A 115343-nucleotide genomic window follows, 5' to 3' on the forward strand; every position below is an offset into this window, starting at 1 on the left:
CCCATCGTACTGTTTAACGGTGATGGTAATGAGTACAGCGCACAGATAATTAATGCTCAAAGAAAAAAAGTTTTTGTAGAAGCCGATGCGTGTTTATCGTTGTCCAAAGAATCATCGCTAAATATTCATTTAGGCCAAGGGGTATCTAAAGGTGACCGAATGGATACGGTTCTGCAAAAAAGTGTAGAGCTTGGTGTTACCGAGATCACGCCTATCCTGACCGAGCGATGTACCGTTAAACTAGATGAAGCCCGATGGGAAAAAAAGCTGCTTCAATGGCAAAAGATCATCATCGGTGCGTGCGAACAAAGTGGCAGAAATACTCTTCCCTCGCTTAACCCGCCTATTGCGCTAAACAAATGGTTATCTGAGTCGACCTCGAGTTCACGATTAGTATTGGCGCCGGGTGCAGAAAAGCCGTTAGCGAGACAGCCATACAATACACAAGGTTTTCGACTATTAATTGGTCCAGAAGGCGGACTTTCCGAAGGCGAAATTCATCAAGCGAACGAAAGTGGTTTTACATCATGCAGTTTGGGGCCTCGAATACTACGTACGGAAACTGCAGCCATTAGCTGTATTAGTATTCTGCAAGCCCAGCATGGCGATTTTTAAGTTGGCAGTTTACGCGAGAGCTTTACAGGTTAACTATTAGAAAGTTTGGTTTTTACAATACTTGATCTAAATGCTGAATGCCCCCACTTAGGATTTAGTGGTATTCATACCAAAACCAACATCGACATATAAAATGCACCAACAGCCAACTATCGCCATCAATGCGTAACGCTGTTGCTAATTTATCTACCTTTATCAAAGAGTGAGAACATACATGCACTACACCCTTGGCGTGATTATGGATCCTATCGCGGTGATTAAGCCGCATAAAGACACCAGTCTAGCAATGATGCTTGAAGCCCAGCGCCGTGGCGCAACCGTTCTGTATTTCGAACTTAAAGATATCTATATTAATAACGGCAAACCAATGGGGTTGGCTAGAACAATTACCGTGCGTGACCAAGCGACTGATTTTTACTCTCTTGGTGAAGAGCATACTGTTTCACTCGGTGACATTGATGTGTTGCTTATGCGTAAGGATCCCCCTTTCGACAGCGAATTTTTATATGCTACCCATATTTTATCACTTGCCCAAGACGAGGGCGCGCTGGTTGTAAATAATCCGCAAGCGCTCCGAGACTACAACGAAAAATTGTTTACCTCTTTGTTTCCTGAGCACATTCCTAACACGCTGGTAACTAATAATCAGAAGCTTATTCGTGAATTTCATGCAAAGCATCAAGATATTATTTGTAAGCCTTTGGATGGCATGGGCGGCGCTTCAATTTTCAGAGTGAAGCCAGATGGAAATAACTTAGGCGTAATCATTGAAACGTTAACCAACTTGGGCAAACGTTACATGATGGTTCAAGAATACTTACCACAAATTAAAGATGGCGATAAACGTATTCTGATTGTGGACGGTGAAGTGATTCCTTATTGCTTAGCGCGCTTACCTACTAAAGGGGAAACCCGCGGTAATTTAGCTGCAGGCGGAACGGGCAGACCCCAAGAGATTTCAGAAACCGATCGTGCGTTGGCTGAAGCCGTGGCTCCCACGTTACGAGATAACAACATTTTATTTGTTGGGCTGGATGTGATTGGCGAAAAAATCACAGAAATAAACATTACTAGCCCAACGTGCGTAAGAGAAATAGAGGGTCACTATAATGTTAATATTATGGGCTCGTTATTCGACGCAATTGAAAAGCGCCTTACAGCTAAATAGCGTTTTGCACTGACAGTAGGTAAGTGAGAAGTAGAGGAAACAATGACAGAACTGAAAAGTTTACAAAACCACTTTCTAGTAGCGATGCCTTCGCTAGATGACCCGTATTTTTCTCGCTCTCTCACTTATATTTGCGAACACAATAAAGACGGTGCCATGGGGCTGGTAATCAATCAGCCTTCAACCATGAATTTGAAAGAGTTGCTTGAGCAAACCGACAAAGACTTAACCGTGGCAGAAGATAAAGCCGAGCAAATTATTCTTGCTGGCGGACCGGTGAGTCAAGAGCGAGGGTTTGTTCTGCATTCCAGTCAAAGTGGGTGGGACTCAAGCTTGACCTTATCGCCTGACGTTATGATTACCACTTCAAAAGATATTTTATCCGCCATTGGCACTAATACAGGGCCAGATTCATCCATTATCGCGTTAGGTTACGCGGGCTGGACTGCCGGGCAACTTGAACAGGAAATGCAAGATAACTCATGGCTAACCATAGAGGCCGATGACGAAATTTTGTTTAACACACCTATCCATAAAAAGTGGCAAGCAGCAGTTAATAAACTTGGAGTAGATGTGTGGCAACTTGCCCCAGGAGCTGGGCATGCCTGATATTGGTAGTAGAACAGTACTAGCGTTCGACTTCGGCACAAAAAGTATTGGTGTAGCAGTAGGACAAGAAATTACCGGTACGGCGTCGCCGCTTGCAGCCCTTAAAGCCCGTGATGGCATTCCAGATTGGAATGTAATTGAAAAGCTTTATGAAGAATGGCAACCGCACCTTGTGGTAGTTGGTTTACCGCTGAATATGGACGGCACCGAGCAAGAAGTCACACAGCGCGCCAAGAAATTCGCTAACCGCTTGCACGGTAGGTTCAAAGTAGCAGTGGATTTATGCGATGAAAGGCTCACCACCACAGATGCAAAGTCTATGTTGTTCGAACTTGGCGGTTATAAAAAGCTAACCAAGGAAAAAATAGACAGCGTATCGGCCTGTGTGATTTTTACTAGCTGGGTTGAAAATCAATACGGCGACTAGCCACTCGCCGTTATCTGGACACCCACCTTTCCAGTTTGCTGGACACCCACCTTTTCAACCCCCTTGTTACACTGATATTTTTTTGAGCAGTTTGCTGGACACCCACCTTTTCAACACCGTTGTTACACTGATATTTTTGGCTAACGCTAGCTGGACACTCACAGTTCCAATTACGAATTAACGAATAAGAAAATCAGTAATCGGTAACGCTAAGGTCTACTTTCTCCGCACTTCCAGCAGGTATCAAAAGCTTCACCGTTTGGCTCACCACAGTTACCACACACCCACGGAATTTGCTCGGTAGGTTCGTGGCTGTCCATTAAAGAGCTCACAACCTTATTGGCTCTGGCAGACCAAGATTCATCAATTAGCCAAAGTTCAGGCTGTGATTCTTGCCATGGCAGTTCGCCCATCGCCCCACCTGCAAATTCGTTTTTCACTAGGTAAGGTATAGAGAGCGCATCGAGTTCACTTTTTACCGACTGAAGTAAAAAAGGGTCTGGCGACGTAAAAAGCTTAATCAAGAGTTTTAGTCATCCATATCTATCGAGACATTCGACAATGTGCCTAAGCTTGACCCATCGTTGGAATCTAGCTTAATCATTAGGCGCAAATCATTAGGAGAATCAGCGTGATGTAATGCTTGGTCTAAATCAATACTTCCCTCGCGATATAAGTCGTACAACGCCATATCAAAGCTTTGCATTCCTAACTCTTTGCCCTTTTTCATCGCTTCTTTCAAGCTACCTATTTCATTACGTTGAATAAGATCGCTCACTAAGGGAGAGTTTAATAGAATTTCAATTGCCGCTACCCGTCCCTCACCGTCTTTGGTTGGAAGAAGCTGTTGCGCCACGATAGCTTTTATATTTTGGCTTAGGTCAAAACGTAACTTGTCGTGCTGATCTTTTGGCGCTAAGTGCATAATACGCTCAATTGCTTGGTTAGCATTGTTGGCATGGAGGGTTGCTACGCACAAATGACCCGTATCAGCGAACGACATGGCGTATTCCATTGTCTCCATTGAACGAATTTCACCAATAAGAATGACGTCAGGCGCTTGTCTCAGCGAGCTTTTCAATGCATCGTCAAATGAGTGGGTGTCTATGCCTACTTCACGCTGAGTTATCACGCAAGATTTATGCTCGTGCACAAACTCAATAGGATCTTCAATAGTTAGAATATGTCCGAAAGAATTACTATTTCGGTGGCCGATTAAGGCCGCCAAAGAGGTCGATTTACCTGTACCGGTACCTCCTACAAAAAGCACCAAGCCACGTTTTGACATGATGATATCTTTTAGCACCGTGGGTAAACCCAGGTCATCAACCTTAGGTATTTCGGTAACAATACGACGTACCACCATCCCAGCTTGATCTCTTTGCCAAAACGCTGAACAACGAAAACGACCTAGGCCTTCTCGTACAATGGCAAAATTACATTCCTTGGTACTATGAAAAGCCTCTTTTTGCTTTTCATTCATAGCTTCATGAACAAGTGCTAATGCATCTTCGTCATTAAAAGAATTTTCCGAAATGGGGGTTAGCTTACCGTGCACTTTCGCGCTAACGGGAAAGCCCGCGGTAACGAATAAGTCAGAAGCAGATTTCTCTACCATTTTTTCTAAAAAGCTATCTAACATTACTCGTCCTTAAAAATTACTCATCGATTGCTTGTCTTTCGATTTAGCAGCGGCGTCTTCTTTAGAAATTGCACCTAGTGCCAACAAACGTTGTAAGCACTGATCCATAGTTTGCATACCCGTAGCTTGCCCCGTCTGAATAACGGAATACATTTGAGGTACTTTATCTTCACGAATAAGATTTCGAATTGCTGGAATACCTACCATGATTTCATGCGCTGCTATTCGCCCTCCCCCCACTTTTTTCAGCAGGGTTTGAGAAATAACTGCCCTCAGTGATTCAGATAACATAGAGCGCACCATCGCTTTTTCTTCGGCAGGGAACACATCGATAATACGGTCTATGGTTTTAGGGGCAGAGTTAGTATGCAAGGTGCCAAAGACTAGATGCCCCGTTTCCGCAGCTGAAATGGCCAAGCGAATTGTTTCTAAATCACGTAGCTCACCCACTAATATCACGTCCGGATCTTCACGTAATGCTGAGCGAAGTGCGTTACTAAAAGAGTGGGTGTCTCGATGGACTTCTCGTTGATTTACTAAACTCAATTTATTTTCGTGTACAAACTCGATAGGATCTTCAATAGTGAGAATGTGCTCGCGCTTGTGCGAATTGATATGATCAACCATCGCGGCAAGGGTTGTACTCTTACCCGACCCCGTGGCGCCGGTGACTAGAACTATTCCGGTAGGTTGGTTGATTATTTCTTTGAATATTTCAGGTGCACCTAAATCATCAAGGGTAAGGACCGTGTTGGGGATAGTTCGAAGCACTGCTGCTGCACCGCGATTTTGTACAAAAGCATTTACACGAAACCTCGACAAGCCACTAATTTCGAATGAGAAATCGGTTTCCAAGTTCTCTTCGTATTCTTTACGTTGCATGTCATTCATTATTTCATAAATAAGTGCATGGACTTGTTTATGATCTAATGCGGGTACATTAAGCTTACGCATTTCTCCGTCTACGCGGATAAGAGGTGGCAGACCTGCTGATAAGTGCAAATCTGACGCTTTATTTTTAACGCTGAAAGCCAAAAGTTCGGTAATATCCACAACAACTCCTCAAAAAGGTGAATAATGCAAACAATAGCAGAAAGACTCAATAGTGCACGACAGGATGTGAGCCTAGCTACTGCCAGCGCTAATCGTCCACCAAATTCAGTTAAATTGCTAGCCGTGAGCAAAACTAAACCGGTATCGGATATTATGGCAGCGTATGAAGAGGGACAACGTACATTCGGCGAAAACTATATACAAGAAGGTGTAGATAAAATACAGCAACTGTCTGCACTTATCGATGTTGAATGGCATATGATAGGCCCTATTCAATCGAACAAGACAAAAGTAGTAGCCGAGCATTTCGATTGGGTCCAATCCGTTGACAGGGAAAAAATAGCCCGTCGTTTGAATGACCAACGCCCAGCGAATATGGCGCCTCTGAATGTGTGTATTCAAGTGAATATCGATGATGAAGCGAGCAAGTCAGGTGTAAAACCTGAAGAGGTAGATGAACTAGTACGCTTTATTAGCCAGCAAGACAAGCTTTGCTTACGTGGGCTAATGGCAATTCCAAAAGCAAACCCAGACAGCCATGAACAAGCGCAAAGCCTCAGTGCTTTAAAGGAATTGTTCGACCGATACCATACAAACTTGACCAATTTTGATACCCTGTCCGTAGGAATGAGCAGTGATATGCAAAGCGCCATCGCTCATGGGTCTACCATGGTAAGAATTGGCACCGCTATCTTTGGCTCACGCGACTAGTTCCTACTATTTTTTACTGAACACTGTTCGTTTTTTCAACTTACAATAGGATTCATATGCAACAAAAGAAATTGGCATTTATAGGCGCGGGCAACATGAGCCGCAGCATTATTAGTGGTTTAATTCAGTCTGGCTACGATAAGACACGCATCTTAGCGAGCAACCCGTCTACTCCGAAACTCGATAAGTTAAAAGAAGAATTCGGTATTCAAATTACCCAATCTAATGATGAAGCCTGCCAGTTTGCAGATGCTATTGTGCTAGCCGTGAAGCCCCAAATGATGGGTGATATGTGCGCAGACCTTCAGCAGAACAACGATTTATCTGGCAAGCTATTTCTTAGTATTGCAGCTGGGTTGCCCGTTTCTCGTTTACAAGAAATGTTAGGTGGCGAATATCCGGTTGTTCGTATTATGCCAAATACGCCAAGCCTACTTAGTAAGGGTATGTCGGGCATGTACGCAGATAACACCGTGTCAGAAGACGACAGAACTTACGTTGATGATGTGATGAATAGCGTAGGTGAAACGGTATGGGTTGAAGAGGAAGATGGAATTAACGGCGTTATCGCCGCGGCAGGCAGCAGCCCAGCCTATTTCTTCTTGTTTTTACAAGCCATGCAAGACGAAGCCATAAACATGGGCTTCGATAAAGCCCAATCCCGTTTGATGGTACAACAAGCTATGTTGGGCGCTGCTGAAATGGTTTGTCACAATCCTGACCTTGAATTAAGTGAGCTTCGTGCCCAAGTTACTTCTAAGGGCGGCACCACGGCCGCGGCAGTCAATACCTTAATTGATCAAGGTTTGAGTGATATCGTAAGTAACGCGATGCGCGCTGCGGTAGCTCGCGCTGAAGAAATGGCAAAACAGCTTTAACGTTTTTAGGAACATCAAAACATGAATGCAACGGTTTTTCTGGTAGATACACTATTTGGTTTGTATTTAATGGTGGTTGTCTTACGCCTATGGTTGCAACTGGTTAGGGCTGATTTTTATAACCCTATGAGCCAGTTTATCGTAAAGGCCACGCACCCTCTTGTGGGGCCGTTGCGCAGATTAATTCCTTCGATTGGCCGCTTCGACACGGCTACCTTCGTGCTAGCGCTGGTTGTTGCGGCGTTGAAAATAATTACGCTTTCACTGATGGTTGGTGGGAGTTTGAATCCTGTGGGCATCATAATCGTTGCGCTGATTGAAGTAGTAAAAGAAACCCTTTCTATCATGTTCTGGGTGTTAATTTTACGCGCGATTCTAAGTTGGGTATCGCAAGGCCAAACGCCTATCGACTACCTTCTTTATCAACTTACTGAGCCGTTCTTAGCCCCCATTAGAAAAGTTATACCGCCATTAGGTGGTCTAGACCTATCAGTGCTGATTGCCATTATTGGGCTACAGTTTTTACAATTGCTACTTCAAGACACATTCAGGTTCTTTTAAGCTGAATCTGCGGAGTGATAAGATGAAAAAAATCAGTACATTACTTTTTGGTTTATTGGGTAGTTTATTACTTATTATAAGTAGTGCAGCACACGCCGAGCAAAAGCAACAACTAGGCGAATGGGATGTGCATTACATGGTAGTGAGTACTCCCTTTCTTACCCCGGAAGTTGCGGCCTCTTATGGCATAGTTCGTAGTAAGTTTAACGCCCTGGTCAATATTTCTGTCCTAGATGCCGTAACCGGAACCGCTCAACGCGTATCTGTTTCAGGTACTGCCAAAAACTTGATAGGCACCACTAAGACACTCACCTTTAAGAAGGTAGAAGAAGGCGATGCAATTTACTACCTAGCGGTGCTGCCTTTTAGAGACAGAGAAAACTACAGGTTTAGTATTGATGTTCAACGCGGAAATACTATGCAAACCTTGAATTTTAAACAAGAAATGTTTGTTGATAGTTAGGGTTTAAAGTAAGCGTGAAGCATATAAATGTGATTGTGTAAAAACCTCAAAGGGCGATTGAAAATTCGCCTTTTTTTATGCGCGCTAAAAGTTTGGACGCTAAAAGTTTGGACACCCACCCGAACTATCCTCTTGTTCAGTATATTTAACCTGAAATGTAGCTCAGTATCATTATCACTATTTTGAAATTGAGCTCCATTATGCCAAGCCCTAGAAAGTCACTAATCTGTTTACAGAACACGCCCTACTATCACTGCGTATCTCGGTGTGTGAGGCGAGCATTTTTGTGTGGTAAAGACCGTTATTCGGGGAAGAGCTACGAGCATAGGCGCCAGTGGGTTGAAGATAGGCTCATAACGCTAACAAGCGTATTTTCAATTGATGTATGTGCTTATGCGGTAATGAGTAACCATACCCACTTGGTATTACATGTAGATAGAAACGAAGCGTTGTCGTGGACCACCGAGGAAGTATTGAGGCGTTGGCATTCACTACATAAGGGCACTGTATTAACCCAGCAATATATGCAGCCCGCACAGCGAGCTTCGCTTACAGAAGCTCAGATAACGACCATCATATCGACAGCAAATATATATAGACAACGGTTGTACGATATCAGTTGGTTTATGAGGTTACTGAATGAGTTTATTGCTCGTGAAGCTAACAAGGAGGATGAGTGCACTGGACGTTTTTGGGAAGGAAGATTTAAATCGCAGGCTCTACTTGATGAAGCCGCATTGGTGGCATGTATGGCCTACGTAGATTTGAATCCACTACGCGTGGGACTTTCAAAAACGCCAGAAACATCTGAATTCACCAGCATTAAGCATCGAATAGAGGCAGTGCAACTTGGGGGGCAACCTAAGTTCCTTAAACCATTAGTGGGAAACGCTTCGCAAGCTTTGAAAGGGTTGCCTTTTAATTTAGCTGATTACTTAACCTTGGTCGATGAAACTGCTAGGCAAATTAGCACAGGTAAATCCGGTTACGTACTCCACAATACCTCGCCAATTATACAACGCACCGGCTTATCGCAAATAAACTGGAATAGTATGGTCGTTGGGATTGAAGATATCTTTTCAAACTCTATTGGCCTTTCAATTGCCCAGCGAAGGCTAGCCCTCTCTAGAGCGGGTTGATATCACCCAAATAGATCAAATTCATTAAAATAGCGCGCAGCCAGGTTCACTGAAATCAGATCAATCACAAGTTTTAGCTTAATATTTTCCATACCTAAAACTTTTAGTTTTAGGTGAGTATTCGCTGCACCATTTTGCCTCACCAATGTTTTATATCGCGTCTGAAAAGCTTAATTTAACCTGTGTCGTAGTGCCTAAATTTGTGCTTAAAACTATGGGTGTCTTAACATTATATTCAATTTTTTATAGCTCAATCCTTTACCCCCAAAGCATACTGGTAAATAATCTTAAGATACTGGTCGGGCAAGTTTGTGGCTGTCCGAATAAAAATTATAACGAGAACAACCATGACCAACGCATACCCTCACTTACTTGAGCCCTTAGATCTTGGCTTCACCACGTTAAAAAATCGTACTTTAATGGGCTCTATGCACTTAGGCCTTGAAGAAGAAAAAGGAGGCTTTGACAAGCTTGCAGCATTTTACGCAGAACGAGCTAAAGGTGGTGTGGCGCTTATTGTAACAGGTGGGATCAGCCCAAACATTTCTGGCTGGGTAGCCCCTTTTGCAGGAAGAATGACAGCCAAGCGTCATGCTAAAAAACATAAAGTGATTACTGAGGCTGTACATGCAGAAGGCGGTAAAATTTGTATGCAAATTTTGCACTCTGGTCGTTACGGATATCATCCTCTAGCGGTATCAGCTTCCCCAATGAAGTCTCCAATTACCCCTTTTAAACCGCGAGCTCTATCCTCAAAAGCTGTGACAGGCACAATTAAGGACTATGTAAATTGTGCTGCTCTTGCCAAGGAAGCTGGGTACGATGGCGTAGAAGTGATGGGCTCTGAAGGTTATTTAATTAATCAATTTTTAGTGAAGCGAACTAATCATCGAGATGATGAATGGGGTGGGTGTCTAGAAAACAGGGTGAAAATAGCGGTAGAGATCGTCAAAGGGATCCGTGAAAAGGTGGGCACTAATTTCATCATTATTTATCGCCTATCGATGCTGGATTTAGTTGAAGGCGGCGCAAAATGGGACGACGTTGTTTATCTTGCCAAAGCGATAGAAAAAGCTGGTGCTACGCTCATCAATACGGGGATTGGTTGGCATGAAGCTCGTGTTCCAACTATCTCTACTTCGGTGCCACGCGCTGCGTTCACGTGGATTACACAGCGGATGAAAAAAGAAGTATCAATTCCGCTTGTTACCACTAATCGAATTAATACACCTGAAGTCGCCGAAAGCGTCTTGGCTGATGGCCATGCTGACATGGTATCAATGGCGCGTCCATTTCTAGCTGATTCTCAGTTTGTCACCAAAGCTATGCGCAACGAATCCAAATTAATTAATACGTGTATTGCGTGCAATCAAGCATGTTTAGACCATGCGTTTGAACAAAAACGTGCTAGCTGTTTAGTAAACCCTCAGGCCTGCTACGAAACAGAACTTACTTTTACTCCAGTAGAGCACAGTAAACATATTGCAGTGGTCGGGGCCGGTCCTGCTGGGCTTGCATTCGCTATGTACGCTGCTGATAGAGGCCATAAAGTCACCATATTCGACAAAGCGAGTGAGCTTGGTGGGCAATTCAACTATGCGAAACAAGTACCTGGTAAAGAAGAGTTTTATGAAACCATTCGCTACTTTAGTAATCAACTTGAGCGTACCGGAGTTATAGTAACACTCAATACCGATGTTACCTCTAAACACCTTATTGAAAGCGGGTTTGATGATGTTGTATTGGCTACGGGTATCAACCCTCGAAAACTAACTATCGAAGGTGCAGACCATCCAAAGGTCATGAGTTATATCGATGTGCTGCGCGACCACAAGCCTGTGGGGCAAAAAGTAGCTATCGTTGGTGCGGGAGGCATCGGGTTCGATATAGCCGAGTATTTAGTTGAAGACAAAGAACTAACGCTCAACACTGATAAGTGGCTGTCTCATTGGGGGATTGATAAAAACTACACCAACGAAGGCGCGCTCACTGAGAAAAAATATACCCCATCAAGCCGAGAGGTATTTTTACTGCAACGCAAGACATCTAAAGTTGGCAAGGGTTTAGGTAAAACGACAGGCTGGATCCATCGCCAATCATTGAAGCTTCACAATGTACAAATGGTAAATGGTGTCAGTTATGAAAAGGTTGATGATGAAGGTTTACATGTTCTAATAAATGACAAACCAAAATGCTTAGTCGTAGACAACGTTATCGTGTGTGCGGGGCAAGAACCGTTCAAGCCTTTGCAGGCTCCACTGGAGGCAGCCGGTGTGAGTGTCCACATTATAGGTGGTGCAGATGTTGCCGCTGAACTAGACGCGAAGCGTGCTATTCGCCAAGGTGCTGAGCTAGCTGCTAAAATTTAAAGATTAGTATTTAAAGGTGGGTGTCTCAGTTTAGCTTTATAAAAAAGAAGGGAAGCTAATTAGCTTCCCTTCTCTATATTTCTTATATTTTTACTAGAATTGGTCGAACATGATGGTGTTCCCATCAGGATCTTTCACTACGCAATGCCCTGGCCCCTCTTCGCCTTTGACTGGCACATCTATTTCAATGCCTTTGTCCATTAAGCGCTGCTCGAGTTCGCGCACGTCAGCGGGGTTGAAGGTTAAAATATTGCCTTCAAACATGCCCTCGAACAAACCAATCATGGTTTGACCACTTTTCATGATAACCCACTTTTCTTCTACAGAGCCGCATGACGGCATTGCCTCAAAACCGAGTGTTTCATAAAACGTTTTCGAGATGGCAATATCACTGACCGCTAAACTTAACGAAAAAAGCCCAGGTTGCACTGTGTTCTCCTAAGAACCTAACAGAATGAATTACATACTGTAGATAAGTGCGCGAGCAAGATCACGGCAACTGGTCGCAAAACGTTCAATTTTTACGCTATATTAGTGCTGCCACTCTTTCGTCAGCACAACCGCTTCATCGCCCTCTACCTTCACTTCTTTGCGCGACTCTTGGCCTTGGCTGTCTACCGCATAAAACTCGTAAACAGTTATGCCAGTGCCATGCTGAATACTCTCAATGATGCGTTTGGCTTCGAAATCAGGTGAAGATTGTTTTAAAGCCCCACTAACATTCTCAGGCAACTGCGACCACACTAGGTCTCTTTGTACTTCTACAACTGTCCATTCGTCAGCCACTTGTAACATATCAAACTCAATTTCTTTGCCATCGACCAATACACCTTCAACATCAAGATAAGTCTTGCCATGCTTTAGCTCTTTTTCCACTTCATTTGCTGTGAAAGATGGCTCAATAGCTTTGATAGCAGTTAACGCATTGGCTGGAATGTCACTAACATTCATACTTACTTTTTGGTTTAGCGTAGCACCAATTTTGGCTTTTTCACCATGATTGGCTTTTGGCGCAACGCTCTCTCCTACTTCTAACCGCGTGAACGTTACACTGGCGTAATCACCATTAGCTTTATCTTCTGCCCAATTTCCTGTACCAAGACACGCAGGGTACCAAAAACCTGGGTCATCTTTGGTGCTACATTGGTTATAGGCTCCTGCTTTGAAATAGTTCCAATCCAACGTATACCCATAAGGGTGATCGTGCTTATCTAACTTACCGTAAGCATCTACACCGTTAGCGAGGTTAATTTTGTATTCAACGGTTTCATGCCCCTCGGCTTCAAAGGTTAAATACATCACATCACCATGCACATTTACTACGTAGCTTAATGCTTCGCCTAACGCTAGCCCAGCTTCACCAGGATCTTCTGGATTCGTCCATAAATTGCCCCATACCGGATAAGCAATATCTCTTCGATTAGCATCATCTTTCGGAAGATTACGTTCATAAGTCCAAAATACCGAGCCTTTTTCATGGTTAGGCCATTTTTTATAATAAATTTTAAGCGGTTCGTTGCCCCAACCAAAACCTTGTACCTTTTTTTCCCATTTGCTGGCATGTATCTGACCAATAACCACGGAATAAGCGGGCGCTTTTTCAGGGTATTTAGCACGAAGAGCAACATGATTCACTTTTAACGTAGCTTCCATCTTGCCGCCTATTCGTCCAAAACGTTTCGCAATAGGGTTACTAGCTACAGTGAAATTGTTCTTTGGCGACTTAGTTTTAATTCGTGTACTTTTTCCACGTAACATATGACGCAGTTCACTTCGCGTATTGCTTGAATTCGCGGTTGTCAGCGCTTTGTTTGGAGACGTGAATACCATACCGCCATTTTCGTCTATGTAGAAAAAGTCAGGATGGGAAAAATCTTGGATATCTTTAACTGACACACTATCCGGCTTCCCATCATTATTTTCATCGGTCGGCAACGTAATGTTCCACTCACTCAAATCAAATTTATCAGCGGGAACGTCATCCGCAATAGCACCAACACTGAATACTGAAAGTAGGAGCAACATAGCCGCATTGCTGCGATTTACTCGCTGAGGAAAAGCTCTCATAAAAAACCTCTGTAATAATATGTTAAGCGTACTTCTTATGCGGTACTTGCTTGATACATACCTCCCCCTTAAAAACAACCTATGGCATTACCAATAAACCATCAGGAGCGCTTTTAGGAACGGATTTAAAATACCAGAAAACATTACCAACCAAGAATTAATGTAATACCAATTTAACATTCAAACAATTTAATTACAAAATACTTTCATTTTATTCATTAGATTGTGGAGAACGATTGCTCAATATGTAGTGATGAAATGTAAAGGAGGGTTCGATATTGAAAATATGTGGGTGTCCATGAACGAAACACTGGCACGTAGGATGTCGATAGGTGGGTGTCCATGAACGAAACAATTTTGCTTAAAGTGTCTAATTACCCACTAATTGCGGCTTATCTGCAACTTAGTTGTTCGCGACAACCTTTATACTAGCTCGAACAAGCACTTATATAAGCCTTAATACTGACGTGAAAAAGTCACTTATGTTGAAACTAGGAGGGCGTGATGGACACCATTCAATGGCAAGAGTTTGATATGGTTGAATTAAGAACAGGGACTATTATTGAAGTCAGTGATTTTCCTGAAGCTCGTAAACCAGCTTACAAACTACTTATTGATTTTGGAGAGGATATTGGAATCCGTAAATCCAGTGCCCAAATAACTGAACACTATCTAGCTGAAGAATTGTTGGGAAAGCAAATTGTGGCTGTAGTTAACTTTCCGCCCAAGCAAATAGGCCCGTTCATGTCAGAATGCTTAGTCACGGGCTTGTATCGTAAGGATGGCGTTGTTTTAATCAGCCCAGATAAACCTGTGCCTAATGGCGCAAAATTGGGCTGACTATCTAACCGCAGGCTAATCCGCTCTACATCGATTATCAAAATGGGCAATCAACATCTGACTCATAAAGCTGTCTTAAGTATCAGTCTTAGACAAATGTGCCATCTCGTTGCGCCATGCTTTTTCATAAGCAGGCCGAGATAGCACTCTTTCAGCGTACGATTTCACATTGTCGAACTTAAGGTCAAGGTCGCTACCTTTAGCCCATGACAATACTTGGGCTGTCACAATGTCAGCCATTGTGAATAAGCTTCCGCAGACATACTCTTTGTCGTTGAGAAGTAGCGAGAAAGCCGTTAATGCTCGGTCGAATTCCCACGCCGCTGTATCTTGCATTTGGGGAATACGATGCTGCTCAGGTAAAGCAAAGGTATGTTTAGCTTTACTCCAAAGCGGCTGTTCTAACTCAGTAACAGCAAATACCATCATTTGCTCATACAGCCCGCGAGCGAAAGTACCGGGTGCAGGTATAAACTCTTCCATTGCATGCTTTTCAGCTAAGAAAGTGACAATAGCAGCCGACTCAGAAAGCGCACCTTCTTCAGTGACTAATACAGGAATTTTAGTGGCCGGGTTAAGTGTTTTAAAAGCTGAGTTTAAGTGTTCACCGGCTTTTAAATTCACCACCTTGTACTCGTAAGGCAAGCCAATTTCTTCTAAAGCCCATGCCACCCTTACCGAGCGAGTTTTCGGGTATCCATAAAGTGTATACATTGCGTGCTCCGCGTTTAAAATACTTCAATTTAACAGCATAAAGCCATATTGAAACCAAAACGCGGTGCAAACAACTTATGCGTCTTGGCGACGTAAAAAGACTAACTCAGTGGCCGTGCTTTGTGACTCGCTATAAACATAACCTTCACTATCGAAAGCCTGCAACCCTTCCACATCACTCACTTCGTTTTCAAGAATATATCTTGCCATTAATCCACGAGCTTTTTTGGCAAAAAAGCTGATGATCTTATATTGATCATTTTTATAGTCTTTAAAGACAGGTGTAATCACCATCCCTTCAAGTTCTTTTTTCTTAACGGCCTTGAAGTACTCATTAGAAGCAAGGTTCACCAACACGTTATCGCCCTGCGCTTGCATGGCGTCGTTTAGAACCTGTGTAATGCGGCTACCCCAAAACGCATAAAGATCTTTACCCTCTGGGTTCGCTAGCTTGGTCCCCATTTCTAAACGATATGCTTGCATTAAATCTAATGGGCGTAACAATCCATACAGCCCTGACAAAATTCGCAAGTGGTCTTGCGCATAGCTAACTGCTTTATTGCTTAATGTATTAGCGTCTAGCCCTGTATATACATCGCCATTGAATGCGTACATGGCTTGTCGCGCGTTATCAGCGGTGAAAGGGGTAGAAAACTCAGCAAATCGATTAGCATTAAGTGTGGCTAACTTGTCACTAATTTTCATCAACGAAGAAAGGTCGGCTGGCGAAAGGGTACGACACACTTCCATCAAACGCTCAGTGTCTTGAAGCATGGTAGGCTGCGTGAAATTATCCACTTTAATGGGGGTTTCAAAATCTAGGTTTTTCGCTGGGGATACTACAACTAACATCTTCGACTCCTTATCTTTTTCAGGCTTCATTATACCACTGTGAAAAAGTTGAGGTTGAATTTACCGTCAAAAAACCATAAATCAAGGTAACAGAGAAATCCGATTAGCCAGTATTTCCCGTGTCTGCGCTATAAATTGTCACACGGGTTTGGTATAACTATACCCAAATACGCAAACGTTTGAATCTATCAAACTGTTACGCCCTACATACGCAAAAGCGAACCGCTTTACACGACTTGCCTTACCGGCAATTCGTCCGAGTTTTTTAATTTAAGATTAGAGAGAATTATGAGCAACCAGCTAGCTTCGTTACGTGAGATCACCACGGTCGTTGCCGACACCGGCGATATCGACGCAATCAAAAAATACCAGCCAGTAGACGCAACAACAAACCCTTCTTTGTTGTTAAAAGCCGCCAGCTTGCCTCAGTATGCCAGCCTAATCGACGACTCAGTAGCATGGGCCAAACTACAATCATCAGATAGCGACCAACAACTTATCGATGCATCCGACAAACTTGCCGTTGCTATCGGTAAAGAGATTTCAGACTCTATTCCAGGTCGTATTTCTACCGAAGTAGATGCCCGTTTATCTTTCGACAAAAATGCCACAGTTGAAAAAGCGGAGCGTCTTGTTCAGCTTTATCAAGATGCCGGTATCGATAAGTCACGTATTCTTATCAAAATGGCATCAACCTGGGAAGGTATTCAAGCAGCTGAAATACTTGAGAAAAAAGGCATTCAGTGCAACCTAACTTTATTGTTTAGTTTCGCCCAAGCACGTGCTTGTGCCGAAGCTGGCGCATACCTAATTTCACCGTTTGTAGGCCGTATTCTAGATTGGTACAAAAAGTCGACCGGTAAAACTGAATACGCTGCTGATGAAGATCCAGGTGTGGTGTCGGTTACCAGTATTTATAACTACTACAAAGAGCATGGTTACAACACGGTAGTGATGGGCGCAAGCTTCCGCAATATTGGCGAAATTCAATCGCTAGCGGGCTGCGATCGACTAACTATTAGCCCCGCTTTATTAGAAGAGCTTGCCAATGAACCGGGCGAGCTTACTGTGAAGCTTAAAGATAACGGCGCAACAAAAACCCCTGGCGATCGTTTGACCGAGTCTGAATTCCGCTGGGAAATGAACCAAGATGCTATGGCAACTGAAAAGCTTTCTGAAGGTATCCGTAACTTCGCTGCAGACCAAGACAAGCTTGAAGTGATGCTTCGTGAAAAGTTAAGTGCATAAACCATAGGGAATTAGTAAATGAGTACATTGACATCATTGCCACAATGGCAAGCACTTAATCAAATTGCAGCTTCGATGAAAGATGCACACATGCGTGATTGGTTTAAGGCAGATCCCAAACGTGCTGAAAAAATGCAGTTAGAAGCGTGCGGCATTTTTCTTGATTACTCTAAGAACCGTGTAAACGAACACGCGCTGGGTGCTCTTTTCGATTTAGCCCGTGCGTGTAAGTTAGATGACGCCCGCGACGCCATGTTTAACGGCGAGCAAATCAACAGCACTGAAGGACGAGCGGTTCTTCACACGGCACTACGAAACTTCTCCGACTCACCTGTCATGGTTGATGGCGAAGACGTGATGCCCGAAGTGCGTGCCACCCTTGATAAAATTCGCGACTTCACCGCATTAGTTCACAGTGGCGAGCATAAAGGCTACACAGGCAAATCTGTGAAGCATATTGTTGCTATTGGTATTGGTGGTTCTTTCCTTGGTCCTAAGATCATGACTGAAGCCCTAAAACCTCATACGGTTGATACCGTTAAGGTGCATTTTGTTGCCAACGTTGATGGCTGCCATATCCATGATGTGTTAACTAAACTCGATCATGAAGAAACCCTTGTCGTGATGTCTTCTAAGTCATTCACTACGCAAGAAACGTTGCAGAATACCCTTTCTGCCAAGGCTTGGTTCTTGAAGTCTGGCGGCACGCAAGAAGATATCGCCAAGCACTTTGTTGCAGTGTCTTCAAACGTAAAAGCAGCCACTGAATTCGGAATAGCAGAAGATAACATTTTCCCTATGTGGGATTGGGTTGGCGGTCGTTATTCTTTGTGGTCAGCAATTGGGTTACCTATTTCATTAGCTTTAGGTTTTGATAACTTTAAAGGCTTGCTTGAAGGCGCGTTCGATATGGACACGCACTTTAAAACAGCACCTTTAGAGCAAAATCTACCTGTTTTACTTGGCCTATTAGGCGTGTGGTATCGCAATTTCTTCGATGCGCAATCTCAGGTGCTATTGCCTTATTATCATTATCTTCGCGGCTTACCAGCTTACGTACAGCAGCTTGATATGGAAAGTAATGGTAAACAAGTCACTCAAGGCGGCGAAGCGGTAGATTACGCTACAGGCCCTATTATTTGGGGTAGTGAAGGAACTAACGGTCAGCACAGCTTCCATCAGCTTATTCACCAAGGTTCTGGGGTTATTCCGGCCGACTTTATGTTGCCATTGAATGTGCCTAACCAAGATGACACACATCATGCGATGTTAGCATCAAACTGCTTTGGGCAAGCGCAAGCGCTTATGCAAGGCAAAACCTTTGATGAGTGTTATGCAGACCTAGAAGGTAAAGGCTTAGACGAAGCGCAGCGCACTCGTTTAGCGGCACACAAAACCATGCCGGGCAACAAGCCTAGTAACACTTTGATGTTTGATAGCCTTACGCCTAAGACACTTGGCGCACTAGTTGCAATGTATGAGCATAAGGTATTCGTTCAGGGTGTTATCTGGAACCTTAACTCATTCGACCAATGGGGCGTAGAGTTAGGAAAAGTACTGGGCAACCAAGTACTGGCAGGCATTCAAGGAAATGCGGAAGAAGAAAGTTTTGACGCATCTACCCAACAATTGATTGCCCGTTTCAGAGCAGCGAATGCACCAAAATAAGGAACTCCGAGTGATGTAATCACTCAAATTTGGTGCAAATAATAACTGAACGGCCGGCTTACCCCCGGCCGTTTTTATTGGCAGAAAATAAGAACGTACAAGCTAATGTGCAACTAAGTATGTCACCTGCCAACTGTTTTGCTAAACACGCTGACGATATCTCCCTGTGTCATCATACTGTCACAATTTGTTAATAAAAAGTAAATTTACTTGTTTTATTTTAATTGTGGCTGTGATACAAAATTATACAGAGGGAATAAAAACTAAACTCTGTATTGTTGTAGTGGTAATAAAAAGGAGAATCCCAGTGGACAAATCAGACTTATTTGCCATGCTAGATATTGAAGCAAGCCCAGCGAAAACAAAAAGTAAAAAACGCAAGTGGAGAGAGATTGAAGCGCTTCAAGATCGCTTCAAACTGGAAAAGGAGCTCTCTGAACTCGATTGTGGTTTCGAATACGAGTTAGAAACACTGGAAAGATAATATAAAGGCCGCCTGCTAATAACAGGCGGCCTTTTTACTTTCTGGGTTCTTAACTTTCGACGCTGCGTAAGCACTATGGCTGACGCTAACTTTTAGTCACTCGCTATTCTAGCCAGGTGCTGCCATAGACTATACCTGCCAAAGAATGGGTGAAAGCCCTTTGCTTGTTAGGTAGGCATTGGTTTCGCTAAAATGGTGACAGCCAAAGAAGCCTCTGTAAGCTGATAATGGTGACGGATGCGGCGCATGTAGCACACAGTGCTTAGTGCGATCGATATGCTTGCCTTTTTTCTGTGCATGACTGCCCCACAATAAAAACACCACGTTTTCTGCGTGCGTGTTAACCGCCTCTATTACCGCATCGGTATAGGTTTCCCATCCCCACTTAGCATGACTGTGTGCCTTGCCCTGCTCTACCGTTAATACTGTATTAAGCAGCAGTACGCCTTGCTTTGCCCAAGGGGTAAGCGTGCCATGGTTTGGAATTGAGAAGTCGGTAATATCGTTGGCCAATTCTTTATAAATATTAACCAGCGAAGGAGGTGTTTTAATATTTGGTAAAACCGAGAAGCATAAGCCGTGGGCTTGATGTGGGCCGTGATAAGGATCTTGCCCTAATATCACTACTCTAACCTTTTCAAGCGGTGTCATGGTCAGTGCGTTGAATACATCTTCTGAAGGCGGGTAAATAACTTTACCCGCTTCACGTTCAGATGCTACTTTTTGCATTAGGGCTTTAAAGTAAGGTTTGCCTTCTTCACCGCCCAATGCTTGTGCCCACGTGGTCACGCTTTTAGTAAATCCAGCATGTGTTGTTTCAAGACTTCGTAAGACGCAGGTAAATCAACCGCTAGGCTGTCTTCACCAGCAACATCAGCTAAAGGCTTAGGTAAGCTAATGGGCGTGCCCAAAACGTTCTCTACCGTTTCACGGAATTTTGCAGGGTGTGCAGTCCCCAAGAATAGGCCAATCTCGCCGTCTTCTAAGTCATGGCTAACTGCACGGTAAGCAATAGCCGCATGAGGCTCACTGGTGTAGCCTAACTGCGCTAATTGCCGCATGGCTAACTGAGTGTACTCTTCATCTACCATTTCGCCTTTTAAGCAGCTTTTATCTACATAGCCTTGCTCAATTAAGGCTTCAATGCGTGGCCAATTGTTAGGTTGGCTAACATCCATGGCATTCGACATGGTAGCGACTGTCTTCTTCGGTGCCCACTCGCCGGTTTTTAAATAGCGAGGTACAGTATCATTGGCGTTAGTAGCAGCGATAAAGCGTTTGATCGGCAAGCCCATTGATTTAGCAATCATACCGGCAGTTAGGTTACCAAAGTTACCACTTGGTACTGAGATAACCAGTTGGTCACGCTTTTCTTTAGGTAACTGACTTACCGCTTCAAAGTAATAGCACACTTGAGCTAGTAAGCGACTAATATTAATTGAGTTGGCTGAGTTAAGGTGTAAACCTTCACGAATATCTGGGTCGTCGAATGAGGCCTTCACTAGCGACTGACATTCATCAAAGTCAGATTCCACCGCGACTGTGTGAATATTACCACCAAGGGTGGTAAACAGCTTTTCTTGCAGTGCACTAATTTTCCCTTTAGGGAACAAGATAACCACATTGATATTATCAATACCGTGGAATGCATGCGCTACCGCAGCCCCTGTATCTCCAGAGGTAGCAGTCAGAATAGTGACCGGTTTACCTTCACTGATTCTTGATAAGGTTTGCGCCATGAAGCGACCACCAAAATCTTTAAACGCCAACGTGGGCCCGTGGAAAAGCTCCAAGGTATAAATGTTGTCGCTTACTTTCTCTACCGGCGCGCCAAAGGCAAACGCGGTATTCACGATTTCTTCTAATTCACCATTGTTAAGCTCATCACCAATAATGGCGCGAAGTACTGCAATGCTGCGCTCCGCGAACGGCATTTCAAGCAGTTCATCAATGTTTTCTAGTTTCGGAATATGAGTAGGGAAATACAAACCTTGTTGTTTACCCAACCCTCTTTTAACTGCTTCAGAAAATGAGGCAGTGTCCTGTGCATCTTTTAAATTAACCAATTCCACGTTTTAATACCTTTTTTCGTTGTGCCGTAACATCTAGCTGCTGTATCACTTCATTAAGTGATAGGGCCAACCGTGGTTCCCTGCTCAGGGATTTGGCACACATGGCTAAAGCCATCTTCATTTTGAATATAATGTTCGTCTAAATAGGCAACGATACGCTGCGCTTTTTCTTCACTGTCACACACGGCAAATACCGTTGGGCCTGAACCCGAAATACCAAAGGCTAACGCGCCTTCTTGCTCGCTGAAGGCTCTTGCGTCATCGAAACCCGGTAATAGCTGTTTACGATAGGGTTCAGCAATCACATCTTTCATCACCGAAGCTGCAAGCTCATTTTCTCCTGCATGCAAGGCGTGTACAAACACCCCTAGCTGGCGACCAAATGTTAGCGCTGTGGCCATGTCAACCTGCTTGGGTAATATGTCTCGGGCGGCCGCCGTAGATACGCTAATACCAGAATAACAAATAGCATAATACCAGTCTTTCACTAAAGGTAGCGACAAGGTAACTGGCGACGTAGCGCCTGTCATCAATGTCATACCGCCAACATAACATGGCGCTACGTTATCGTAGTGAATACTACCGCTGATTTGCCCTTCTAATTCGCCCATCATGGTCAACAAAGTGTCTTCATCGAAGGGATAATCGAAAAAAGCATTTAGCGCAACGAAGGCAGCAACAATTGAGCTTGCGCTCGACCCCAGTCCACTGCCGATAGGCAAGTTTTTAGATAAGGTCATCGCCACTGGCGTGGTGGTTTTACCCACCTTTTCCATTTGCGCACAAAAGTAGTGATAGCATTGCGTCACAATATTGCTATCGGCGTCGCCAGGCAATTTGTGTGCGAAAGGGCCAACCGTGTTTAACGAAAAGGTATCTGCACTCTCAATATCGACTTCGTCGCCTAAGCGGGAACCATCGACAGGGGCAAGCGCGGCGCCTAGTACATCAAACCCTAAACTTACATTGCCAATAGATGCTGGCGCATATGCTCGTAATGCTTTCATAATACTTTTCTTTAATTACTCTTTTAACTTCAGTGGCTCTTTTGTTCTAGAAGAAGAGCCAGTTAGTGTGCCATTTGCTTCCATGGCATAGTACGCAGTATATCTGCAAATACACCCGCAGCCGTTACTGTACCACCTGCCCCATAGCCTCGAATAACATAAGGAATAGGCTGGTAATAATCGCTGTTAATGGCCAACGCGTTTTCGCCGTCTTTTACTTGCGATAATGGGTTAGATGCAGGTACCGCCTCAATAGTTACTTTACACTTATCGCCTTCAATGCTGCCAATATAGCGAAGTACTTTTCCTTCGGCTTTTGCAGCATCTACACGCTTAGCGAATTCAGCATCAAGTTCAGGTAACTGTGTCATGAATTCATCAATGGAGCAGTCTTCGGCAAAACCGGCTGGCAACACTGATTCAATTTCAATATCAGAAAGTTCAAGATCTAGGTCTGCTTCACGAGCCATAATAAGCAGTTTACGCGCAACGTCCATACCACTTAAGTCATCACGGGGATCTGGCTCGGTATACCCATTGTCTTTAGCTGAACCAGTGGCTTGCGATAACGACATGCCTTCTTCTAATTTACCGAATACGTAAGATAAGCTGCCTGACAATATACCTTCGAAACGATGCAACACATCACCGGCACTAAATAGCTTTTGAAGGTTATCGATAACCGGCAAGCCGGCACCTACTGTGGTTTCGTACAAGTACTGACGGTTGGTAGATAATGCCGTCTTTTTCAATTTACGATAGTAGTCTATTGAACTAGTATTGGCTTTCTTGTTTGGTGTCACTACGTGAAAACCATTTTCCATCATGTCTACATATTGCTGAGCAATAGCATCATGACTGGTGCAATCCACAATAACTGGGTTTACTAAGCTATTGTCGTTCACAAACTGCTGCAAACGTTCAACAGAAAGCCCTTCGCTGGCCGCATCTAATGCGGGTTTCCAGTCTTGGTTTAGGTCAATACCTTGGCTATTGAGTAACAACTTACGGCTATTGGCAATACCGTAAACCCGCAACTGAATATTACGATTAAGTAAAGCTGGCTGTTGTTTTGCAATTTGGCTTAACAGCTCGGTTCCCACGTTGCCACACCCTACTAAAAATACATCAATGGTATGGCGGTCTGAGAAAAAATTCTGATGGATTACCTTAACGGCTTTTTTCGCCCGTTTATTTTCAATAACCGTTGAAATAGAGCGTTCTGAAGACCCTTGGGCAATTGCCACGTTATTAACGCGAGCTTGCGCCAACGAGTTAAAGAAGCGCGCCGCTAAGCCCTTCGCATGACGCATACCGTCACCCACTAGGGTAACAATCGCTAAGTCGTGGCGTACTTCAATAGGATCTAACAATTGGTTTTGCAACTCTAACGCAAAAGCATCTTCTAACAAGCTTAATGCGCGATCAGCATCTTTGCTTTGAATACAGAAGCTTATTGAGTATTCAGAAGATGACTGAGTGATTAGGCTTATAGAAATATTAGCATTCGACATTACTTCAAACACACGGCTCGCCATGCCAACCATGCCTTTTAGGCCAGGACCTGCCACGTTGAACATAGTGACATTTTCAAGTTGTGAGATGCCTTTAACCGAGGTCCATTTTTCACTGGCTTCGTTACTAATTAACGTGCCAGGTGCCGCAGGGTTAAGCGTATTACGAATTAGGCAAGGAATATGATGCTGTGCAATTGGCCCAATGGTTTTAGGGTGAAGTACTTTCGCACCAAAATAAGAAAGCTCCATGGCTTCTTGATAAGTTAGCTTATCAAGAAGTACTGCGCCTTCAACCTGATTCGGATCGGCATTATACACGCCGTCTACATCGGTCCAGATCTCACAACAGCTCGCGTCGATACAAGCCGCTAAAATAGCCGCAGAGTAGTCAGAGCCATTGCGTCCAAGCGTTACTTTTTCACCGGCCTCGTTCGCAGCAACAAAACCAGGCATTACCAATAATTCACTGCCATCTACAGGCACATCAGTAAAACGAGCTTTACTTAATGAAACATCAGCAATGCTGTCTAAGTACTCACCTTCTGCAAGAATGTAAGTCACAGGGTCGATAATACGATTTTTAACGCCTTTTGCCGTTAAGATACCGCTAAATAACGTAACCGAGATGTACTCACCAATACTTAATATACCGGCTGCAATATTGTCAGGTGCTACACCTAACAATTTAATGCCATCGAGGTGCTGATTGAGTACACGCAGTTGCGCCTGAATAAAGTCAGTAACATCAGCGTGAGCGAAGCCGCTGAGCTCTTCGTTTAGTGCATCAGCAATACCGGTCACGGTAGACGTCAATTTTTCAAATAGAGGGTGGAAATCTTCGCCAGCGGCTGCTTGCTCACACAAAAGTGACAATGCATTCGTTACCCCTTTAGGGGCAGAAAGTACCACTGCAGCGCCATCGGTTTGGTGGGTGGCCGTGCTAATGTCGTTCACGCGCAAGTAGCGCGGTGCGTCGGCAAGTGATGAGCCCCCAAACTTTAAGACTTTCATGTGCTGCTCCTATATCGGTTACGCCAGGTTACTGCTTTTAACGGTTACTATGACGTGAGTAAAAAAAAGCCCGCTCTCTGTGAGGGCGGGCTTTCGTTGTCTTATGCTTACTTGCACTAGCCAGCGACCGCCCGTTTTAAGGTGGTAATCATAATGCCGGTGGTGCCAATAAGAAGAATCGTTTTCATAGGGTCAATTTGCCGTATAGACGTCTATCTGTCAACCGCAGTTTTCACCATACTGTATTGCAAAAAGTGAAACACAATCCATTTCACATTTCGATTTCAGCGATATTCCATTATAAGTGGCAGAAAATATAACGAAACCCACTATTCATCATCAATTAACTTCGCCGATAGAAAATCAACTAATAAGCGTATTTTTGGCACTAAATGCCTATTCGATGGGAACAATGCCCATACCGCCTCTCGCTTGTCTCGATAGGGCGATAGCACTTCAATTAACTTGCCTGAGGCTAACGAATCGCGCACATAAAACCCTGGAAGTTGCACTAATCCCAGCCCAGCCAAGGCAGCATGATGTAGTGCATTACCACTGTTGTACTTCACACGTCCCTTCACCCTTACGGTTTGTATTTTCCCGTCATGATTAAAGCGCCAGTGAGGCTGTGAACCTACTAAGCACTGATGTTCACTAAGCATGTTGGTACTCGTTGGTGCAGGAAAAGCATGTAAATATTCAGGGCTGGCGCAAACGTAGAGTTGCCGAGTAGCCAGCTTTTTGGCCACCATTGTCGAGTCTTCTAAATTGCCAATGCGGATAGCAAGGTCAAAGCCCTCGTCGATAATATCCATCGTGTCGTTAGTAAACCGGCACTCCACCTCTATACCTTCGTATTTTTTCAAAAACTGATTAATAAGCGGAGCAATAAAAGCCTCGCCAAAGGCGACTGGCACGGTGAGCTTAATTAGTCCTTGGGGTACTTCTTGAAGTTGGCTCACGTTGAGCTCTGCCTCTGCCAAGGCACTTAGTGCGGGCTGGCATTGCTCAAAATAAATGTGCCCAGCTTGAGTCAGTGACACACTTCGAGTAGTGCGGTTGAATAACTTTACCCCTAAACGCTTTTCCACGTTAGCGACTTTTCTACTAATTTGCGCACCTGATGTGTCTAACTTGGTAGCCGCCGCGGTAAAACTGCCAGTACTGGCCACTGCGCAAAACTCTGCAATACCTTCCCACATCATGGCGTTTACCCTTATTGATTCTAGTTTGCTGCATGGTGCTTACAATTGATGATACTCAATAAAGGGCACCGTTTAACTGATAATTAAACACCAACTAATTATTACACTCAAGTAATAATGAATTACCAAATCTGTATTTATAAAACCAGACCTCAGGTCTATAATCTATCTCATAACCTAGACATTACAGGTAGCGGCATCGTGCTGTTTACCCACGCAGTATTATATTAGGAGCATGCCATGACATTAGCATTGAAAGAAGGTCAGACTCATATTAAGTCTAAAGCAGCTGTTGCTTGGGGCCCAGGCGAAGCATTAAAAATGGAAGAGCTTGACGTAGAGCTTCCGAAAAAAGGCGAAGTGCTAGTACGTATTGTTGCCACTGGCGTGTGTCATACCGATGCATTTACCCTTTCAGGTGACGATCCAGAAGGTGTTTTCCCATCTGTACTTGGCCACGAAGGTGGCGGTATTGTTGAAATGGTTGGTGAAGGCGTGACTTCTGTTGAAGTAGGCGACCATGTTATTCCTTTATACACAGCAGAATGCGGTGTATGTAAATTCTGTACGTCTGGCAAAACCAACCTATGCCAAGCAGTGCGTGAAACCCAAGGTAAAGGCTTAATGCCAGATGGTACCAGCCGTTTCTCGAAAGACGGTGAGCCAATCTACCATTACATGGGTTGCTCTACCTTTTCTGAGTACACTGTTTTACCTGAAATTTCATTGGCGAAAGTAAATAAATCAGCGCCCCTTGAAGAAGTCTGCTTGTTAGGCTGCGGTGTTACTACCGGTATGGGCGCAGTACTTAATACTGCAAAAGTGAAAGAAGGCGATACCGTTGCTATCTTCGGCTTAGGCGGCATTGGGCTTTCAGCCATCATTGGTGCCCGTATGGCTGGCGCTAGCCGCATTATTGGTATTGATATTAACGAAAGTAAGTTTGACCTAGCCAAACAACTTGGTGCGACTGACGTTATAAACCCTAAAAATTTCGACAAACCTATTCAGGAAGTCATTGTTGAAATGACTGACGGCGGTGTTGATTTCTCATTTGAGTGTATTGGTAACGTGAACGTAATGCGTTCGGCGTTAGAGTGTTGTCATAAAGGTTGGGGCGAATCGGTGATTATCGGTGTTGCCGGTGCGGGTCAGGAAATCTCTACTCGCCCATTCCAGCTTGTAACTGGTCGAGTATGGCGTGGTTCAGCGTTCGGCGGTGTGAAAGGTCGCTCTGAACTTCCTGGCATTGTTGAGCGTTATTTAGATGGCGAGTTCGGGTTGCAAGAATTCATCACCCACACAATGGGGCTAGATGAAATTAACGATGCATTCGATTTAATGCACAAAGGTGAAAGTATTCGCTCTGTTGTTCATATGAATAAATAGCTCTTAGTTGTCACTATTGCCGTCAAGTGTAAAAGGCCCGCGTTGAGTAACTTATGCGGGCTTTTTTGTGTTTACAACCAACCCAATTCTAGCGCTTTAAGTACTGCTCGGGTTCTGTCTCGTACCCCCATTTTCGCCATAATCGCAGAAACTTGATTTTTAACCGTTCCGGTTGATTTAAACATCGCTTCAGATATTTCTTTATTGCTGTAACCGGCGGCAACTAAGCGTAAAATTTCTATTTCTTTTGGGCTTAAGGTTTCTGGCTGTTCAAACGACTCGAAATTCACTTCTAACCCTTGCAACCCTTTAAGCACTTTTTCGGTTACGCTTGGTTGAATAAGGGTTTCCCCATTAACTACCGATTTAATTGCGCTAATTAAAGTTTCCAGCGAGACATCTTTAAGTAAATATCCTTTCGCCCCCGACTGCATCGCTTGGGTCACCAGTTCGTGATCGTCAAATGTGGTTAGCATAATAACGGGGGTATCGATGTTATGGTCGCGCATGGCACGCAAGGCATCAATTCCCGTCATTTCGGGCATACGAATGTCCATTAATACAATATCTGCACTATTAATAGTAAGCGTATTAATAACTTGGGCACCGTCATCACATTCCGCGACTACTTCAACACTGCTATCCAGTGCCAACAACGATCGAATACCTTGTCGCACTAGCATTTGGTCTTCTACCAACACAACACGAATGCTCATAGCGGCTCCGGCAACAATATATGTGTAGAAAAGCCATGTTTATTAAAACTAAACTTCACTGAGCCACCCGCCTCTTCGATTCGCTCCGACATACCTGTTAACCCATTCCCTAACTGTATTGTTTTTGCCGTAGGCACTTGTTCATCCTGTAGCGTTAATGAATACCCTTCTTGGTTTTTTTCCAAGGTCACATACAAGTGCGCAGACTGCGTATGCTTAATAGTATTGGTTAAGCTTTCTTGTACACAGCGAAGCAAAATATCAGCTGTCGAGACATCTTCAATACTGACATTATCAGCAATAGATAATTGAAGGCTGGGTCGCGGTAAGTCTTTAAATAATGCCCTTACCGCTTGTTGCCAATCTAATGGCGCGTTTTCACGAATATCAGAAACCGCTTCTCGCACATCTGAAAGTAACAACTTTGCTAAGCTGTGACATTGGTCTACATGTGCCTTTACCTCGTCTTGGCCTGCTGCGTTGGCTTTGTGGGAAGCCACCTGCAAGTGAATGGTCAGTGCAGTTAAGTGGTGACCCAGTACATCGTGAATATTTCTGGCAATTCGCAGCCTTTCGTCTTGCCGACCAGCTTGGTGAATAAGTTGCTGGGTACTGGTTAATTGTCGATTTAGTGCTTCGGATTTTTCTCTGGCCGACTTTTCTTTAATAGCCACATTCGACATCATCATGGCAAACAAATTAAATGTCCAAAACAGCGCCGCTGTTAGCCATGCGTGGGGATCTTGCCAATAAAAGGTATGTATCACTCCTAAAGGTAATGCGGCGAATACCGAAACGACCAAACACGTTCCCCACCCTGCATAATAAGGTAACAGTGCCGACCATATCACCAAAAATATAGCAAGGTAGCTGTAGGGAAGTAAGAACAAACCTCCCACTGCCAATAAGTACATTGCAATTAATAGAGGAATACGCCACTTAGGAAGCGTCATATCTCGGCGAGTTATTACGCTAAGGCACGCCGCTATTCCAACAACCACCGCAACAATTAACCATGGCCTGTGGGATGAGGCACCATATTTTGCAAATGCATAGTAAAGCGCTGAGCAACTCACAAACAGCCATGTAACTGAGGCGCTTGCTCGCTCTATATTAAAAAAACTAATTATTTTCATAAACCTATTATTAACTTAAGCGGGAATAAATACATAGGCCAAAAGTCACTTTCTATCTTGTGACTTTCAGCACTAATACAACAAAGAAGATATTGGCAAACTGACTACATCACAACATTAAGGATGTAAGTCATGCAGAACATTCACAGCGCTATCGTTATATTTCATATTATTTGTGGTGCAATATCACTGTTACTTTTTTGGGGGCCATGCTTCACTAAGAAGGGCGGAAAACAACATAAAAAGATAGGTAACATTTACTTGGCCACAATGACGCTGACATCAGTCAGTGGCGTGGTTAGCTCATCATTAGTGCTGCTTGCTCCCCTTCTCATTTTCCCTACAATGCCGGCACATTTTGAATCTGTTGAGTATTTTCTTGCTTACCTTCAAGGCCAATACATATTTTTATTGATGCTAAGCCTGCTGGTTTGGAACAACGTTCGCCACGCAAAACGGGTGCTTGAAGTAAAAGCGAATCGTGCCGAACTTCGTAATATTGAATACTTATGGCTACCCAGCGCATTATTTATCGTGGCCAGCATTGCCTTATATCAAGGCATAAAATACAACATTACACTGACCCAAATTTTTGCCCCCCTTGCTCTTTTTAACTGTATTGGTATTGCACGATATGCATTCAAAAATGACATCGCTAAGGGGGAATGGGTAATTCAACACATTGGGCATATTATCGGGTCAGGCATTGGAGCCTACACTGCGTTTTTCGCTTTCGGTGGCCGCTCGCTATTTCAAAGCCTCCCCCTACTTCAAATAGGAAGTTGGGTATTGCCAAGTTTAATCGGCGTCCCTTTTATTATTTGGCTAAGTAGGAAGTATTTGAATATGTTTAATCCAACTGCCCTTTCGACATCAATCGTTAAAAAACCATCAAACACATAGTGCACTTGCTCTTTACCAGAAAAATATATTAGTGTGTATATATCATACAAAAGGATTTGTGATTTCATGAAAAAGAAAATGGAAAAAAAGCTAAATGTGCTAATTATCCTAGTGTTACTTTCTGCGTCCGCCCCCTGTTTTAGTAAAGCAGATTCTGAGCAGGCACCTGAAAAAGAAAACGACATTGAAACCATAGAAGTCACCGCTAAACTAAAATTGCATCAATTAAAGTACGCTATAAAACAGCGCTCTTACGAATTTTTCGATGTTTTTAATAAGTACAATGATGTACCTGAGTTCGAAGTCATTTGTCATTACCGAGCACCAAAAGGCTCAAAAATAAAGCGAAAAGAGTGTGAATCTCGTTATATAAAAGCGAAAAGAACACAGCTTATTGATATTGCAGTGACAACAGGCGGTAGACTTCCAGACGAAGGGCTTGTTGATATTCAAACTCGAGTCATGCGTATTGAATCACAAATGCACCTGCGCTCATTAATTATCGACAACCCTGAGCTACAAGAAAGTTATAGTTCGTTAAAAGATGCTATGGACCGATATGAAAAGCATAAAGATGCAAGCAAAGAGTAATGCTTTAATCGTTAACGATTATTCCCCTTTTAAAAATATCAATAACGAGACCTTAAAATGAAAATGTTAGTCGCTTTGTCGTCAGTTTTATCTATCGCATTAACCCTGAGTAATGCATACGCGAACCAAGCAGCTGAAAGCACAGAAACTAATAACGTAGAAGCTAAAGTTAGCTCTGAAACGACGCCTACGCCTAACATTGAAATTACTCTCGACTCGTTAACCAATTACCAAGTCAATAACGACCACATGGTGAGTTCAGGGTTACCTTCTGCTGCACACTTTCAATTATTAAAAGACGAAGGCGTAAATCGGGTTATCGATTTAATACCCGGCGATAGACTGCAAGAACAGCAAGTGGTTGAGGGGTTATCGCTGAACTATCACAATGTTCAGGTTGAATGGGAAAACCCCACCCTTGCTAATTTCAAAGAGTATATTGGCTATATGGCACTAGGGAACTCAAATGACGATAAAGTGCTTACACACTGTAAATTGAATTGGCGGGGCGCTGTATTTACCTACTTATACCGCATTACCGCATTGGGTGAGTCAGAACTATCGGCAAAACAAGACTTACTTGCTATTTGGCAACCTAACCAAACATGGTTTGCGTTTATGAATACGGTTATCGACGACTTCAATGCAGGAAATAACGCAAACATTTCCACAACCGTCACTCCACAAATAGAGCCCCCAAAATAAAACTCACAATTCAATAACCCACCTCCTAAGTAGTTAGCTTACTGACTTACTCTTTTCGCTTTACATATACGAAAAATCATATACGATATGCAACATATATGATTTAACGTATTTGAGATGAGTGATGACTGCATCAGTATCTTCAAAATGTGTGTCGCTTTCACCGCTGTCATTGTTTAAATGTCTGGCGGAAGAAACTCGGCTAAAAACATTATTAATGCTTTGTGTAAAAGACGAGCTTTGCGTGTGCGATCTCACAGAAGCCCTTAACCTCAGCCAACCTAAAATTTCTCGTCATTTAGCCGATTTACGCAAGTGCGAGCTAGTGGCTGACGAACGCCGTGGTAAGTGGGTTTATTATCGTTTAAATCCAGCTCTTCCAGCATGGGCAAAAGAGGTTCTTCATTTATCTGCCAGCAGCAATGCGGAATACATTAAAGACGCACTGAACAATCTCAAATGTGACACGGACTGTTAATCGCTCTTCTTACTTTATTCAAATATGTGACGTAAACCACCAGGATTTTTGTAATGAAAATATTGTATATCTGCACGCACAACCGTTGTCGTAGCATCCTTTGTGAAGCCATTACTAATGCTTCAAGCCATTCATCCTTAGAAGCGCGCAGTGCGGGAAGCCAACCTGTGGGTGAAGTACATCCTTTGTCATTAAAGTACCTAGCCGAGCAAGGCTATAGTACAGATGGGCTTAAAAGCGAATCTTGGGATGACTTTGAAGACTACCAGCCTGACATCGTTATTACTGTATGTGACTCTGCGGCCGGTGAGGCCTGCCCTGTATACTTCGGTAATTCACTAAAGCTGCACTGGGGTCTTGAAGATCCGTCGAAAATAGAAGGCAGTGAAGAAGACAAAGCTCAAGCGTTTTATAACACTATCGATATTATCGAAAAACGCGTTGCCGCACTTACCGATATTGTTTCTCGCAAACTCGCTATTGAAGACATTAAAAAAGCCCTGCAAGAAAAAGGAGCGCAATAATGTCTGAACCAGCATCACCTTCTAGCAATTTAGTGGCAAGCGTTGCGCCTTCACCAACTTCTGAAGATTTCGCAAAAACGTACTCTGAACACAAGCCGCGTATATTATTACTTTACGGATCGTTACGAGCGCGTTCTTACAGCCGACTCGTGATTGAAGAAAGCGCACGATTGCTTGAATACTATGGTTGTGAAGCCAAAATTTTTGACCCAACAGGCTTGCCTCAGCCGGATACCGAAGATGAAACCCATCCCAAGGTAAAAGAGCTTCGTGAATTAATGATGTGGTCTGAAGGGCAAATTTGGTGCTCTCCTGAGCGTCATGGAAGCATGACAGGCATTATTAAAAGTATTATCGATTGGGTGCCATTAAGCATTGGCGCGGTTCGTCCAACCCAAGGAAAAACGCTAGCGGTAATGCAAGTAAGCGGTGGTTCCCAGTCATTTAACGCAGTAAACCAAATGCGAGTGCTTGGTCGTTGGATGCGCATGTTGACCATTCCAAACCAGTCATCGGTAGCAAAAGCCTTTTTAGAATTTGAAGACAATGGCCGGATGAAGCCATCTTCGTACTATAACCGCATCGTCGATGTAGTAGAGGAATTGGTGAAATTTACCCTGCTGACTCGCGACAACAAGGATCATCTTGTTAATCGCTATTCTGAGCGTGTTGAAAGCGCAGAGGAATTGAGTAAACGCGTTAACCAAAAAACGATTTAATCAACACCATAGTAGCTAGCTACTATCAACATAAAAGACATTAAAACCATTAAGGACAGTGTCTCATGGGATTTTTTGAACGATACCTCTCTGTATGGGTGGGGCTTTGTATTATTGCTGGCGTAACTGTCGGAAGCCTTTTCCCTGATTTTTTTGCCCTGGTTGCAAGCCTTGAGTACGCCCACGTAAATTTGGTTATAGCGGTACTGATTTGGCTCATGATTTACCCTATGATGATTCAAATTGATTTTTCATCTATCAAGGATGTAGGTAAAAAGCCTAAAGGGCTGGTGCTCACTCTCGTGGTGAACTGGCTTATCAAGCCTTTCACTATGGCACTACTTAGTTGGTTATTCTTTAAAGGCATTTTTGCCGACTGGGTAGACCCACAAACGGCCACAGAATATATCGCGGGTATGATTTTACTTGGCGTAGCCCCTTGTACCGCCATGGTTTTTGTGTGGAGCCATTTAACTAAAGGCGATGCCAACTACACCTTGGTGCAGGTCTCGATTAATGACTTAATAATGATCATCTTGTTTGCCCCTATTACCGCGATGCTTCTAGGTGTTACTGACATTACAGTACCTTGGGATACCTTACTTCTCTCGGTTGTCCTATACGTGGTACTGCCACTAATTGCAGGAGTAGTAACCCGCAAAAAGATTGAGAAAAAAGGCGAGCAAGCCGTTACCGCAATTATCGAACGCTTAAAGCCATTCTCAGTCCTTGGGCTATTAATTACCATTGTATTGCTGTTTGGCTTTCAAGCAGAAACAATATTGGCTCAACCTCAAGATATAGTGCTTATCGCGATTCCGCTTCTTATTCAAACCTACGGTATTTTTGCGATAGCGTATTTTGCAGCGAAAAAAATGAAGCTACCACACAATATTGCCGCGCCAGCTTGCATGATTGGTACATCTAACTTTTTCGAACTGGCCGTGGCTGTTGCCATTTCATTATTCGGCTTACACAGTGGTGCCGCGTTGGCGACTGTAGTTGGTGTGTTGGTTGAAGTGCCTGTAATGTTGTCGCTGGTGTGGTTTGCCAATAAAACCCGCCACTGGTTTGAATAGGCCGATAACCGGTACGCACGAGTTAGTGCAGATGCAAAAAGGAGCTCATTGAGCTCCTTTTTTAATATTCTTTATTTTTAGTTGTTTCTTTATTTTCTTCGTTCTTTAACATGCCATGGTTTCTGGCAGAATAAATCCGTAGCGTTTTAAGGTAGTTTCTAAAGGCAGTCGTTTAAGCGGCTTTTCAATGAACGCCAGAGCGCCCAACTCCATCACGCGGTTTTGCATTACTGGCTGAATATCACCTGAAATGACTACAACAAACACTTCAATTTTACGGCGCTTTATTTCTTCAAGCACACCAACTCCATCGAGTATCGGCATGGTTAAATCTAGCAGCACTAAATCAATGCGATGATGCCCCATTATTTCGAGCGCATCCACGCCATTAGAGGCTTCAAAAATTTCACTCGCTAATCCATCGGGCAAGTTACGGCGCGCCATTTTTCTCGCTAGCGCCGAATCGTCACAAATCAGAATGTTGAAGCTCATGGTCTACTCTTAGTAATCTACAAGTACTTAATTCGCTACATAGAATTGGTAGCTGTAAATGTATTGTCGAAAACGTGGATGAATAAAGTAAGGTTAAGACTATATTAAACGAAAGTATAAAAAAACACTTTTAGGCTAATTTTCCAGTAGCTTATCGTAAATTTTTGTTATTTTAGGAGGTATATGCAGCCAAACTTAAAAATAAAACTCACTGCGGCGCATGAAAAATCACTAATTGTTAAAGGCTAAATTATGCTGGATGTCACCCTTTCTAAAAAAGTCGCTTATCAAATTCTTTCTCATTTTGATAAGAGCTATCGTTGGTTTACGCGTATCACGAGAGGTGCCCAATCTCGATTTGAACAAGGCCAATGGAAAGAAATTCAGCTAGCGTCAAAAGAGCGCATTACCATTTATGAGCAAAGCCTTTCCGATGCCGTTGCCGATGTTTACCATTTAACTGAAGTACACAAAAAGAATGACGAATTTTGGCAAGAGCTAAAGAAGACGTTCGCACGACAACTTGAAGGTCACCCGCAATTTGAGCTGGCCGAAACCTTTTATAACTCAGTAATTGGGCGTTTATTCAAGCACCGCAAAATAGACAACAGCATGATGTTTGTATTGCCAAGTCGCTGCTTTTTACCCGGCCAAGACCGAGATAAGGTCATTCACAGCTTCGATACCACTACCACGGTGCGCGAGATGTACGTGTCTATATTCAAAATCTATCGCTACGGCATCCCTTTTGAAGACTATGAACGTGACATGCAAAACCTTGAAGAAGCACTTAGAAAGCGATTAACCACACAGCAATTGGCCAGCGTTCATACCGTCGAACTTCTAAAGCCCACGTTTTTTAGAGGAAAATCAGCGTATCTTATTGGCAGAATTTGTATGCCAGAAGAAACCCTTCCTTTTGTTATCTCGTTGCAACGCAGTGATGAACACACATTGTTCGTAGATGCATTACTTACACACAGAAGTGATTTGAGCGTTATTTTCGGTTTTGCCAGAAGTTACTTCATGGCTGATACCCAAAACCCAGCAGAAGTGGCTGCGTTTTTACAAGAACTCCTACCCAATAAAAAACACTTTGAGCTATACATGTCACTGGGTCACTACAAGCATGGAAAAACGGTCTTTTATCGAAACTTCCTCGATCACATGGATACCACTGACGATCACTTCGAGGCCGCGCCTGGTATTAGAGGATTGGTAATGATGGTTTTCCACCTGCCCTCTTACGGTGTGGTGTTTAAAATCATCAAAGATGAATTTGCAGAAAGTAAGAAAATTACTCGGGAGCATGTTAAAGACTGCTACCGGTTAGTGAAAATGTCAGATCGTGTAGGGCGAATGGCAGACACCCATGAATACGTTAACTTTCGCTTTCCCTTGGCGCGTATCGACCCATTGCTAGTGGAAGAGCTAAAGGAAACCTGCGCATCTAGCCTAGAATTTACCGAAGATGAACTTGTCATCAAGCATTTATACATAGAACGTAAAATGACGCCGCTTAACTTGTATCTTCAACAAGAAGAAGATGAAGATAAAATACGCAGCGCTTTAAACGAACTCGGACTTTGTATTAAGCAGATTGCCATGGCCAATATCTTCCCAGGCGATATGTTACATAAAAATTTCGGTATTACGCGTCATGGCAGAGTTATCTTTTACGACTATGATGAAATATGTTTAATGAACGAACGTCATTTTAGAGCGCTACCCAAATCAGATGACCCTTATGCGATGGACATGTTGTCGGTTGGTCCAACCGATGTTTTCCCCGAGCAGTTTGAGCATTTTATTGTTGGAAAACGGAAACTTAAGGATATTTTGAAGTCGTTACATGGTGACCTGATGACCCCTGAATACTGGCACGAAGTACAGATGAAATGTGCTCGCGGGGACATTCAACATTTTACGCCATATAACGCTAATGTCCGTTTTAATAGGGGTGTTAAAAGCATCTCAAAGTGATCGCAACACGATAGATTGTATGTATAAACGTTGATATTTAACTCCATTAATTAGAAGTACCAAAATCATGAATGTGCTACTTGTTGAAGATGATCCTAAGGTTGCCGCTCACATTGAAAAAGGATTTATTGGTGAAGGGCACAGCTGCGTTGCAGCGCGTGATGGCGAAAGAGGCTTAGCTGAAGCCTTGTCCGATGATGTAGATGTTATTGTACTAGATGTAATGCTTCCTTTATTAGACGGCTTTACTATCTTGGAACGTTTACGGAATGACAACGTGCTTACCCCAGTCCTACTGCTTAGCGCGAAAAGCCAAGTAGAAGATAAGGTCCGAGGCTTGCGTTCAGGCGCTAACGATTACTTAACTAAACCTTTTGCGTTTGAAGAGCTACTTGCCCGTGTAGAAGGATTAGCGGGAAGAGAACGCGAAAGCGGCGATAAAACACTTATTAAAGTGGGCGATCTCACCCTTGACCTTGTGAACAGAAAGGTACAACGCGGTGACACAGAAATAGACTTACAATCAAAAGAGTTTCAGTTGTTAGAGTGTTTATTGCGCCATCAAGGGAAAGTCGTTACACGTAGCATGTTGTTGGAGCAAGTCTGGAATTATCACTTCGATCCGCAAACGAACGTTATCGATGTGCATATTAGCCGTCTGCGTCAAAAAGTAGACAAAGCATTTAACGTCCCTCTGATTGAAACCGTAAGAGGCACGGGATATAGAATTGCGGATCCTGTTGTGTGTTAGCAATAGGCAACTTCACCCGAAGTTCTAGTTTCCGTGTTGGGGTACTACTTACTTCATTAGCGCTTGTTGCTATTTTATTTATCGTTTACTTCTGGCGTCTTGCCAGTAGTGACGTATTTATTCGTGAGGCAAGCGCTGCTGTTGATGCAGAAACGTATGCGTTTACGCTATTGCATGAACAAACGGGCATTGAAGCCGTAATCAGCAATATTAAGACAAGAACTTTACCAAGTCTTTCGCCAGATTCGAAAGAAATCAACGCCTCACATTCCTTTACGCCATCTCGATTAATTGTGGTACTTCGCGACAGCGAAAACCAGATAGTAGCGGGCAATTATCCACTGTGGCCTGTTGCCATGGGTACAAGTGTTGACTCTGGTACTTCCTTCACCAGCATTATCAACTTACCAGCCTTCACTGGTGGCAAAGGCAGCACTGCGCAAGACAGCACCAGCTATTCGTTTTCTGACTCCACCAACAGCATTCTTTTCGAAGAAGTAAACCTTGCGGGTTATTCTTTGTTTGTTGGCCGGAATATTGATGATTTATACAGTGCACAGTGGTTAGGGAAAACGTTTGGTTGGATAATTATTGCCTTGCTATGTGTTTTGGGTGCCATAAGCTTTGCGGTCGCACTTTACGTGGTTAAACGCATAAACCGCATGGCACAAACTGCTGATTACATTATTCGTACCGGTAATTTGGAAGAACGTTTGGAAATAGACAGCAGCTGGGATGACTTAAGTCGACTAGCAGTTGTGTTCAATCACATGCTCGATACCATTGAAAGTGCGGTAAACAATATAAAGTCGGTAAGCGATAGTATCGCCCACGATTTGCGTACTCCACTGGCTCGCTTACGCAATAATTTAGAACATATTGATGATGAAAAGCTTCGGCACGAAACGACCTACGAAGCCGACAAACTATTAAACATGTTCAATAGTCTTTTACGTATTAGCAAACTAGAAACGGTTCACAAAAAAGAAGGGTTTTGTGAAACTGAGCTTAGCGATATGGTTACGGACGTGGAGGATTTATATCAGCCATTGGCCGAAGACCGAGATATTAAGCTTATTAGCCAACTGTCTAAAATTCAGTTCTACGGCGATCCTAACTTGCTGTTTCAAGCTGTAGCGAATGTGCTAGATAACGCCATAAAATACACCCCTGATGGCGGCACAGTGACGCTTCAACTTACCGCCACATCTTCGCATGTGATTATTAGCGTTAACGATAATGGTAAGGGTGTTGATGAACACGAACTTGATAGTTTAGAACGCCGCTTCTTTCAGGCTGACAAAAGCAGAACCTGTGAAGGAAACGGATTGGGATTATCTCTTGTTTCGGCAATTATTAAACTGCACAAAGGTAAGCTTTGGTTCGTGCACGACCCGCTTATGCAAGGTCACGGGTTGGGTGTTGTTTTCACCTTCCCCCGTTGATGCTTTAATGAAAAGCCAAACCTACACTAATCTTGTTTCTGCATAAAGATAGTCACTTCTGCCATTACCACACCAAACTTTCTAATGTATGATCGGTTCATCATGGCACTATCGTCAAATGCCCAAAACCAGTCATCGAAGGTAACGGCGTAGGTTGTATCATCAACCGGTAAATCCATATTGTAGTGAAAGTTAAATGCGTTACCGTACGATGTGCCTGTTGCAGGACCATCTATGTCACCCGCGTTTCCTACGTAGGTGCCATCGGCCTGTTTAACGATTTTCCACGTACGTTGTTTTGGCCCTTCGCCTACCCCGTAAGTAAATGTCTCATCTAGCGTTAACGTGCCGCCCTCGTTTTTACCCTGGATATCTACCACAAAGCGCTGAACCACTTCGCCGGACCGATTTTGCACTATTCCCCATGCTCGAACGTTGCCCGCAAAAAATTCCTCGATATTGAAGGTGGGTGAAACTTGTTTGTACGTATTGCCATCTACCGATGTCGAACACCCTGCGATGAGGGTAAGACAAGATAGGAGTCCGACTGCGACCGAGCGCTGAATAAATTTCATAATTACCTCAGTTTAAATTTATGTGACTGTACAGTTAGCGTGCAGCCTGTTAGCGGCGTATGCTTTTCATTAAGCATTTTGCTAATAGGTACAATCCACTACGCTGGTTGCTGCACTTTTTGTTGTTAAACTTTCTTAATAAGCTCGAGTCGTTGCTTTTATTACAAAAAGAACAGGAGCATCAATTTTGTAGCAAGGCCTTGCGTAGCTTCGGTTCAGACGTTTTTTCTGATAACCAAATATCGAAAAAAGCCTGAGTGAAATTTTCATCTTCAATTTTGCCAACCAATTCGCCATTGATATAAAACTCACTGGCTCGATTTGTTGTGGCCACGCCGGTTATCACATCACCGTCTTCAACATCGGGAAAAAGCGCCACCATTTTTTCTTCCCACTCGCTTAACTTTGCTTCATCGCTAATACCTTGCTTACGCATTTCATCTACTGAACGTTGTGCTATTTTTTTACCGTCTAGCCCTCGTTGGTAATCTAGCTTTAACGCAAATGGAGCGTTAGACTGCCACTCTCCTTTAGGGGCATAAAGCGTAGCGTCGTATACATCCCAGAAAAGATACGTAAACATGGCATTACCCACTACTTTCGCCTCAGGCACCTGTTTAGTCACATAATCAGGCACGCTTTGCGCCAGCACATTTTTCGATAGAACCAAAAGTGATATTCCTACTGCGAGAGCAAGGTTTAATGAAGCATAACGGCGTTGAAACATGTTCATGTACCTTCTATATAAATCGTTTAAAATCTGAGCCACTGCGTTCATGCCCCAGATACTTCAAATTAAAAAATTGCAGTGAAGAATCAAAAACGACGAGGCCAAAAAGCAATACACTTTTTATTTTACGGTGTGCTCTAGTTATACTGTTGTGATTGCCACATTGATCATTTGACAGCGCATTTTGAATTTAGATAATTTTGCCGACACCCTGTGCTTACCCTCGCCTCTCGAGCCCTTTACGCCAGACTGGGAAGGTGCCGAACATGTATCAATGTTTGTTAAGCGTGACGATAGAATACATCCCGTCATTTCAGGCAATAAATGGCGTAAATTAAAGCACGCGTTTAATCTTACCCCGCCGTACACAGTGGATTTAGATACCGGATCGGGCTCGGGTCTGAGTTCAGTTTTGTACAGCCAGCCCTCCTCCGTAGTCAGTTTTGGCGGAGGTTTTTCCAACCACTTACATGCATTAGGTTATTTGTGTAATCAGCTGAATATTCCTTTTCACGCTATTATTCGCGGCGATTACACAAAACACCCCAGCCCAATGATTCAGGATTTAGTGCAATGGGGCACCCAAATTCATTACGTGAATAAAGTAACCTACCAGCAAAGGGATGACCCTGCCTATTTAACCAGCCTACGCATACAGTTTCCTGATGCGTTGATTATTCCCGAAGGCGGTAGCCAAGTGGCGGCGCTAAAAGGCGTTCAAGAAGTTGTTAACGAAATAGATATCCCTTTCGACCATATTATTGCCCCTGTTGCTAGTGGCGCGACCTTGGCAGGGTTAACGTCTGCCCTGTCCCCCCACCAACACGCTATTGGTATCGGAGTGTTAAAGGGAGAGGGATATTTAGAAGGGCTGGTCGAACAGTTTCTAGCGCCGGAGCTTGCTCTTAATTTTACTCAGGCATCTGCTTTGGCCTCTGACAAAACAAACCAATTCAGCATTAGTCATGATTTTCATTGCGGTGGATACGGAAAAATTCCCCCGTACCTGCAAACATTCTGTGAAAACTTCAATCAAACAATGCCGTTCGAAATTGAAGGGGTTTACTCTGGAAAGGTGTTTTGGGCACTTAAGAACTTGTTAGCAACGTTGGCTTCTACGAATACGTCGACCAATGCATGTGAAAAAAAACCACTCGAAAAAGCAATTGAAAAAGGACAGACACTTATCATTGTTCACACTGGCGGTATTCAGGGTGCCAGAAAAAATAAAAACCCTTGATCTTATAGACCCACACATTCGTTTAACCTAATATCAAGGCTGTGGAGAGTATTTATTTAAAAGCTCAGCCTGGTTGTATCTAGCTTCGCGTTACTCATAGCTACCGCTCAAACGCAATAATCGTTAGGAGATGCACCATGATAAAAGGAACAAGTAGCTTACCACCACCTTTAAACATACTGGTTTCTAGGGCACTTAAATTATGCGAGATGGTACTTTCTACCAGTTCCGTATTCTACCCCTTCGCGGCTATCTATGAAGATGGAAAAGTTGGCTGTTTATTTAGCGAAGAAACCCATTACCGCATCGACGAAAGTCAGCTCATTGAGTGCTTACAGTGGCGAATTATCGACACTACCACAGACTCTGACAGTTACAGCATTCTCGTTTATGCCGCGACGGTTGAAACGCAAAAGCATACACGTTTAGACGCTATCGCCATCAGCGCAGCTTGCCCAAATGATGAGGAACAGCTATTACTCTATCCTTATTATCGAGTGGGTGACAAAATTGTGGTTTCCCCTCCCATCAATACAATGCCAGAATAGGCGTTATCGCGTATAAATTATGCTTATTCGTTTTCCTTGTGTTTACGATGACTATTTTTTGTCGAACCTATGCTGTCTTTGCTTGCCAATTTGGTATCGTCTGCTAGCATTCAGCCCAAAATTCATTAGCTTATTTAGGGATTAATTATTATGTCTCGCGTTTTAATAATTGGTGCTGGTGGCGTTGCCTCAGTAACCGTAAAAAAGTGTGCACGTTTACCACAGCACTTTGACGAAATCTTTCTTGCCAGCCGCACAGTGTCTAAGTGTGAAGCTTTGCAACAAGAAGTAGGTGCAGACCGCGTTAAAGGTGTATTCGCCCTTGATGCTGATAACGCCAAAGAAGTAGAAGCGCTTATTAACGATGTTAAGCCTGACCTAGTAATTAACCTCGCGTTGCCTTATCAAGACTTGCCTATTATGGACGCGTGTTTAGCGACTAACACCGACTACTTAGACACAGCAAACTACGAGCCAAAAGACGAAGCGAAATTCGAATACTCTTGGCAGTGGGCTTACCAGCAGAAATTTAAAGACGCTGGCATTATGGCGTTGTTAGGCAGTGGTTTTGATCCAGGTGTAACCAACGTATACACCGCTTACGCGGCTAAACACTATTTCGACGAAATTCACTACTTGGATATTGTTGATTGTAATGGTGGCGACCACGGACAAGCATTTGCGACCAACTTCAATCCTGAAATCAATATTCGTGAAATTACTCAACGTGGTCGTTTCTGGGAAAATGGCGAGTGGAAAGAAACCGATCCACTGAGCGTACGTGAAGATTTAGATTATCAAAACATTGGTGTACGCGCGTCTTACCTCATGTTCCATGAAGAATTGGAATCTTTAGTGAAGCATTTCCCTACCCTTAAACGTGCTCGATTTTGGATGACCTTTGGTGATGAATACCTAACGCACCTTCGCGTATTAGAAGGCGTAGGCATGACCAGTATTGAACCGGTAGAATTCCAAGGCCAAAAAGTAGTGCCGCTAGAGTTCTTAAAGGCAGTACTGCCCAACCCAGGTTCACTGGCTGAAGGCTATACCGGCATGACCTGTATTGGTACTTACATTACGGGCATGAAAGATGGCAAAGAAAAAACCATCTTCATCTATAACAACTGTGAACATGCTAAGTGTAATGATGAAGTGGGTGCACAAGCGGTATCTTACACCACGGGTGTTCCGGCCATGATTGGCGCAGCACTAATGCTAAACGGCACTTGGAAAGAAAACGGTGTTTGGAACATGGAACAATTTGATCCAGATCCATTCATGGACATGCTAAACGAGCACGGCCTACCTTGGCACGTACTTGAATGTGATAGCAGCCCATTCACCAAGTAATATTATACTGTAACTGGAGCAAATAAAGGTTGGCAGACTTAACGCAACGAACAGATATCCCTTCTCCTTGCTACGTGCTGGAAGAGGAAAAACTCATCCGAAACCTTGAGTTGATGAAGCGTGTACAAGATGAGTCAGGCGTTAGAATTATTCTGGCTTTGAAAGGTTTTTCAATGTGGTCGAGCTTCGACATCATTAAACCTTATTTACATGGCGCAACCGCAAGCTCGGTATGGGAAGCCAAATTAGCCGCTGAAATGGGTAAAGAAGTACATGCCTATTCTCCAGCTTATAAAAAGGCGGATATAGAAGAACTGGCGACGCTGGTGAATCACTTGTCGTTTAATAGTCTGTCACAATGGCAAACTCATAAAGATGCGCTTGCAGGCGTATCTTTAGGTTTGCGCATTAATCCAGAACATCAAGAAGCAGATACCCCGCTTTACGATCCCGCAGCGCCTGGTTCGCGATTAGGGCTTCGTGTCAGCGAATTAGAAGGCGTAGATTTATCTGGCATTGACGGCTTCCATTGTCATAACCTGTGTGAGTGCGACTCGTTTGCTACCGAACGTACGCTTAAAGCAATAGAGGCACGCTTTGGCGATTACCTAGCCCAATTGAAATGGCTAAACTTAGGTGGCGGCCACTTGATGACTAGCGAAGGTTACGATGTAGAACATCTAATCAAAACCCTAAGCGATTTTAAACAACGTTACCCGCATTTAGACGTGATTTTGGAGCCAGGCTCTGCAGTTGCATGGCAGACAGGACCGTTGATTGCTGAAGTGGTGGATGTGGTAAACAACGATGGTGATATTGCCATTTTAGATATTTCAGCCACGGCGCACATGCCAGATGTGCTTGAAATGCCTTATCGCCCGACGATTTTAAATGCATCCTTAGCTGGCGAAAAAGCCTACGACTATCGCTTAGGTGGAAACTCCTGCTTAGCGGGCGATGTTATTGATACTTACTCTTTCGATGCACCACTAAAAGCTGGTGACCGATTGCAGTTTGAAGACATGATGCACTACACCATGGTGAAAACGTCGTTCTTCAACGGCGTTGAACACCCTGCTATTGGTATTTTACGTAAAAATGGTGAGTTCGAAATTGTTCGCCAGTTTACTTACGAAGACTTTAAAGGCCGCTTGTCTTAAACAACAAATAGCGACTTTTGCAAAAAATAAATGCCCGCAGCGTTAAACGCTAGCGGGCATTTTTATTCGTGGCGATTGAACAAAGGGGAGTTGATAAAAACTATTCTATAAGATGCCTGTACCATTAAGGTTTTGGCTTTTATCTACTGTACCTTCCGCGATAACCGTATCATCAAGATAAATGGCAAATGGCGTACCTTCTGGGCCTGTTAAATTGTACCGAAAGCCATGCATTTCATCGGCTAAAGCTAATTTCACCTGAGTTTTAGGATGAATTAAATCGTATTCACCGGAATCGCCGGATTTATCAAAAATATCGACGACCCATTTACCCTCTGGCATCTCAATTCTTAAGAGTTGCTGACTCATAACTATCCTCCAACCTTACACTTAACGTTATAAGCAATAGTACAAAATGCACTAAGCCTATTTCGTGTTAACTATATTGTTTAGATAGGTACCCTCAACATATGGGTCTGAGATCAATCAGTTTCTTTTGCTTCCAGCCCAGCTTGGTACAAGGCATTCTTTTTTAAGTCATAGTGATCGGCCACAACGGCTGCCGCTTTTTTCAATGGCATGTGATCACATAACGTGGTTAAAAGAGACATGGCTTCGGCCGATATTTCAGATAAATTCACTTGGGCTGGCGACACCATCACTACAAACTCACCTTTTTGGTGGGCTGCTTCAGCCTCCAAATAATCAATAACATCACTTGGGGTGCCACTCACGTAAGTTTCAAAGGTTTTGCTAAGTTCTTTGGCCACTACAATATGCCTGTCTCCTAGCACGCGGTCGATGTCTTTCACCGTGGCTAAAATTCGACGGGGAGCTTCGTAAAATACGCTTGTGCAAGTGCGTTCTTTTAATTCAGCAAGTTGGTTGTCTTTGGCTTGAGTTTTTACTGGTAGAAAACCTTCAAAAATGAACCGGTCTGTTGGCAGCCCTGAAGCACTTAACGCGGTAATAGCGGCACATGGGCCTGGCAGTGCAGTAACCGGAATACCTTCTTCACGACAGCGCCTAACAAATACGAAACCTGGATCGCTAATTAATGGTGTACCCGCATCACTGATTAACGCTACCGATTCGCCGTCTTTTAAGCGCTGTACCAACATCGCCGTACGTTTATCTTCATTGTGATCATGCAGCGATAAGGTACGGGTTGAAATACTGAAGTGCTGTAACAACCGCGAGCTGTGTCGTGTATCTTCCGCAGCAATCCAATTAACCTGTTTTAATACCTCGATAGCTCTGGCGCTAATATCATCAAGGTTGCCGATAGGTGTAGGAACAATATACAAGGTGGCGAAATTGGTCATATAAACAATAAAAATAACGAATAATAAAGAAAGTGTACCACGCCATTGGGCTAGTTTACGCCGGCAAACGTAGATTTTCATCGTGGTTAGGATAAACTTGCTGCTACTTGCCGTTAAACGAAGTGAAAGGAAACAGACTGTGGGTCACATTGGACATTTTACAAAGCGCATTACCTTTGCAATGGCGACAGCCACCAGCGTGCTGTATTTAGCGGGCTGCGGAAGCACACCTGAACCCACCTCGGCACCTAAAATTATCAACACTGAACCAGTAGCAGCGCCAGTAGAGCAGCACATTACGCCTGAACACAAGCTGGTAGAAGCCAAAAAAGTATGGCTTCAAACCCGAGATAAAGTGAAACGAGATACCTTACTGCTAGATGCAGTGAGCCTTTATCTCGCGCAAGGCGATACCATTTTAGCGCAGCAAATCTTGTTTGAAATGAAACAAGACGGTGTAGCTACCTCGCTACAAGATAGCTACGCCATACATGTTGCGATGGCGTATCAAAACGACCCATCTTCGTCACCAGCACAACTTACAGCAATGTTAGAAGACGTTAACACTAGCCCTGCCCTTATTGCCAAACTGGCAGCCCTTCAAGCAGACCTTTATGCCAAACAAGGGTTGTGGGCTAAAGCGGCAAATAGCGTTTTGTCTACCGAGCTAGAAGATGAGAAAAAAGTGGCGCAGGTGTGGACATTTCTGAATCAAATACCAGCCGATGAACTCAAGCAAAGTGAAAACCAATACCCTAAGTTGCAGCCTTTCTTTGCCCTTCGTCAATTAACCATTGAAAGTGCACGAAACCCACAACAGTTGAACCAGTCAATTGCGCAGTACCAGCAGGTTTATGCAGGCCATATGTTGGCGCAGCATTTACCTAAAGAGGTTGCCTTAGCTCAAGAGCTCACCGCCCCTCAAATTCGCGAACTCGTCGTGCTACTGCCATTAAGCGGAAGATTGGCGGCTACTGGTGAAGCAGTGAAGGATGGCATTATGGCGGGCTATTACCAACAGCTTCAACGAAGCAGCAACCCAAATAGCTTGCCTGCCATTCGGTTTGTAGATACCACCAATGCCGATACACAAACCATGGTCGCCGCCATTGGCGATGCTAAATTTATAGTGGGTCCGCTACTAAAAGAAACCGTTGAGCAATTAATACCAGCGTTACCCCCTGGCGTGAACATGCTAGCGTTAAACCGCCCAGACGAAATGCCGACAATTTCAGAGAGCTCAGCCTCAGTAAACTCTGCGCCTTCAAACTCAAAGCCTTTAATCCCAGAAGCCGTTAACGCTGAATCTGAAATGCCTTCCAGCGCAGCACCGGCCGTTAATTATTTCGCACTTGCGCCGGAAGATGAAGCGAACCAACTTGCAGAGTTTATCTATAGCAAAGGCTTTAGAGCCCCTATCGTTATTGCGGCACAAAGTAACTTGTACCAGCGTATGAACGATGCCTTTAAATCCCGTTGGAACACCTTGCACGAACAAGAAGCCCAAGCCCGAAAGGCCAATATTACCTCAGTAACGTTCAACGATAGTGAATCGTTACGAGAAGGTATTACCCAAGCTTTAGATGTAGCGCAAAGTAATCAGCGCATTAACCAAATTGAATACATGACGAACGAAGAAGTGTACAACATGCCTCGTAGCAGACGAGACATCGATGCGATTGTCGCGTTCGCGTCGCCGCAAGATACCGAACTTTTGAACCCCATTATTGAAGCTAGCTTAAACCCATACGATGGAAAACAAGTGCCTGTTTATGCGACCTCTCGCTCAATGGATTACAACAGCGGCAAGAACCAATGGCGTGATTTACAAAACGTACGCTTTATCGACATGCCATGGATGATGCCAGATCATAAGTGGCAGCAACTTGCTCAAGAAACGAAGCAAACCTGGCCCGATCGCAGCACGTTGCAAAATAGACTATTCGCCTTTGGTGTAGATGCATACGAATTGCTTCCCCAATTAGGAATGCTAAATACCTTGTCTTACATCACATTTGACGGGTTAACCGGCACTCTTACACTGAACAAAAACAGCGAAGTAGAACGAAACTTACCTCAAGCCGTTATACGTAACGAGCGTGTGCAAATGCTAATGGAGTAAATAACATTGTCCGTATTGCAAGGGAATGCAGCAGAAAACAAGGCCGTTGATTACTTAGAGGAACAAGGGCTTACATTACGTTGTCGTAACTACCGAACTAAACGTGGTGAACTTGATATCGTTATGCAAGATGGTGACACCATTGTTTGCGTAGAAGTGAAGTTTCGCAAACAATCTCAGTATGGTCACGCTGCCGAATTTGTCACAATGAAGAAACTTCAACGAATTCAGGCTGCGTTTGCGTTCTATTTGTTAGATAATAAGCTTAATCCCGCGTCTACCCCATTACGCATAGACGTTATCGCCATTGACGGAAGCGACCTTCAGTGGCTTAAAAATATTGGATAAACCGCGCGTAGCTGTTAGGTATGCTGGTGAATAGGTGTAGGTAGTACTTAGGCTGTAGTAAACCCTCCGCCGCATGGATGCGGCGGCGGAGCTCCCATAGATGGGTTCACAGCGTGTTTACGGAAGCCTAAGTACTGAACTGCGCCAAATTCTCAAGCCCTACCTCCTACAGCGTGATGTGCACTCATTATTGAGATTGCTTGATATCCTGAAATGCAGAGAAAAGAAGTATGATTGAACAAATTAAAGCGAACTTTACTGAAAGTATTCAAACCAAAATTGCTGCATCTGAAATTTTGCCTGAATCAATTGAAAAAGCAGCCATGATGATGGTTGAAGCGTTAATTCGCGGCAATAAGATTTTAAGCTGTGGTAATGGTGGTTCAGCAGGTGATGCACAGCATTTTTCTTCTGAAATGCTTAATCGCTATGAGCGCGACCGCCCTAGCCTTCCTGCTATTGCGTTAAGTACTGATACTTCTACTATTACCTCAATTGCCAACGATTATAGCTACGACGAAATTTTTGCTAAGCAAGTGCGTGCTTTAGGTCAGTCTGGCGATATTTTGTTTGCTATATCAACCAGTGGTAACTCACGCAATGTAATAGCCGCCATGGAAGCTGCTTTATCACGCGATATGACCATTGTGGCCCTTACCGGAAAAGACGGCGGTGAAATGGCAGGTTTCTTAAGCGAGCACGATGTTGAAGTGCGTGTGCCTTCTAACCGCACTGCCCGTATTCAGGAAGTTCACTTGTTGGTTATTCACAACTTATGTGAATGCATTGATGACAGCTTATTCCCAGCCGACCTTGGAGACGAATAACGTTTACCCATTTATGAAACGAGTTAAAACGTTAAGTATTACCCTTGTATCACTACTTTTTGTAATGCAATTACAGGGCTGCGTAGTGGCGGTTGGTGCTGCGGGTGCCATGGCAGCAAAAGTGGCGAACGACAGACGCACCGTTGGGACTCAACTTGATGACCAAAACGCAGGTCGCTCTGTAGCTTATCAGTGGTCCAAAAGTGAAGCGCTTAAAGAGCAAACCAACCTACAAGTAGATATGTATAACGGCATTGCTTTGCTTACTGGCCAAGCCCCCACGCAAGCGTTAATTGATGAAGCGGTTAGACGGGCTCAAGAAGTCGATTACCTTAAGAAAATACACAATCAAATTCGCATTGGCGAGCCTATTGGCGCGGGCACCCAAGCCAACGATATTTGGCTTGCATCAAAAGTCCGCACCAAGATAGTGGCCGATGAACGCGTGCCTGCATTGCAGGTTAGCGTGGTAGTGCAAGACTCTGAAGTGTTCTTAATGGGCCGATTAACCAATGCAGAAGCTAATGCTGCTGTAGATATCGCAAGGAACATAACGGGCGTAGCCCGCGTAGTGCGCGCATTTGAGATCATTTAGTCGCGATACCGCAACGGCCCTACTGGTTGCTGGGGCCTTGTTTATGGAAATTCTGGATGCCACGGTGATCACCACCGCGCTTCCCGTTATTGCTGCTGATTTTGGCGTGCCAGCAACCCAGCTTTCTATTGGCGTTTCTGCCTACCTTGTTGCAGTTACCTTTTTTATTCCGCTAAGTGGTTATGTTGCCGACAAATTTGGTGCCCGTAACGTTTTTATGGCTGCCATTGTTATTTTTGTGGTGGCATCAATACTGTGTGGCATTAGCACTAACCTAACCAGCTTTACCTTATCTCGTATTATGCAGGGCATTGGCGGAGCCCTGATGGTGCCCGTAGGCCGATTAGTGGTGCTGCGAGACTTACCCAAAGAAAAGCTGGTAAAAACCGTGGCCATTATTACGTGGCCCGCATTAAGTGCGCCTATTCTTGGCCCTGTATTAGGGGGGTGGATTGCCACCCACTTAAGCTGGCAATGGATATTCTTTATGAATGTGCCATTAGGTATATTCGCGCTTATTGCTTCCGCTTATTTGCTTGAGAACTTCACCGCCAATGTAGGTAAGTTTGATGTGGTAGGTTTTCTGCTAACCGGCATTGGCTTTGCCTCTTTTATGGCCGGTATAGAGCTATTTGCTGGGCACAACACCTCTACCCTATTGGGCGCTGTGATGACCGTGTTTGGGCTTTTACTATTGTTAACTGCAGTATTTCATATTCGCCGTGCTGATAAACCTTTGTTTTCTTTTGAAGCTATGCAGTTTCGTACCTTTCGACTGTCGATGTACGGCGGCTCGGTGGTACGTATTGCCCTAGGCAGTGCGCCGTTTTTGGTGCCGCTTATGCTGCAATTAGGTATGGGTTACTCGCCGGTAGAAGCGGGCACATTATTACTATGGCTATTTGTAGGCAATATTGCCATTAAGCCAGCTACCACATGGATAATGAACACCTTTGGTTTTAAGCGAGTGCTTATTGCAAATGGCATTATGATTTCGCTGGGCTTTGTGGCGTTATCGTTAATAACCCAACAAAGCTCATCGTTTATTATTGCTGTAATTTTGTTTGTTAGCGGTGTGAATAGGTCGATGCACTTAACCTTGTTAAACACCATCGCCTTTGCAGATGTGCCGAAAGATAAAATGCGCGATGCGAATACACTGGGTGCTATTTTGATGCAAATGAACCGTGGCATGGGGATAACCATTTCTGCGCTTATGCTGGCCGTTGCTTCATTAATGGTAGGAAATTCAAGCAGTGATCCTTCGCTTATCAACTTTAAAATTGCCATGGCCATGATGGCGGTAGTGGCGCTGCTTAGTATTACCGACAGCCTAATGCTATCGAAAACCGATGGCGACTCGGTTTTAAAAAAGCGGCTTAAAAAGCAGGTAAGCTAAGGCAAGGCAGGCCGCTGTGTACGTAAACCGGACGGCCAATATTCATTCCTATACAAACACTGGTAAATGGTTTTTTAGGGGTAACGGATGTTACTATGAATTCTCAGTAATAAGCTTTTATGTCAGCTCAAATTCATCACGTTAAATTAGATTTAAGAGATAGAATGGAAAATAAAACCAGAATTTGCATTTCAGGAATGATCGCCGTTGGAAAATCAACACTAGCACGCGCTTTAGCTAAAGATTTCGATATGGAGCTTATATCTGAGGCAAAACTTGGAATATCGTATTTGGAAAGGCTGTTTGATGATCCAGCCCGCTGGAGTTATGAAGCTCAAGCAGCATTCTTGATTGGAAAGGCAAATGCTATAAGAAAAATAGAAAAGAAGCATAAGTCGTATGTTTTAGACCGGTCTATTTGTGAAGACGCGAGTATATTTTTTGAGTACTTCAAAGAGGTATATCAACTAGATGACCTGACATGTTTGAACTACCAATATTTGTACGATCTTATCGATGACTGTACACCCAAAGAAGACATTAGCATCATTTGTACAATCGATTATGAAAGCGTAGTCAATAGGATTATTTCACGAGATAAATTTAATGCCTATGTGGAAGGTTACGTAAATTCTGTTTATGACCGATATACAAAGTTCATCGAGGAGAAGCGCGGCAATCAAAATACATACATTTGTGACAGTAACATTTTTGATTGGACCGACGACAAAGTTTGCAAGTTGATAATAGATGATGTTCAAAGATTGATAGATCGCGACGCCTCAAATTCGGATATAAACCTAAATGTCTTGAGGGCTCATATATGAATCAATCCACAAGAAAGAATATAATATTTTTTATTGGCGTATTTATGGCTCTAGCGAGTGCTGGTGTCGAGTTATGGCTATTTGTTGTCTTAGTTAACGAGGGTAGCTTTGAAGCTCTAAAGCTCACGGTAGCCGCCGCAAACGGTCTTTTGGTTTTTGGCTCAATTAAAATGATTCTCAAGTCATGGGGTTCTATGTTTATTGAAGAATCGAACCCTGTTGCTCTAGGGAGCCTCTCTAGTTGTTACTCAAGTAGGTTTCAGGTGGTTAGTCAGACAGATCTTAATAGCCGCCATATAGTTCCGCCATTAAACCGTCAATTGATTACCCAGTATCTTGTTCTTCTTGAAGGGTTGTTGCAGACGAATCTGGGACGTCATCATTACGAGTTATCGCTTTTTTGTGGTTCTGAAGCTCCAGAAATAATCGCGTACTTCGATTCTAATAGAAATATGACCCCAAGAAGTCATTCCAAACGTGCCGAAAATTCACAGTACTATATAGAGAACAACTATGAAGTAGTGGAAATTCTTAAAAATCCCAGTACGGAGACGCAGTTCATTGAAAATACGTTAGTTGATTCAGAGGACTATTCATTTACATCAGAAGAGCAGAAGGGAAAAGTTCGGTCAACACTTCTCCATTGCATAGATGTAAGGATACCTGCGGCTATTGTGATTACATGTAATAAAGAAAAAATTCTTGGGCCGGGTAGCGATTTTAAAGAAGCCTTTCTGTCTGTTTATTTTGGAATAGCAACCGACCTATATCTCGGCTTGCTAATGGGAGCTACCGAACAAAAATGACATAACAATACTTGCCAGTGGACCAGTTTGCTTCGTGGCTTTTTTATGCTGATCGCTACGCTAGTACAAAACGCAGTTCCACCGACTGTAGCTGCACTTGGCGTTGAATGTCTGCTGTTTGTCTATTGATGGCAGTCTTTGCTAGCAAAAGGAATGCTGTATACGTATAACTGACGAACATCACCGCTTTGGTGGCAGCTAAGTAAGGCGATAATTAGAAAAGGGAAATTCTGAGTGTCAAATGAATTAAGGGATTACATTTATACATTAATGCCCAATATCGATGCGTTGCTAGCGGAAAAGGGAATTCCCATACCTAAACGGTTTCTAGTCGCCGGGAGGTTCTTTGTTGATCATTTCGTTAAGAATTCGTCTTTTGAGTCGAAAGAACAACTACTTGAAAGTAAAGTGTATCGCGAATCCATTCTTCCTATATTCAACGAGTGGTTTTATGAAAAATATAGAGATCTGACAAAGGCAAACGTAAAAAGCTTTTACCTAGGTGTGACCTTCGTCCACGGTCAACCCATAGAGCTAAGAATACCTGCAACTACATCGGAGGTCGTGGAGGAAGGGAAATTATCAAAGTTGATGTTTCCAGATCACATGCAAAAAAGTGAAAAAATAGAGGATATAATTCAACCTACTATCAATTTTGAGCACATGACAGAGAAAGATAAGTTTGACCTCAAAAAGCAAATCGCTGAAATCGTCGCCTATTCAAGATCAATAAATATTGACCTCAATACATCTTGTGAACTTGACCAACTGGCGCGAAATATGTCAATGGGTGTGTGGGGGCATTTTGAAAAAGGTGTAACTGATTTACTTTCAAACAATGCTGCATCATCAGCCGTGGCTTGCTGGGAATTCCACTTAGCAATAGAGAAAGCCCTAAAAGTGTTAATCCATTCTAAAACCGGTCAAGGCATACACGGTCACAGCCTGGAAAAGCTTGTTTTGCGGCTTAACCAGTATGGATGCGAGTTGAATTCATCAGAGTTAATGAAACTTCCAAACGATAAGGAAGCTATTAAATTGAGATATGCGGAAATGATTAGTAAACCCATAGATGCATTCAAATACTATCTAGTTGCACTTTATTTTGTTGCTGATGTGTGCACGAAGCTCGAACATAAGCACGGCTTTAAAAATTCTTCGTTTACCTTAAAGATGGCACCATGGGCAAGATAATTTCGACAAATTGATGGCTGACCGAAACGTTGAACATCTGCTGTATGTCTATTGATGCCAGTGAAAACTCACTGTTGTTCTGCTCGGTTCGTGAAGCGGACCTTATTTAAAAGTTATACCTAAATAGGGAGGTGCAAACATGGATGTGGTTTATGAGATAATTTCTGCAAACCCACAATTTTTTACTTGGATTTTTGGATTGATAAATGTCCTATGGGGCGTGTTTATCTATTTCAACAAAAAACGGCATCAAAATGAGCTTGTAAAGCTTAAGTCATCTCTTAATCTTGATTTAGAAAGAAGGAAAAAAGTTTTTGAGATGAAAACGGCTCAGTATGAGGATTACTTTAAAAACATGGACGCAATCCATAATCGTCATCAGAGTGATTATCAGAAAATACTTGTTCCTATAATCAATGAGTTTAATGCTTCCTACCAGAGAGCATGTGCTATTGGGGACGAACAAAATGCAGCTGAAGCATCAATTAATTTTCAAGAAAAAATAAGCAAAATCACATTTGATGGGTTTGAAGAGCTTCAAGTAATACGTTCTCAAACGAACACGTTGCGATTAACAGCAAGTGATGAAGTAGCTAACTTGTTAGATGAACTTCAAGATCTTTATGAGAGTTTGTTTGAGATATCGTCAAAAATGGTTAAAGACCTTGTGCAAGTAATTCTTCAAGGAAACACTGCTCTCGCTGATGAAAATCAGAAACGGCTAAACGCAGTGGGAGAAGCAACGAAGAAAAAAGCAAATTTACTCAGGGAGCAGATGAGGCAAGACTTAACGACCATTTAGATATAACAATCAAATCAAGTCGCTCGCAAGCTCGCTGGGACAGTAACACATGGGCACTGGCGCTTCGCTCTGATTTTAACCCATGTATTATTGCCCCTTATTTGGGTGTTATTATGCTTCCATTCTAAGGTCGTTACATGTCATTAAATATTCATGAAAAATGCAAAGAAAGATTAGTGCAAGTCATTGCTGACAGTTTAGAGAAAATCGACGTTAAAAATAAGATGTTTGTTGAGCGAATGTCTTGTGTTGACTTAGTTAGCGCAGATTCTATTTTACCAACTTCGGGAAGAATTAAATCAACATTACAAAGCGCTATAGGTGAGCTTCCTGTCTTTGAGTTTATTTATGCCACTTTGTCTAGAGAGTTAACTGAAAAATTTGGATATGATTCAGACATTCCTTTATCAAAACTAACAGAAATTGATGGTTATCAAGATACTGCCGACGTTGCTAGGCGATTGGTTGATGAATTTGACAGCCTACCTTGGCAGTATATTTTCAGTATTGAATTGAATAGTGATATTGCGAAGCTATTCCAAGAAGGCTTAGATAACTTTGATATATCTGAAAGTATAGCTATCCGAAAGTCTGACGACGACTTTTCATTAATTTATCCTCCGAAGTCGGGAATTGAAAAAAGGGATCAGTCAATTTCAGGAAGTGGCTTAGGTTTGTTTTCGTTATTCACTGAGAATACATGGAATTCCAAAGGCGCATTTCTCCAAATAAAAAGTGAAGGTTTTGTTGGTCAATATGGCCCTGATGAAACTCATACCCAAGTGATTGAAAAATTAAAATCGTTTTGCGGGTTAGGTATCGCACTTAGACTTTTTAAAATTAATGCTAAATATCGTTCAACTCCAACAAAAGCAAAATTTTTCATTCATAAACTAGAAAATGAAAACTGGGTAGTGCAAGGAAAGCATGAGTTAGATTATGATATTTCGGACACCTTTCACGATCTTGTAATCCATGATTTTGATGGCGTCCTTGATACTCAAGATAAACAAGCTTCATGGGTAAATCGTAAACTTAGTGATATGAACACTGTTTTTTCATGCGAAGATAAAGCTAAAACACAGAAATTGCTATTGGCCTGCCAGTGGTTATTTGAAAGCTTTAGTGGTAAAAATGAGTTGCTTTCCTTTGTTCAAACTACTGTAGTAATTGAAATTCTATTAGGTGACAAGGCGTCATCTGAACAAGTTGGTCTAGGCACATTATTAAGAAACCGTTGTGCGTACTTAATAGGTACAAGCCAAAGTCAACGGAACGAAATATTAGATGACTTTCAAAAAATTTATGATGTTAGATCTAAAATTGTTCATGGCGGTAAAAGTAGACTAAATTACGTCGAACGAGGCCTTATGGATAAACTACAATGGATGTGCCGCAGAGTAATTCAAGAAGAAGTAAAATTGCTTTGTAAAGATGAGCAAAAAGAAGCATAACAAATCAATCCAGCAGGACAAAAAACAGTTGCTTTTGCTCCTGCGTCGCTAATTTTAATCAACTATTTTATTGCCTCTGATTGAGGCGTTGAATGTCCGTTGTTTGTCTATAGCCGACTGTCATACCCTGCCCGAACCCACAAACTATTCATGACAAATGTCATGTTACTTTGCTTACCTTTGTGACTAACTAAAACTCTCCACGCACTACATACTTTCATCACTGCTTACGCACTTTTATTTATCAACTAAAAGGCATCGTGATGAACACACAAACACTAACGCTAGAACAGCAACGCGACATTATGAAACAACGCCGCTTTATCGCCATGCCACTGGCCGGCACATTAGTTTGGGCGGCAATTGGTTGTGCATCGCCTTTTTTCAATGAGGTAATTCAAACTTGGATGCTCTACCTTGGAACCGGCGCTATTTTCTATATTGGTTCAGGGCTTTCTTATTTAACTGGCGAACGCTTCTTTTCGAAAGACCGCCAAAATACTGAATTCGACACCTTGTTTTTTATTGGAATGGCCATGGCATTACTGGTATTTGCCATCGCCCTGCCCGTTGCCGCTATCGACCATACTACGCTTCCACTCAGTATTGGCATACTCACTGGGCTTATGTGGATGCCGCTATCGTGGGCTATCCAACACTGGGTTGGCTACTTTCACACTATTGCCCGTACCTTGGGCATTCTCATTGCTTGGTATGTGTTTCCAGAAGCTCGTATTGAAGCCATATCAGCGGTTATTGTGGCGGTGTATTTGGTCTCGCTCGTTACCCTAGAATCTAGGTACCAGAATATTAAACTTGCCACTTCGAACGCCGTTGACGGCACTGCAACTAGTGCTACAAATACCTCTGCCACTGACACAGGCTCTACTTCACGGGCCAATCCAAAGGTTGCCACTAGAACTTCGCTAGCTTCTTTTTGAAGAAAGGGGTTTTGTCAGGAGGTCGCTATACACTAGACCCTTTTTAAACTAGAGCAAATTTAGCCCAAAAATCTCAATTAACCGAGACACTATTTCGACCTAAGGTTTATACCGGAGAAAAAACATGACTTATTTATTACTCGCCCTAGCCATTGTGACAGAGGTCACTGCCACCTTATTACTAAAAGCCTCAAACGGCTGGGAGAAATGGTACTTCGGCTACGGCGCTATCGCGTTTTACATGATTTCAGGAATACTCTTTGCCACTGTACTCAAGCATATGGGGGTAGGTGTTGCTTATGCTATATGGTCTGGAATGGGTATTGCCCTTATTACCGCAGCCTCTGTCATCTTATGGAAACAAACTTTCGACTTCTATGCTGCAATGGGTATTATATTAATTGTTTCAGGTACTTTGCTTATCACCAGCAAGTCTGCCGTTGTATTTCAATAAGGACGAAATACCTAGATGAATAGCAGTTCAATAAAAAGCAATGCTCAGGCACAAGTTCCCGCATTACCTTTGCTGGCACATGGACGTAAGAAGAAGTGGTCGTACAGCTCGTTAATTTTTTCGCTGTTCTATTTTGTTCCACCGCTATTCATGCGAGATGCGCCTTCCAATGGGGTAATGGCGCTTATTGTTATGGGCTTTGTCACCTTTGTTTTTCTTTACGTACTGAGTGTAAATCAACCTGTAAATCGCCTGCCTTATTACCTAACGGGAATGATTTTATTAGCCTATACCACCAGCTTGGTTAACCCGGGTGGCACGGTGATTTTTGGCTTTGTTAGCTTTATTGTTGGCTACTACTATCGCTTCAGTATTGGCATTATCTTGTTACTGGCAGTATCTGCTTCGCTTATTTTTATGAAAGTGTATTTATACCCTACCGGTTTGTTTTTTTTCCTCGCCGCAGGGGCAAACATCGCTGTACTATTTGGCTTTGGCGTAATGGAACGCAAAGAAACCCTTTTCCAACAAAAGGAAGCGAAACACGCTGCCGCATTGGGCACTTTAAGTGCTATTGCCGAACGAGAACGCATAGGTCGTGATCTTCACGATGTGGCCGGCCATGCATTAAGCAGTATTTCGTTGAAAGCTCAAGTGGCCGACAAGCTACTAACCAAGGGCCGCACTGCTGAAGCGCAAGCAGAAGTAAAAGCATTGGCTCAGCTTTCTCAGCAATTGCTCAGTGAGATTAGGCAAACGGTAAGTGGCATTAAACAGCTATCGTTGCGCGAAGAAATAGCTAAAAACATGGCTAAATTGTCTGAGCAAGGCTTTGATGTAATGAGCGACGTGGTAAGTGATGCAGTGAGCGATGTAGACGAGAGCCGCTTCACTCACCTTACTCCTCTTACTCCCCTTCAAGAAACCCAATTGTCGTTAATTATAAAAGAAGCGACTACAAATATTCTGCGCCACAGCAAGGGCAATCAAGTAACGCTTACCCTTCAATGCACAAACGATATATTGAACCTTGTTATTGCTGACAATGGTAACAGTCGCTGCAAAACAGAGGGCAACGGCGTTCAAGGTATTCGTGAGCGGGCTGAACTCATTAATGCAACAGTTGAGTTTCAGTGGGGCTCACCAACGGTGCTTACACTTCAATTACCGCTACTTGCTAAACATAATAGTAGCGAGCCGAGCGCATAGTGCATGTGCACATAGATAAAAATGACTAATTTCATATCGAGCAACCAGCAATGAATCGAATCTTAGTAGTAGAAGATCAATCTTTAGTGCGTGATGCTATTGCCACCTTATTGTCGTTAGAAGACGACTTTGAAATAAGCGGGAAGTGCGCCAACGGACAAGAAGCTTTAGATTGGCTTGGCGCGAACAACGCACCCGATATTATTCTTACCGACATTGAAATGCCCTTAGTATCGGGGCTAGATTTAGCAGAAAAGCTAAACGCTTTATCTATAAGCAGCAAAGTGGTGGTAATGACCACATTCTCTAAACCTGGCTATATAAAGCGAGCGCTGGCATTGGGCGCTAAAGGGTTTGTTCTAAAAGAGGCCGACAGTGAGTACTTAGTGAATGCGCTACAAAAAATAGCAAAAGGTGAAAGGGTTATTAGCCCTGAACTTGCGTTAATGGCGCTGGATGACAGTAACCCGCTTTCGGCAAAAGAAAGTAAAGCGTTAAAGCTCGCAGGAGATGGATTAAAAACCCAAGATATCGCGAAAACGCTATTTTTATCAGAAGGTACTGTGCGTAATTATTTATCTGAAGCTATAGCAAAACTAGATGCAACAAACCGTGTCGATGCTGCCAGAATCGCAAAACAAAAAGGCTGGTTATAAACCAGCCTTTTTGTTTGCCTATATCCGCTGCATTTAGTACAAATGCAGCGGTTATTTTTTTGCTCTTAAGCTTTTTAGCTTACTCAATTCGTTAATTAAAACTCAGTTGAGAAACGTACACCAAATTCGCTCGCGTCGTTGCTTAATACTTGCAGAATATAATCGCCCGTATTCAAGCGAGCATTGTCATAACGCTCATCAAAAATGTTACGACCATATAATGCAACCGTGTAAGCCTCATCCGCTGGCGTGTACGCCACATCGAAGTTAACTAATTCGCGGCTTTCAATTTCTGTCATGCGAGCAGGCTCTGAGCTAGGCTCACCGTACATGTCTGCGCGGTATGAATAGTCGATACGAGCGCGAATTTTGTCGCCACCTTCAAGGTCGAAAGTATACGACGGGCCAATCGCAAACGTTAAATCAGGCGTTAATGGCGCGACAGGGTTAAAACCGTCTTGCTCATCAACTTCAACATCCATGTAACCAATGCTGGTTAGCATGCTGAAGTTGCCTACGTTCAAGGTAGTGTCTAGTTCGATACCGCGAGAGGTTTGTTCAACCACTAAGTTTGCTGTATCAAAACCACCTTCGCTTACTCGGCTAACTTGGTACGGAAGATCTTCAAACTCAGTGTTGAATACTGCAACGCTTACGTCGAAGTATTCATTAACACGACCTTTAACACCCACTTCGTAGTTCACAGCAGTGATGTTATCAGAAGCGACGAAACAGTTGCTCGCATTAACTGCCGCTACTGCATTGTCTAAATCATCAAAACCGCCAGCGCCAAAGAACTCGCCAATCAAGCAATAAGGGCGTGCTGGATATTGACCAGACTGATACCCATTTTGAATAGTGGCATAACCTGTCATGCCATTTTCAAAGGTATAGTTGGTGGCCAGTTCCCAGGTAACTTCATCCCAATCATTTGCATCGTAAATAGTGCCAAGGGCATCAAATACGTTTGCAGACGCGTCTTTTTCATCTTCAGTGTAACGAATACCACCAGACACACTAAGCTCGTCAGTTAAATCATGACGAAGGTTTAGGTATACCGCTTTACTTGTGGTTTCTTGGTCGAGTTGAAGGGTGTTTCCACCGCCATCGAAACTTGAATCGCTACCTTGGCGGTTGCTACCTTCTTCATTGAAATAATAAAGGCCAGCAACGAAGTCAGTGTACTCATTGATGTAACCATTTAATTGAACTTCAATTGACGTTTGGTCGGCTTCACCGCGCTCTGGGTATTGGTCTAACGAGTAAATAGTACCATCATCATCAAGCCCAGCTTTGTACTTAGATGTACGACGGCTCGCTACTACCTTGGCGGTATAGTCATCGCTAATATCCCACTCTGTAGTTAGAGACACACCGCGGGCTTCATTCGATACGCTAGTCACTTCAGGTGTGCCAGTAGCGTTATCGTATATATCATACCCTTCTGGGGTAACATCGGTATTTCTAAGTTCTAGCCCTAAGCTGTTTGTGCCAGCATAAAAACGCCCTTCTGGCATTTCATCAATAAGCACAGTATAAGGACGTAAACCACCATCACCATTATTGGCATCGGCAGTTAATACCATACGGAAGTCATCAGACGGCTCAAATTTTACCGAGATACGACCTGAAATATCTTCAGTTTCACCAACATCATATTCTGCATTAGGTACGTTAATGAACTCGCCCAAACCATCACGGGTGTTGTAAGCAAGGTTCATGTTAAATGCCAAGGTGTCAGATAATGCATGGTTCACGAACAAGTCAGTTTTAACACGACCGCGAGTACCGAACTCTGCATTTACTTTGGTAACATCGCCTTGATCTGGCTCTTTGGTGATGATGTTAATAGCACCACCAATCGAGTTACGACCATAAAGTGTACCTTGAGGACCACGAAGTACCTCAATACGCTCGATGTTGTTCAAGCTCCAGTTTTGACCTACTTGGCGGCCTAAATACACGCCATCCACATACACACTTACACCTGGATCAGTAGTGATAAGGTGATCTTGAAGACCAATACCACGAATGAAAGGGTTTACTGAGGAAGTGTGACCCGCTGAGAAGCCAGTTACGTTTAAGTTTGGAACAAACTTACCAACATCCGTTAAGTCAGTAATGCCTTGTTCAGCTAGCATATCACCGTCAAATGCACTAATTGCAATTGGTACTTCATAGATAACCTGAGGGCGCTTAGTCGCAGTAACGGTAATGGCTTCGTACTTTTGCTCTTCAGTTACTTCAGCTTCTTGAGCAAATGTAGAAAAAGAAATAGCAGGTACAGTTAGTGCTACTGCCAAAGCGACAGGCGAAAGCTTACTGGCGAGTGTCTTAGACACGTCAGTATTCGTGATCATGTGTAACCCCTTTGCGAGAGTGTTTAGTGTCGAAAATTTATTGTTTTTAGGCTGCTTCACGTTCTCTTTGGAACTTTAAAAGCCAGTAAACTCACAAATAGAGGGTGTTACGAAGCGTAACGTTTAGCTGATTTATGGATATCCTTATGAAAGTGGCGTGTATCCCTACTGGTATCAATGTCACTTTCTCTACCCTACCAGCCCCCATCTACTCACGACTGGAGTTTTGGCTTGAAGACTGGAAAAATATGATACTGACTTCCTGATAGCTTGCATAGCGAAATATTGCACTTTTATTAAATTGAGCTTTTAAAATTAGACCAATTGGTTAGGCTAATTACTCATCAATGCTTTCTTCACTAACCCTGACTTTTTGTCTAATAATCATACTGTTAGGTAGCAATGTTAAACGCTTTCTACACAACTGTGTGCGTCAGGTTTACTAGACCATTTAGACAATCATTTTTTCTCTGCTTCTGCCGAGCGAGAAGTTGAACTGCTTCGCTGGCAATCAATGTTTAGGCTCATAATAAATGAGTAGGGCCTCGCGTATGTGTTAACCCAAGGGATAGATAGCCTAGGCAAAGGTAGTCTATGCTACAAACCGTATTTACTCGCCCTCAACTTAGTTTGAACATTTAAAACGACCGGCACTTTGTCGACAATTAATAGCAATTTAGTTTGACCAAAGCCTAAATCACCCCTATATTGTCGACATGTCATTATTTTAGGGTGCCTAACTTGTCGGTGCAAATAGACCTAGAAAAGCCTGTAACAAATGCAGATAGAACCTTTTTTCAATTGCGTAAAGACATTGTAGAAGGGGTTATTCCTGCGGGCTCCAAACTCAGTGAAACTGAGTTGTCGACAAAATATGAAGTCAGCCGCGCGGTTATTCGCGAAGGAATTAACCGACTTGCTGCCTGCCACCTTGTAGAACGCAAAGCCAACGTAGGAGCCAAAGTTGTTTCCCTCACCCCAGAAGGGCTTATTCAACTTTATCAAGTACGAGAAGCGTTAGAAGGTATGGCAGCCCGCTTAGCCGCTAGGCATATGAGTGATGAAGAAGTTGCGTCACTGCAAGCCTTATTAGATTCCCATTTCAACACAGTAAAAGACGCCCAGCTTTATTACCAAGAAGCGGGAGATGTAGACTTTCACTACCGCATCGTCACTGGCAGTAAGAACAATCACCTGATTAGCGTGTTAATAGATGGACTCTATCATCTTGTACGCATGTATCGCGTGCAACTTGGTATGGCTGGCCCACGAGTAAGCACCGCTTTCGATGAACACAGACATATTGTGAATGCCATTGCGAATCGCGATGAAGAGCTAGCCGAAATGCTAATGCGCCGCCATATTCTTTATTCAAAGAACAATATTGAAAACAAACTTAGCCCCACACCAACCTAATTTGAAACCAGAGAGTGTTATTTATGAGTGCAGGAAAGAAATTCAGACAAGCACTGGCCGACAATAAGCCACTGCAAATATTAGGCACCATTAATGCCTATACCGCCATGATGGCAAAATCTATCGGCCATAAAGCGATATACCTCTCCGGTGGCGGCGTTGCCAATGCTTCATACGGTTTACCCGATTTGGGCATGACATCACTTAACGACGTTATTGTTGATGTACAACGCATTACATCAGCCTGCGATTTACCGTTATTGGTAGACATAGACACGGGCTGGGGCGGCGCATTTAATATTGCAAAAACCATTCGCGATATGGAAAAAGCCGGTGCAGCAGCTGTTCACATGGAAGATCAAGTCGCGCAAAAGCGCTGCGGCCATCGCCCTAACAAAGAAATTGTGAGCACTGAAGAAATGGTCGACCGAATTAAAGCCGCGGTAGATGCTAGAACCGACCCCGACTTTTTCATTATGGCGCGAACCGATTCTTTCGCACAAGAAGGATTAGAAAAAGCCATTGAACGCGCCAAGGCTTATGTAGCCGCTGGGGCTGACGGCATATTCGCAGAAGCGGTAAAGACTGAAGAACATTACCGTGCATTTTCAGAAGCGCTAGACGTCCCTATTCTTGCCAACATTACCGAATTCGGACAAACCGAACTATGGAACAAAGAACAGCTTGGCGAATGGGGTGCCGCGATGGTGCTTTACCCACTAAGTGCCTTCCGCGCCATGAACAAAGCCGCTGAAAACGTGTACCAATCAATACTTGATAATGGCGATCAAAAAGCCGTTGTCGACACCATGCAAACCCGCATGGAGTTATACGATTACCTTGGCTATCACGACTACGAGCAAAAGCTCGACGAACTGTTCGCCAAGGGCAAAGGCTAACGGCTGGCGGCTAAAGCTGCTTTGGCTACGGAGGTCACTTTGGCTGCGGAGGTCGCTTTGGCTGCGGAGGTCGCTTTGGCTGCGGAGGTCGCTTTGGCTGCGGAGGTCGCCTTGGCTGCGGAGGCAGGGATACGGCGCTGCCACGCCGTAAACCCATCCATGGGGGCTCCGCCTCGGCATCCATGCCTCGGAGGGGCAGCGCTCGTATTCCCTGCCTCCACATCCGCGGCCTCGAGCGACAATTTGCATCGAGTAATATTTTGTTAAAAGCAGCAATTTTTCATAACGATTGTTGAATTAGAAAACTAAACAAACTTTTGTACCTTACATACACAAGACCGGAGACAACAAGATGGCTAAACAATTAAGTGGCGCGGGATTACGCGGCCAAGTTGCAGGAAAAACAGCACTGTCTACTGTAGGCGTATCAGGTTCTGGCCTGACATACCGTGGTTACGATGTAAAAGATTTAGCAGCCAGTTGCCAGTTTGAAGAAGTAGCTTATCTTATTTTAAAAGGTAAATTGCCTAATCAATCCGAGTTAGATGGATACAAAACCACACTTCGTAGTATGCGCGGATTACCCCAAGCCCTTAAAGATGTGCTAGAGCGTATTCCAAAAGACGCCCATCCTATGGATGTACTTCGTACGGGTTGTTCTATGTTGGGTAATCTTGAAATGGAAAACGATTTCAGTGAGCAGGGCCATGCTACCGACCGCATGCTGGCCTGCTTCCCAAGCATTATCTGTTACTGGTATCGCTTTACTCACGATGGCGTTCGTATTGATGTAGAAACCGATGACGATTCTATCGGTGGTCATTTCTTGCATATGCTACACGGCGAAAAACCACGTGAGCTACATGAACAAGTGATGCACGTTTCACTTATTTTGTACGCAGAGCACGAATTCAACGCATCTACCTTCACCGCTCGTGTGTGTGCCTCAACATTGTCTGATATGCACTCATGTGTCACTGGTGCTATTGGCTCACTTCGCGGTCCATTACATGGTGGGGCTAATGAAGCAGCCATGGAAATGATTGAAGGCTTTACCTCAGCCGACGACGCTGAAGAAAAAATGATGGCTATGCTATCGCGTAAAGACAAAATCATGGGCTTTGGTCATGCCATTTATTCTGAATCTGACCCACGCAACGAGATTATTAAAGGCTGGTCTGAAAAACTGGCAGCCGATGTGGGTGACAATGTGCTTTACCCTGTTTCTGTACGCTGTGAAGAAGTGATGTGGCGCGAGAAGAAGCTTTTCTGTAACGCTGATTTCTTCCATGCATCAGCCTACAACTTTATGGGTATTCCTACTAAGTTGTTTACCCCTATATTCGTAATGTCTCGCCTAACCGGCTGGGCAGCCCACGTGATGGAACAGCGCGCTGACAACCGCATTATTCGTCCGTCAGCGGAATATACAGGTGAAGATATTCGTGACGTACCTCCTATGTCTGCACGTAGTTAATGACTAAGGCTTAAAATCATGAGTAATATGAATTACGAATACCGTAAACCTCTGCCTGGCGCAGGAATCGATTTTTTCGATACCCGCGAGGCAGTGGAAGCCATTGAACCTGGCGCCTACGACAAACTTCCCTACACTTCTCGTGTGTTTGCTGAAAACTTAGTGCGCCGTTGTAACCCAGACGCACTAACAGAGTCACTCAAGCAGTTTATTTACCGCAAGAACGACTTAGATTTTCCGTGGTTTCCTGCCCGGGTGGTATGCCACGATATTTTAGGGCAAACCGCGTTAGTCGACTTAGCTGGTTTACGGGATGCCATTGCCGCAAAAGGCGGCGATCCGGCGAAAGTAAATCCTGTAGTGCCTACCCAGTTAATTGTCGATCACTCATTAGCCGTTGAACATGCGGGTTTTGAACCCGACGCGTTTGAAAAAAACCGCGCTATTGAAGACAGACGTAACGACGACCGTTTTCATTTTATCGACTGGACTAAATTAGCGTTTAAAAACGTGGATGTGATACCGCCAGGTAACGGCATCATGCACCAAATCAATTTAGAGCGGATGTCGCCGGTTATTCAGTCTCGCGATGGTGTAGCCTTTCCTGATACCTTGGTTGGCACCGACAGTCACACCCCGCATGTTGATGCGCTAGGCGTTATTGCTATTGGTGTGGGCGGCCTTGAAGCGGAAAGCGTTATGCTAGGGCGCGCCTCTTACATGCGCCTACCCGATATAGTGGGTGTCGAGCTTACGGGTAAACCACAGCCAAATATTACGGCTACCGATATTGTACTTGCCCTTACCGAGTTTTTACGTAAAGAGCGCGTGGTGTCTTCTTATTTGGAATTTTATGGCGAGGGAACCACTCACCTCACCCTTGGCGACCGCGCCACTATTTCAAACATGACACCCGAATATGGCGCTACCGCGGCCATGTTCTACATCGACCAACAAACTATCGATTATTTGCGTTTAACAGGCCGAGAAGAAAAGCAAATTGCGTTAGTTGAACAGTATGCCAAACACACTGGTTTATGGGCAGATTCATTAGCGAGTGCCGAATACGAGCGTGTTCTTACCTTTGATTTATCATCAGTTGGCCGCAACATGGCTGGCCCATCGAATCCACATGCTCGTTTAGCCACCAGCGATTTGGCACAGCGCGGTGTCGCCAGCGCATGGGAACAAGAAGAAGGCAAAATGCCTGATGGCGCAGTAATTATTGCTGCCATTACCAGTTGTACCAATACATCAAACCCTCGCAATGTAATTGCAGCAGGCTTAATTGCCCGCAATGCAAACCAGCGTGGTTTAACCCGCAAACCTTGGGTGAAAAGTTCATTAGCCCCTGGATCTAAAGCAGTAAAACTGTATTTAGAAGAGGCCGATTTAATGGGCGAACTAGAACAGTTAGGCTTTGGTGTAGTGGCCTTTGCCTGTACAACGTGTAACGGTATGAGCGGCGCGCTAGACCCTAAAATTCAGCAAGAAATTATAGACCGAGACTTATACGCCACAGCGGTACTTTCTGGTAACCGTAACTTCGATGGTCGTATTCACCCATATGCGAAACAAGCCTTTTTGGCCTCACCGCCATTAGTGGTGGCGTACGCTATTGCGGGCACTGTCCGTTTTGATATTGAAAAAGACGTGTTAGGTATTGATAACGACGGTAACCCGGTCACGCTTAAAGATATTTGGCCAAGCGATGAAGAGATTGATGCCATTGTCGCGAAAAGCGTGAAACCAGAGCATTTTCGTAAAGTGTACGAGCCTATGTTCGACTTAAAAGTGAATACTGGCAGCGACATTAGCCCGCTATACGATTGGCGTGAAATGAGCACCTATATTCGCCGCCCACCTTATTGGGAAGGCGCGATGGATGCTGAACGTACCATGACGGGCATGCGTCCGCTGGCTATATTGGGCGATAACATTACTACCGATCATTTGTCGCCCTCTAACGCGATTATGGCGGCGAGTGCGGCAGGTGAGTATTTGGCGAAAATGGGATTGCCAGAAGAGGACTTTAACTCTTATGCCACCCACAGGGGCGATCATTTAACGGCGCTTCGCGCCACCCTTGCGAACCCGAAAGTGTTCAACGAGATGGTGCTTGAAAATGGCGAAGTGAAGCAAGGTTCGCTGGCTCGCATTGAGCCTGAAGGCAAAGTGGTTCGCATGTGGGAAGCCATTGAAGCCTATATGCAGCGCAGACAGCCACTAATTATTGTGGCGGGCGCCGACTATGGTCAGGGTTCTTCACGTGATTGGGCTGCTAAAGGTGTACGCCTAGCTGGGGTAGAAGTAATTGCAGCGGAAGGCTTCGAGCGCATTCACCGGACCAACTTGCTTGGCATGGGTGTATTACCCCTTGAGTTTAAACCGGGCACAACCCGTAAAACGCTTGAGCTTGATGGTACTGAAACCTACGACGTTAAAGGCGAACCTGCACCGGGTGCAACATTAACCTTGGTGGTAAATCGTACTAATGGTGAAACCCTCGACGTACCGGTAACTTGCCGTTTAGATACCGCTGAAGAGGTATCGATTTACAGCGCAGGCGGTGTACTTCAGCGTTTTGCCAAAGACTTCTTAGAAGCTGAAGCTACTTAGTTATCGCTGGGATAGGGGAAAGTAATGTCGGTACCGGGCACGCCGTAAATACGTCCCTGTAGGCTCCCAATTCGCATCCATGCGAATTGAGGGCCCTGAACCGACATCACCTTTCCCCTACCATTCTCCAACAACGTTAATTAGAAGATGAATTTAGGTGGTGGATTTAGAGGTTGTTCAGGATTTGAATGTTTACCTCCTCTAACTACAGTATGGATTGGTGTGTTTTGAGCGGGGCTTAATCGTTATCACTCTTAGTAAGCAACCATCGCAACCAGCCAATGCCACCAATCATCGTAAAAAACCATTGCCATCACTCAAAAAAGGAATAACCAATGAAGCATGCTCCTCAAATTCGTGTACCGGCTACTTATATGCGTGGTGGCACAAGTAAAGGTGTGTTCTTTAACGTATCTGATTTACCCGAAGCAGCTCAACAGCCTGGCCCTGCGCGAGATGCGCTATTATTGCGTGTAATTGGCAGCCCAGATCCTTACGGCAAGCAAACTGATGGCATGGGTGGCGCTACATCTAGCACCAGCAAAACCGTACTTATTAGTAAGAGCGAACACGACGGCTACGATGTTGACTACTTATTTGGTCAAGTCTCTATCGATAAGCCTTTTGTAGATTGGAGCGGTAACTGCGGTAACTTAACTGCCGCCGTGGGCGCATTTGCAATCAATAATGGACTGGTTGATGCCAGTAAAATTCCAGACAACGGCGTTGCCGTAGTAGATATTTGGCAAGCTAATATCAGCAAAGCCATTATTGCCAAGGTGCCTATTACTAATGGTGAAGTGCAAGAAACTGGCGACTTTGAGTTAGACGGAGTGACGTTTCCAGCCGCTGAAGTTGAAGTTGCTTTTGTCGATCCTGCCGATGGCGAGGGGGCGATATTTCCTACCGGCCGTTTAGTCGATACTCTTGAAGTGCCTGATGTAGGCTCTTTCAGCGCCACTATGATTAACGCGGGTATTCCTACTATCTTCATCAACGCGGAAGACATTGGCTACACGGGTACAGAACTGCAAGATGATATTAATAATGATGATACCGCCCTTGCCAAATTTGAAGCTATTCGGGCTTATGGCGCAGTTAAAATGGGGCTAATCAACGACATTGGCGAAGCGGTCACACGCCAACACACCCCCAAAGTAGCTATGGTTGCGCCACCTAAAGGCTATAAGGCCTCTAGTGGTAAAGACATTTTGGGAAATGACATTGATGTACTCGTGCGCGCTATGTCTATGGGTAAACTGCACCACGCCATGATGGGCACGGCCGCTGTAGCCATTGCTGCAGCCGCAGCTATTCCCGGCACATTAGTGAACCTTGCTGCTGGCGGCACAGAACGTGAAGCGATAGTTTTCGGGCACCCATCTGGCACCTTGCGTGTAGGTGCAAAAGCTAGCTTCGAAAACGATAAATGGAACATTGAACAAGCGGTCATGAGCAGAAGCGCCCGTATTTTAATGGAAGGTTGGGTTCGCGTACCCCCAGAGCAGAATTAGTTGGCAGTACAAAATTTAACCCACTGAGGTGTAACAGCTTTTTTCGCTTATCGCGAAGGTAGACTTCAGTATAATATTGCGCTCCTAGGGGCGCATTGTTCCTACATTTTCGTTATTCTTGGCGTCTAGTTTCTAAGAGCCGATGTCGTCATGAATAAAGTATTGGTGGTAGAAGACAGCCTAACCGTCCGCAAAATTTTAAGTAAACTGTTGGAAGACAATCCTTACCTTACGCCAGTCCTTTGCAAAGATTTTGCCGAGGCTACTCGGGAACTTGAAAAAGGGAGCGATTTTCTCGCCGCTATTGTGGATTTGAATTTACCTGATGCCCCCAATGGGGAGAGCGTAGAACTCAGCTTATCGTACTCAATACCCACCTTGGTGTTAACGGGTAATTTTGATGAGTTTACGCGTTCGCAGCTTCTCGATTTAGGCGTACTTGATTATATAACCAAAGAATCTCGCTATTCCTACAATCAGGTTATTAAACTCATTGATCGCTTGAGAAAAAACCTCACCACTAAGGTACTTGTTGTTGAAGACTCTGTTACCAGTCGAAACTATATCTGCAGCCTGCTTAAAAAATTTCAATTCCAAATATATGAGGCAAGTGATGGTAGAGAGGCACTTAACGTGCTTTCTGAACATCAAGATATCCGCATGGTAATTTCTGATCACCGTATGCCGAATATGGATGGATACGAACTGATCAAAGCCATAAGACACGAGCGTCGCATGCAAGACTTAATCTTTATTGGACTTTCCGGTACCAATGATGGCGTACTTTCCTCCAAATTTATTAAAAGTGGCGCAAATGACTTTCTTTCTAAACCTTTCTATCACGAAGAGTTTTTTTGCCGAGTGATGCAAAATTTAGAAGCACAGGAAATGATTCAAACCATCAGGCAGTCTGCCAATATCGACCCCCTTACTCAAGTTTACAACCGCCGCTACCTTATTGAGCAAGGTGGGGCAATACTAGCCCAAAACACACTCTTCTCTGGGGTAACGGTATGCATGATTGATATCGATAATTTTAAAGAAGTAAACGACAACCAGGGCCATAAAGCGGGTGATATGTTGCTTCAAGAGTTTGCCACTCTATTAAAAGAACATTTTAGTGAAGATTTAGTGGTTCGCTATGGGGGTGAAGAGTTTACAGTGATATCTACCCGAGCGTTGAAGGAACACCTAGGGAACGTTTCGCAATTTATTAATCTTGTACGAAGTACACACTTTACGCAGCACGAATTAAGCATAACGTGCAGCATTGGTATTTGCGCAGAAAAACACACTAACCTTGAGACGCAAATTGATATAGCCGACAAACGGCTTTATCAAGCTAAGCGTACTGGTAAAGATAGAATTGTTGCCAGTGACAGTTAACGCTACATCCTTCTGATGCGGTGACTAAAGAAACCACTCTCTTAAAGGTAGCGTCGCCGCGCCTACTGCAACAGGACTCCTAGTGACTTTCGCGCACACAATTTCAGGTAAGGGGCGCTTTGCGCCTCGTCTAAACTGCGCATAAACATCGATTCGGGGAATTACCTTTTCTGCCAGCTGGGTAGGGATATGCCCACCAATTATAATGGCTTGACTGTCGAGTAGCGCTGAACTTGCGGTGGCGACTAAATCAAAAGAATCCTGAACCTTGTAAATCCATTCATCTACCCCAGGCCAGTTAGGATCGAAGATTTCATTTAACTTATAAATTGAAGGCACGTCGACGCCATGCTTTGACAAGATTCGCTGTAGCAATTGCAAGTTAGGATGGCTGTAAAGCTTGGCTGGAAGCATGTCTCCGAGCTCGCCGGCGTTGCCATGCGTACCACGAATCATTTCGCCGTTGTTCACCAGCCCACCGCCAAACGCACTTGAAACAAACAAGTACACAAAATTCTTGTACTGTCTTCCTACTCCTGCAATACCCTCACCGGCTGCCGCGCCAGTACCATCGTTAACCACCCAAGTAGGCAGTTGAAAGGCTTCTGCAACAGTTTCTGCAATGTTAATATCCGCCCACTCTTCAATGGCATGGTGGGTATTCATTTTTCCATCGGTGGAACTGAAAAAGCCAGAGATCCCCACTCCAATACCTAAAATTCGGTCAGTAGGAATAGCGTGGGTATCAATCAATTCATTCGCCATTGCTACCGCTTTTCGCAATACCGATTCAATACCCATATCACCAAGCTCAAGAATTAAGGTATCGACAACCTCGCCAGTAAAATCCAGCACAGCTACCGAAATGGCATCAAGTAGTACCGATAAACCAAACGAATAGGCGAACTTTGGGTTTGGCGCTATGCCTGATGCACTTTTTCCTTTCGAAGATTTGGTTGCAGTGCTGCTTTCTCCTTTTTCTTCGTTAACTCGAAGTACGCCTTGCTCAATCAGTCCTTTCACAAGTCGTGACACGGTTTGCTGAGGAATTTGAGTCTGCTCTGCTATTTTACTTTGCGTGGTGTTCATGTTCCAAAACACTTCACGCACAATAGCGCGAGGGTTATCCGGTAATAATTTATCACCTTTGCTAACAGTAAAAGCCGATCGTAAAAGCTGATTATTTTTAATAGACGCAAGCATAATTAGCACTTCATTAACGTAGGAGGGCAAGGTATAAAACCGAATTATACCCTTGCCATGACACAGTTGCAGTTTTAAAAAACACAAATAACGCGAAAGTCGTTTACGTTGGTGCGAGTGGGCCCAATAATAATATGATCTTTTAAGCCATCAAAAAACGCAAAACTATTGTGCTGTTTGATAAGTTTTTTTAAGTCTAGCCCTTTTTCTGATGCGCGAGAAAGCGTACTTTCATCAATATAGCCTCCCGCTACATCTTTGCTGCCATCAACCCCATCGGTGTCAGCGGCAAGCGCACATATACCTGCTTGCTCTTGTAAGGCTTCGGCCAATACCATCAAATACTCTTGGTTTGGCCCGCCCTCGCCTTCTGTATCACCCAAGGTTACTGTAAGTTCGCCACCAGAAAACAATAAGCAGGTTTTACCTTTTCTTTTATAGTCTAACGCTATCTCAGCATGACGTTTTGCCACCTCGGCAGCTTCGCCAGTTTCAGCGTAGCTAATAACGTGCGTATTCCAGCCCTCGGTTTGTGCACTTTTAACCGCAGCATCTATTGCCGTATTCGCGTTGGCAACAATGTGATAATCACCACTTATTTTGGGCAACGGTGGGGCGTGCTTCAAATGTTCGGCAATACCACTGTCTTCATCCCAGCCATATTGTTCTAATATAGCAAGTGCTTCGTCAGGGGTTGAGTTATCTTGTACCGTTAAACCAGACGCAATAAAGGCGGGGTTATCACCCACAACATCCGATATCACCAAAGACGTGTTTTTACCTTTACTGGCTGCGGCTAACCGCCCTCCTTTAATTAATGAAACATGCTTTCGTACCGTGTTCATTTCTTCAATACTGGCACCACTTCGTAGTAAGAACTTATGTAGTATCAGTTTTTCTTCAAGAGTAACGCCCTTAGCCGGTGCACAGGCCAGCGCAGAGCCACCACCAGAGATAAGAAAAATAACCTGCTCGTTTTTCGGTACACGGCTAGCGATGTCCATTAAGGTATTAGCCGCTATAACACTGTTTTCATCGGGTACCGGATGAGAAGCACTCATAACCTTTATGTTCCCGGTTGAGCCCGTGGCTTCGTACCCATAACGGGTAACCACCGCACCGTAAGCATTGTTGCCAAAATAACGATAGGCCTCTTGAGCCATATCGGCGGCGGCTTTACCCGCGCCTAATATGCATACCCGCTCGTAAGGAGACAAAGCGGTAAAATAAGGACCAAGACACGCTTTAGGTTTACTTACATCTACCCCTGAAAGATAAAGCGAGGTTAAGAAATCTTTATTCATAGCACATCCTGTTAGCTAAAAAGTGATGGTAAAATCATGCAGGTTATCACCATGAAAGCGAAAAATGCGCTTAGTAAAATGATGTCTTTCCACGTTAAAATTGAATGGAAAGTTAATTTTTGCAGTGCTACCCCTTTTGGGTGATGTGTAGGCCACACAATGCTAGTAACCCACGCTACCGAACATGTCACCACAAACCCAATCACGTTCCACCAGAACCAGAACACATCGGGTACAAATAACCACACTATGATATTAGTGCCTACGCCAGCGATAAGTCCTAGGTTCACATGCCGTCCTTTAAGCGTTTGGCTTAATACTGCCAACAAGAACAGCGCTAAAATAGGGCCATAGAAAACCGATCCCACTTTATTGATAGCTTCAATAATAGTAGGCGCAATATTACCTGCGAACAGTGAAAGCACTAAGGTAATAGCGCCCCATACCAGCCCTGTAAACTTAGCCAAACGCAGGTAGTTAGAATGCTCTAAGTCTTTATTGGTAATGCGACAATAGTCTTCAACGGTAACCGCAGACAATGAATTAATGGCCGAACTAAGTGAAGACATAGCCGCTGACAATATGGCTACAATCAGCAAGCCGATAAGCCCGTGTGGCAAATAGTTAAGAATAAACGTGGGCATTAACCAATCAGGGTTATTGGCTGGAATTTTTTCAAAGAAATCTAAGTTTGTTAACGCTAGCGTACCGACAATAAGCCCTGAAAAGCAGTACAGCAAGGTGATCGGAAAACGTACTATGCCGTTTGCCACAATCATTTTTCTTAGGTCGTTTTCATTCCTAGCCGATAAAGCGCGCTGCGCCTGTGTTTGGTCACAGCCATAATAAGATGCATATAAAACAAGGCCACCAAATAGCATAGGTAGAAAGCCAAACCCATCACCATTGAAGCCGAATGACGTAAAGTTAATCGCCACTAAACGTTCTTTTGGCACCTCGGCGATAAGCACATCTAGCCCACCTAGAGCATTAAGGCCAATGGCGATACAAGCAATGGTGCCAAGCACTATAATAACCATTTGAATGGCATCAGCGTACACCACCGCTTTCATGCCGCCTTGAAGCGAGTAAAGCACGGTAATGATACCGGTCAATATTACCGCTTGCCAGGCTTCAATACCCATAGTGCCCTGTAGAATGATAGACACCGCATAAATCATTATTCCCGTGGCAAACGCACGGCTAAATTGAAACACAACGCTAATTAACACCCGCGTTGCGCGGCCAAAGCGTTGCTCAAGGTAATCATAAATACTAACCACGCCCGACTTATACAGTGTGGGCAAAACAGTACCTAGTAGCAATATCATCGCAATAGGAATTGCTAGCTCGTAGGAAAGCCAAATCATGCCCCCACCTTCACGCAACCCTACGAATGCAGGTGCAGAGATAAAACTAATAGCAGAAAGTTGAGTCGCCATGACTGAAAGAGTAAGGGGTTTCCAGCCTAATGAACGGCCGCCAAGAAAATAATCACCCTTGCTTTCTTGTTGTCGCATGGAAAAACCCATTACAAGCAAAGCACCCAAGTAGCCAACCACGACAATATAATCTAGTAAATTCATATGCGGTTCTTATTATGCGTTAGTAATAAAAAATGCTGATAGCGCCATACGGAACTATCAGCAATGGGGAGCGTCAACGTCGACTAAAAATCGTAACGTACACGCAGCGATACGCGGCGTGGTAAAATGGGACGACCTACAAAATAAGACTCGCCCGCCGTTTGGCTATTGCCAAGACGTGGAGATCCTTCTGTAACACCATCTGAATCAAACAAGTTCCAAACCGCGATACTGGTTCGAATGCGTTCGCCTTGTCCAAGCTCCCAGGTGTAACCTGTATCTAAACGGAACACATGGAAATCATCTAGCTCAACGGAGTTCGCATCATTGGTGAAGTTTTTTCCGTGGTAGTTGTGATAAAAAGAGATGTCCCAGTCATCTAGTGTGTAGCGCAGTGAAGAGTTGAACATGACTTTCGGCTTTCTGCGTAACTCGTTACCTACCACACTTGGATCAGATTCATACTCAGTGAACTCATGGTCGGTGTAGGTGAAGTTGGCATCGAAAATAAGGTCGTCAGTAATATTGTAGCTACCCACTACCTCAACCCCGTAAGCCTCGGTAGATTGGAAAACGGGCACTTCTACAGCAACGCCATTTTCATCATTTACAAAGTCGACTGAGCGGCGATCTTCAAGGTCGGTTTTAAACAGCGCTACCGTACCCACGAAATCGTTGAAGAAGAATTTGGCTCCAAGTTCCGCTTGCTTAACAATTTCACTTTCGTAAGTGCCTGGCTCACCGTTCGGATCGAACGCAACACCACGCAATTCTGGGAAGAAGAACCCTCGAGAATAGTTGGCGTACACATTGAAGTTGTCTGCCATTTTATACAATGCAGCAACTGAGTAAGCGATTTCAGAGTTAGACACGTTGCCATGTGTCAGGGCACCATTACCTGTGACGTTTTGCTGTAAATCGGTATAAAGAGAAGGGTCATCGTTTACAATTACTGTTTGGCTTCCTTCGCGTGTTATGGTGCCGTCAATATCTTCCCAGCGAATACCTACGTCAATAATCCAATCGTCGCTTTGCATTTGATCGGCAATATAGAATGCGGTTCTGCGAGCAGAAATAGTGGCATCAGAGAAGCTTATGCCTGGGCCTGTTACCCCGTTTTGACTAACAATAATGTCGTTGTTGTCGCTATCGGTGATGGTTAAATCAACCAATCTTGCTTGGTTGTTAAATTCACCTAAGTAACGGGTAATAACATTGTTGTCTTCTGCTTCTGAACTTGAAAAGAAGGTACCCACAGTAATGCTGTGAGAAAAGTCGCCTACATCTAGGTATTTCACAAGGTTAAGTTCAGATGAAAAGTCAGTAACCGGTCTGTCTCGGTCCAAAATACGGTTAGCAAATAACAAATCACCTTCAGGTAACGCAATATCGGTACCGGCATAGGTAAACTGCGCATCTTGAACATCGCCTAATCCACGGCTTGCTAAATACTCACTTTGCGTTTCGGGTACGTTGATAATACCGTCACCATCAAGGAATAGGTTAAATTGATGGTCGTAGCTGGCATACTTAGCACGAGCAAGCACGTTAAAGTCGTTGCCCAGCTCTTTTTGAAACTCCATAGAAATTGAGCCACCCTGAGTGGCCACACCTTCTTCAATGGGGGTTGTATATCTGCCGTTCGCGGTATCGTAGGATAAGCCAGAAGCATAAAAGGTTTGTGTCGATTCTACTTCGCTACCATCATTACCGGCTACGCGGTCTCGGCTTTGAGAATCCAGCGGTATAGGTAAAAAGAACTGCACTTCATCATCAATCGCTTGGCCGTAAATAGTGAAATAACCACTGCCATCATCAAATTCTTTGTGTAAGTTACCGCGAAGCTGATAACCCTCTGTAGGTAAACCAGTATCAATGGGGCCCTCATCGTAACGATAAAAACCTGATAGCGCGTAAAATAGCCCTTTTTCGTTAAGCGGGCCGCTAGTCGCAAAATCTATTCTTTTACGATTATTGTCTGATAGCTCAAGTTGCACTGTGCTTTCTGATTCTTCAGTGCCCTTTTTAGACAGGTAGTTAATGACACCAGCTACAGAACCTTGCCCAAACAAGTTAGATACACCGCCTCGCACAAACTCAACGCGTTCAATACCTAGGTCATTTCGATAGTAAACATCGTAAGCGGATGAGTTTAAGCCAAACGCACTCAATGTTGGCGACCCGTCATATAACAAAGGCGTAAATTGGAACTGACCTGAAGAAGGTAAACCGCGAACTTGTAAGTTAGTTGCTACTTCACCTCCACCACCTTCAACTTTAACGCCTGGAACATAACGCAGCACATCTGCTTGGCTACTCATCGAAAGCTTTGCCACTTCAGCCTCACCCAGTGAGGTTGTCGATTGCGGCGTTTCGGCAATTAGCCGCGCTCGGCTTGTCCCTGTTACGACAATCTGTTCGTAGTCGGCTTTATTCTTATCAACACTTTCTTCTTTGGTTTGCTGATTTGTATCTTGAGCTAATGCATTTCCTGCTAGTAGCGAAGAAATGGTAGTGGCTAGAAGTAGTTTGTTCACGGTGTATCTCCAATATGTTTTGGCATTTGGTGTTGCTAACGGCTTCCCACTTTGCCGTACATCACCTATTTATAATTAACTTCGCATTTACAATAAAACACATTTTTCTTACTTTCAACCCAAAATGGGTTTATTTTTTTGCCTATTGTGCAATAATCATCTTAATTAGAACTCAATATGGGTATTTAGATGACTACTATCGCCACACAAACTGACGACCAGTTAATTGCTGATGCAAAAGCTACGCTAATTAAGAACGACTTAGGTGGGTACACAGTGCCTACTCACGGCCTCTACCCTTTTCAGTGGAATTGGGACTCTGCCATTGTGGCGCTAGGCTGGCTTCCATTTGATGAACCTCGTGCATGGGAAGAAACCACTTCACTGTTAAGTGCTCAATGGAAAAACGGCATGGTGCCTCACGTTGTATTCCACCAACATTCTGATACCTATTTCCCTGGCCCTGATATTTGGGGTGTTAAAAATAACCCCGACAGTACATCGATTACTCAACCGCCGGTGCTGGCCACGGTTATTCGCCAATTATTCGAACAAACTAAAGATAGAGCGCTAGTCGACTCTCAAATATCGCAGATTGTTCAACAACTTATTGACTATCACTTATGGTGGTATAAGCAGCGCGATCCTGAATATACGGGACTAGTGGTAAGCTATCACCCATGGGAATCAGGCATGGATAACAGCCCAGCGTGGGATGATGCATTACGCGCTGTACCTAAAGTGGGTTGGGAATACACCCGCCGTGATATTAATCACATCGATGCATCTGAGCGTCCGCACAAAGAAGAGTACGACCGTTTTCTATACCTTGTAGATTTCTTCCGCAAAATGAATTTTGATGACACGCTGATTTATCAAGACTGCCCTTATCGTGTTAATGATGTGAGTATCATCTCGATTTTGCATCGCGGGACAAAGGATCTCCTTGCCCTATGCGAAACGCTAAATATCGATAACAAACAAACGGCCTATTTAGCCCATCGTATGGATTTAACCGAAGCGGCAATAGGTAAATTGTGGTCTGGCGAAACCAGTATGTTTCATAGCTTTGATACCCGCAGTGGCAAACTGTGCGGTGCAAGAACCAATGCTGGGTTACTGCCGTTTTTTGCAGGGCTGGTAAACGAAAACCTCATGCCAAAACTTATCGACGTACTTGATGACTGGCTTGCCGATCAACCCTTTGCTATATCGTCAACTCATCCTGAAGACCCTTGTTATGAGCCACAACGTTATTGGCGCGGACCTATTTGGTTACACATTAACTGGATGATTACGCTGGGGTTAGAAGACTACGGTTTCTTCAAGCAAGCTAAACAAGTGACCGATGCGAGCAGAAACCTTATTTACACTAGCGGGTTTAATGAGTCGTTCCATGCAGAAACAGGCGCAAGAAGTGGGGGAGCTGACTTTTCATGGACAGCGGCCATGGCACTTTATTGGCTTCTACCCAATCAAGAATAACAAGGTGAGGGAATAATGATGACTTCAGTGACAACGAATAAAACGCCTAGCGATCTCGGGTTTTCATCACCGGATTTTCTTAGCCAACATATAAAAAGTATTTTGGCATTTTACGAACCGAATGTTGATGCCCTATCTGGTGGCTTCCATCAAAATTTTTCTGATGATGGCAGTGTGTTTGACGAAAACACACGCCATCTGGTTAGCTCAACCAGATTTGTTTTCAATTACGCTCGCGCTTATTTAACTTTTGGTGATAGCCGGTATCTATCTAGAGTGGCGTCTGGAATTAAGTTTCTTCGGGAGTATCACTTAAACCCCGAAACCCAAGGCTATGCGTGGGTGTTAAATGTAGAGGGTGTTGAGCACAGCGTTAAAGATGCTACCAATCATTGTTATGGATTAGCCTTCGTAATGCTAGCCTACAGCTGGGCATATCGAGCTGGTATTACTGAGGCGAAATACTATTTAGACGAGACCTTCGCGTTAATGGACACCCACTTTTGGGATAAGGATTACGGGCTCTACAAAGACGAGTTTAACGCTGATTTTAGTATTTGCAGTGACTACCGTGGACAGAATGCAAATATGCATAGCTGCGAAGCGTTAATAGCGGCCTTTGAAGCCACCCAAGACCAGCGCTTTTTAAAACGCGCTTTACTGGTTGCCGAAAATATTACCTTACGCCAAGCAGCAAAAGCTGATAACCGTATATGGGAACATTACACTTCAAACTGGGAGGTTGATTGGGAGTACAACAAAAACGATCCTAAAAACCTATTCCGCCCATGGGGTTTTCAGCCTGGTCATCATACAGAATGGTCTAAACTGTTGTTACAGCTTAATCAGTATAGCCCTCAACCTTGGCTGGTCGAGCGAGCGCAAAGCCTGTTTGATGCTGTGATAGATATAAGTTGGGATAGCATAAATGGCGGTATAGCCTATGGGTTTGCGCCAGATAGCAGCGTTTGCGACAACGAAAAATATTTCTGGGTACAGGCAGAAAGTTTCGCCTGTGCGGCAAGGTTGGCTATCGTCACTCAAGATGATAAATACTGGGATTGGTACTATCGTATTTGGCAATACGCGTGGACGCATTTTGTCGATCATGAGTATGGGGCGTGGTTCAGAATTCTATCGCCTGAAAATGGCAAGTTAGAAACCACTAAAAGCCCAGTCGGGAAAACCGATTACCATACTATGGGTGCCTGCTACGATATAATGGACGCATTAACCTTTAATGCTCATAAATAGTAGATAGTAGATAGTAGATACCTGATAACAGATAGTGGCAATATTACTTTTTAATACCTTGGATGCAGCGGCGCATCGCTTTTTATCAGCGTTGCCGCTACATCCAAGATTTTCGTTTCGATTCCACTTCAAACAACACGTTATTCGCCAACTCATTCGCATAGTCTTCAGGTAAAAACGGTACTGAAATAGCCCCTGATGCTAATACAAACTGCACCGTTGCCAGCTTTCGCCTTTTCATGAATACACTTTGCTTTACCACCACCTGCTGAACTTTGTAGGGTTCGAAGCATAAGTAATCCACGCCTATGCGGCCTCGCCTTACATAAATGTATTTATCATCACTTGCCACGCCCCAGCGCCACCATCTAAGCGCAATAACACCCAGCAGTAATACGCTAACAAAGGTCACCCCTGCGGTAATATCTAAATGCTCTATATAGATACCAAATCCAGCACCCACCACAAAAGGAATAGAAAGCCCTGCGATAACCCAATGTAAAATATACCGCTTGCTAATAGACTGGTAATCGCTACGGCGAATTTTACTTTCCGGCATAACCTCTTGGCTTAATTCATCCGCTTCGTCTTCGGTAACAGAAGGTACAATAAGCCGGTTTGGCGACATTAGTTCATTGGTACTGTGCCCAATCGATGCATTTTGCTCGAAATACAAGTTCACACGCTTAAGTATTCTATCTAACCAATCTTGCTTTGCCGAGATAACCTGAATGCGAGATGCCCGCATACTCACTTCTTGTTTATTCAATAAACCACTTCTGCGAATGTACCTATCATCTTGGCGTGACAAGGTATAGTCGTAAAAGGTAAACAGAGCGCCGCCAATACTAATCAGTGCCACTACTGCCATGGCCATCATCAACATAACAAAAGCATACAAGCCGAACTGCCACCACGCTATAGTCTGTTCTCCCACAAGTTGATTTAACTGCAAGCCCTTTTCAGCCAACCATTCCGATAGATAGCCAAAGGCATTGTCATAAAAGGGGGCTGCAGCACCTAATAAAATCCATACTCGGTTGTTGGTAATGCCGTGGATCACGATATCGGTGATAGAGCGCCTATTAAGTATGGTTTCGCCATCTTCATTGGTTTCAGAATAGCGCTTGCTTGGGTCGCCCTCAACACAAGCTTGGCTGCTATTATTCGCATGCGCTCTAATATTTACATGACCGCTGTCATTTACATTGGCGCTGGTCTCGCGTTCTTGATGGCCATGCTCTTGGTGCTCGGCCAGCACTTGTTTTCTAAGGGCATGGGCATACACCAATGGAACCGCTACTATTTTCGCCTCTTCTCCTGCACTTCCAGCAGTATCTAGGATCACCAATGCGAAACCGAATGGGCGGTAGTAGAAAGGTAATTCAATTTTTACATTCTGAATACGCCAAAATGGCAGATTGGTATAACTTCGAGAAAATACCCCACTGTGAATTTCAACATGCTGATTGCTAACTCGAAAGCGGTACATGAAGAAGCTAACCACACCGCTTGAAAAGAAAATAATGAGGATAGCTGCAATACTTAACAAGGTGTTGGGGGATTGAATGTTATCGGTAATGTTGGCCGTTACTGCAATGGCGGGTACGGCATAAATAGCACCTTGTGCCATATTTTTAATGCTACGTAGGGTAAAATACGCAATAGCTATGGGTGACAGTCTGCGCCACTCTTCGCCGGTGTCAACCTTAACCGCTTGGGCGCCCTCGCTGCTTTTGGAAGGCTTCACCGTGTCTACTTCGGGGGAAGCCACTATTTTGCACTCACATCTTTATGATCGAGAATAAACTGCCTTAATCGTTCTGCTACTTCTACCTCTATACCTGGAATTTCAAATGTGTGGGTAGCACCACCAGCTGAAAATACCTGTAAAGAAGCTAGCCCGGCTAAACGAGCAATAGGCCCACGCTTTAATTCAACGTGTTGAACACGCAATATAGGCTGGCAAGACAACGACCTAAATACCAAGCCTGATTGCAAGCTTAAGTCTTGTTCTCGTAAGGCATATTTGATGAGCGGATCGGCAAAAAAGTGATAGGTCGTCCATAAACATCCCAGCACACAAATTCCCATCACAATTAACGGGTAAGCAATCACTAAGGGGTCTGGTAACACAAAGAACGACTGATACCGTAGCGCGCTAGCAACCATGATCAATACAAACGCACTGCAAAAAGCCAATGAGATGTTAATAACGCGGTAACGCGGAGAAATAGCTTCTAAGTTTAGTTGGTAAAGTTGCGGTATGTCTGATGCAGACGTGTTTTCATTAGTTGTTATAGCGTTTAGCTGAGCATTACTAAACGTTTCGTTTTCGGTTCCTAATGTCATTATGTCTACCCCTTGTAAACTCGCGAAATCGACTTCTAAATAAAAACGGGGCTTAACCAGCCCCGTTTTTTGTTAAACGATTTAATCGTCTACCCGCTGCTGATTAAGCCACTCCTGCAGTGCTTTCATGTCGTGCTGTACAGCCATTTGCAACTCTTCAACCCAATCGTGGACGTTCTGCCACCAGGTAGGGTGATCCCCTTGTTGAATTTGATTGGCAATACGTTGCACACGTGCAAGCCCTACAGAGCCTGCAGCCCCTTTAATCTTATGCGCTTGAGAGCACACTTCAGATTTTTCATCTGCACTTAGGCTTAACTGCAGAATTTCCATGTATTCAGGCATTTTTTCCTGAAACACTTTAACGCTTGCCCGCACCATATCATCGCCTATTGTATCCACTAACATCTGGAGCAAGTCCATATCTAAAATGTTACTTAATATTTTACTCGGCTCTGGTGGGCGCTCTACCTGCCCTTCAATTTCCAACGGCGCAGGTGGCGCATGGAATAACTCGTTAAACACCTCAATCACGCGAGACTTCTTAATGGGCTTGGCGATAATATCGTCCATGCCGTTCTGCAAATACTCTTCCCGCTTTTTAATCACGTTCGCAGTAAGTGCCACAATAGGCGTTTGCATCACTAAGTCTTCTTCATGCAGCGTACTGGCCACGTCGAAGCCGGTCATATCTGGTAATTGAATGTCTAACAGTATCAGGTCGTATTGGGTAGCTCGGGCTTTATCAATGGCTTCTTGCCCTGTCATGGCCACATCTACCTTTTGTCCCATTTTTTCTAGCAAGGCTTTGGCAACCATCACGTTAAGCTCAATATCTTCTACCAACAGAATATTCAAATCGGTAACTTGAAGCTGCGCCACTTGCATAGGCTTTTTCGATATCTCTACCGGTAGCTCTATTTCAAAGCGCGTACCTTTACCTACCACACTGGTAACTTTGATATTACCCTTCATCAAATCGACCATTTGCTTACAAATAGCCAATCCAATGCCAGTACCCGTAGCAGACTGGTGGTCAGGGTGATCAACCTGATAGTACATGGCGAAGATCTTTTCTATCTCTTCTTCAGGTATGCCTACCCCAGTATCTTCAATCACAAAGGTGACGAACGCTAAGTCATTTTCAGGTTTGGTGGCTTCAATCGATAAGCTTACGTGACCTTTTTGGGTAAACTTCACTGCGTTAAACAGGATATTCCACAAAATCTGGCGCAAGCGCGTACCGTCTACTTCAACCAACCTTGGTAGAGGCTCTTTAATCGTGGTTTTAAGCTCTAACTGTTTATCACCGGCTAACAGTCGAATAATACTGCTTAGCTCTTCGGTAAAATCTCGAAGCGATACGGTCTTCAAGCTCAGTTCAACTTTGTCTCTATCTAGCTTATCAAGGTCGATAATATCGTTGAAGATATTGCCAAGGGTGATAGCACTGGCATAAATAGTACTTACCCAGCTAAATTGCTCTTCGCTTAACTCGGTATCGCGAAGCATTCTACTTAAGCCAACAATACCGTTTAGCGGCGTACGTAGCTCGTGGCTAATCGTGGCGATAAAGCGCGTTTTATCGGTACTGGCTTTCGCTGCTGCATTTTCTGCTTGTTTACGTTCAGTCATGTCTCGACCAAATGATAGCAAGCCTAAACGATTGCCTTCTTTATCGAAGAAAGGTACTCGCTTCATTTCGAAGTAGCGACGGCGGCCATCGGCAAAGCGCAGCCATAACTCTTCGGTGATACTGGCGTTAGTTTCCAGCACTTCGTGGTCGCTGGCGACTATTTGACGGGCTAGGTCTTCTTCATAAACATCAGTTGGCGTTAAACCAAGCAGTTCTTGCTCGGTCTTACCTGTCATGAGCTCTGCTATACGATTGCAGCCAGCAAAACGCCCTTCTTCATTTCGGTAGTAAATAAGATCTGGCGAGGCATCGATAATCGAGCGAAGTAAGGTAGACAAGCGGCGGGCTTGTGCTTCTTGTTCAGATTTATCCTGAATTTCACGCTCTAAGTCTTTAAATAAGGCTTCACGCTCTTCTTGCGCTAATTTACGCTGCTCAATTTCGTGATTTAATTGGCGAATATTAGTTTGCAACTCGCGGTTAAGAAAAACATCTTCTTCTCGCAAGCGCTCTAATTGGCTTACCACTTCTTTAAGATTGGTACGTGAGTTTTCTAACTGCTTTATTAGTTCGCTAAAAAAGTACAGCACCCAAGGTGCCGAAAGCATGGTTAGAATAACCGCGCTGATAAAGTCATCAGGTTGTACCGCACTGCCCATGCTTACACGAATTACGTAAGAGCCGCCAAGCGTAAATACCAGCGAAAATACCACGAACAGAATACTTAACTTAAGCGTACCAAAGCGCTGCACAAATTGTGCAAAGCGAATAGCCCAAGAGTCATTTGGAGAATCTGAATGCATGAACGACTTATTTTTAGGATTATTTTCGACATATCCTATCAGGGTTTATGCATTACGGAAATGCTCACTGAGTTCGCAAATATTGAAGAGTGGCTGCGCGTTTGGGTGAATTGACTTACTACGGTGCATTATTTGTACAATACTGAATGATTCTGGTATCGTGTAAGAAAGGATTTACAACTACATAAAAATACAGCAAACAAGCCCTTGACTAGATATTAAACGCCTCAACATGAATTTTTATTCACTTTTGGCGATTTAAAGACACTTGCTATACTTTCATTGCCTACCAATAAGACGATATATTGGGTTATAACATTTTTGTTACAAAGATGAATTTATAAGTTTAACACCATGAAAATAGTGAATATTTTAAACTATATGCTAAATCTTTGTTATACCCCCTACTTTAGCGTTTGATTTTACATATCAATATAGGTATTTTGTACGCCCCGCAAAGCAATAATGCATAAAAATGCGGAACACGACTGGAATCCTCTAATAATAAATAACGACAAGAAAAGGCGCATAGAGCGGTAATAGTGCCAGCTCGACAAAAGACGTCTGAACAATGTTGTGATACGCAATACCTAGGCGCATCTACACGCAACGCACACCTTGCCCCAGTCAAAGGTTGAAGGAGTTAAGAGATGAGTTTATACAACCCCAACGATTCCCGGGATAACTGTGGATTTGGCTTAATCGCCCATACCCACGGAGAAGCTAGCCATACGCTAGTAGAGACTGCTATTCACGGTTTAGACCGTATGCAGCATCGAGGCGGTATTGCCGCTGACGGGAAAACCGGAGACGGCTGTGGTTTACTACTGCAGAAACCGGATGCGTTCTTCCATACTATCGCCGCAGAAAATGGCTGGAAACTCAGCAAAAAATACGGCGTTGGCATGATCTTTCTAAGCCAGGACCAGGCCCTTGCGCAAACTGCGCGTGAGGTGTTGAATGAAGAACTTGAAAAAGAAACCCTTAGTGTTGTTGGCTGGCGCGAAGTGCCTGTCGATCGCTCTGTTTTGGGTGAACTTGCTCTTACCGGCGTGCCACAAATAGAACAAGTATTTGTGAATGCACCAGCAGGTTGGCGCAAGCGCGATCTTGAACGCCGCCTTTATATGGTGCGTCGACGTGCTGAAAAGCGCCTTGAAAGCGATCCAGATTTTTACGTTGCCTGCCTATCTGGTTTGGTAACGATATATAAAGGCTTGGTAATGCCGAAAGACTTACCAGCTTTCTATTTAGATTTAGCCGACGAGCGTTTAAAAAGTGCTATTTGTGTATTCCACCAGCGCTTTTCAACCAACACGCTTCCACGTTGGCCGTTGGCTCAGCCGTTCCGTTTCTTGGCCCATAATGGTGAAATTAATACCATTAAAGGTAACCGAGATTGGGCAATGGCACGTGCATCTAAATTTGCTACGCCGCTTATTCCTGATTTGAAAGAAGCAGCCCCTTTTGTTAATACCGAAGGTTCTGATTCATCGTCACTTGATAACATGCTTGAGCTATTTTTAGCCGGTGGTATGGATTTATTCCGTGCCATGCGTTTATTAGTGCCGCCTGCATATCAAAACAACAAAACTATGGATAACGACCTACGTGCATTTTATGAGTTTAACTCAATGCACATGGAACCGTGGGATGGCCCTGCCGGTATCGTATTAACGAACGGTCGCCATGTGGCATGTAACCTTGACCGTAATGGTCTTCGCCCTGCCCGCTACGTTATCACTAAAAATGGCTTCATCACGCTTGCCTCGGAAGTAGGTATTTGGGATTACGAAGAAGCTGACGTTATTGAAAAAGGCCGCGTAGGCCCTGGTGAAATGCTAGCCGTTGATACCTACACAGGTAAAATCTGGCGTTCCACTGAAATTGATGAAGAGTTAAAAGCGCGCCACCCTTATAAAGAGTGGCTCGATAAACATATTCGTCATTTAACCCCTATTGAAGAACTTGATGCTTCACTGATTGGCAAGCGCGTTTTTGATGACGACACCATTTCGGTATTCCACAAGCAGTTCAGCTATAGCTATGAAGAAATTCAGCAAGTTATCAAGGTACTTGCGAAAGACGGTCAAGAAGCCGTAGGTTCTATGGGTGATGATACGCCAATGGCGGTCATGTCTTCACGCCAGCGTACCGTTTACGATTATTTCCGTCAGCAGTTTGCACAGGTAACTAACCCGCCTATCGATCCGTTACGTGAAAACCATGTAATGTCGTTAGCCACCTGTATTGGCCGAGAGCAAAACGTATTCAGCGAAACCTCAGGTTATGCAGACCGCGTATTGTTTAACTCGCCAATACTCATGTATACCGATTTAAAACAGCTACGTGAATTTAACCCTGATAACTACTATTCAGAAGTGGTTGAACTTCAGTACCAACCGCAAGAAGGCTTGAAGAAAGCCATCGAGCGTATCTGTAATGAAGTAGAACACTTAGTTAAACAAAAGCGTGCGGCGTTCGTGATTTTATCCGACCGCAACATCAGACAAAACCGCTTACCTATTCCAGCTGCTATGGCCGTTGGTGCAGTACAGCGCCGTCTAGTTGATAAATCACTACGTTGCGACGCTAACGTAGTCATTGAAACAGCCAGTGCCCGTGACCCTCATCACTTCGCCGTACTCATAGGTTTAGGTGCTACCGCGGTTTATCCGTTCTTAGCCTACGAAACCATTGAGCAGCTTTGTGAAAAAGGCGAACTCGACATTTCACCAATGCAAGCCACATTGAATTACCGTAAAGGTATTAACAAAGGCTTGTACAAAATAATGTCGAAAATGGGTATCAGTACCGTGGCGAGTTACCGTAGTTCGAAACTATTTGAAGCTATCGGTATTAACGATGCGGTAATGGATCTGTGTTTCAGAGGTGTTACCTCGCGCCTTCAAGGTGCCGATTTCGACGACTTCCAACAAGATACTGTTAACCTGAACCGTGTTGCTTGGTTAAAACGCAAGCCTGTTGATCATGGTGGTTTGCTCAAGTATGTTCACGGCGGCGAATACCATGCATATAACCCTGATGTAGTCAGCACACTGCAAAAAGCAGTAATGAGTGGCGAATACAGCGATTACCAACAGTATGCAAAACTGGTTAACGAGCGCTCTCCTGCGCACATTCGTGACTTGCTAGCGCTAGACCCACAAAGCGAGCCTGTTGATATTAGCGAAGTAGAAAGCGCGCAGAACTTGTTCCCGCGTTTCGATACCGCCGCTATGTCTATTGGTGCATTAAGCCCAGAGGCGCATGAAGCTTTGGCGATTGCGATGAACCGCTTAGGCGGGCAGTCGAACTCAGGAGAAGGTGGTGAACATCCATCACGCTTTGGAACTGAAAAGAACTCGAAAATAAAGCAGGTTGCTTCTGGTCGCTTTGGGGTAACACCGCATTACCTTGTGAATGCGAATGTTATTCAAATTAAAGTGGCCCAAGGCGCGAAGCCTGGTGAAGGTGGTCAGTTACCTGGCGACAAAGTGAATAAGTACATTGCCCAGCTGCGCTTCTCAGTGCCTGGAGTAACCCTTATTTCGCCTCCACCACATCACGATATTTATTCAATTGAAGATTTAGCCCAGCTTATCTTCGACTTGAAACAGGTGAACCCAACTGCACTGATTTCAGTGAAGTTAGTGTCTGAACCTGGTGTAGGTACTATTGCTACTGGTGTAGCAAAAGCCTATGCAGACCTTATTACAGTGTCAGGCTACGACGGCGGCACAGGCGCTAGCCCACTAACGTCGGTTAAGTATGCTGGAAGCCCGTTCGAATTAGGTTTGTCTGAAACACAACAAGCCCTAATTGAAAACGGCCTTCGCCATAAAGTACGCGTACAAACTGACGGCGGCCTAAAAACAGGCTTAGACGTTGTTAAAGCGGGTATTTTAGGTGCGGAAAGCTTCGGTTTCGGTACGGGTCCTATGGTGGCGTTAGGGTGTAAATACTTACGTATTTGTCACTTGAACAACTGTGCGACCGGTGTAGCAACACAAGATCAAAAGCTTCGTGACGACCACTTCATTGGTTTGCCAGACATGGTAATGAACTACTTTAAGTTTATTGCTCAAGAAGTACGTGAAATTATGGCCGCCCTTGGCGTGACTAAGTTTGACGACCTTGTTGGCCGTACTGAGCTACTTAAAGTGATTGACGGTGTGACTGCGAAGCAAAACCGCCTTGATTTAACGCCGTTGTTGGTAAGACCGAAAGCAGGTGAACATACCCGTTTATTCTGCTCGCAAACCACCAATGAGCCCGTTGATAAAGGTGTGCTTAACGCACAAATGCTCAAAGACGCACAACAAGCAGTTGTTGACGGCGAGTCACTTGAATTGAAATATCCTGTTCGCAATACTGACCGTTCGGTAGGTGCATTGTTGTCAGGTGAAATTGCCAAGCACCATGGTAACCACGACTTTGAAGATACACCGATAAAAGTGAATCTTACCGGTACTGCCGGCCAAAGTTTTGGTGTGTGGAACGCAGGCGGCTTGCACATGCATCTTGAAGGTGACGCCAACGATTACGTAGGTAAAGGAATGACTGGCGGTAAGCTTGTTATTCATCCACCAAGAAACATGACTTATAATGCGCATGAAAGTGCCATTATGGGTAATACCTGCTTATATGGTGCAACTGGCGGTAAATTATTTGCTGCAGGCCGAGCCGGTGAGCGTTTTGGTGTACGTAACTCAGGTGCTATTGCGGTAGTTGAAGGTATTGGTGACAACGGTTGTGAATACATGACCGGTGGTATTGTTGCTGTACTTGGCCCAGTAGGCGTGAACTTCGGTGCCGGTATGACAGGTGGTTTTGCGTACCTTATGGACGACAACGACGACCTCGATAACCGTGTAAACCAAGATCTTATTGAGATTATGCCTGTTGACGGTAAAGCGATTTTAGTAGAGCACTTACGTGGTCTTATTAATCAGCATTACGAAGAAACTGGCAGCGACCATTCGTTAGGCTTGCTAACCGATTTCGCGGCAACGCTGAAACGCTTCAAGCTTATTAAGCCGAAGACCAGTGATGTGAAGAACCTATTAGGCCACATCAGTCGTTCAAGCGCTGAATTGCGCATTCAGGCTCAGTAGGAGGAGAAAAGTTTATGGCAAAGAACGTATACCAGTTTGTCGATGTTGAACGTATCGATCCGCCGAAAAAGCCGATCATGGTGCGTAAACACGAGTTCGCTGAAATTTATCAGCCGTTAAGTCAGTCACAAACCGAAGGCCAGGCAGATCGCTGCTTGGACTGCGGTAACCCGTATTGCGAATGGAAATGCCCAGTACATAACTACATTCCTCAATGGTTAGACCTTGCCAATGAAGGCCGTATTATTGAGGCGGCTGAGTTATCGCACAAAACCAATAGCTTGCCAGAAGTATGTGGCCGTGTTTGTCCTCAAGACAGACTATGCGAAGGGGCATGTACCCTAAATGACGACTTTGGCGCGGTAACTATCGGTAGTATTGAAAAATACATTACCGATACCGCATTTAAAATGGGCTGGCGCCCAGATATGTCTGACGTAGTTTGGACAGATAAGAAAGTCGCTATTGTAGGTGCGGGCCCAGCCGGATTAGCTTGTGCCGACATTCTTGTTCGAAACGGTGTGAAGCCTGTTGTATTCGACAAGTATGAAGAAATTGGCGGCTTGCTAACCTTTGGTATTCCATCATTTAAGCTTGAAAAAGACGTGATTAAGCTTCGCCGCGAAATCTTTACCGACATGGGTGTTGAGTTTGTACTTAAGACTGAAATTGGTAAAGACATTGAAATGCAAACCCTGCTAGATGACTACGACGCTGTGTTCTTAGGCATGGGGACGTATAAATCGATGCAAGGCGGCTTTGAAAATGAACATGTACACGGTGTTCATGATGCCCTGCCTTTCCTTATCTCAAACACAAACCGCGTGATGGGTCTTGAAAAAGACGAAGCCGACTTTGTTGATATGAAAGGCAAACGCGTAGTGGTTCTTGGGGGTGGTGATACCACCATGGACTGTGTACGTACGTCTATCCGCCAAGAAGCCGACCGCGTAATATGTGCTTATCGTCGAGATGAAGAAAGCATGCCTGGCTCTCGCCGAGAAGTGGTTAACGCAAAAGAAGAAGGGGTTGAATTCATGTTCAACATTCAACCTTTAGACATTGCTGTTGATAGTGAAGGCAACGCATGCGGTGTTAAATTCGTAAAAACCGAAATGGGCCCACCGGATATTAACGGCCGTCGTCGCCCCGTTGAAATTGAAGGTTCAGAGCACGTGGTTGAAGCAGATGCAATTATTATCGCGTTTGGTTTCCAGCCTAGCCCTGCCCCTTGGTTTGCTGAGTTTGGCATTATGCTAGACGAAAAAGGTCGCGTACGCGCCCCTGCTGCCGGTAAATATGCTTTCCAAACATCACACCCGCAAATCTTTGCTGGCGGTGATATGGTGCGTGGTAGTGACCTTGTGGTTACGGCTATCGATGAAGGCAGAAAAGCTGCAGACGGTATTATGGATTATATTGGCGTTTAATATCGACATGTGAAACAGCACGTTAACCGTGCCTCGTTGCACGTAATCTATTTAAAAGCTCGCTTAGGCGAGCTTTTTTGTGGCCAGCATATCTAAACCTTCAAAGAAATCCGCCTAGGGTACTTTCACCTACTACAACATCGCCTACAACATACTTTGTAACAACCTACCACAAGCTTTCTACAAGCACAAATGTATAGTATATTTAACATCAAGTTATATTTAATATACACAAAGTAAAACTTAATCACCATTAATAGGGCGCGGAGAAAAATAATGATTTCGTTCAGAGAGAAAAGTTTGTGGGTGTCTTTGCTAGTATCTGCGGTGATCGCCTCTATCTTTGGAGATAGCGTATACACACTTATGTTTTTGCAACCAAATACTAGCCTAGATGACACCACCGCCCTCATCATGCGAATTACTATTGCCTTCATAATCTTAGAGGTAGCTTTACACATCGCGTTAGCAATGAACCAGCAAGAAGATGCTAACATCCCTGAAGATGAGCGAGAGCGTTATCATCGACTTACCGCAAACAATGCGGGCTACTGGGTGCTATCAGCTGGTATTGTTAGTTGTGTGATACAGCAGATGATCAATAACCATATCGATTTTGACGTGCAAAATAGCTATAGCAATTATGCTCTTGCACCTATTGAGCTAAAATTAGTCCTTATTTTTTGGCTCTCGGAAGTAACCCGATTTGGTACTGAGATTTACTACTTCCGGAAAGAAAGTTAATGACGGCTAAATACACAATTACCAACAATATAAGAACCTTACGCTTTCTTGTCGATGAAATGACTCAGCAAGAGCTCGCGTCAAAGGTGGGCGTTACGCGACAAACTATCATGGCAATTGAAAAAGGAAAATACTCCCCTTCCCTTGAAGTCGCCTTCAAAATTGCCTTGGTATTTAATAAGCCCTTTAATGAGGTATTTCAGTATTCGAAAGAGGGGGAGTGATGCCATTAATACGCTAAAGCTAATACCTTAGAGACGTGCGTTTTAAGATATTTTTCTGACATTCAAAAGCGCCATTATCTTCTCAATAATGGCGCTTTTCAACTCATCATCAGTTTGCGTATTAGTGTTTACCTGGAATAGCAGACATATCTTGGATAATCTTACCTACGCCAGAGTGATTAATAACACGCTGCTTCACGACATCTGCGTTTTCAAGCACATAATCGTAAGGTACTTCAAAACTTGATGTAGGAGTTGCATCTGGCCCAGCGACAACATCCCCTTCTTCAGGCTCAGACCACGTGACTCCCTCACCGAATACGTTACCCGATGTGTTCCAATACCCAATAACATCGGAGTAAAAAGATACTATTGGGTTTTTGGTATTCTCGAACACGTTGTTCTCAATTTGTAACTCAGCACCAATTCTCGAATTGATGGCGGTAGAGGATATTTGGTTATAGTAGTTATTATACAAATGCCCGTGGCCATAGCGAAATAATGGCAATCGAGATTCAATATTCTCAAAGCGATTGTGATGGAAGGTAATTAAGCGCTCAGTGCTTGCACTGCTAGTATCGCTTTCGGTATGACCGTGCAACGATGCCTTCCAGTGATCATGCAGATAATTGTATGAAATAGTAATATTTTTTGCGCCCCGTTTACTATCAACTAACCCATCGTAAAAATCTTTATCTACCGCTAAGGTGCTATATAACTCGTTATGGTCGATCCAAATATTGCTTGTGCTTGAACCGTCGTTATCACCTTCAATAGAGATAGCATCTTTACCTTCTGTAAGTACATGGTGGATACGTAAGTTGCGAATTATCACATTATTGGCACGTTTAATTAAAATACCAATTCCATCAAATTCACCTCTGTTGGCCACACCAATAATCGACACATCATTCATATCACGTATTTCAATGGCAGACCCCGTGCCTCCTGAGTTGGCATCAGTAATAGTGCCATCAACATAAATCGTTATCGGTGTATTCGCTGCACTTGCATTATCCAGTGCAGTCTTTAAATCCAAACCGTTATCCACAGTAACGACCGTTCCACCCGCTCCACCAGTTAAATCGAAACTATACTGTGCGAAGCCGCTTGCCGTAAAGGTAGGTGCCGGCGCAATCTCTGGTACATTGGGTGCTTGCGGTTCCCAGCCTTCACCATTGTTAAAATGAGAAAAAATATCACTTCGATTGGTAAGCGCAGCAACCTCACTCTCAGATAAAATGTACACGAACTCTCTAGCTGAAAGATCTAGTGGGTTACCGTTGATGTCCATACTGCCATACTCGCGCCAGCCTGCCGTCGATGTTGCTGGACTAGGATTGGTAGCGGGTTGGTTTCGAACGCCTTCACCCGCCCAGCCCCTAGTCGCTATGTGAGTATCAAATCGATTATTAATAAGGGTGATATTATCGAAGTAATCCGCACTTCCACCACTGCGTGCAATATAGGTTGAGTTATCAAGTACACCGTTACCGATAGGACCTGGTCCATGGGTAAATTGATTGTTCAGGAAAATAAAACCTTTATTGGTAATCTCAGGAACTCTCGCCTGCAGAATGTACCCACCTGCGGTGTCTTCCTCTGGATCTCCATTTTTAGAATCACCAATTGTTCGAATTTCACTCTCTTCAAACAACGCAGTATCAACATAGCCCCAGATGAAATCTACATTGCCTGCCACTAACGATTGGTAGAACCAACTAAAGCCTTTAAGCAAGAGCGTATCTTGTTCACTGACAAAGTTCATACGCACCGCGGTTAATCTTCCGGCATCGCTATTAAAATAATAGTGTTTCTGCTTGGTTTGAATAGGCATTACTTCGAATATGTGAATTTTTCAGAGTAAAGTTATTAAAGGTTAAGTCATCTACGCCCTCTATAAGAAACACACTTCTGCCGCCTGAAGGAGTCCCTGTTGAGGGCGCTTCGCTTTTGCCACTCCCGCTGTTAAAGCTTTCAAAGTTGTCGTAATAAACAAGGGTATTGTCACGGCTCTCTCCTTGCAAAGTAACCTTATTGTTACCCCGTAAGAACAGCATTTCTTGATATTCACCGTCTCTAATCGTGACGTTCGACGGTGTTTCAACAGGGACATTTTGCATAATGTGATTAAGCGCGCCCTGCACCGTGCGAAAATCGGCCTCAGCGTCGTCATCAACGACAATCGAATTGCCTGAAGGAGCGGCCTCTCGAGTACTAAAGGCCCAATCCGCATCTTTCCCAAGGCCTACAAACGTTTCTCCATTCAGAGTACCGCTGGTTAAGACGTTATCCCCAATAGATACATAGTAAGAATGACCGTAATCGAGTGCATTTGTATGCGGCTTAACTACAAGTGAATTCCCCTTAACGTAAACTGGACGATAATTAACTTTGCGTTGTCTTTCCTGGCCTTTGAAACCAATGTAGTCGGTATCACCAGCTACATTCACCACATCGACAAGCGTATCGTCAGAAGCGTTGTAAATGCGAATTTCACCGCTACTCCCTAACGTGGGCGTATCGTCAAACGTTAAGGTGAGTAGCGTATCGACATAAGCATTTTGATTGCCAGAACTGGGGATCGTATCCGCAGACAAATCACCATAAGCGGCCGTCGGCATAATAAATCCTTCCTCGACAGTAACAGCAATGTGCTTTACTAACGTGGGGTCAGAACCCGATGTGATTGTGACTATCGCATTTCCTTCAGCCGTAGGCGTAAGTGTCACCTGCGGGCCATCTTGAGCAATCGTTAATACATTGGCATCACTGGTTGTTACGGTAAATGTATCTTCGGTAATACCATCATCTTGCACTGCGGTGACATAGATAAACAACGGATCGCTACTGGTGGTGGTTTCCCAATTAGGCTCTTTATAATCAAGCGTAAGCTGAACCGGCTTTACCAACGGGTTTCCAACCTTGAGGTCATCTAATTCAAAAGATCTGTTGTTGGTAAAAATTCCTATTAAACCCGCTGCGTTATAGGTTGAATCCACAGTACTCCCCATGTTTTCACCATCAAGGTAAACCGTTAGGTTTTCACCATCCATGTCAAAACGTACTCGATACCACGTGCCATCAGTTTCCTCTTTTTCACCTAGCAAGATAGGTGATTTTTTCTGTACAGGACGGGCAATGCTCCCATCAGTACTAATCGCCACTTCAACTTGCGTGCTACTCGATGAATTTTGTATATTAAGTCCACCAGCGTACCAGTTGCCAGCACTAACATAACGCCCCATTAAGAAAAGTTGTTTGTTACGAGTAGTACTATTTTGACGCGGACGAATACGGGCTTCGACATAATAATTGCCGCTTTCAGGCAACCCACTTAGTGCCGTTTCTTTAACTAACAAAATTTCCCCGCCTTCGCCACCAGCGGTATAACGAAGAACGTTGTTGCCATCATCATCAAGAATATCGAATACGCCTTGAGGTCCGTTAGTGCCTGCATCGTCTGCAATCAGGGTAAAGTTATCCAATGAACCTTCTGCAAAATCGTCACAAAAATAAAGTTCAGGCTCGCTATCACAATTGAACTGACTATTGTTAGGCGCATCACCAACGTAGGCGATGACCACGTTATCAATCACTACTTTACCGCCACTTTCAGTTCGCATTTGAAGAAACGACGTGGGCGTTGCAACCAATCCTTCTATCGTCAACTTTTGGCCTGGTATGAGGGAGGTAATGAGTTCGCTGTAGAACTTAGAATCACTGCCATGTATCGACTTACCACTACTACTGGTATTGTTATCGACATAGATTTGGAAGTTGTTATTAGCTTCGGCATCTTCTATAGCAATCACATCCATGCTAATCGTGTATTCACGGCTTAAATCAAGCACGCCAGTCGTGGTGGTATCTTCAGCTGTGGTATCGATTTCAGGAGTGGTATTGCCCAACGTGAATCGAGCGCTGTCCATAGATAATTCGCCGTCAGTGATGGTAATACCTGAACCACCACCGGTAACACTATAAAAAGGCGTAGTAGCATCGGTCGCTTTATACTCTGCACTAAAGAAAGTATCGATATCGGTTTCAAACGTTTCATCTAACAATACATTCGCTTCGATATACTCAATATGAATATTGTCGATTACGACAACTGAGCCACTTTCGGTTCTAAATTGTAGGTATGAATTTGGTGTCGCTACCTGCCCCTCTACGGTCATGGTAGTCCCTGCTACTAAATCAACCACCGGCTCATTAAAGAAACGTGAATCTCCCCCTAAGTGTGAATTAGCGCTACCTGACGTATTATTATCTACGTAAATTTGGAAGTGATTATCGCCTTCGGTATCTTCCGCTGAGATAACATCGAATACCACCGTGTATGGCCGACTTAAATCGAGTGCGCCGGTAGAAGATGTATCGTCAGACGAGCTTATTACATCCGGCTCAGTGTTTCCTAACGTGAAACGACCACCATCCAGTTCAATACCGGTTGCAACCTGAGTTACAGAGCCGCCGGTAATACTAAGCATAGGAACTTGTTCACCCTCCCCATTTTCTATTGCAGCAAAATTAGTTGAAAATATATCTTCACTCTCTTCGGCAAAGCTGAGCGACAGGGGTAGCGATACACTTGGAATAATAACGGGTTCTTCAGGCTCGGTAGGATCCGGTTCTGACGGCGGAGGCGGTTCAACCGCATCTGCTATCGTCTCAATTTTTAAATTATCAATGGTAATCGTTGCACTTGAGTCTGTGCGTAATTGGAAGAAGCTATTAGTGATACTGCTGTCGAGTATTTTGGCATCTGGAGCCGTGGGATCACCACCGCCAATATCGTCGCCAGGCTCGTAGGTATAAGTGAAACGTTCACCCGCCACTATAGCGCCATCCGCTAAACCTTCACTCACAAATTTAGAGGCAGCACCATGTACAGAGTTATCTTGTCCTGTCGTGTTGTTGTCGACATAAAGCGAGAATGACCCACCACTATTATGAGAAATAACATCGAAGCTAATGGTAAAACCTTCACTCAGGTTGTAAATACCCGAGCCTACGGTATTAGATGAAGATGTGTTTGCACCAGGGTTTTGAGCGGCGTTTCCAATGCTAAACCGATCGCCTTCCAAGGTAAGCTGTCCTGTAGTAGCATCAACTAATGGGCTACCACCGGTAACGTAATAAAGCGCACCAGCATCAGGCTCGTCACTTAGACGTTTATATGAAGATGAAAAAAATGTATCTGTATCGGTATCAAAATTCTCTTCTAGTGCGGCTTGAATAGCGTTCGCGGCCTCCTCTAACTTCATCAATTGTGCGTCAGACTGTGCTTGAGTAAAAGCGAACAAATACGCTGCGGGATCGTCTTTAGCCAGACAACTTTCAACTTGTAGTGCTAACGCGTTAGTCGTGGCTTCTTCGCCCGATACCACACAAAGGCTGTATACATCGTTTACCGTATTGTAAGCCCGAGAAATAAGGTGCTCAGTCTGATCGTCATAATTTAACGTAATGACTTTTCTGCCAAATGAAAACGTGTAACTGCCAGTAACGTTAGTTTCGCCGTGAACCCGTACAAAACCACCTGCTAAATTTGTTTCATCGCTTGGTGTAAAGGTATAAGTGGCTTGAGAAACCGTACGCCCTTTAATGTTTGGGGCGTATATTTCCCCAGTAAATTTTGTCACATCAAAGGTATTTGGAAACAATGTACCAAGATCAGTTTCAAGATAATTGACGAAGTGAGTTACGGCAGTTGCTTTATCAACAAGGGTACTACTCGCCCCGCCAGCCGAGCCTAGCCAAATTTCTACGTCGGCGGCAAAATCAGCATCTGATTGATTAAAGAAATCACCAAGTGACTGCCCGTCATCAAGGGTGGCCACTGCCACATTAGCCGCGCTATCGCTAACCGATATACCGTTGCTAGCATCGCCATCAATATCTAACGATTGAAGCAAACGAATGGTATTCACTACCGATTGATTAAATGGGTTGTCGGTAGCGAATAAATCGAGAGGTGATATAACACTAGATGCTGGCGCATCAGGAAATATGAGGTCACCTATATGAAAGCTTAGTTGCTCACCTCTAAAATAAGAAAACTCTCCACTGGCATTGGTTACGCCATCGGGGACCGATGCAGATGTATAACCCAACCCCGACACCGGACTGTCTACAAACACCCCTGTTAATGCGGGATCTGGGGGAAGGGTGACATTAGTGTTGCTTTTTTCGCCGCAGGCGCTAATGAGAATAACACCGCCCACAAGGGCTGCTATTTTTGTGAGTTTCATAGTACTCAATCTCCATTTTCTACTGGGCGCACTACGTCTTAAATTGTCCGCTCCAGCGATATAGGGTGGATAAAGCCGGGTTACCCCAGCACAAACAATTAGTAGAACTTAATATTTACGCCAAGCTGATAGCTGCGGCCATACTCTTCCTTTTGAAACAGCACATTACCGCCACTTAAGGCATTGCCTTCGAAATAGCGCAAGTCGGCTTCATCGGTAAGGTTAATTGCATCGAAATAGACTTGGGCATAATCAGTGATGTCGTACTGAAGTTTGAAGTCGAGACTTTTCACATCGTCTTGATATTGGTCACCCCATACCTTACAAGCTTTTGGATCGTTCAAATTAGCAGTGCCTGGACAGGAGCCAATTTGCTCAAGAACTTCTGAGCGCATATTGCCAATCAATCGAGCCGAAAAGGTTTTACTTTCCCACCCTACAACAAGATTAAATGTTGTATCAGCCTGATCCGGTAAGGCCACAGTTCCCTGACGAATACTGCTATCTAAAGTGGCTTCGCTATCTAGCAAAGTCGCGTTGCTTTGCAAGAAAAAACCATTTTCAAAGTATTGATTGTAGCTAAGCTCTATCCCAAATACGGTGGCTTTGTCCCCATTAACGGTAATGTTGATTTCGTTGAGGTATAAGTCTTGTGGAATGACAAACTCGGTCACCTGATTAACCGGTAACGTAAGGGGAAGTTCATCAAGCGACATGCCTATACCGTTAACATCAACAATAAAATTATCGATGTCTTTGTAAAACACAGCCGCTTCCATGAATAGGTTTTCGCTAGGATACCATCCAATTGATGCATCGTAGTTAATCGAGGTCATTGCCAATAAATTAGGATTGCCAACATCTAATGCGTTGTCAGAGCCCAATACAAACTGGCTAAGCTGTTGTAACGAAGCGCCACCTTGGCTATCGTCACAGTCATCAGAGCCCGGAGGGCACAGCTCAATATCACTATCAAAAATGGCATATGCGCGTGCTTGTTTAAATGATGGACGCGTAAAGCTGGTCCATACCGCTCCCCGAACTAACAAGGTTTCAGAGGGCTCCCATTTCACATGTGCGCTTGGGAAAAACTCACTGTATTTGATGGTTGCATCAGGAAGAGGAATAGCAATATCTAACGTACCCGCTCCTGCCCCATTGAACTCAAAGTCATCGTTTTCAAGTGACATATAACCCGCAGATGAAAATTCTGTTTGTGCCCAACGAACGCCCGTTGTTAACGTAGCGTCAGCTCCAAGTGGAAGTTCCGCCATTGCGTAGACTGCTTGTGTATCTTCAACAATGCTGTAGTCGCCTTTAGTACTTTCTATTGATACTTCACCGTTGGTCGCGGGCACCACCGTTTGCCGTGTAGCATTAACGATTTCATCAACAACACTACGACTTTCGAAGGGCAGTTGAAAGGCGCTGTTGTCAGGAATACTACTTTCATAATCGGCCAAAGTGGAATTAACAGCCGCAATGCAAACCTCGTCGCTACAATCACTCGCAGAAGGATCGAAACTCCACCGGTCTTTATTACGCACATGGTCTCGTTCGGTAACTTCGGCACCTATCTTAATGAAGTCTAACCAGTCGTTAAAAACATCGGCGCGTAAATTCAAACTGAAGGTTTTAATCTCATCAACACGGTCGCCTCCTTCGAGAAACAAATTATCGAATTGATAATTGGAAAGGTCAGAGCCATCTCCACTTCCCGACGTGCCAAATATGCTGTTATTGGGGTCATAAGAAAGACCAGCGATACCTGCTGCTTCATCTGGACTAAGCGTTTTTGCGCGTATGTTATCTCTAGATGCTTGGCCATATACAATCAGGTCGCGCTCGCGAAATTGAACCCGCCTATCACCGTTTGAGTCTTCGTCAGAACGAGACTGGGCATACTCATAATCGAACACAAATCTATCGGCAATTCTATTTTCTCCCCCGATACTGAAGGTCGCCGTTTTGTTCTCACTTTCTTGAATAAAATGCTGATGAAAAACATCGATATCACTGAGAATAAATTCTTTTGTTTGGCTGTTTACGTAAACAATTTCCCCATTACCTACCGAACCGGCATCTTGAAAGTCGTAGAATTCCCTTAAGGCTAAATCGTCGTCTTCGAATTGCGTGTACGTTCCTTTAACATAGTAGTACGCATCTGCAGAAGGCTTGTATTCAATATTAAGCGCTGCAGCTTGTCGGGTTCTCCCCGCTATTTCTCGGCGAACTTCAAGCTGAGCCGGAGCGAGAATTTCGTCTCCCGCAGCAATTTCTTCCTCGGTTTTACCTAAATCAGCCGTGTAAAACTTCATTTCGTTACTACTATGATGACGGGTTTCGTCTATTTGCGTTTTTCGGTCTTCATGTGAAAGCGCAAATCCTATGCCAAGGGTGTTCTCAAGAAAAAATTGAGTCCCGTCAATGCTAAATTTAGGTGAATGGGCTTCACGAGCATCTGAATATGCATCTTGAATGCGCATTTTGAGGGTGTTCTTTCCTCGATCAAACGCCGATATTGCTTTTACGTTAACGGTGCCGCCAATCGAATTTAAATTCTGATCTGGGGTCAGCGTTTTCAGTACCTCAATGGTTCCTAATAAATCAGCGGGCAGCGCATCTAGGCCTACTTTGCGCTCTTCGCCTGCGCCTGACATCTGTGAACCGTTCATGTTGATAGATACAAAACCAGGCCCAAGGCCTCGAACCGTTACGTACTTCCCTTCACCTTCAGAACGCTGCAGCGTAACACCAGGCAACCGTCTAAGAGACTCAGCAACGTTTTGATCAACAAAATTTCCTAAATCGTCGGTTGAAATAACAGAACTAAACCCGCTTTTCATCCGCTCTAAATCACGAGCTTTCAAATCGGCTTGTTTAACCCCTTTTACTTCAACTACTTCTATATCATCAGGGGTGTCACTAGCTTGGGTTTGTTCAGTTTGATCTTCTATCGACTCATTGGTTTGTGCCATGCCTGAAAAGGCTGTGGAAACCGTTAGCGCAAGCGCTGTCCATTTAAACACTTTCATGTTTTGAACTCCTAAATTCCAAAATCAACACAGCGCTGTAGGTGCCTTTGCCGTGCCACCGGTGGCATTATCACTCAAAAGGAAAAGATTTCACATTAAAATTAACCACTTCTTAACAAAATATTAAAATATGAATCATTAATGCTGATTTGGAGTAATTCCAGCAAGTATTTGCCACTTTTCGTCACTAACAGGTTGCTGAATTTTAATGTTGGAAGGTATTTTCAGGTTAAAGTATTCGTTGTAGTCTTCCCATGCCATTACATCTAACTCATTATCTATAATTCCCTTTTCATACATATACGTATTAGTTGTTAGCTGGGCAAGAATCCGAGTATCGACAGGGTCTAATTGCATACCGTACCGAGTTTGATTTGCGCCTATATTCCTGTTAATGATCAATGTATTCCAGCTCGCTTCTGCACTTACAATAGGGTCATTCAGCGCATCAATCGCCTTTGTATTAAGCGGCTTATCCACTAAGACGTTGTCTAATATAAGCTGTGCGGATGGGGTATTTAACTTAAGATTCTTTACAACAACACCTAACCGGTTATTAGATGTCATCTGTGGATGAGAACGCATTACGTTGTCGGCAATAAAAACCGACGTTGCGGGATTATCAAGCGCCCATATTTGATAGAACCACACTTTCTGTGTAGCTGGTCCTGGCACGTATACATTACCTACAAGGTTGGCTTTCCCATTTTCCCCTCCATAGGTTGAGTTGCTCTGCCAATTGGCAATTATGTTGTTTCTGATGTCGACAAATTCATTTTTCTGAGCATAAAGAGGCTTAAGCCGCCACCCATTAATTCTAGGATTTCGGCTGGTGTGGTTTGCAAGTAAATTCTGTATAAAACTTGCATTGCTTCCCCCCCATATCCCGCCATACCCATGGTTACCCTTGTGGTGCCCCGCATTATTCAGGCTCTCAGATAGAATGCTGTTTTGAAGTGTGAACCGTTCGTTGTTGTAGAAAGATCCTACTTCGTCGCTAGACCAGCTAAGAGAACAATGGTCTATTATGACATCTTTTGTGTTGCGTACCGTGAGGGCATCGCCCTCTTCGCTTGAGCGGCCAGGCCGAAAGCGCAAGTGCCGAAAAATAACCTGATTAGCCTCTATGCTGGTAGAAGCTCCTGAAATAACGATGCCTCTAGGGGAAGTATGCCCTGCGATAGTCACGTTTCCATGTTTTATTTCAAGCTCTTTCTCCAAGTGAATAATGCCTGAAACGCTAAACACGATGAGCCGAGGATAAGCCTGTCTTACTGCCCACCTAAGCGTACCTTTTTGAGGGGATTTAGCATTATCATTTAATGACGAAACTACTAGGACTCTTCCACGGTTTCCGCCTTCTGTATACTTTCCAAATCCTCTTGCCCCATCAAACGCTAACGGCGTGGCTTCACACCTAAATAAACCGCAATAGAAAAATACACACGATAGTATTACGCATCCAGATACTAAATATTTCACACTGATTCCTCTTCATCAGCAAGACTAAAGGTTAGGGGTATTCGAGCGATGGACTTTAGTTTTTCACCCCATGATTGTAATGTCTTGTAATCGAACTCTTTGCCTTCAAGTTCTACCGCCAACATGGCAACAAACTCTCCTTCTTTTGCAAATACAGGAACCGAAAGTAACGTTGCATTCCGTCTAGTGTAATAGCTCATGGCAAACCCACGAGTACATACTTCAGTCCGGTATTTCGTGGCTAGATTTTTATCGAAAAACGCTATTTTTTCAGAATCTTTAAGGCGTGTATAACGATTATGATATGTGAGCATAATATGACCTGGTGCAGAGTTAAAAAGTGGAAGTTTGCTTCCTGGACGAATGCTTGATATACGGCTTGGGCGCGCATCCAATACATCAATAACAAATGCACAATAATCGCCTGGCACACATATAATGGCACTGCAGTCTGAAGAAGCTAACAAAGAAGCAAGCGACGGTGCGATAAGCCTTTGAAGATGGCGGGCGCGAGAATTAGCCGCAGAAATTTCGTAAACTCTACTACCGTAAAAGTAGCGAGTTCCTCGTTTTTCAATTACCCGTTCACTCGACAACGTTCTTAGTAATCTAAATACAGATGTACGCGGTAGGTGAAGTGTCTCTTCAATTTGAGTAGCCGTTAATCCAGTTTTAGATTTAGCAATGAATTGACACAATTGAATTGCTTGAAAAACACTGGGAATAATATATCGCTCCATTCCTAACCTGCTCCAAATTTGAACAATCAGGCGATATTAACATGAATTTAATAAAATGCTACCGGTGGCATATAAAAGCGCCCACACCACAAGTTGGGCGCGTATTTATTTACTGTCTAGTCAATTCAAACATTTGATTGTCTGCTTGAGCAATACAAGTCCACTGAATTATATTGGCACCATTACCCCCGCCCTGCCCAGCTATATCAAGGCATAGCTCGCTGTTTCTTGCTACAATTCGCCACTTACCCGAACCGGCAGATTGAAAGCGGAACAGTTGATTATTGCCTCCACTATATTGCCACAATTGAACGTTCTCCCCTGCAGATGTCGAGTTATTTGATATCTCTAAACTCTGCTGCAATGCGTTTAATGGTGAGATACGGTGCCAAATTCCATCCACTTGCGAAATGGTAAATTTTTGACAATCATTGTCTAACCATTCCCATTGGCGAATATTTGAACCATTTGTAGTTCCGCAGTTGGCTACATCAAAACTTCGTCCGCTATGTACAGGGGTAATTCTATAGATTCCGTTCACCGTGCCATTGACAACATTTGAACCTCCATCACTACTGCCCCCTCCATTACTATCTAGCCCAAAATAAATTTCGAATTCAGCTATTTGAGGCGTCGATGATGATGAATCAATGACAAAGTTAAGTTTGCCTAAGCTTACATCTGAAAACGTTATGGGATCAGGAATAGTGTTACCTGATGTAATGATTGAACCAGTGTCGTTATTAACCAATCTCCAAGACGTAACGCGCCCTTCAGCACCACTTCTTTCTACAATTCGAACTGCGTTAATGGTTGTGTCCAACCCTTTGATACTAACGCGACCGGTTGAACCGTTAGGTGACCAATAGGTGCTGGTATCCCCATCTTTAACGTTGCCATAACTGGTACCACTTGCTTTTGAACTACCATCAGCATCGGCCGAGAGAGAGAGGTTAACGCCGGAAGGCGTATCGCCGTTATCACCGCCGCCGTTATCACCGCCGCCGTTATCACCGCCGCCGTTGTCACCACCGCCGTTGTCACCACCGCCGTTGTCACCACCGCCAGTAGTTCCACAACTACCGTCAGATACTTGCAAATTTTTATTCGCGCCAGCTGTTTGTTGCAAGATGTTGCGGACGCATGAGGCATTATCGAGAGTATAAGAATACGGGATGCCAACACTAGTGGTAGAAACCACGTTCGGACCGGCTGGCTGATAGTCATCGTCAGATGAACTCCATGTTACGCCGCTTCCAAAAATGTTCCCGGCTACCTGCCAATCGCCATCAGTCGTGGTATAAAACGTTCCCAACACATCTTTAGCATCTTCAAAATAGTTATTCTCAACTTTAACCTCAGCCCCTGCTCTTGAATTGATACCCGACGATTCAATACCGTCGTAATGATTGTTGTAAATATGCGCAGTGGCCCCTCGCACTAGAGGTACTCGCGAGTTTAAATTCTCAAAAATATTATGGTGATAGGTTAATGGCCCATTATTGACTTGGGATTCGCTTGAACCTACTAATCCCCCACGACCAGAGTTGAGCAAATGACTGTACGAAAGCGTGATATATTTTGAATTGTCCTTTACATCAAATAACCCGTCGTAACCCTCGCTTTCGCCGCCACTTGCTTCTAATGTTACGTGATCTACCCACACGTTTCGCACATCGGTTTCAATACCGATGGCATCGCCACCGTTAGATGTTGGTGAACCCGATTTTTTCACATTTCGAACGTGAACATTTCGTATAATAATGTTGGTAGAATTCCGTATGTGTATTCCAAGTTCATCAAACAAGGCACCTTGACCTACCCCTATAAGGGTTACGTTACTAATGTCTTTTAATTCAATTTTATCCTCTGCGGTATTGCAACTACTTCCCGACACTTTTTCAGTATTACCGTGATTTATAGTGCCTTCTACTTCGATGATAATCGGTGTTTCACTGGTGTTCCGATTACAGAGTGCCTCATGTATCTGTTTGCCCGTTGTTACGCGTACCACATCACCTCCTGCGCCACCGGTCGCACCCCCGTTTTGGGTATGAAAGCCCGAGCCATAAGCACCTGACATTGAGCACACAAGCAATACAGCAATCGAGGCTCTACCTTTCTTCAAATTAGTTATAACATTCATCTTTAATCCCTGAATTTTATTAAAAAAATAAAAATAAACTTTTACCAAAAACTAAGAAAACATTACCTTCAATTACTTCAAAAAAGATATTAAAGCTAAACTAAAGCAAAAGTTCACAAGCTATTTTAAATAAGTAAACCAACCACCAAATGCCACCGGTGGCAAATGTAGAGTAGTTTAATTTGAAAAAAATGTTAAATAAATATTAAAAATAATCGAGATCATTATTACTATCTTTTATCCCAAGGCTAATGGGCCATACTTTCAAGTAGATACTAGGGGGCATGATGATGATATTGGAATGCGTTATATAAAGAAGTACAAATAATAGGTTGAATACATAGCGCAAAAGATAAAAGTGGCCGCAATATACCCATCATGTAATGAACATACCTTGTGCAACTATTTGTCTATTGCTCTTATATAGTTAGCCCACTATTATCGATACAAAGAGTGATTACGGGTTAACAAGAATAATGACAAGCGGTTTACGTAAAAGCATCAATATAGTTTTACTTGGCGGGCTAGCAATGGCCAGCCAAGCTTTAGCCGATACTGTGACCACCAACAGTTCATTAGATGCACCTGTTGTTCAGACTTGCCCTGCTTCCTTTTTTGACGTCTCGCTGATGACCAATGCCCGTCAGTGTCAGCAATTCGACGATAGCTTGCCTGCTAGCTTAGTTTATTTTACTAAGCACACACCTAAAGATGTTATTGCCTACTATCAAAATGCCTATCCGCAATTTGTAAAAAAATCGCCGGTTAACCACCGCACCATGCTTGCAGCAATAGATGACTCGGTTCGTATTGTGGTGTCACCGGATAATATGGGCACGCAAGTTGATGTACTTATCATTAGTAAGCCGTAACCTCCCCTAAGTTTTATTTCCGCCTAGCTCCTCTCCTCGTTCAATGTGGCACTGCCTTTGCAATTTCAGTAAAGAACCACAGTGGTGTCAAAAAAAGCGTCATTTTTATGACGCGCATTACACGTTGATATGCGAGGAATATGATGGAACTGGCAATTATTTTAATGATGTTACTTATTGTGGTGGCATTAGGCGCCATAAAATTATCAGATGGTGGCGTAGCGTTTCCTTTTCGCCGAAAGCCACAGCTTTTCACTCCTGTAGAGCACTCATTTTTAAACCTTATTGAACAAGCAATGGGGCGAGAGTTTCGTATCATTTGCCGTGTGCGCTTGAGCGACATAGTGTCAGTAAGGCAATCGGCCAACAAGAAAACGGCCAGCCAAGCTATTTCTAGAGCCTCTTCGCGCCAACTCGATTTTATTCTGGTCGATAAACAGGACATGAGCCCAATATTAGCTATCGACCTTGTGCATAACCAAGGGAAGGAAGGTTACAAAACCCAGCGCGATTGGTTTGTATCTGGCGCATTAGATGCGGCGGGTGTTCCTCATGCGCGCATTAAGGTTAAGTCGGGTTATACCGTCGACGACATTCGTGAATGCCTTGAAAACAAGCTTATTCCTTATAGAAGAATTCAACAAAAAATGTCACAGCTTCCTACGCACAACCCTGAACCGACTAAGCGCCCTACTCGCCCAGTAAGGTCTAGCCGCGCGGCAGCTGCGTAAAATATTACTATTTCCCCCTAGCCTTTGTTGCGCTCCATTATTGCTGTAATAGCAGGTGACAAAGGCTTTTTCCTGTCAGTTTTCCTCATTTCCTTATACAATTCATTACCATATCTATAGCAATTTTTGCTTTCCCCCATATTTGACTAAATCGTTAATGACGTGAAAGAGACTGACATGAAAGAGACTGGCATGAAAAAAATTGGCATTCTAGGCGCAATGGACGAAGAAGTTGCGTTACTTAAAGCTTCACTTTCAAACCTAAAAGAAACCACATGGAAACACTTAACCTTTTATGAAGGCACCCTTAATAATGTTGAGGTTGTGTTGGTAAAATGCGGCATAGGAAAAGTTGCAGCGGCACTTGCCACTACGGTACTTATTGAACAATACGCGCCAGATGCTGTAGTAAACACAGGTTCAGCTGGCGGCTTTGATAAAAGCTTAAACATTGGTGACTTGGTGATTGCCACACACGTTATCCATCACGACGTGGATTTAACCCATTTCGGTTACAAGCTTGGCCAATGTGCTGGCATGCCTGAAGACTACCGTTGTGACAATACGCTAATTGAAGCTGCCAAAACGGCGACGGGCGAGTTAGAAAACATCCAATCTACCAGTGGCCTTATTTGTACTGGCGATTCGTTTATCGGTACCGATGAAGCTGTAGAAGCGTTACGTGAAAGTTTCCCTGATATGAAAGCGGTTGAAATGGAAGGTGCTGCGATAGCCCAAACCTGTCACATGCTTGATGTTCCGTTTCTTGTCATACGTTCGCTGTCGGATATCGCAGGCAAGACATCAACGGTCAGTTTTAAAGAATATTTAGATACTGCTGCAAAACATTCAGCGCAACTTGTTATGGCTATGATTAAAGCGTTGGCGTAACAGTTAATGGAAGCATTGCTGACCCAATCAGCATATCAGTCGGTGCTGGTATTATGGTTGGCAGTTGTTTTAGATGCCGTTTGGCGGTGGCCGCTTAGCAGCCACCCGCTTACCCTTATGCGTTATCTGGTTAGGCAGATGGGGTTTAAAGTTCTTCCCTCTCTAAGCTACTCCCGTTCTCAACATTATATCTCCGGTTCATTGGCGGCCATTGTTTTATTGGCGCCCTTAATCGTTTGCCTTGCCATACTCATATACATGGCCCAATACCCTGCTTTTTTCGAAGCCGTGATCATGGTCGCCTTGCTCGATTTTGCCTATCAGCGCCATCAATTCAGTAAGATTTTAAAAACGGTAGGTAAAAATAAAAAAGTCCTTACCAGAGAAACGGTAGACACCATAGTCGCCCGTGAATGCACCCAATTAACCGATGTAGGTATTGCGAAAGCGGCTATTGAATCGCTATGGCTTAAGTTTTTATATCTATATTGCGGCGTTATTTTTTACTTTATGTTGGCTGGCCCGATTGGAGCGCTCACCTACCGTCTGTTATTGCTCACCTCATGGCAATGGCACTATCGAAATCCTAAAATGGTGCATTTTGCAAAACCGGTGAGAAAGCTTGTTTCTTTGTTAGTAGTTCCCCCTGCACTACTCGGGTGTGTCGCAGTGCTACTTTTCACTCATCCTGTAAAAGGTATTCGAGCGGTAAAACGAAGTAAAGCACGAGATAAAACCTCCCTGTTGCTCGCGCTATTTGGTGGAATACAAAACATTCAATTAGGCGGCCCTGCATTTTATCATGGTCGGAAGTACCGCTACCCTCGCGTGGGTGGTGCCGAGCAAGTAAAGTATTCAGATATGATACGCAGCAAACGCACTATAGTCGGTGCCATGGCTGTAGTTACCGCCATCGCGAGTGTCTTTTTGTTATTAGTCGCAGTACAAACACAAACCCTAAGCGAGGTCTTCTAACGTGAAAAGCGTATTTCACAAGCTGCGCACGCAAGTTGCGTTAATAACTACTACATTACTACTCGTACTAGCCCCTCATTGTGCTTCAGCTAATGAGTCAGCTCCGCGTATTATTACGCTTGCACCTCATTTAACCGAGTGGGTTTATAGCCTTGGTTTAGAAGCGCACTTAATTGGCGTTAGCGACTACAGTAACTTTCCTAAAGAAGCACAGCTATTACCTAAAGTAGCCGACTATCAAGGTGCAGATTTAACACAAATAATGGCGCTACAACCTACCCTTATATTAGCGTGGGAAGGGGGTAATAAGCCGCAAGATTTACACCGCTTAGAAAGCTTAGGTTATAAAGTGTTTCGAGCCAAAATCACCGAAGTTGAAGACATTGCCAGTGAGTTGAAGCGTTTAGGTAAAGTAACTAACACAGAAGAAAAAGCCAATGCGCTCACCAATGCGTTTTTACGCCATCTGGCGGCACTGAGAAACGAGTACGCCACGCCATCAAAGCACAAGGTGTTCTACTACTCTTGGACATCGCCACTAATGACCATAGGTGACAATGCGTGGCCGAATAAGCTGCTTAACGTATGTGGTGCGCAAACCTTATTTGGTGATAGCCCCGTCGATTACCCGCAAGTGTCGGTACAAGAAGTGTTATCTAGACAGCCTTTTGCATTGGTAGCCGCAAGCAAACAGCCAGCGTCCGATCTTGAGCAATTTTGGCATCCCCACCGCCGCTTTATGTCAGCCCCCTTGATTGTCGTCAATCCAGACATTACCAGCAGGTTCTCACTGCGGTTAATTAATGAACTAAAAACACTGTGTAAGGGTATTAACTAGCTCTGCCACAAGGTATAATATTGCTTCGTTTTATCTAAAGGTTTTTCATGCGAATCGTTTTAGTCACGTTTCTCTGCGTTGTTGCAATCACGTTATTTGTTTCGTTGCAATGCACAGCGAAAGCAACCTCTCAAGGATCGGTTGCGGCTTCCCCGTACCTCATTGAGCGGGTGAAAAACAATGACTGGATGCTTATAGACGTGCGTTCTCCAAGCGACTTTGCCGATGGACACATTCCTGGTGCTATCAATATGCCTCAAGAAAACATTAACGACTATCTTACCGAGCTAGAGGGCCATAAAGACAAGCCTATTATTATTTATTGCCAATCTGGCACTCAGGCTAAACTTGCTATGAAGTTTTTAAAAGACTTAGATTTTTCTGAAGTCATGCATTTAGAAGGCGACATGCTGGGCTGGAATGCTTCTCAAATGCCAATTGACAGAATGTAGTTTTCTGTAAAAAACTTCTGTAATTAAAGCCTTTTCAACTGCATTTCGTTTCTAACACCAACTAAACACTCACCTACACTACTATTCACTATCAGACGACAACATCCCTACACTTTTGATACACTGACACGCATTCACTAAGGTGACAGACAATTCATGAAAATAGATCTCGCAACACCCGCCATGCTCTTTCCAGCAATCTCATTGCTGTTGCTGGCCTATACCAACCGTTTTTTAACCCTTGCTACGCTTATTCGTAACTTTTCAAAAGAAGAGCGTGACGACAATACCCTAGCCCAAATCAAGAACTTGAGACTGCGTATTCAGCTTATTAAGCGGATGCAAATTGCCGGGGTTGGCAGTTTCTTTTTGTGTGTCGTCTCTATGCTTGCGATTTACCTTACTTATCAGCAAGTGGGTAATTGGATATTCGCATTAAGCCTAGTCTCCCTTCTGTATTCACTTTGGATGTCGGTAAAAGAAATACTCATTTCTGTAGAAGCATTAGATTTTCACCTTGATGGTATGAAAGAGCAACATGACAGCAGCAAACTTAAATAGCGTTAAATACCTACCTTTAGCGCCCGAACATTTTGATGATGTTATACGCTTAGGTAATGAGGTTCAGGGTGAAAATTACCTGATGCCTGACACATTAAAGGCCATGTACGATAAAAGCTGGCACAACAATATCAATGCTAGCTTGGTAAGCTATTGTGGTAACGACATTGTTGGTTTTCGAATTACCTACGCTCATTCGCAGTGGCAATGTGATAAATGGTGCAGCCCAGAACTTTGGCCGGTGGCACCGGAAAAAGTATGCTATTTCAAATGCAATACGGTATCGCCTGCTATGCAAGGAGTGGGCATTGGAAGTACCTTATTGGCAAAGTCGGTAAGCGCGGCCAAAGCGCAAGGCGCTGAAGCAGGCCTTGCTCATATTTGGCTTTCAAGCCCAGGTAATAGTGCGTTTAAATACTTTAGCAAAAACGGGGGTGAACTTATTAAAAAGCACCCAAACAAATGGCGCTATGAGTCAATCCACGAAGGTTACGACTGCCCTGTGTGCCCTGAAACCTGCGAATGTGAAGGCGCAGAAATGTTACTCCGGTTTTCCTAAAAATCTACTGAAATTAAAAAGCCCCGATAAATCGGGGCTTTTTGGTATTTGCGTTAACACCTAAATACTAAGGCCTAAGCGCTAATACCAAACTAGGCTAACGTAATTCTCGCAAATTTACGTTTACCCACTTGATAAACGTTTTCGCCAGCTTCGGTCAGTACAAGACGAGTATCTTCTACTTTATCGCCGTTAATTTTCACAGCACCTTGCTTAATCATACGCATTGCGTCAGACGTTGAACCTACTAGCTTGGTTTCTTTTAATAAGTTACCAATAGCAATACCTTCTTCGCCAAGTGCAATTTCGAACTCTGGCATTTCATCAGGAATAGCATTTTTCTGGAAACGCTGAATGAAATCTTGATGTGCGCCTTCCGCTGCCGCATCGTCGTGGAAACGAGCGATAATTTCTTTCGCTAGCAATATCTTAATATCACGTGGGTTTTCACCGTTTTCAACGCGCTGCTTAAGTTCAGCTATCTCTTCAAGCGGACGAAAGCTTACCAGGTCATAATAACGCCACATCAAGTCATCTGAAATCGACATTACTTTACCAAACATATCGTTTGGCGCATCAGTAATACCAATATAGTTATTTAATGACTTAGACATTTTTTGAACGCCATCTAGGCCTTCAAGTAATGGCACCATCACAATAGACTGTGGCTTGATACCTTGCTCTTTTTGAAGCTCGCGGCCCATTAGCAAATTAAAGCGTTGATCGGTACCGCCTAACTCAACATCAGATTTAAGCGCTACTGAATCCCAACCTTGCACAAGTGGATACAAAAATTCGTGTATCGCGATAGGTTGGCCATTGTTGTAACGCTTTTTAAAATCATCACGCTCTAGCATACGTGCAACAGTTTGGCTGGCAGCGAGTTTAATCATGCCAGCAGCGCCTAACTGATCCATCCACTCTGAGTTGAAGCGAATTTGAGTCAGTTCAGGATCAAGAATTTTGAACACTTGTTCTTGATACGTTTGCGCGTTTTCTAATACCTGTTCTTTATTTAAGGGCTTGCGTGTCACATTTTTCCCTGTAGGATCGCCAATCAGGCCAGTAAAATCCCCAATAAGAAAAACAACGGTATGGCCTAACTGCTGAAAGGTACGCAGTTTATTGATCAAAACAGTGTGACCAAGATGAAGATCAGGCGCAGTAGGATCAAAACCCGCTTTAATGGTTAGGGTTTTGCCGGATTTTAATTTCTCAATTAAATCCTCTTCGGGGAGAATTTCATCCGTTCCCCGTTTAATTTCAGCTAGCGCTGTTTGCCAGTCTTTCATCGGTTATTTCACACTCTTGATGTTGTAGAATCTATTTTGAGCGGCATTTTACGCGGACATTGGAACCATTAAAAGGTTTCTGCGTCAAAAAGCGGATGACTTGTCGTCACGTTCGTTATTGAACGCAATGGTTGAGGTGTGTTTATTGCCTTGCTATTACTTTAGTGAAGAGCGATAACTCGCATGTGTCTGTGGGGAAGAAGCTGTAACAAACCCTCCATCGCATGGATGCGATGGCGGAGCGCCCATGGATGGGTTTACAGCGTGTTTGTGGAAGCTTCTTCCCCGCGGGCGCAAAAGCGAGTTATCGCTCTCGACCTGCTCAGTCCAACTCAATAAGCAGGAGTTGGACTGCCATTGCGTTCAATAATTAACTTTTGCGCTAAAAAACAATGAGAAAAGTTGCATTTTTGAGCAACTTATGTGACAAGTACATTGCACATAAAATTCTCAAGTAGGTAGTATTATGAGAATCAAACTAGACGCCCTAAAGGCGCTAAACATATTTAAACAATTGCCAAAGCAACACCGAACAGGATTAGCTATTGCTAGTATGTTCTTAGGTGGGCTTATTCTTTTGCCGTCAGACACGGTAGAAGCGAGTCGTCATCAAGATGCTTTGGTACTTGATACCGGTATTCGTTACCCTCTCGATTTGAACATTATGCCGTCAACCGACGTCTTTTCAATCGAAGAAGAGTCGAACTGGCAAACCTATAAAGTTCGCAGCGGCGATACCCTAGCAAAGCTATTTAAGCGTGCGGGTTTTACCTCTCGTGACGTTTACAATGTTACTCAAGCTGGTGACCTTGCTAAAACACTGGTTACCTTGTTACCTGGTGATGAGCTTTCGTTCAAAATTAATAACGACGGTACGTTTGGTGAGCTTAAATATAAGCTTTCTTCTACCGAAACTTTATTCATTCGCCCCGACCCCACCAGTGAAGATAATAGCTTAACAGCCGATCTTGAAAAGCGTGACGTTGATATTCGCTATAATTTTGCACAAGGTGAAATTCATTCAAGCTTTTGGAATGCTGGGGCAACGGCCGGATTAACCAGCAATCAAATTATGAACCTTGCGGGTATTTTTGGCTGGGATATCGATTTTGCGACAGAAATTCGTTCAGGCGATACCTTTAACGTGGTGTTTGAAGAACAATACATCGATGGTGAGTTTGTGGGCTATGGCGACATAGTCGCCGCAGAGTTTACCAACCAAGGTGAAGACTTTAGCGCTATCTTGCATGAAGACGGCACTTACTACACGCCTGAGGGCAGAAGCATGCGTAAGAGCTTCTTACGTGCACCTATTAACTTTAGGTACGTGAGCTCTAACTTCTCCAAAGCACGTTTTCACCCTGTGCAAA

97 protein-coding genes and 1 pseudogene (2 of these 98 only partly in view) are annotated in these 115343 nt (G+C 43.9%); 64 read left to right on the top strand and 34 right to left on the bottom strand.

Annotation, left to right across the window (positions count from 1 at the left end; translation table 11 throughout):
* The 4 genes from AVL57_RS15275 to ruvX all read left to right on the top strand — a co-directional run.
* Window positions 1–615, top strand: the 3' portion of a protein-coding gene (locus tag AVL57_RS15275; protein WP_057789901.1) for a 16S rRNA (uracil(1498)-N(3))-methyltransferase. Its footprint begins 114 nt before the window's first position; 615 of the gene's 729 nt are visible here — the last part of the coding sequence; its start codon lies off the left edge, out of view; its stop codon occupies window positions 613–615.
* A 214-nt stretch (window positions 616–829) separates the two neighbouring features.
* Complete coding sequence (gshB, locus tag AVL57_RS15280; protein ID WP_057789899.1) at window positions 830–1783, top strand: glutathione synthase; 954 nt, start codon at window positions 830–832, stop codon at window positions 1781–1783.
* Between the two features lie 42 nt (window positions 1784–1825).
* Entirely contained in the window at window positions 1826–2392 is a 567-nt protein-coding gene (locus tag AVL57_RS15285; protein ID WP_082604836.1) for a YqgE/AlgH family protein, read from the top strand.
* On the top strand, window positions 2385–2819 hold the full coding sequence (gene ruvX, locus AVL57_RS15290) for a Holliday junction resolvase RuvX (RefSeq protein WP_057789897.1): 435 nt from the start codon (window positions 2385–2387) through the stop codon (window positions 2817–2819). Before AVL57_RS15285 ends, ruvX begins: the two co-directional genes overlap by 8 nt.
* Before the next feature lie 209 nt (window positions 2820–3028).
* Here ruvX and AVL57_RS15295 read toward each other — a convergent pair whose 3' ends face one another.
* The 3 genes from AVL57_RS15295 to AVL57_RS15305 are packed head-to-tail and all read right to left on the bottom strand — an operon-like array spanning window position 3029 to window position 5514.
* Window positions 3029–3343 (bottom strand): putative signal transducing protein, encoded by a 315-nt coding sequence (locus AVL57_RS15295; protein ID WP_057789895.1) that lies wholly within the window; start codon window positions 3341–3343, stop codon window positions 3029–3031.
* A gap of 5 nt (window positions 3344–3348) precedes the next feature.
* The gene (locus AVL57_RS15300) at window positions 3349–4461 is read right to left on the bottom strand and encodes a PilT/PilU family type 4a pilus ATPase (protein WP_057789893.1); all 1113 of its coding nucleotides are present in this window, start codon (window positions 4459–4461) and stop codon (window positions 3349–3351) included.
* Between the two features lie 9 nt (window positions 4462–4470).
* Window positions 4471–5514, bottom strand: a complete 1044-nt coding sequence (locus AVL57_RS15305; protein WP_057789891.1) for a type IV pilus twitching motility protein PilT — start codon at window positions 5512–5514, stop codon at window positions 4471–4473.
* A 24-nt stretch (window positions 5515–5538) separates the two neighbouring features.
* Between AVL57_RS15305 and AVL57_RS15310 the strand changes: the two genes are divergently transcribed.
* From AVL57_RS15310 to AVL57_RS15335, 6 genes are all read left to right on the top strand, one after another.
* A complete protein-coding gene (locus AVL57_RS15310; protein WP_057789889.1) occupies window positions 5539–6225 on the top strand; it encodes a YggS family pyridoxal phosphate-dependent enzyme in 687 nt (228 codons plus the stop codon).
* 56 nt (window positions 6226–6281) lie between these two features.
* Window positions 6282–7103 (top strand): pyrroline-5-carboxylate reductase, encoded by an 822-nt coding sequence (gene proC, locus AVL57_RS15315; protein ID WP_057789887.1) that lies wholly within the window; start codon window positions 6282–6284, stop codon window positions 7101–7103.
* Window positions 7104–7124: 21 nt separating this feature from the next.
* A complete protein-coding gene (locus AVL57_RS15320) occupies window positions 7125–7664 on the top strand; it encodes a YggT family protein (protein ID WP_057789885.1) in 540 nt (179 codons plus the stop codon).
* Between the two features lie 22 nt (window positions 7665–7686).
* Window positions 7687–8127: a DUF4426 domain-containing protein gene (locus tag AVL57_RS15325; protein WP_057789883.1), complete on the top strand. Its 441-nt coding sequence runs from the start codon at window positions 7687–7689 to the stop codon at window positions 8125–8127.
* A gap of 200 nt (window positions 8128–8327) precedes the next feature.
* Complete coding sequence (locus AVL57_RS15330; protein WP_057789880.1) at window positions 8328–9266, top strand: transposase; 939 nt, start codon at window positions 8328–8330, stop codon at window positions 9264–9266.
* Between the two features lie 347 nt (window positions 9267–9613).
* Window positions 9614–11635 carry an NADPH-dependent 2,4-dienoyl-CoA reductase gene (locus tag AVL57_RS15335; protein ID WP_082604833.1) on the top strand — a complete coding sequence of 674 codons (2022 nt, stop codon included), beginning with the start codon at window positions 9614–9616 and terminating at the stop codon, window positions 11633–11635.
* Window positions 11636–11728: 93 nt separating this feature from the next.
* On the opposite strand, the gene AVL57_RS15340 is transcribed toward AVL57_RS15335, so the two are convergent.
* Entirely contained in the window at window positions 11729–12064 is a 336-nt protein-coding gene (locus tag AVL57_RS15340) for a VOC family protein (protein ID WP_057789876.1), read from the bottom strand.
* 579 nt (window positions 12065–12643) lie between these two features.
* Window positions 12644–13660, bottom strand: a pseudogene (locus AVL57_RS15345) (polysaccharide lyase family 7 protein); the annotation flags it as partial.
* A gap of 546 nt (window positions 13661–14206) precedes the next feature.
* Here AVL57_RS15345 and AVL57_RS15350 point away from each other — a divergent pair.
* Window positions 14207–14542, top strand: a complete 336-nt coding sequence (locus tag AVL57_RS15350) for a tRNA-binding protein (protein WP_057789872.1) — start codon at window positions 14207–14209, stop codon at window positions 14540–14542.
* 75 nt (window positions 14543–14617) lie between these two features.
* On the opposite strand, the gene AVL57_RS15355 is transcribed toward AVL57_RS15350, so the two are convergent.
* On the bottom strand, window positions 14618–15256 hold the full coding sequence (locus AVL57_RS15355) for a glutathione S-transferase family protein (RefSeq protein ID WP_057789870.1): 639 nt from the start codon (window positions 15254–15256) through the stop codon (window positions 14618–14620).
* Between the two features lie 75 nt (window positions 15257–15331).
* Window positions 15332–16108, bottom strand: coding sequence for a peroxide stress protein YaaA (yaaA, locus tag AVL57_RS15360; RefSeq protein ID WP_057789868.1), 777 nt, complete (start codon window positions 16106–16108; stop codon window positions 15332–15334).
* Window positions 16109–16396: 288 nt separating this feature from the next.
* Between yaaA and tal the strand changes: the two genes are divergently transcribed.
* The 3 genes from tal (at window position 16397) to AVL57_RS21065 (ending at window position 19508) form a co-directional block, all read left to right on the top strand.
* Window positions 16397–17356 (top strand): transaldolase, encoded by a 960-nt coding sequence (tal, locus tag AVL57_RS15365; protein WP_013782892.1) that lies wholly within the window; start codon window positions 16397–16399, stop codon window positions 17354–17356.
* Window positions 17357–17374: 18 nt separating this feature from the next.
* Window positions 17375–19024 carry a glucose-6-phosphate isomerase gene (pgi, locus tag AVL57_RS15370; RefSeq protein ID WP_057789866.1) on the top strand — a complete coding sequence of 550 codons (1650 nt, stop codon included), beginning with the start codon at window positions 17375–17377 and terminating at the stop codon, window positions 19022–19024.
* Between the two features lie 307 nt (window positions 19025–19331).
* Window positions 19332–19508, top strand: a complete 177-nt coding sequence (locus AVL57_RS21065; protein WP_013782890.1) for a DUF3545 family protein — start codon at window positions 19332–19334, stop codon at window positions 19506–19508.
* Window positions 19509–19637: 129 nt separating this feature from the next.
* On the opposite strand, the gene ung is transcribed toward AVL57_RS21065, so the two are convergent.
* The 5 genes from ung to AVL57_RS15395 form a co-directional block, all read right to left on the bottom strand.
* Window positions 19638–20297: a uracil-DNA glycosylase gene (gene ung / locus AVL57_RS15375; protein ID WP_057789864.1), complete on the bottom strand. Its 660-nt coding sequence runs from the start codon at window positions 20295–20297 to the stop codon at window positions 19638–19640.
* A complete protein-coding gene (thrC, locus tag AVL57_RS15380; RefSeq protein WP_057789862.1) occupies window positions 20294–21580 on the bottom strand; it encodes a threonine synthase in 1287 nt (428 codons plus the stop codon). The genes ung and thrC overlap by 4 nt, the downstream gene beginning before the upstream one ends.
* A 53-nt stretch (window positions 21581–21633) precedes the next feature.
* A complete protein-coding gene (thrB, locus tag AVL57_RS15385; RefSeq protein WP_057789860.1) occupies window positions 21634–22587 on the bottom strand; it encodes a homoserine kinase in 954 nt (317 codons plus the stop codon).
* Between the two features lie 62 nt (window positions 22588–22649).
* Entirely contained in the window at window positions 22650–25115 is a 2466-nt protein-coding gene (gene thrA / locus AVL57_RS15390; protein ID WP_057789858.1) for a bifunctional aspartate kinase/homoserine dehydrogenase I, read from the bottom strand.
* 329 nt (window positions 25116–25444) lie between these two features.
* Window positions 25445–26320, bottom strand: a complete 876-nt coding sequence (locus tag AVL57_RS15395; RefSeq protein ID WP_057789856.1) for a LysR substrate-binding domain-containing protein — start codon at window positions 26318–26320, stop codon at window positions 25445–25447.
* 240 nt (window positions 26321–26560) lie between these two features.
* Between AVL57_RS15395 and AVL57_RS15400 the strand changes: the two genes are divergently transcribed.
* The gene (locus tag AVL57_RS15400; protein WP_057789854.1) at window positions 26561–27709 is read left to right on the top strand and encodes an S-(hydroxymethyl)glutathione dehydrogenase/class III alcohol dehydrogenase; all 1149 of its coding nucleotides are present in this window, start codon (window positions 26561–26563) and stop codon (window positions 27707–27709) included.
* 71 nt (window positions 27710–27780) lie between these two features.
* Here AVL57_RS15400 and AVL57_RS15405 read toward each other — a convergent pair whose 3' ends face one another.
* Together AVL57_RS15405 and AVL57_RS15410 are read right to left on the bottom strand one after the other, a co-directional pair.
* On the bottom strand, window positions 27781–28425 hold the full coding sequence (locus AVL57_RS15405; RefSeq protein WP_057789852.1) for a response regulator transcription factor: 645 nt from the start codon (window positions 28423–28425) through the stop codon (window positions 27781–27783).
* Window positions 28422–29561 carry a sensor histidine kinase gene (locus tag AVL57_RS15410; protein ID WP_057789850.1) on the bottom strand — a complete coding sequence of 380 codons (1140 nt, stop codon included), beginning with the start codon at window positions 29559–29561 and terminating at the stop codon, window positions 28422–28424. The genes AVL57_RS15405 and AVL57_RS15410 overlap by 4 nt, the downstream gene beginning before the upstream one ends.
* A 132-nt stretch (window positions 29562–29693) precedes the next feature.
* Between AVL57_RS15410 and AVL57_RS15415 the strand changes: the two genes are divergently transcribed.
* The 7 genes from AVL57_RS15415 to arsB all read left to right on the top strand — a co-directional run bounded on the left by AVL57_RS15415 (window position 29694) and on the right by arsB (window position 34560).
* Window positions 29694–30464 carry a hypothetical protein gene (locus AVL57_RS15415; RefSeq protein WP_057789848.1) on the top strand — a complete coding sequence of 257 codons (771 nt, stop codon included), beginning with the start codon at window positions 29694–29696 and terminating at the stop codon, window positions 30462–30464.
* A gap of 66 nt (window positions 30465–30530) precedes the next feature.
* Window positions 30531–31055, top strand: a complete 525-nt coding sequence (locus AVL57_RS15420) for a hypothetical protein (protein WP_057789846.1) — start codon at window positions 30531–30533, stop codon at window positions 31053–31055.
* 57 nt (window positions 31056–31112) lie between these two features.
* A complete protein-coding gene (locus AVL57_RS15425) occupies window positions 31113–31760 on the top strand; it encodes a protein tyrosine phosphatase family protein (protein WP_231701226.1) in 648 nt (215 codons plus the stop codon).
* A gap of 124 nt (window positions 31761–31884) precedes the next feature.
* Window positions 31885–32238 carry a metalloregulator ArsR/SmtB family transcription factor gene (locus tag AVL57_RS15430; RefSeq protein WP_057789843.1) on the top strand — a complete coding sequence of 118 codons (354 nt, stop codon included), beginning with the start codon at window positions 31885–31887 and terminating at the stop codon, window positions 32236–32238.
* A 53-nt stretch (window positions 32239–32291) separates the two neighbouring features.
* Window positions 32292–32762: an arsenate reductase ArsC gene (locus AVL57_RS15435; protein ID WP_057789841.1), complete on the top strand. Its 471-nt coding sequence runs from the start codon at window positions 32292–32294 to the stop codon at window positions 32760–32762.
* Window positions 32762–33481, top strand: a complete 720-nt coding sequence (gene arsH / locus AVL57_RS15440) for an arsenical resistance protein ArsH (protein ID WP_138118219.1) — start codon at window positions 32762–32764, stop codon at window positions 33479–33481. The genes AVL57_RS15435 and arsH overlap by 1 nt, the downstream gene beginning before the upstream one ends.
* A gap of 65 nt (window positions 33482–33546) precedes the next feature.
* Window positions 33547–34560 (top strand): ACR3 family arsenite efflux transporter, encoded by a 1014-nt coding sequence (gene arsB / locus AVL57_RS15445; protein WP_057789839.1) that lies wholly within the window; start codon window positions 33547–33549, stop codon window positions 34558–34560.
* Window positions 34561–34665: 105 nt separating this feature from the next.
* On the opposite strand, the gene AVL57_RS15450 is transcribed toward arsB, so the two are convergent.
* A complete protein-coding gene (locus AVL57_RS15450) occupies window positions 34666–35052 on the bottom strand; it encodes a response regulator (protein ID WP_057789837.1) in 387 nt (128 codons plus the stop codon).
* A 252-nt stretch (window positions 35053–35304) separates the two neighbouring features.
* On the opposite strand from AVL57_RS15450, the gene aceK reads away from it, so the two are divergent.
* The 3 genes from aceK (at window position 35305) to AVL57_RS15465 (ending at window position 39231) form a co-directional block, all read left to right on the top strand.
* A complete protein-coding gene (gene aceK, locus AVL57_RS15455; protein WP_082604831.1) occupies window positions 35305–37035 on the top strand; it encodes a bifunctional isocitrate dehydrogenase kinase/phosphatase in 1731 nt (576 codons plus the stop codon).
* A gap of 67 nt (window positions 37036–37102) precedes the next feature.
* Window positions 37103–37786, top strand: coding sequence for a winged helix-turn-helix domain-containing protein (locus AVL57_RS15460; protein WP_057789835.1), 684 nt, complete (start codon window positions 37103–37105; stop codon window positions 37784–37786).
* Entirely contained in the window at window positions 37780–39231 is a 1452-nt protein-coding gene (locus AVL57_RS15465) for a sensor histidine kinase (RefSeq protein WP_057789833.1), read from the top strand. Before AVL57_RS15460 ends, AVL57_RS15465 begins: the two co-directional genes overlap by 7 nt.
* A 26-nt stretch (window positions 39232–39257) precedes the next feature.
* Here the strand turns inward: AVL57_RS15465 and AVL57_RS15470 are convergent, their stop codons facing one another.
* Together AVL57_RS15470 and AVL57_RS15475 are read right to left on the bottom strand one after the other, a co-directional pair.
* Window positions 39258–39806 (bottom strand): DUF3833 domain-containing protein, encoded by a 549-nt coding sequence (locus tag AVL57_RS15470; protein ID WP_057789831.1) that lies wholly within the window; start codon window positions 39804–39806, stop codon window positions 39258–39260.
* 181 nt (window positions 39807–39987) lie between these two features.
* A complete protein-coding gene (locus tag AVL57_RS15475; RefSeq protein WP_231882114.1) occupies window positions 39988–40539 on the bottom strand; it encodes a chalcone isomerase family protein in 552 nt (183 codons plus the stop codon).
* A gap of 178 nt (window positions 40540–40717) precedes the next feature.
* Here AVL57_RS15475 and AVL57_RS15480 point away from each other — a divergent pair, with 178 nt between their 5' ends.
* The 4 genes from AVL57_RS15480 (at window position 40718) to nspC (ending at window position 44837) form a co-directional block, all read left to right on the top strand.
* The gene (locus tag AVL57_RS15480; RefSeq protein ID WP_082604829.1) at window positions 40718–41776 is read left to right on the top strand and encodes a 1-aminocyclopropane-1-carboxylate deaminase/D-cysteine desulfhydrase; all 1059 of its coding nucleotides are present in this window, start codon (window positions 40718–40720) and stop codon (window positions 41774–41776) included.
* 137 nt (window positions 41777–41913) lie between these two features.
* Window positions 41914–42324 (top strand): hypothetical protein, encoded by a 411-nt coding sequence (locus tag AVL57_RS15485; RefSeq protein ID WP_057789825.1) that lies wholly within the window; start codon window positions 41914–41916, stop codon window positions 42322–42324.
* A gap of 150 nt (window positions 42325–42474) precedes the next feature.
* On the top strand, window positions 42475–43677 hold the full coding sequence (locus AVL57_RS15490; protein WP_057789823.1) for a saccharopine dehydrogenase family protein: 1203 nt from the start codon (window positions 42475–42477) through the stop codon (window positions 43675–43677).
* 29 nt (window positions 43678–43706) lie between these two features.
* Complete coding sequence (nspC, locus tag AVL57_RS15495; RefSeq protein ID WP_057789821.1) at window positions 43707–44837, top strand: carboxynorspermidine decarboxylase; 1131 nt, start codon at window positions 43707–43709, stop codon at window positions 44835–44837.
* Window positions 44838–44942: 105 nt separating this feature from the next.
* On the opposite strand, the gene AVL57_RS15500 is transcribed toward nspC, so the two are convergent.
* Window positions 44943–45206, bottom strand: a complete 264-nt coding sequence (locus tag AVL57_RS15500; RefSeq protein ID WP_057789818.1) for a hypothetical protein — start codon at window positions 45204–45206, stop codon at window positions 44943–44945.
* A 113-nt stretch (window positions 45207–45319) separates the two neighbouring features.
* Window positions 45320–46162 carry a 16S rRNA (cytidine(1402)-2'-O)-methyltransferase gene (gene rsmI, locus AVL57_RS15505; RefSeq protein ID WP_057795940.1) on the bottom strand — a complete coding sequence of 281 codons (843 nt, stop codon included), beginning with the start codon at window positions 46160–46162 and terminating at the stop codon, window positions 45320–45322.
* Window positions 46163–46301: 139 nt separating this feature from the next.
* Between rsmI and AVL57_RS15510 the strand changes: the two genes are divergently transcribed.
* The 14 genes from AVL57_RS15510 to AVL57_RS15575 all read left to right on the top strand — a co-directional run bounded on the left by AVL57_RS15510 (window position 46302) and on the right by AVL57_RS15575 (window position 59796).
* Window positions 46302–48284, top strand: a complete 1983-nt coding sequence (locus AVL57_RS15510) for a penicillin-binding protein activator (protein ID WP_057789816.1) — start codon at window positions 46302–46304, stop codon at window positions 48282–48284.
* Window positions 48285–48290: 6 nt separating this feature from the next.
* Window positions 48291–48632, top strand: coding sequence for a YraN family protein (locus tag AVL57_RS15515; protein WP_041452467.1), 342 nt, complete (start codon window positions 48291–48293; stop codon window positions 48630–48632).
* Between the two features lie 230 nt (window positions 48633–48862).
* The gene (locus tag AVL57_RS15520) at window positions 48863–49459 is read left to right on the top strand and encodes a phosphoheptose isomerase (protein WP_013782861.1); all 597 of its coding nucleotides are present in this window, start codon (window positions 48863–48865) and stop codon (window positions 49457–49459) included.
* 13 nt (window positions 49460–49472) lie between these two features.
* Window positions 49473–50054 carry a BON domain-containing protein gene (locus AVL57_RS15525; RefSeq protein WP_057789814.1) on the top strand — a complete coding sequence of 194 codons (582 nt, stop codon included), beginning with the start codon at window positions 49473–49475 and terminating at the stop codon, window positions 50052–50054.
* A 43-nt stretch (window positions 50055–50097) separates the two neighbouring features.
* Window positions 50098–51453, top strand: coding sequence for an MFS transporter (locus AVL57_RS15530; protein WP_082605028.1), 1356 nt, complete (start codon window positions 50098–50100; stop codon window positions 51451–51453).
* A gap of 164 nt (window positions 51454–51617) precedes the next feature.
* Window positions 51618–52280 carry a deoxynucleoside kinase gene (locus AVL57_RS15535; protein WP_057789810.1) on the top strand — a complete coding sequence of 221 codons (663 nt, stop codon included), beginning with the start codon at window positions 51618–51620 and terminating at the stop codon, window positions 52278–52280.
* Window positions 52277–53086, top strand: a complete 810-nt coding sequence (locus AVL57_RS15540; protein ID WP_057789808.1) for a hypothetical protein — start codon at window positions 52277–52279, stop codon at window positions 53084–53086. Before AVL57_RS15535 ends, AVL57_RS15540 begins: the two co-directional genes overlap by 4 nt.
* Before the next feature lie 234 nt (window positions 53087–53320).
* The gene (locus tag AVL57_RS15545) at window positions 53321–54280 is read left to right on the top strand and encodes a HEPN domain-containing protein (RefSeq protein ID WP_061093594.1); all 960 of its coding nucleotides are present in this window, start codon (window positions 53321–53323) and stop codon (window positions 54278–54280) included.
* A 139-nt stretch (window positions 54281–54419) separates the two neighbouring features.
* Window positions 54420–55082: a hypothetical protein gene (locus tag AVL57_RS15550; RefSeq protein ID WP_057789803.1), complete on the top strand. Its 663-nt coding sequence runs from the start codon at window positions 54420–54422 to the stop codon at window positions 55080–55082.
* A 137-nt stretch (window positions 55083–55219) separates the two neighbouring features.
* On the top strand, window positions 55220–56536 hold the full coding sequence (locus AVL57_RS15555; RefSeq protein ID WP_057789801.1) for a HEPN domain-containing protein: 1317 nt from the start codon (window positions 55220–55222) through the stop codon (window positions 56534–56536).
* Window positions 56537–56799: 263 nt separating this feature from the next.
* The gene (locus tag AVL57_RS15560; RefSeq protein ID WP_231751131.1) at window positions 56800–57477 is read left to right on the top strand and encodes a DUF7010 family protein; all 678 of its coding nucleotides are present in this window, start codon (window positions 56800–56802) and stop codon (window positions 57475–57477) included.
* 124 nt (window positions 57478–57601) lie between these two features.
* On the top strand, window positions 57602–57931 hold the full coding sequence (locus AVL57_RS15565) for a DMT family transporter (RefSeq protein WP_057789799.1): 330 nt from the start codon (window positions 57602–57604) through the stop codon (window positions 57929–57931).
* A gap of 15 nt (window positions 57932–57946) precedes the next feature.
* Complete coding sequence (locus AVL57_RS15570) at window positions 57947–59140, top strand: sensor histidine kinase (protein WP_057789797.1); 1194 nt, start codon at window positions 57947–57949, stop codon at window positions 59138–59140.
* Between the two features lie 50 nt (window positions 59141–59190).
* On the top strand, window positions 59191–59796 hold the full coding sequence (locus AVL57_RS15575) for a response regulator transcription factor (RefSeq protein ID WP_057789795.1): 606 nt from the start codon (window positions 59191–59193) through the stop codon (window positions 59794–59796).
* Window positions 59797–59891: 95 nt separating this feature from the next.
* Here the strand turns inward: AVL57_RS15575 and AVL57_RS15580 are convergent, their stop codons facing one another.
* Window positions 59892–62156 carry a TonB-dependent receptor gene (locus AVL57_RS15580; RefSeq protein WP_057789793.1) on the bottom strand — a complete coding sequence of 755 codons (2265 nt, stop codon included), beginning with the start codon at window positions 62154–62156 and terminating at the stop codon, window positions 59892–59894.
* Window positions 62157–62903: 747 nt separating this feature from the next.
* On the opposite strand from AVL57_RS15580, the gene AVL57_RS15585 reads away from it, so the two are divergent.
* From AVL57_RS15585 to AVL57_RS15610, 6 genes are all read left to right on the top strand, one after another.
* Window positions 62904–63572, top strand: coding sequence for a GntR family transcriptional regulator (locus tag AVL57_RS15585; RefSeq protein ID WP_057795938.1), 669 nt, complete (start codon window positions 62904–62906; stop codon window positions 63570–63572).
* A 23-nt stretch (window positions 63573–63595) separates the two neighbouring features.
* Window positions 63596–64471 carry a methylisocitrate lyase gene (gene prpB, locus AVL57_RS15590; protein ID WP_013782842.1) on the top strand — a complete coding sequence of 292 codons (876 nt, stop codon included), beginning with the start codon at window positions 63596–63598 and terminating at the stop codon, window positions 64469–64471.
* A gap of 352 nt (window positions 64472–64823) precedes the next feature.
* Complete coding sequence (gene prpC, locus AVL57_RS15595; RefSeq protein ID WP_057789789.1) at window positions 64824–65948, top strand: bifunctional 2-methylcitrate synthase/citrate synthase; 1125 nt, start codon at window positions 64824–64826, stop codon at window positions 65946–65948.
* A 27-nt stretch (window positions 65949–65975) separates the two neighbouring features.
* On the top strand, window positions 65976–68567 hold the full coding sequence (gene acnD / locus AVL57_RS15600) for a Fe/S-dependent 2-methylisocitrate dehydratase AcnD (RefSeq protein WP_057795936.1): 2592 nt from the start codon (window positions 65976–65978) through the stop codon (window positions 68565–68567).
* A gap of 335 nt (window positions 68568–68902) precedes the next feature.
* Window positions 68903–70081 (top strand): 2-methylaconitate cis-trans isomerase PrpF, encoded by a 1179-nt coding sequence (prpF, locus tag AVL57_RS15605; RefSeq protein WP_057789787.1) that lies wholly within the window; start codon window positions 68903–68905, stop codon window positions 70079–70081.
* 150 nt (window positions 70082–70231) lie between these two features.
* On the top strand, window positions 70232–71467 hold the full coding sequence (locus tag AVL57_RS15610; protein WP_057789785.1) for a response regulator: 1236 nt from the start codon (window positions 70232–70234) through the stop codon (window positions 71465–71467).
* Window positions 71468–71491: 24 nt separating this feature from the next.
* On the opposite strand, the gene AVL57_RS15615 is transcribed toward AVL57_RS15610, so the two are convergent.
* The 4 genes from AVL57_RS15615 to AVL57_RS15630 form a co-directional block, all read right to left on the bottom strand.
* The gene (locus AVL57_RS15615; RefSeq protein ID WP_057789783.1) at window positions 71492–72670 is read right to left on the bottom strand and encodes an ROK family transcriptional regulator; all 1179 of its coding nucleotides are present in this window, start codon (window positions 72668–72670) and stop codon (window positions 71492–71494) included.
* 74 nt (window positions 72671–72744) lie between these two features.
* Window positions 72745–73974 carry a glycerate kinase type-2 family protein gene (locus AVL57_RS15620; RefSeq protein WP_057789780.1) on the bottom strand — a complete coding sequence of 410 codons (1230 nt, stop codon included), beginning with the start codon at window positions 73972–73974 and terminating at the stop codon, window positions 72745–72747.
* A gap of 11 nt (window positions 73975–73985) precedes the next feature.
* On the bottom strand, window positions 73986–75560 hold the full coding sequence (locus AVL57_RS15625) for a sodium:solute symporter family protein (protein ID WP_057789778.1): 1575 nt from the start codon (window positions 75558–75560) through the stop codon (window positions 73986–73988).
* 83 nt (window positions 75561–75643) lie between these two features.
* On the bottom strand, window positions 75644–78097 hold the full coding sequence (locus AVL57_RS15630) for a TonB-dependent receptor (protein WP_057789776.1): 2454 nt from the start codon (window positions 78095–78097) through the stop codon (window positions 75644–75646).
* Window positions 78098–78286: 189 nt separating this feature from the next.
* On the opposite strand from AVL57_RS15630, the gene AVL57_RS15635 reads away from it, so the two are divergent.
* The gene (locus AVL57_RS15635; RefSeq protein WP_057789774.1) at window positions 78287–79582 is read left to right on the top strand and encodes an MGH1-like glycoside hydrolase domain-containing protein; all 1296 of its coding nucleotides are present in this window, start codon (window positions 78287–78289) and stop codon (window positions 79580–79582) included.
* Between the two features lie 15 nt (window positions 79583–79597).
* Complete coding sequence (locus AVL57_RS15640; protein WP_231701230.1) at window positions 79598–80836, top strand: AGE family epimerase/isomerase; 1239 nt, start codon at window positions 79598–79600, stop codon at window positions 80834–80836.
* A gap of 97 nt (window positions 80837–80933) precedes the next feature.
* Here the strand turns inward: AVL57_RS15640 and AVL57_RS15645 are convergent, their stop codons facing one another.
* The 3 genes from AVL57_RS15645 to arcB all read right to left on the bottom strand — a co-directional run bounded on the left by AVL57_RS15645 (window position 80934) and on the right by arcB (window position 85627).
* The gene (locus AVL57_RS15645; RefSeq protein WP_057789771.1) at window positions 80934–82610 is read right to left on the bottom strand and encodes a PH domain-containing protein; all 1677 of its coding nucleotides are present in this window, start codon (window positions 82608–82610) and stop codon (window positions 80934–80936) included.
* Window positions 82610–83188 carry a PH domain-containing protein gene (locus tag AVL57_RS15650; protein ID WP_057789769.1) on the bottom strand — a complete coding sequence of 193 codons (579 nt, stop codon included), beginning with the start codon at window positions 83186–83188 and terminating at the stop codon, window positions 82610–82612. The genes AVL57_RS15645 and AVL57_RS15650 overlap by 1 nt, the downstream gene beginning before the upstream one ends.
* 81 nt (window positions 83189–83269) lie before the next feature.
* Complete coding sequence (gene arcB / locus AVL57_RS15655) at window positions 83270–85627, bottom strand: aerobic respiration two-component sensor histidine kinase ArcB (protein ID WP_057789766.1); 2358 nt, start codon at window positions 85625–85627, stop codon at window positions 83270–83272.
* Window positions 85628–86277: 650 nt separating this feature from the next.
* Between arcB and gltB the strand changes: the two genes are divergently transcribed.
* The 4 genes from gltB to AVL57_RS15675 all read left to right on the top strand — a co-directional run bounded on the left by gltB (window position 86278) and on the right by AVL57_RS15675 (window position 93142).
* Entirely contained in the window at window positions 86278–90744 is a 4467-nt protein-coding gene (gene gltB, locus AVL57_RS15660) for a glutamate synthase large subunit (RefSeq protein WP_057789764.1), read from the top strand.
* Window positions 90745–90758: 14 nt separating this feature from the next.
* Window positions 90759–92174: a glutamate synthase small subunit GltD family protein gene (locus tag AVL57_RS15665; protein WP_057789763.1), complete on the top strand. Its 1416-nt coding sequence runs from the start codon at window positions 90759–90761 to the stop codon at window positions 92172–92174.
* Between the two features lie 276 nt (window positions 92175–92450).
* A complete protein-coding gene (locus AVL57_RS15670) occupies window positions 92451–92918 on the top strand; it encodes a hypothetical protein (protein WP_057789760.1) in 468 nt (155 codons plus the stop codon).
* Complete coding sequence (locus AVL57_RS15675) at window positions 92918–93142, top strand: helix-turn-helix transcriptional regulator (protein ID WP_057789758.1); 225 nt, start codon at window positions 92918–92920, stop codon at window positions 93140–93142. The genes AVL57_RS15670 and AVL57_RS15675 overlap by 1 nt, the downstream gene beginning before the upstream one ends.
* 121 nt (window positions 93143–93263) lie before the next feature.
* On the opposite strand, the gene AVL57_RS21435 is transcribed toward AVL57_RS15675, so the two are convergent.
* The 6 genes from AVL57_RS21435 to AVL57_RS15700 form a co-directional block, all read right to left on the bottom strand.
* Entirely contained in the window at window positions 93264–94979 is a 1716-nt protein-coding gene (locus tag AVL57_RS21435) for a pectate lyase family protein (protein WP_252372463.1), read from the bottom strand.
* The gene (locus AVL57_RS15680) at window positions 94942–99399 is read right to left on the bottom strand and encodes a pectinesterase (protein WP_232363267.1); all 4458 of its coding nucleotides are present in this window, start codon (window positions 99397–99399) and stop codon (window positions 94942–94944) included. The genes AVL57_RS21435 and AVL57_RS15680 overlap by 38 nt, the downstream gene beginning before the upstream one ends.
* Before the next feature lie 98 nt (window positions 99400–99497).
* Window positions 99498–102434 carry a TonB-dependent receptor gene (locus tag AVL57_RS15685; protein ID WP_057789756.1) on the bottom strand — a complete coding sequence of 979 codons (2937 nt, stop codon included), beginning with the start codon at window positions 102432–102434 and terminating at the stop codon, window positions 99498–99500.
* A gap of 138 nt (window positions 102435–102572) precedes the next feature.
* Window positions 102573–103916, bottom strand: coding sequence for a pectate lyase family protein (locus tag AVL57_RS15690; protein ID WP_231751132.1), 1344 nt, complete (start codon window positions 103914–103916; stop codon window positions 102573–102575).
* Entirely contained in the window at window positions 103913–104656 is a 744-nt protein-coding gene (locus AVL57_RS15695; protein ID WP_057789754.1) for an IclR family transcriptional regulator, read from the bottom strand. Before AVL57_RS15695 ends, AVL57_RS15690 begins: the two co-directional genes overlap by 4 nt.
* A 109-nt stretch (window positions 104657–104765) precedes the next feature.
* Window positions 104766–106802, bottom strand: a complete 2037-nt coding sequence (locus AVL57_RS15700; RefSeq protein ID WP_063456795.1) for a pectate lyase family protein — start codon at window positions 106800–106802, stop codon at window positions 104766–104768.
* A 476-nt stretch (window positions 106803–107278) separates the two neighbouring features.
* Between AVL57_RS15700 and AVL57_RS15705 the strand changes: the two genes are divergently transcribed.
* The 8 genes from AVL57_RS15705 (at window position 107279) to AVL57_RS15740 (ending at window position 112681) form a co-directional block, all read left to right on the top strand.
* On the top strand, window positions 107279–107674 hold the full coding sequence (locus tag AVL57_RS15705; RefSeq protein WP_057789752.1) for a hypothetical protein: 396 nt from the start codon (window positions 107279–107281) through the stop codon (window positions 107672–107674).
* A gap of 143 nt (window positions 107675–107817) precedes the next feature.
* Window positions 107818–108405: a DUF2726 domain-containing protein gene (locus AVL57_RS15710; RefSeq protein WP_013782829.1), complete on the top strand. Its 588-nt coding sequence runs from the start codon at window positions 107818–107820 to the stop codon at window positions 108403–108405.
* 192 nt (window positions 108406–108597) lie between these two features.
* Window positions 108598–109296, top strand: coding sequence for a 5'-methylthioadenosine/adenosylhomocysteine nucleosidase (locus tag AVL57_RS15715; RefSeq protein WP_057795931.1), 699 nt, complete (start codon window positions 108598–108600; stop codon window positions 109294–109296).
* Between the two features lie 6 nt (window positions 109297–109302).
* On the top strand, window positions 109303–110271 hold the full coding sequence (locus AVL57_RS15720; RefSeq protein ID WP_057789750.1) for a cobalamin biosynthesis protein CobD/CbiB: 969 nt from the start codon (window positions 109303–109305) through the stop codon (window positions 110269–110271).
* 1 nt (window position 110272) lies between these two features.
* Window positions 110273–111109: a cobalamin-binding protein gene (locus AVL57_RS15725; RefSeq protein ID WP_231751133.1), complete on the top strand. Its 837-nt coding sequence runs from the start codon at window positions 110273–110275 to the stop codon at window positions 111107–111109.
* Window positions 111110–111156: 47 nt separating this feature from the next.
* Window positions 111157–111561: a rhodanese-like domain-containing protein gene (locus tag AVL57_RS15730; protein WP_057789748.1), complete on the top strand. Its 405-nt coding sequence runs from the start codon at window positions 111157–111159 to the stop codon at window positions 111559–111561.
* Between the two features lie 156 nt (window positions 111562–111717).
* On the top strand, window positions 111718–112122 hold the full coding sequence (locus tag AVL57_RS15735; RefSeq protein ID WP_013782824.1) for a DUF2721 domain-containing protein: 405 nt from the start codon (window positions 111718–111720) through the stop codon (window positions 112120–112122).
* Window positions 112100–112681: a GNAT family N-acetyltransferase gene (locus tag AVL57_RS15740; protein ID WP_057789746.1), complete on the top strand. Its 582-nt coding sequence runs from the start codon at window positions 112100–112102 to the stop codon at window positions 112679–112681. Before AVL57_RS15735 ends, AVL57_RS15740 begins: the two co-directional genes overlap by 23 nt.
* 92 nt (window positions 112682–112773) lie before the next feature.
* Here the strand turns inward: AVL57_RS15740 and tyrS are convergent, their stop codons facing one another.
* On the bottom strand, window positions 112774–113973 hold the full coding sequence (tyrS, locus tag AVL57_RS15745; RefSeq protein WP_057789744.1) for a tyrosine--tRNA ligase: 1200 nt from the start codon (window positions 113971–113973) through the stop codon (window positions 112774–112776).
* A 466-nt stretch (window positions 113974–114439) separates the two neighbouring features.
* On the opposite strand from tyrS, the gene AVL57_RS15750 reads away from it, so the two are divergent.
* Window positions 114440–115343 carry the 5' portion of an OapA family protein gene (locus AVL57_RS15750; protein WP_057789743.1) on the top strand. The gene runs 422 nt beyond the window's last position, so 904 of the gene's 1326 nt are visible here — the first part of the coding sequence; the start codon lies at window positions 114440–114442; its stop codon lies beyond the right edge, outside the window.

The sequence above is a fragment of the Alteromonas stellipolaris genome, from assembly GCF_001562115.1.
GTDB lineage: Bacteria > Pseudomonadota > Gammaproteobacteria > Enterobacterales > Alteromonadaceae > Alteromonas > Alteromonas stellipolaris.

Bases quoted from the DNA above. Each gene is read 5' to 3' on its own strand.
- gshB (WP_057789899.1), top strand. From the start codon at position 830: ATGCACTACACCCTTGGCGTGATTATGGATCCTATCGCGGTGATTAAG.
- AVL57_RS15285 (WP_082604836.1), top strand. From the start codon at position 1,826: ATGACAGAACTGAAAAGTTTACAAAACCACTTTCTAGTAGCGATGCCT.
- ruvX (WP_057789897.1), top strand. From the start codon at position 2,385: ATGCCTGATATTGGTAGTAGAACAGTACTAGCGTTCGACTTCGGCACA.
- AVL57_RS15300 (WP_057789893.1), bottom strand. From the start codon at position 4,461: ATGTTAGATAGCTTTTTAGAAAAAATGGTAGAGAAATCTGCTTCTGAC.
- AVL57_RS15310 (WP_057789889.1), top strand. From the start codon at position 5,539: ATGCAAACAATAGCAGAAAGACTCAATAGTGCACGACAGGATGTGAGC.
- proC (WP_057789887.1), top strand. From the start codon at position 6,282: ATGCAACAAAAGAAATTGGCATTTATAGGCGCGGGCAACATGAGCCGC.
- AVL57_RS15320 (WP_057789885.1), top strand. From the start codon at position 7,125: ATGAATGCAACGGTTTTTCTGGTAGATACACTATTTGGTTTGTATTTA.
- AVL57_RS15325 (WP_057789883.1), top strand. From the start codon at position 7,687: ATGAAAAAAATCAGTACATTACTTTTTGGTTTATTGGGTAGTTTATTA.
- AVL57_RS15330 (WP_057789880.1), top strand. From the start codon at position 8,328: ATGCCAAGCCCTAGAAAGTCACTAATCTGTTTACAGAACACGCCCTAC.
- AVL57_RS15335 (WP_082604833.1), top strand. From the start codon at position 9,614: ATGACCAACGCATACCCTCACTTACTTGAGCCCTTAGATCTTGGCTTC.
- AVL57_RS15350 (WP_057789872.1), top strand. From the start codon at position 14,207: ATGGACACCATTCAATGGCAAGAGTTTGATATGGTTGAATTAAGAACA.
- AVL57_RS15355 (WP_057789870.1), bottom strand. From the start codon at position 15,256: ATGTATACACTTTATGGATACCCGAAAACTCGCTCGGTAAGGGTGGCA.
- yaaA (WP_057789868.1), bottom strand. From the start codon at position 16,108: ATGTTAGTTGTAGTATCCCCAGCGAAAAACCTAGATTTTGAAACCCCC.
- tal (WP_013782892.1), top strand. From the start codon at position 16,397: ATGAGCAACCAGCTAGCTTCGTTACGTGAGATCACCACGGTCGTTGCC.
- pgi (WP_057789866.1), top strand. From the start codon at position 17,375: ATGAGTACATTGACATCATTGCCACAATGGCAAGCACTTAATCAAATT.
- thrB (WP_057789860.1), bottom strand. From the start codon at position 22,587: ATGAAAGCATTACGAGCATATGCGCCAGCATCTATTGGCAATGTAAGT.
- thrA (WP_057789858.1), bottom strand. From the start codon at position 25,115: ATGAAAGTCTTAAAGTTTGGGGGCTCATCACTTGCCGACGCACCGCGC.
- AVL57_RS15395 (WP_057789856.1), bottom strand. From the start codon at position 26,320: ATGATGTGGGAAGGTATTGCAGAGTTTTGCGCAGTGGCCAGTACTGGC.
- AVL57_RS15400 (WP_057789854.1), top strand. From the start codon at position 26,561: ATGACATTAGCATTGAAAGAAGGTCAGACTCATATTAAGTCTAAAGCA.
- AVL57_RS15405 (WP_057789852.1), bottom strand. From the start codon at position 28,425: ATGAGCATTCGTGTTGTGTTGGTAGAAGACCAAATGCTAGTGCGACAA.
- AVL57_RS15410 (WP_057789850.1), bottom strand. From the start codon at position 29,561: ATGAAAATAATTAGTTTTTTTAATATAGAGCGAGCAAGCGCCTCAGTT.
- AVL57_RS15415 (WP_057789848.1), top strand. From the start codon at position 29,694: ATGCAGAACATTCACAGCGCTATCGTTATATTTCATATTATTTGTGGT.
- AVL57_RS15420 (WP_057789846.1), top strand. From the start codon at position 30,531: ATGAAAAAGAAAATGGAAAAAAAGCTAAATGTGCTAATTATCCTAGTG.
- AVL57_RS15425 (WP_231701226.1), top strand. From the start codon at position 31,113: ATGAAAATGTTAGTCGCTTTGTCGTCAGTTTTATCTATCGCATTAACC.
- AVL57_RS15430 (WP_057789843.1), top strand. From the start codon at position 31,885: ATGACTGCATCAGTATCTTCAAAATGTGTGTCGCTTTCACCGCTGTCA.
- AVL57_RS15435 (WP_057789841.1), top strand. From the start codon at position 32,292: ATGAAAATATTGTATATCTGCACGCACAACCGTTGTCGTAGCATCCTT.
- arsH (WP_138118219.1), top strand. From the start codon at position 32,762: ATGTCTGAACCAGCATCACCTTCTAGCAATTTAGTGGCAAGCGTTGCG.
- arsB (WP_057789839.1), top strand. From the start codon at position 33,547: ATGGGATTTTTTGAACGATACCTCTCTGTATGGGTGGGGCTTTGTATT.
- AVL57_RS15450 (WP_057789837.1), bottom strand. From the start codon at position 35,052: ATGAGCTTCAACATTCTGATTTGTGACGATTCGGCGCTAGCGAGAAAA.
- aceK (WP_082604831.1), top strand. From the start codon at position 35,305: ATGCTGGATGTCACCCTTTCTAAAAAAGTCGCTTATCAAATTCTTTCT.
- AVL57_RS15460 (WP_057789835.1), top strand. From the start codon at position 37,103: ATGAATGTGCTACTTGTTGAAGATGATCCTAAGGTTGCCGCTCACATT.
- AVL57_RS15470 (WP_057789831.1), bottom strand. From the start codon at position 39,806: ATGAAATTTATTCAGCGCTCGGTCGCAGTCGGACTCCTATCTTGTCTT.
- AVL57_RS15475 (WP_231882114.1), bottom strand. From the start codon at position 40,539: ATGAACATGTTTCAACGCCGTTATGCTTCATTAAACCTTGCTCTCGCA.
- AVL57_RS15485 (WP_057789825.1), top strand. From the start codon at position 41,914: ATGATAAAAGGAACAAGTAGCTTACCACCACCTTTAAACATACTGGTT.
- AVL57_RS15490 (WP_057789823.1), top strand. From the start codon at position 42,475: ATGTCTCGCGTTTTAATAATTGGTGCTGGTGGCGTTGCCTCAGTAACC.
- AVL57_RS15500 (WP_057789818.1), bottom strand. From the start codon at position 45,206: ATGAGTCAGCAACTCTTAAGAATTGAGATGCCAGAGGGTAAATGGGTC.
- rsmI (WP_057795940.1), bottom strand. From the start codon at position 46,162: ATGACCAATTTCGCCACCTTGTATATTGTTCCTACACCTATCGGCAAC.
- AVL57_RS15520 (WP_013782861.1), top strand. From the start codon at position 48,863: ATGATTGAACAAATTAAAGCGAACTTTACTGAAAGTATTCAAACCAAA.
- AVL57_RS15525 (WP_057789814.1), top strand. From the start codon at position 49,473: ATGAAACGAGTTAAAACGTTAAGTATTACCCTTGTATCACTACTTTTT.
- AVL57_RS15530 (WP_082605028.1), top strand. From the start codon at position 50,098: ATGGAAATTCTGGATGCCACGGTGATCACCACCGCGCTTCCCGTTATT.
- AVL57_RS15535 (WP_057789810.1), top strand. From the start codon at position 51,618: ATGGAAAATAAAACCAGAATTTGCATTTCAGGAATGATCGCCGTTGGA.
- AVL57_RS15540 (WP_057789808.1), top strand. From the start codon at position 52,277: ATGAATCAATCCACAAGAAAGAATATAATATTTTTTATTGGCGTATTT.
- AVL57_RS15550 (WP_057789803.1), top strand. From the start codon at position 54,420: ATGGATGTGGTTTATGAGATAATTTCTGCAAACCCACAATTTTTTACT.
- AVL57_RS15555 (WP_057789801.1), top strand. From the start codon at position 55,220: ATGTCATTAAATATTCATGAAAAATGCAAAGAAAGATTAGTGCAAGTC.
- AVL57_RS15560 (WP_231751131.1), top strand. From the start codon at position 56,800: ATGAACACACAAACACTAACGCTAGAACAGCAACGCGACATTATGAAA.
- AVL57_RS15565 (WP_057789799.1), top strand. From the start codon at position 57,602: ATGACTTATTTATTACTCGCCCTAGCCATTGTGACAGAGGTCACTGCC.
- AVL57_RS15570 (WP_057789797.1), top strand. From the start codon at position 57,947: ATGAATAGCAGTTCAATAAAAAGCAATGCTCAGGCACAAGTTCCCGCA.
- AVL57_RS15575 (WP_057789795.1), top strand. From the start codon at position 59,191: ATGAATCGAATCTTAGTAGTAGAAGATCAATCTTTAGTGCGTGATGCT.
- AVL57_RS15580 (WP_057789793.1), bottom strand. From the start codon at position 62,156: ATGATCACGAATACTGACGTGTCTAAGACACTCGCCAGTAAGCTTTCG.
- prpB (WP_013782842.1), top strand. From the start codon at position 63,596: ATGAGTGCAGGAAAGAAATTCAGACAAGCACTGGCCGACAATAAGCCA.
- prpC (WP_057789789.1), top strand. From the start codon at position 64,824: ATGGCTAAACAATTAAGTGGCGCGGGATTACGCGGCCAAGTTGCAGGA.
- acnD (WP_057795936.1), top strand. From the start codon at position 65,976: ATGAATTACGAATACCGTAAACCTCTGCCTGGCGCAGGAATCGATTTT.
- prpF (WP_057789787.1), top strand. From the start codon at position 68,903: ATGAAGCATGCTCCTCAAATTCGTGTACCGGCTACTTATATGCGTGGT.
- AVL57_RS15610 (WP_057789785.1), top strand. From the start codon at position 70,232: ATGAATAAAGTATTGGTGGTAGAAGACAGCCTAACCGTCCGCAAAATT.
- AVL57_RS15615 (WP_057789783.1), bottom strand. From the start codon at position 72,670: ATGCTTGCGTCTATTAAAAATAATCAGCTTTTACGATCGGCTTTTACT.
- AVL57_RS15620 (WP_057789780.1), bottom strand. From the start codon at position 73,974: ATGAATAAAGATTTCTTAACCTCGCTTTATCTTTCAGGGGTAGATGTA.
- AVL57_RS15625 (WP_057789778.1), bottom strand. From the start codon at position 75,560: ATGAATTTACTAGATTATATTGTCGTGGTTGGCTACTTGGGTGCTTTG.
- AVL57_RS15635 (WP_057789774.1), top strand. From the start codon at position 78,287: ATGACTACTATCGCCACACAAACTGACGACCAGTTAATTGCTGATGCA.
- AVL57_RS15640 (WP_231701230.1), top strand. From the start codon at position 79,598: ATGATGACTTCAGTGACAACGAATAAAACGCCTAGCGATCTCGGGTTT.
- AVL57_RS15650 (WP_057789769.1), bottom strand. From the start codon at position 83,188: ATGACATTAGGAACCGAAAACGAAACGTTTAGTAATGCTCAGCTAAAC.
- arcB (WP_057789766.1), bottom strand. From the start codon at position 85,627: ATGCATTCAGATTCTCCAAATGACTCTTGGGCTATTCGCTTTGCACAA.
- gltB (WP_057789764.1), top strand. From the start codon at position 86,278: ATGAGTTTATACAACCCCAACGATTCCCGGGATAACTGTGGATTTGGC.
- AVL57_RS15665 (WP_057789763.1), top strand. From the start codon at position 90,759: ATGGCAAAGAACGTATACCAGTTTGTCGATGTTGAACGTATCGATCCG.
- AVL57_RS15670 (WP_057789760.1), top strand. From the start codon at position 92,451: ATGATTTCGTTCAGAGAGAAAAGTTTGTGGGTGTCTTTGCTAGTATCT.
- AVL57_RS15675 (WP_057789758.1), top strand. From the start codon at position 92,918: ATGACGGCTAAATACACAATTACCAACAATATAAGAACCTTACGCTTT.
- AVL57_RS21435 (WP_252372463.1), bottom strand. From the start codon at position 94,979: ATGCCTATTCAAACCAAGCAGAAACACTATTATTTTAATAGCGATGCC.
- AVL57_RS15680 (WP_232363267.1), bottom strand. From the start codon at position 99,399: ATGAAACTCACAAAAATAGCAGCCCTTGTGGGCGGTGTTATTCTCATT.
- AVL57_RS15685 (WP_057789756.1), bottom strand. From the start codon at position 102,434: ATGAAAGTGTTTAAATGGACAGCGCTTGCGCTAACGGTTTCCACAGCC.
- AVL57_RS15695 (WP_057789754.1), bottom strand. From the start codon at position 104,656: ATGGAGCGATATATTATTCCCAGTGTTTTTCAAGCAATTCAATTGTGT.
- AVL57_RS15700 (WP_063456795.1), bottom strand. From the start codon at position 106,802: ATGAATGTTATAACTAATTTGAAGAAAGGTAGAGCCTCGATTGCTGTA.
- AVL57_RS15705 (WP_057789752.1), top strand. From the start codon at position 107,279: ATGACAAGCGGTTTACGTAAAAGCATCAATATAGTTTTACTTGGCGGG.
- AVL57_RS15710 (WP_013782829.1), top strand. From the start codon at position 107,818: ATGGAACTGGCAATTATTTTAATGATGTTACTTATTGTGGTGGCATTA.
- AVL57_RS15715 (WP_057795931.1), top strand. From the start codon at position 108,598: ATGAAAAAAATTGGCATTCTAGGCGCAATGGACGAAGAAGTTGCGTTA.
- AVL57_RS15720 (WP_057789750.1), top strand. From the start codon at position 109,303: ATGGAAGCATTGCTGACCCAATCAGCATATCAGTCGGTGCTGGTATTA.
- AVL57_RS15730 (WP_057789748.1), top strand. From the start codon at position 111,157: ATGCGAATCGTTTTAGTCACGTTTCTCTGCGTTGTTGCAATCACGTTA.
- AVL57_RS15735 (WP_013782824.1), top strand. From the start codon at position 111,718: ATGAAAATAGATCTCGCAACACCCGCCATGCTCTTTCCAGCAATCTCA.
- AVL57_RS15740 (WP_057789746.1), top strand. From the start codon at position 112,100: ATGACAGCAGCAAACTTAAATAGCGTTAAATACCTACCTTTAGCGCCC.
- tyrS (WP_057789744.1), bottom strand. From the start codon at position 113,973: ATGAAAGACTGGCAAACAGCGCTAGCTGAAATTAAACGGGGAACGGAT.